Annotated in this window: 88 protein-coding genes and 3 pseudogenes (2 of these 91 running past the window's edge); 53 read left to right on the plus strand and 38 right to left on the minus strand. The window is 59.2% G+C overall.

Annotated elements, in window-relative coordinates:
• From rfbB to EM6_RS10065, 8 genes are all read left to right on the plus strand, one after another.
• A protein-coding gene (gene rfbB, locus EM6_RS10030; RefSeq protein ID WP_126422415.1) for a dTDP-glucose 4,6-dehydratase crosses the window boundary here: on the plus strand, positions 1-374 show its final stretch. It extends 676 nt beyond the left edge of the window; only the last 374 of its 1050 coding nucleotides appear in the window; its start codon lies beyond the left edge, outside the window; it ends in the stop codon at positions 372-374.
• A 5-nt stretch (positions 375-379) separates the two neighbouring features.
• The gene (gene rfbD, locus EM6_RS10035) at positions 380-1264 is read left to right on the plus strand and encodes a dTDP-4-dehydrorhamnose reductase (protein WP_126422417.1); all 885 of its coding nucleotides are present in this window, start codon (positions 380-382) and stop codon (positions 1262-1264) included.
• Between the two features lie 20 nt (positions 1265-1284).
• A complete protein-coding gene (gene rfbA / locus EM6_RS10040) occupies positions 1285-2154 on the plus strand; it encodes a glucose-1-phosphate thymidylyltransferase RfbA (protein ID WP_126422419.1) in 870 nt (289 codons plus the stop codon).
• A gap of 121 nt (positions 2155-2275) precedes the next feature.
• On the plus strand, positions 2276-3052 hold the full coding sequence (locus tag EM6_RS10045) for an ABC transporter permease (RefSeq protein ID WP_172961185.1): 777 nt from the start codon (positions 2276-2278) through the stop codon (positions 3050-3052).
• 17 nt (positions 3053-3069) lie between these two features.
• Complete coding sequence (locus EM6_RS10050; RefSeq protein WP_126422423.1) at positions 3070-3816, plus strand: ABC transporter ATP-binding protein; 747 nt, start codon at positions 3070-3072, stop codon at positions 3814-3816.
• Positions 3817-3840: 24 nt separating this feature from the next.
• Positions 3841-5517, plus strand: a complete 1677-nt coding sequence (locus EM6_RS10055) for a glycoside hydrolase family 99-like domain-containing protein (protein ID WP_126422425.1) — start codon at positions 3841-3843, stop codon at positions 5515-5517.
• Positions 5514-6356, plus strand: coding sequence for a glycosyltransferase (locus EM6_RS10060; protein ID WP_126422427.1), 843 nt, complete (start codon positions 5514-5516; stop codon positions 6354-6356). The genes EM6_RS10055 and EM6_RS10060 overlap by 4 nt, the downstream gene beginning before the upstream one ends.
• 10 nt (positions 6357-6366) lie before the next feature.
• A complete protein-coding gene (locus tag EM6_RS10065; protein WP_172961187.1) occupies positions 6367-7218 on the plus strand; it encodes a rhamnan synthesis F family protein in 852 nt (283 codons plus the stop codon).
• 279 nt (positions 7219-7497) lie between these two features.
• On the opposite strand, the gene tnpC (EM6_RS10070) is transcribed toward EM6_RS10065, so the two are convergent.
• On the minus strand, positions 7498-8853 hold the full coding sequence (tnpC, locus tag EM6_RS10070) for an IS66 family transposase (protein WP_126422411.1): 1356 nt from the start codon (positions 8851-8853) through the stop codon (positions 7498-7500).
• Positions 8854-8882: 29 nt separating this feature from the next.
• Here tnpC (EM6_RS10070) and EM6_RS10075 point away from each other — a divergent pair.
• From EM6_RS10075 to tnpC (EM6_RS10085), 3 pseudogenes are all read left to right on the plus strand, one after another.
• Positions 8883-9999 (plus strand): annotated as a pseudogene (locus EM6_RS10075) (transposase).
• A gap of 263 nt (positions 10000-10262) precedes the next feature.
• Positions 10263-11787 (plus strand): annotated as a pseudogene (locus EM6_RS10080) (ISL3 family transposase).
• A gap of 50 nt (positions 11788-11837) precedes the next feature.
• A pseudogene (gene tnpC / locus EM6_RS10085) lies at positions 11838-12614 on the plus strand (IS66 family transposase); the annotation flags it as partial.
• 152 nt (positions 12615-12766) lie between these two features.
• Here the strand turns inward: tnpC (EM6_RS10085) and EM6_RS10090 are convergent.
• Both EM6_RS10090 and EM6_RS10095 read right to left on the minus strand, forming a co-directional pair.
• Positions 12767-16132 (minus strand): hypothetical protein, encoded by a 3366-nt coding sequence (locus EM6_RS10090; protein ID WP_126422431.1) that lies wholly within the window; start codon positions 16130-16132, stop codon positions 12767-12769.
• Between the two features lie 134 nt (positions 16133-16266).
• Positions 16267-21252, minus strand: a complete 4986-nt coding sequence (locus tag EM6_RS10095) for a pre-peptidase C-terminal domain-containing protein (protein ID WP_126422433.1) — start codon at positions 21250-21252, stop codon at positions 16267-16269.
• Positions 21253-21408: 156 nt separating this feature from the next.
• Between EM6_RS10095 and EM6_RS10100 the strand changes: the two genes are divergently transcribed.
• A complete protein-coding gene (locus EM6_RS10100) occupies positions 21409-21786 on the plus strand; it encodes a hypothetical protein (protein WP_126422435.1) in 378 nt (125 codons plus the stop codon).
• Positions 21787-21807: 21 nt separating this feature from the next.
• On the opposite strand, the gene EM6_RS10105 is transcribed toward EM6_RS10100, so the two are convergent.
• The 4 genes from EM6_RS10105 to EM6_RS10120 all read right to left on the minus strand — a co-directional run bounded on the left by EM6_RS10105 (position 21808) and on the right by EM6_RS10120 (position 27330).
• The gene (locus tag EM6_RS10105; protein ID WP_145987684.1) at positions 21808-23139 is read right to left on the minus strand and encodes an HlyD family type I secretion periplasmic adaptor subunit; all 1332 of its coding nucleotides are present in this window, start codon (positions 23137-23139) and stop codon (positions 21808-21810) included.
• A gap of 1 nt (position 23140) precedes the next feature.
• On the minus strand, positions 23141-24955 hold the full coding sequence (locus EM6_RS10110; RefSeq protein ID WP_126422439.1) for a type I secretion system permease/ATPase: 1815 nt from the start codon (positions 24953-24955) through the stop codon (positions 23141-23143).
• 107 nt (positions 24956-25062) lie between these two features.
• Positions 25063-26391, minus strand: coding sequence for a glycosyltransferase family 2 protein (locus EM6_RS10115; RefSeq protein ID WP_126422441.1), 1329 nt, complete (start codon positions 26389-26391; stop codon positions 25063-25065).
• 81 nt (positions 26392-26472) lie between these two features.
• Positions 26473-27330, minus strand: a complete 858-nt coding sequence (locus EM6_RS10120) for a glutamate racemase (RefSeq protein WP_126422443.1) — start codon at positions 27328-27330, stop codon at positions 26473-26475.
• Between the two features lie 173 nt (positions 27331-27503).
• On the opposite strand from EM6_RS10120, the gene EM6_RS10125 reads away from it, so the two are divergent.
• The 3 genes from EM6_RS10125 (at position 27504) to EM6_RS10135 (ending at position 32005) form a co-directional block, all read left to right on the plus strand.
• On the plus strand, positions 27504-29615 hold the full coding sequence (locus EM6_RS10125) for a M3 family metallopeptidase (RefSeq protein WP_126423005.1): 2112 nt from the start codon (positions 27504-27506) through the stop codon (positions 29613-29615).
• 294 nt (positions 29616-29909) lie between these two features.
• Positions 29910-31136, plus strand: a complete 1227-nt coding sequence (locus tag EM6_RS10130; protein WP_126422445.1) for a putative DNA modification/repair radical SAM protein — start codon at positions 29910-29912, stop codon at positions 31134-31136.
• On the plus strand, positions 31133-32005 hold the full coding sequence (locus tag EM6_RS10135; protein ID WP_126422447.1) for a TIGR03915 family putative DNA repair protein: 873 nt from the start codon (positions 31133-31135) through the stop codon (positions 32003-32005). The genes EM6_RS10130 and EM6_RS10135 overlap by 4 nt, the downstream gene beginning before the upstream one ends.
• Here EM6_RS10135 and EM6_RS10140 read toward each other — a convergent pair.
• The gene (locus EM6_RS10140) at positions 31975-33141 is read right to left on the minus strand and encodes a nucleotide sugar dehydrogenase (RefSeq protein ID WP_126422449.1); all 1167 of its coding nucleotides are present in this window, start codon (positions 33139-33141) and stop codon (positions 31975-31977) included. The two genes, EM6_RS10135 and EM6_RS10140, sit on opposite strands and share 31 nt — an antisense overlap.
• Positions 33142-33300: 159 nt before the next feature.
• Positions 33301-34287: a biotin synthase BioB gene (gene bioB, locus EM6_RS10145; protein ID WP_126422451.1), complete on the minus strand. Its 987-nt coding sequence runs from the start codon at positions 34285-34287 to the stop codon at positions 33301-33303.
• A gap of 149 nt (positions 34288-34436) precedes the next feature.
• Between bioB and EM6_RS10150 the strand changes: the two genes are divergently transcribed.
• From EM6_RS10150 to EM6_RS10160, 3 genes are all read left to right on the plus strand, one after another.
• Positions 34437-35099 (plus strand): exopolysaccharide biosynthesis protein, encoded by a 663-nt coding sequence (locus tag EM6_RS10150; RefSeq protein ID WP_126422453.1) that lies wholly within the window; start codon positions 34437-34439, stop codon positions 35097-35099.
• 376 nt (positions 35100-35475) lie between these two features.
• Complete coding sequence (ahcY, locus tag EM6_RS10155) at positions 35476-36873, plus strand: adenosylhomocysteinase (protein WP_126422455.1); 1398 nt, start codon at positions 35476-35478, stop codon at positions 36871-36873.
• Positions 36874-37039: 166 nt separating this feature from the next.
• On the plus strand, positions 37040-38104 hold the full coding sequence (locus EM6_RS10160) for a mannose-1-phosphate guanylyltransferase/mannose-6-phosphate isomerase (RefSeq protein ID WP_126422457.1): 1065 nt from the start codon (positions 37040-37042) through the stop codon (positions 38102-38104).
• A 93-nt stretch (positions 38105-38197) separates the two neighbouring features.
• On the opposite strand, the gene EM6_RS10165 is transcribed toward EM6_RS10160, so the two are convergent.
• Positions 38198-38392 carry a hypothetical protein gene (locus EM6_RS10165; RefSeq protein WP_126422459.1) on the minus strand — a complete coding sequence of 65 codons (195 nt, stop codon included), beginning with the start codon at positions 38390-38392 and terminating at the stop codon, positions 38198-38200.
• A 522-nt stretch (positions 38393-38914) separates the two neighbouring features.
• Between EM6_RS10165 and EM6_RS10170 the strand changes: the two genes are divergently transcribed.
• Together EM6_RS10170 and cutA are read left to right on the plus strand one after the other, a co-directional pair.
• Complete coding sequence (locus EM6_RS10170; protein ID WP_126422461.1) at positions 38915-39181, plus strand: hypothetical protein; 267 nt, start codon at positions 38915-38917, stop codon at positions 39179-39181.
• A 38-nt stretch (positions 39182-39219) separates the two neighbouring features.
• Complete coding sequence (gene cutA / locus EM6_RS10175) at positions 39220-39537, plus strand: divalent-cation tolerance protein CutA (protein ID WP_126422463.1); 318 nt, start codon at positions 39220-39222, stop codon at positions 39535-39537.
• On the opposite strand, the gene EM6_RS10180 is transcribed toward cutA, so the two are convergent.
• Together EM6_RS10180 and rhaI are read right to left on the minus strand one after the other, a co-directional pair.
• A complete protein-coding gene (locus tag EM6_RS10180; RefSeq protein ID WP_126422465.1) occupies positions 39527-40276 on the minus strand; it encodes a DUF1961 family protein in 750 nt (249 codons plus the stop codon). The two genes, cutA and EM6_RS10180, sit on opposite strands and share 11 nt — an antisense overlap.
• 38 nt (positions 40277-40314) lie before the next feature.
• Positions 40315-41655, minus strand: coding sequence for an L-rhamnose catabolism isomerase (gene rhaI / locus EM6_RS10185; RefSeq protein ID WP_126422467.1), 1341 nt, complete (start codon positions 41653-41655; stop codon positions 40315-40317).
• Positions 41656-42025: 370 nt separating this feature from the next.
• On the opposite strand from rhaI, the gene EM6_RS10190 reads away from it, so the two are divergent.
• Positions 42026-43471 carry an FGGY-family carbohydrate kinase gene (locus EM6_RS10190; RefSeq protein ID WP_126422469.1) on the plus strand — a complete coding sequence of 482 codons (1446 nt, stop codon included), beginning with the start codon at positions 42026-42028 and terminating at the stop codon, positions 43469-43471.
• 137 nt (positions 43472-43608) lie between these two features.
• Positions 43609-44457 carry a DeoR/GlpR family DNA-binding transcription regulator gene (locus EM6_RS10195; protein ID WP_126422471.1) on the plus strand — a complete coding sequence of 283 codons (849 nt, stop codon included), beginning with the start codon at positions 43609-43611 and terminating at the stop codon, positions 44455-44457.
• A 5-nt stretch (positions 44458-44462) separates the two neighbouring features.
• Here EM6_RS10195 and EM6_RS10200 read toward each other — a convergent pair whose 3' ends face one another.
• From EM6_RS10200 to EM6_RS10210, 3 genes are all read right to left on the minus strand, one after another.
• Positions 44463-45599, minus strand: a complete 1137-nt coding sequence (locus EM6_RS10200) for an ATP-binding protein (RefSeq protein ID WP_197723575.1) — start codon at positions 45597-45599, stop codon at positions 44463-44465.
• Positions 45600-45726: 127 nt separating this feature from the next.
• Complete coding sequence (gene rhaM, locus EM6_RS10205; protein WP_126422475.1) at positions 45727-46044, minus strand: L-rhamnose mutarotase; 318 nt, start codon at positions 46042-46044, stop codon at positions 45727-45729.
• A gap of 5 nt (positions 46045-46049) precedes the next feature.
• Positions 46050-47405 carry a rhamnogalacturonan acetylesterase gene (locus tag EM6_RS10210; protein WP_126422477.1) on the minus strand — a complete coding sequence of 452 codons (1356 nt, stop codon included), beginning with the start codon at positions 47403-47405 and terminating at the stop codon, positions 46050-46052.
• Between the two features lie 173 nt (positions 47406-47578).
• On the opposite strand from EM6_RS10210, the gene EM6_RS10215 reads away from it, so the two are divergent.
• The 3 genes from EM6_RS10215 (at position 47579) to EM6_RS10225 (ending at position 54478) form a co-directional block, all read left to right on the plus strand.
• Positions 47579-51484, plus strand: a complete 3906-nt coding sequence (locus EM6_RS10215; RefSeq protein ID WP_126422479.1) for a beta-galactosidase — start codon at positions 47579-47581, stop codon at positions 51482-51484.
• 27 nt (positions 51485-51511) lie between these two features.
• Positions 51512-52708: a glycoside hydrolase family 88/105 protein gene (locus EM6_RS10220; protein WP_232037047.1), complete on the plus strand. Its 1197-nt coding sequence runs from the start codon at positions 51512-51514 to the stop codon at positions 52706-52708.
• 156 nt (positions 52709-52864) lie between these two features.
• Entirely contained in the window at positions 52865-54478 is a 1614-nt protein-coding gene (locus EM6_RS10225; protein ID WP_126422481.1) for an MFS transporter, read from the plus strand.
• Between the two features lie 185 nt (positions 54479-54663).
• Here EM6_RS10225 and cimA read toward each other — a convergent pair whose 3' ends face one another.
• From cimA to EM6_RS10245, 4 genes are all read right to left on the minus strand, one after another.
• Positions 54664-56256: a citramalate synthase gene (cimA, locus tag EM6_RS10230; protein WP_126422483.1), complete on the minus strand. Its 1593-nt coding sequence runs from the start codon at positions 56254-56256 to the stop codon at positions 54664-54666.
• 104 nt (positions 56257-56360) lie between these two features.
• On the minus strand, positions 56361-57053 hold the full coding sequence (gene pseF / locus EM6_RS10235; RefSeq protein ID WP_126422485.1) for a pseudaminic acid cytidylyltransferase: 693 nt from the start codon (positions 57051-57053) through the stop codon (positions 56361-56363).
• On the minus strand, positions 57050-57979 hold the full coding sequence (locus EM6_RS10240; protein ID WP_126422487.1) for a phytanoyl-CoA dioxygenase family protein: 930 nt from the start codon (positions 57977-57979) through the stop codon (positions 57050-57052). The genes pseF and EM6_RS10240 overlap by 4 nt, the downstream gene beginning before the upstream one ends.
• A 14-nt stretch (positions 57980-57993) precedes the next feature.
• The gene (locus tag EM6_RS10245; protein WP_126422489.1) at positions 57994-58215 is read right to left on the minus strand and encodes an acyl carrier protein; all 222 of its coding nucleotides are present in this window, start codon (positions 58213-58215) and stop codon (positions 57994-57996) included.
• 190 nt (positions 58216-58405) lie between these two features.
• Between EM6_RS10245 and EM6_RS10250 the strand changes: the two genes are divergently transcribed.
• From EM6_RS10250 to EM6_RS10270, 5 genes are read left to right on the plus strand one after another with little or no spacing between them, the layout of a single operon-like run.
• A complete protein-coding gene (locus EM6_RS10250) occupies positions 58406-59473 on the plus strand; it encodes a 3-oxoacyl-ACP synthase III family protein (RefSeq protein WP_126422491.1) in 1068 nt (355 codons plus the stop codon).
• On the plus strand, positions 59460-60623 hold the full coding sequence (locus EM6_RS10255; protein ID WP_232037048.1) for an aromatic ring-hydroxylating oxygenase subunit alpha: 1164 nt from the start codon (positions 59460-59462) through the stop codon (positions 60621-60623). The genes EM6_RS10250 and EM6_RS10255 overlap by 14 nt, the downstream gene beginning before the upstream one ends.
• On the plus strand, positions 60620-61384 hold the full coding sequence (locus tag EM6_RS10260; protein WP_232037049.1) for an SDR family NAD(P)-dependent oxidoreductase: 765 nt from the start codon (positions 60620-60622) through the stop codon (positions 61382-61384). The genes EM6_RS10255 and EM6_RS10260 overlap by 4 nt, the downstream gene beginning before the upstream one ends.
• Positions 61385-61402: 18 nt before the next feature.
• Positions 61403-62389, plus strand: coding sequence for a UDP-2,4-diacetamido-2,4,6-trideoxy-beta-L-altropyranose hydrolase (pseG, locus tag EM6_RS10265; protein WP_126422493.1), 987 nt, complete (start codon positions 61403-61405; stop codon positions 62387-62389).
• On the plus strand, positions 62382-62942 hold the full coding sequence (locus tag EM6_RS10270) for a GNAT family N-acetyltransferase (RefSeq protein WP_126422495.1): 561 nt from the start codon (positions 62382-62384) through the stop codon (positions 62940-62942). The genes pseG and EM6_RS10270 overlap by 8 nt, the downstream gene beginning before the upstream one ends.
• A 38-nt stretch (positions 62943-62980) precedes the next feature.
• On the opposite strand, the gene EM6_RS10275 is transcribed toward EM6_RS10270, so the two are convergent.
• The 4 genes from EM6_RS10275 to rhmD form a co-directional block, all read right to left on the minus strand.
• Positions 62981-63889, minus strand: coding sequence for an amidohydrolase family protein (locus tag EM6_RS10275; protein WP_126422497.1), 909 nt, complete (start codon positions 63887-63889; stop codon positions 62981-62983).
• Positions 63890-64067: 178 nt separating this feature from the next.
• Positions 64068-64814, minus strand: coding sequence for an SDR family NAD(P)-dependent oxidoreductase (locus tag EM6_RS10280; RefSeq protein WP_126422499.1), 747 nt, complete (start codon positions 64812-64814; stop codon positions 64068-64070).
• Positions 64814-65686 (minus strand): fumarylacetoacetate hydrolase family protein, encoded by an 873-nt coding sequence (locus EM6_RS10285; RefSeq protein ID WP_126422501.1) that lies wholly within the window; start codon positions 65684-65686, stop codon positions 64814-64816. The genes EM6_RS10280 and EM6_RS10285 overlap by 1 nt, the downstream gene beginning before the upstream one ends.
• 162 nt (positions 65687-65848) lie before the next feature.
• Positions 65849-67045 carry an L-rhamnonate dehydratase gene (gene rhmD, locus EM6_RS10290; RefSeq protein ID WP_126422503.1) on the minus strand — a complete coding sequence of 399 codons (1197 nt, stop codon included), beginning with the start codon at positions 67043-67045 and terminating at the stop codon, positions 65849-65851.
• Positions 67046-67236: 191 nt separating this feature from the next.
• Between rhmD and EM6_RS10295 the strand changes: the two genes are divergently transcribed.
• From EM6_RS10295 to kduD, 4 genes are all read left to right on the plus strand, one after another.
• The gene (locus tag EM6_RS10295) at positions 67237-67518 is read left to right on the plus strand and encodes a helix-turn-helix domain-containing protein (RefSeq protein ID WP_172961189.1); all 282 of its coding nucleotides are present in this window, start codon (positions 67237-67239) and stop codon (positions 67516-67518) included.
• A 56-nt stretch (positions 67519-67574) separates the two neighbouring features.
• The gene (locus EM6_RS10300) at positions 67575-68354 is read left to right on the plus strand and encodes an SDR family NAD(P)-dependent oxidoreductase (protein ID WP_126422507.1); all 780 of its coding nucleotides are present in this window, start codon (positions 67575-67577) and stop codon (positions 68352-68354) included.
• A 183-nt stretch (positions 68355-68537) separates the two neighbouring features.
• Entirely contained in the window at positions 68538-69386 is an 849-nt protein-coding gene (gene kduI / locus EM6_RS10305) for a 5-dehydro-4-deoxy-D-glucuronate isomerase (RefSeq protein ID WP_197723629.1), read from the plus strand.
• A gap of 267 nt (positions 69387-69653) precedes the next feature.
• Positions 69654-70409 (plus strand): 2-dehydro-3-deoxy-D-gluconate 5-dehydrogenase KduD, encoded by a 756-nt coding sequence (gene kduD, locus EM6_RS10310; RefSeq protein ID WP_126422511.1) that lies wholly within the window; start codon positions 69654-69656, stop codon positions 70407-70409.
• A gap of 219 nt (positions 70410-70628) precedes the next feature.
• On the opposite strand, the gene EM6_RS10315 is transcribed toward kduD, so the two are convergent.
• The gene (locus EM6_RS10315) at positions 70629-71267 is read right to left on the minus strand and encodes an RpiB/LacA/LacB family sugar-phosphate isomerase (protein WP_126422513.1); all 639 of its coding nucleotides are present in this window, start codon (positions 71265-71267) and stop codon (positions 70629-70631) included.
• Between the two features lie 254 nt (positions 71268-71521).
• Between EM6_RS10315 and EM6_RS10320 the strand changes: the two genes are divergently transcribed.
• The 9 genes from EM6_RS10320 (at position 71522) to EM6_RS10360 (ending at position 83775) form a co-directional block, all read left to right on the plus strand.
• On the plus strand, positions 71522-72661 hold the full coding sequence (locus EM6_RS10320; protein ID WP_126422515.1) for an ABC transporter ATP-binding protein: 1140 nt from the start codon (positions 71522-71524) through the stop codon (positions 72659-72661).
• Positions 72654-73553 carry a carbohydrate ABC transporter permease gene (locus EM6_RS10325; protein WP_126422517.1) on the plus strand — a complete coding sequence of 300 codons (900 nt, stop codon included), beginning with the start codon at positions 72654-72656 and terminating at the stop codon, positions 73551-73553. The genes EM6_RS10320 and EM6_RS10325 overlap by 8 nt, the downstream gene beginning before the upstream one ends.
• A 1-nt stretch (position 73554) precedes the next feature.
• Positions 73555-74433 (plus strand): carbohydrate ABC transporter permease, encoded by an 879-nt coding sequence (locus tag EM6_RS10330; RefSeq protein ID WP_126422518.1) that lies wholly within the window; start codon positions 73555-73557, stop codon positions 74431-74433.
• A 4-nt stretch (positions 74434-74437) separates the two neighbouring features.
• On the plus strand, positions 74438-75739 hold the full coding sequence (locus EM6_RS10335) for an ABC transporter substrate-binding protein (protein WP_126422520.1): 1302 nt from the start codon (positions 74438-74440) through the stop codon (positions 75737-75739).
• A complete protein-coding gene (locus EM6_RS10340) occupies positions 75736-77274 on the plus strand; it encodes a glycoside hydrolase family 28 protein (protein WP_126422522.1) in 1539 nt (512 codons plus the stop codon). The genes EM6_RS10335 and EM6_RS10340 overlap by 4 nt, the downstream gene beginning before the upstream one ends.
• Positions 77262-78440 carry a glycoside hydrolase family 88/105 protein gene (locus EM6_RS10345; RefSeq protein WP_126422524.1) on the plus strand — a complete coding sequence of 393 codons (1179 nt, stop codon included), beginning with the start codon at positions 77262-77264 and terminating at the stop codon, positions 78438-78440. Before EM6_RS10340 ends, EM6_RS10345 begins: the two co-directional genes overlap by 13 nt.
• Positions 78437-79279, plus strand: coding sequence for a 2-keto-4-pentenoate hydratase (locus tag EM6_RS10350; protein WP_126422526.1), 843 nt, complete (start codon positions 78437-78439; stop codon positions 79277-79279). The genes EM6_RS10345 and EM6_RS10350 overlap by 4 nt, the downstream gene beginning before the upstream one ends.
• 338 nt (positions 79280-79617) lie before the next feature.
• Positions 79618-82560: a TonB-dependent receptor gene (locus EM6_RS10355; RefSeq protein WP_126422527.1), complete on the plus strand. Its 2943-nt coding sequence runs from the start codon at positions 79618-79620 to the stop codon at positions 82558-82560.
• Between the two features lie 195 nt (positions 82561-82755).
• Entirely contained in the window at positions 82756-83775 is a 1020-nt protein-coding gene (locus EM6_RS10360) for a sugar kinase (RefSeq protein WP_126422529.1), read from the plus strand.
• Here EM6_RS10360 and EM6_RS10365 read toward each other — a convergent pair.
• The 3 genes from EM6_RS10365 to EM6_RS10375 form a co-directional block, all read right to left on the minus strand.
• Positions 83765-84169, minus strand: coding sequence for a response regulator (locus EM6_RS10365; protein WP_126422531.1), 405 nt, complete (start codon positions 84167-84169; stop codon positions 83765-83767). The genes EM6_RS10360 and EM6_RS10365 overlap by 11 nt on opposite strands.
• Before the next feature lie 64 nt (positions 84170-84233).
• Complete coding sequence (locus tag EM6_RS10370; protein WP_126422532.1) at positions 84234-86165, minus strand: M1 family metallopeptidase; 1932 nt, start codon at positions 86163-86165, stop codon at positions 84234-84236.
• Between the two features lie 138 nt (positions 86166-86303).
• Positions 86304-88091: a DEAD/DEAH box helicase gene (locus tag EM6_RS10375; protein WP_126422534.1), complete on the minus strand. Its 1788-nt coding sequence runs from the start codon at positions 88089-88091 to the stop codon at positions 86304-86306.
• Between the two features lie 564 nt (positions 88092-88655).
• Between EM6_RS10375 and EM6_RS10380 the strand changes: the two genes are divergently transcribed.
• On the plus strand, positions 88656-89111 hold the full coding sequence (locus tag EM6_RS10380) for a PilZ domain-containing protein (RefSeq protein WP_145987685.1): 456 nt from the start codon (positions 88656-88658) through the stop codon (positions 89109-89111).
• Between the two features lie 188 nt (positions 89112-89299).
• Here EM6_RS10380 and EM6_RS10385 read toward each other — a convergent pair whose 3' ends face one another.
• Entirely contained in the window at positions 89300-89677 is a 378-nt protein-coding gene (locus EM6_RS10385) for a hypothetical protein (protein ID WP_126422541.1), read from the minus strand.
• A 41-nt stretch (positions 89678-89718) separates the two neighbouring features.
• Positions 89719-91647 (minus strand): phosphoglycerate dehydrogenase, encoded by a 1929-nt coding sequence (serA, locus tag EM6_RS17760; RefSeq protein ID WP_172961191.1) that lies wholly within the window; start codon positions 91645-91647, stop codon positions 89719-89721.
• Positions 91648-91931: 284 nt separating this feature from the next.
• Here serA and EM6_RS10395 point away from each other — a divergent pair, with 284 nt between their 5' ends.
• Complete coding sequence (locus EM6_RS10395; protein ID WP_126422543.1) at positions 91932-92834, plus strand: Hsp33 family molecular chaperone HslO; 903 nt, start codon at positions 91932-91934, stop codon at positions 92832-92834.
• A 38-nt stretch (positions 92835-92872) separates the two neighbouring features.
• Here EM6_RS10395 and EM6_RS10400 read toward each other — a convergent pair whose 3' ends face one another.
• From EM6_RS10400 to EM6_RS10425, 6 genes are all read right to left on the minus strand, one after another.
• Positions 92873-93616 (minus strand): phosphoadenylyl-sulfate reductase, encoded by a 744-nt coding sequence (locus EM6_RS10400; RefSeq protein ID WP_126422545.1) that lies wholly within the window; start codon positions 93614-93616, stop codon positions 92873-92875.
• A 15-nt stretch (positions 93617-93631) separates the two neighbouring features.
• Positions 93632-94141 (minus strand): DUF934 domain-containing protein, encoded by a 510-nt coding sequence (locus EM6_RS10405; RefSeq protein ID WP_126422547.1) that lies wholly within the window; start codon positions 94139-94141, stop codon positions 93632-93634.
• Complete coding sequence (locus tag EM6_RS10410; RefSeq protein ID WP_126422549.1) at positions 94128-95771, minus strand: nitrite/sulfite reductase; 1644 nt, start codon at positions 95769-95771, stop codon at positions 94128-94130. Before EM6_RS10410 ends, EM6_RS10405 begins: the two co-directional genes overlap by 14 nt.
• 1 nt (position 95772) lies before the next feature.
• On the minus strand, positions 95773-96084 hold the full coding sequence (locus tag EM6_RS10415) for a DUF2849 domain-containing protein (protein ID WP_126422551.1): 312 nt from the start codon (positions 96082-96084) through the stop codon (positions 95773-95775).
• On the minus strand, positions 96081-97478 hold the full coding sequence (gene cysG / locus EM6_RS10420; protein ID WP_126422553.1) for a siroheme synthase CysG: 1398 nt from the start codon (positions 97476-97478) through the stop codon (positions 96081-96083). Before cysG ends, EM6_RS10415 begins: the two co-directional genes overlap by 4 nt.
• Before the next feature lie 115 nt (positions 97479-97593).
• On the minus strand, positions 97594-98904 hold the full coding sequence (locus EM6_RS10425) for a KAP family P-loop NTPase fold protein (RefSeq protein ID WP_126422555.1): 1311 nt from the start codon (positions 98902-98904) through the stop codon (positions 97594-97596).
• Between the two features lie 132 nt (positions 98905-99036).
• On the opposite strand from EM6_RS10425, the gene pseH reads away from it, so the two are divergent.
• The 3 genes from pseH (at position 99037) to EM6_RS10440 (ending at position 101011) form a co-directional block, all read left to right on the plus strand.
• Complete coding sequence (gene pseH / locus EM6_RS10430; RefSeq protein WP_126422557.1) at positions 99037-99606, plus strand: UDP-4-amino-4,6-dideoxy-N-acetyl-beta-L-altrosamine N-acetyltransferase; 570 nt, start codon at positions 99037-99039, stop codon at positions 99604-99606.
• A 280-nt stretch (positions 99607-99886) separates the two neighbouring features.
• Complete coding sequence (gene msrB, locus EM6_RS10435) at positions 99887-100360, plus strand: peptide-methionine (R)-S-oxide reductase MsrB (RefSeq protein WP_126422559.1); 474 nt, start codon at positions 99887-99889, stop codon at positions 100358-100360.
• A 282-nt stretch (positions 100361-100642) separates the two neighbouring features.
• A complete protein-coding gene (locus tag EM6_RS10440; RefSeq protein ID WP_126422562.1) occupies positions 100643-101011 on the plus strand; it encodes a hypothetical protein in 369 nt (122 codons plus the stop codon).
• 135 nt (positions 101012-101146) lie between these two features.
• Here the strand turns inward: EM6_RS10440 and EM6_RS10445 are convergent, their stop codons facing one another.
• Entirely contained in the window at positions 101147-102580 is a 1434-nt protein-coding gene (locus EM6_RS10445) for an aldehyde dehydrogenase family protein (protein WP_126422564.1), read from the minus strand.
• A gap of 371 nt (positions 102581-102951) precedes the next feature.
• On the opposite strand from EM6_RS10445, the gene EM6_RS10450 reads away from it, so the two are divergent.
• The 5 genes from EM6_RS10450 (at position 102952) to gltB (ending at position 112310) form a co-directional block, all read left to right on the plus strand.
• On the plus strand, positions 102952-104109 hold the full coding sequence (locus tag EM6_RS10450; protein WP_126422566.1) for a DegT/DnrJ/EryC1/StrS family aminotransferase: 1158 nt from the start codon (positions 102952-102954) through the stop codon (positions 104107-104109).
• Between the two features lie 33 nt (positions 104110-104142).
• Positions 104143-104388, plus strand: a complete 246-nt coding sequence (locus EM6_RS10455; protein ID WP_126422568.1) for a hypothetical protein — start codon at positions 104143-104145, stop codon at positions 104386-104388.
• Positions 104389-104647: 259 nt separating this feature from the next.
• Positions 104648-105931 carry an ammonium transporter gene (locus tag EM6_RS10460; RefSeq protein WP_126422570.1) on the plus strand — a complete coding sequence of 428 codons (1284 nt, stop codon included), beginning with the start codon at positions 104648-104650 and terminating at the stop codon, positions 105929-105931.
• A 416-nt stretch (positions 105932-106347) separates the two neighbouring features.
• The gene (locus EM6_RS10465; protein ID WP_126422572.1) at positions 106348-107793 is read left to right on the plus strand and encodes an NAD(P)-dependent oxidoreductase; all 1446 of its coding nucleotides are present in this window, start codon (positions 106348-106350) and stop codon (positions 107791-107793) included.
• On the plus strand, positions 107790-112310 hold the full coding sequence (gene gltB / locus EM6_RS10470; protein WP_126422574.1) for a glutamate synthase large subunit: 4521 nt from the start codon (positions 107790-107792) through the stop codon (positions 112308-112310). The genes EM6_RS10465 and gltB overlap by 4 nt, the downstream gene beginning before the upstream one ends.
• Positions 112311-112431: 121 nt before the next feature.
• Here gltB and EM6_RS10475 read toward each other — a convergent pair whose 3' ends face one another.
• Both EM6_RS10475 and pgi read right to left on the minus strand, forming a co-directional pair.
• A complete protein-coding gene (locus tag EM6_RS10475) occupies positions 112432-113862 on the minus strand; it encodes a tetratricopeptide repeat protein (protein ID WP_172961193.1) in 1431 nt (476 codons plus the stop codon).
• 308 nt (positions 113863-114170) lie between these two features.
• Positions 114171-115343: the 3' portion of a glucose-6-phosphate isomerase gene (gene pgi, locus EM6_RS10480; RefSeq protein ID WP_126422578.1), read on the minus strand. The gene runs 441 nt beyond the window's last position; 1173 of the gene's 1614 nt are visible here — the last part of the coding sequence; its start codon lies beyond the right edge, outside the window; the stop codon is at positions 114171-114173.

Raw genomic sequence — 115343 nt, forward strand, 5'->3', positions numbered from 1 at the left:
ATGTCGAAGACCATGCGCGCGCGTTGCACCTGATCTGCTCGACGGGCCGCCTCGGCGAAACCTACAATGTCGGTGGCCGCAACGAACGTAAAAATATCGACGTCGTCAATCGCATCTGCGCGATTCTCGACGAACTGCGCCCGCAAAACGCTCCGCACTCGAAGCTGATCACCTATGTCACCGACCGTCCGGGTCACGACCATCGCTACGCCATTGACGCGACGAAGCTGGAAACCGAACTGGGCTGGAAGGCGCGTGAAAACTTCGATACGGGTATCCGTAAAACGGTTGAATGGTATCTGGAAAATGAACACTGGTGGGGCCCGCTGCGCGGTGAATACACCGGTGAGCGTCTTGGCGTTTTGAAGGAATAGCCACGATGCGCCTTCTGGTAACTGGCAAAGAGGGACAGGTCGTCACGGCGATCAAGCAACAGGCGGCCGACAAGGGTATCGAGATCGTGACTTTGGGGCGGCCTGAGGCTGATCTTGCTGATCCTGAAAGCCTGTACGCGCCTGTTATCGAAGCAAAGCCTGACGTAATCGTTTCGGCGGCGGCCTATACCGCCGTCGATAAGGCTGAGTCCGAAGCTGAAATCGCAGAGGCCGTTAATGGGAAAGCGCCGGGCGTTCTGGCGAGGGCGGCGAAGGCGTTGAACGTGCCCATCCTGCACATTTCGACGGATTACGTTTTCGCGGGTGACAAGACGGACTTCTATGTCGAAAGCGATGAGACGGGTCCGACAAGTGTTTACGGCTTGACCAAACTCCATGGTGAACAGGCCGTGGCGGCGGAAACCGATAATCATGTCGTGCTGCGCACCGCATGGGTTTATTCGCCGTTTGGCAACAACTTTGTCAAAACGATGCTACGCCTGTCCGAAACCCGCGACGAATTGAACGTTGTTGCTGACCAGCAGGGGTGTCCGACCTCGGCTCTCGAAATTGCACGCGCCGTGCTGGAAATTGCCGAGCGTGTCTCCAGCGATGCGGATCCGAAGCTGCGGGGTATTTTCCACCTGACGGCTCAGGGAGAGGCTAACTGGGCTCAGTTCGCACAAGCGATTTTCAAGGGTCAGCAGGAACGTGGTGGTAAGGCCATGACGGTCAACCCTATCCCGTCGAGCCAGTATCCCACCCCCGCCAAGCGTCCGGCCAATTCACGTCTGAGCGGTGACAAGCTCGCCGTCGCCTACGGTATCAAACTCGATCCTTGGGAAAAATCCCTTGACGAGTGCCTTACCGCATTGTTTTCTAATAAATAATTTAATTCAAGGTTGAAATTATGAAGGGTATTATTCTCGCAGGCGGTAGCGGCACGCGGTTGCATCCAATGACGATTGGCGTCTCAAAACAAATGATGCCGGTTTATGACAAGCCGATGATCTATTATCCGCTGTCCACGCTGATGATGGCGGGTATCCGTGACATTCTGATCATTTCCACACCGCATGATCTGCCTCTTTTCCAGCGGCTTCTGGGTGACGGAACCCAATGGGGCATTAATCTGGAATATAAGGAGCAGCCCTCTCCGGACGGTCTGGCGCAGGCCTATATTATCGGTGCTGATTTTGTGGGCTCTGAGCCGTCGTGCTTGATTCTGGGCGACAATATCTACTATGGTCCGTCCCTGCCCATGTTCCTTGAGGACGCGGCCAAGATTAAGTCCGGCGCCAGTGTTTTTGCCTATCAGGTATCTGACCCCGAGCGTTATGGCGTCGTCGAATTTGATGAGAACTTCAAGGCTATCTCTGTTGAAGAGAAGCCGATTCGTCCGCGTTCCAACTGGGCGATTACGGGCCTATATTTTTACGACCATCAGGTCGTGGATATTGCGGCCAATATCAAGCCTTCGGCGCGCGGCGAATACGAAATCACTGACGTCAACCGCGTCTATCTTGAGCGTGGCGAGCTGAGCGTTCAGGCCATCGGGCGCGGTTATGCTTGGCTCGATACCGGCACGCCGGACAGCCTGCTCGACGCGGCTGAATTCGTGCGCGTTCTTGAAAAGCGTCAGGGTTTCAAAATTGCCTGTCCGGAAGAAATCGCCTGGCGCAAAGGGTTCATTGATAACCAGCAACTGGAAGCGCTTGCGATAAGCCTTGGCAAGGGCGACTACGGCAAGTACCTTAAGCGCTGCCTCGCTAACGATTAATTTTTGTTTCGGGCGCGCTCATAATCCGTGTTCATTAACCCGCACACAGATGTCGGTAACGGCTGGCTGTGTGCGGGCCATGTCGTTATATTCCTCTTCGGTGACTACGAAGGTAAGATTTATGAATAAGGCCCTCCGGGATCTGATAGCCGGCTTCAACATGCATTCGATTTGGCTGCATCAGGCCTACCACACACTGAGCGCCAAGTATAAACGCACCATTCTCGGGTCCTTATGGATCGCCGGCAATTTCGTCTTTACGTCGCTGGCCGTCAGCCTCGTATTTGGCATACTGTTCCAGCAGGACCTCAAGGAACTGCTCCCCTATGCGATGCTTGGCAATCTGGCCGGAAGCACCTGTCTGTGGGTGATTACCGAGGCGCCCGAACTCTTTGTCGCCCATTCCAGCATGATCAAAAACCACGCTTATCCCTTTACGTACTTTGTATTTGAAGGATTGGCGCGATTGTTCCTTTTGTTTGGGCACAATCTGGTCGTCTTTTATATCTTCATGGCTGCAAATCGGACCCTTGCCATACCGCACTGGACAATCGTGCCAGGCTTGCTTCTGGTTTTGCTGGTTCTGTTTTGCTGGGGGCTGGTCATCGGTCAGTTATCGGCGCGTTTTCGTGATCTGCGCTTCCTTTTGCCCAATCTCTCGACAATGTTATTCTTCCTGACGCCTATTTACTGGCATGTCGACATGCTGCGCGACAAACAGTGGATCGCCGAATTCAACCCCTTATATAATCTGGTGTCGTTGATCCGTGAACCGCTTTTGGGCCATGCGCCAAGTATGGGCAACTGGCTGCATGTCGGTGTCGCCGCAGTTGTGGGACTGATTGTTACCTCCATTGTTTTCGGCCTGTATCGCCGGCGCATTCCTTTCTGGGTTTAATTGAGAAAGTACCGTCTATGTCGCTCGTCAATTTAGCCGGCGTGGAACTCACCTATCCGATTTATTCCGTCCGGGCCCAGTCCCTGCGTAACGCCATCGCCAATCTGGCCGTTGGTGGCAAGCTGCTCAAGGATGGGCACGACGTTGTTAACGTCCGGGCCTTAAGTCATATCACCTTTTCTCTGGAAGATGGTGATCGTCTCGGTATCATCGGCCACAATGGAGCGGGCAAGACCACGCTTCTAAAGGTTCTCGCGGGTGTTTATGAGCCGGACCACGGTCTTGTGGATGTCAAAGGCAAGGTATCGTCGATGATCGACGTCAACCTGGGCCTTGATGCCGAACTGACGGGCCGTGAGAATGTCATCAATATGGGGCGCATCCGCGGGTTTTCGACGCGGCAGCTTCTGCAGAAACTGCCTGAGATCGTCGAGTTCACCGAGCTGGGGGCCTTTATAGACCTGCCGCTGAAGACCTATTCCGCCGGGATGATGACGCGTCTGATCTTTGGCGTGGCCACCAGCCTTGACCCGGAAATCCTTCTGATGGATGAATGGATCGGCGCAGGTGACAAGGGCTTTTTCGATAAGGCTACACAACGCCTGAACGATATAGTCACACGGGCAAAAGTGATTATTCTGGCTAGCCACAACTGGGCTTTGATATCCGGGTTATGCAACAAGTTATTGGTGCTAGATGGCGGCGCCCAAGTTTATTTTGGCCCACTCGAAGGTTGGGACGAGCAAAATAATAGAGCAAGATAGTTTGATTTTTTTTGGGGTAGATAAATGTTTGAATCTAAAAACGAAATAATAAATGTTATCGCGGCAAGTGGACTTTTTGACACTGAATATTATCTCACTCAGAATCTTGATGTGGCGGCTGCGGGAATGGAGCCGGTTTACCATTATGTAGAACATGGCGCATTTGAGGGGCGCAATCCAAGTCAGTATTTTGACACTATGTGGTACTTGTCGAACAATAGTGATGTTTTTGAGACCCAAATAAATCCTCTATTTCACTACATTGTAGCTGGAGAAATGGAGGGGCGAAATCCTAGCCCGTATATTAATATCAGTGCTTACTCTAAGCATATTGGACTCGAATCAAATTCGGGCGCTTTACTTCGCTATATGTCAAAGCCAGAGTTAAATTCTGCCGTCGAGCCTATTGAGGAGTGTTCGATATTAACAGAATTTGACGTTACTTCTAACGAAATTGACAAAAGTCGTTCAGTTGACCCTAAGGTCATCGCCTTTTATCTGCCGCAATACCACCGGGTTAAGGAAAATGATGAGTGGTGGGGTGAAGGATTTACTGAATGGACGAATGTTAAGAAGGCTAGCCCTAATTTTGCAGGACATTATCAACCTCATGTTCCTGGAGAAATGGGTTACTATGACCTCGATAACCCTGAAGTTCAGCGGAAGCAAACTAAACTTGCGAAAGAATATGGTATAACCGCTTTCTGTTACTACATGTATTGGTTTGACGGTAGACGTGTACTGGAGCGTCCACTTGACAATATGTTGAATGACAAAACCATTGATCATGAATTCTGCGTATGCTGGGCTAATGAAAATTGGACGAGAACATGGGACGGTAAGGCAGATGACATATTACTTGGTCAGGTCCACACGCCCGACTCTGACCGCAGGTTTATTCGAGATGCAATTAAATATTTAGAAGACCCTCGCTATTTGCGGGTGAATGGTAAGCCTATGCTTTTGGTTTATCGTGTGGATCTACTCCCGAACTGCAGAGCTACGGCAGAGATCTGGAGAGAAGAGGCACGCAAGGCCGGTATTGGAGAACTACATCTCTGCGCTGTTCAATTTTACGGAGTGGACAGTCCTGTGCCATGGGGATTTGATGCTGCGGTTGAATTTCCTCCTCACGGCTGGCTCGTGCAGGAAAATCTTCCAAACACTATGCCTGAGATAACTAACCCGGATTTTGTCGGCACAATACTAGACTACTCAAAAGCCATTGATTGGGCTTTGGCAAAACCAATTCCCGATTTTACGTGGTATCGTGGTTGCTTTCCGGGATGGGATAATACCGCTCGTAGACAAAATACGCCCCATTTATTCTGTGATAATGATCCTTTCATGTTTCAGAGATGGTTCCAATCAATACTCGAACAAACTGTATTAATGGCTCCCCCAGAACATCAAATAGTATTTGTTAATGCTTGGAACGAATGGGGGGAAGGTGCGCATTTGGAACCTTGCGAACGTTTTGGTCGTTTGAATCTGTCAGCCGTACATTCTGCTTTGAGTTACGTGAAATCAAATTCCTATGTACTAACAGCATTACAAAAATTACGTACTGTTGGTAGTTATGCGGATAGACATCTGGATGAACAGACTGTTTTGCATCATATCAGGGCTAATGAGCGCTCATTGCGTGCGCTGTCTGCACATCTTCGCTCTCTGGGTGTAAACCCGATGGCGGTGAAATGATGTCACTTCCTCTCGTATCTATAATTATCCCAATTTACAATCACGAGAAGTTTTTAGAAAAGGCTCTACTCTCGATAATAAATCAGTCGTACAAAAAAATTGAAATTATTGCTATTGATGATGGATCGACTGATAAGAGTGCAGAATTAGCAAAATCTTTGCTCTCGAATAGTGATGTACCTCATGTTTTTCTCACAAGAGAAAATCGAGGAGCGCATAATACTATAAATGAGGGTGTAAAGTTATCCCGCGGAAATTATGTGACTGTATTGAATTCTGACGATTTTTATCATTTAGAGAGGATCTCTGAATGCGTCAGTACTGCTCTGATGCATAAATCTGATTTTGTTATAACTGATGTTGAATATGTAGATGAGTTTGGCCTTAATGTGGAAGGCGATCCCTATATTGAAGGAATAAAAAAGTCAGTTCAGTCTTACGTAAATTACCCGTCTAAAAGCTTTGCCCTTCTTAAAACAAACATTGGAATATCTACCGGAAATTACTTTTTCTCACGCTATATTTATGAGAACGTTGGCGGTTTTGAGAGCTACAAGTATGTACATGACTGGGACTTTATACTGAAGTGTATGTATTATGTTGAGCCTGTATTGATTTCAAAGAAGCTTTATTTTTACAGGGTGCACGGAACAAACTCCTTTAAGTCGCTCGCAGATGTCGAGGCGTATGAGACTACAGAGGTTATGCGGAATTGTATGCACCGACTGGTAAAAAGAACTCCTGAGAACAAGTTGGCCCCATCTCCGCATAACTGGCCCATTTATTTTGATTACTTTATAGATGCGTGGAACTACCACGTATATATGCCACAGAGTTAGGAAATTTAAAATGAAACGTGCACTTGTAATGGCGCACTACGATAAGCATAGTATTGTTGATGCGCATGTGCTTCACACTCTTCGAACATATAGGCAATATTTTTCAAAAATCATATTTGTCAGCGTTTCAAATCTAGCAAGTGCTGAGCTTGCTAAATTAGAATTCCTAACTGATGAAGTAATAAATAGAAATAATATTGGGTATGACTTTTATAGCTGGAAGTTAGGGATTTCCAGATTGAACGTGCGTGAATATGATGAAATCGTCATATCTAATGATAGTTCGTACGGCCCCCTTACTGATATTGGTTCGTTTTTCTACAAATCCTTAAGCATAGATGCTGATATTTGGGGGGCCAGTATAAACAAACAATTTGCTCCTCATGTTCAATCCTATTTTCTCTCGTTTAGGCGAGGTTACATAGCAAGTGGGGCGTTTTCTGAATTCTGGAATTCCGTGGTTCCAATTTCCGACAAAATGGAAATGATATTAAAGTACGAAGTCGGTTTATCTTCAGGTGCGGTACAAAGAGGATTTAAAATTGGTGCCATCGTCGAATTTGGTGAAATTTCCGAAGATACAATAAGGCAAGTGGCTGTAGATAATGACATTATAGATGTCTACACAAAAAGATCTATATATAGCAATCATCCATTATTCGATCCTATCCCAAATCCAGTCCAATTATATTGGAGTCAAGCCTTTAGAATGGGACTACCTTTCCTGAAGGTAGAAGTAATGAGAGATAATCCAATAGGCAATAAGCATGATTTCATTTTTGATAGAATAAAACGCGAAAAGTTGTATGACGTTGAGCTTATACGACGTCATCAGTCTAGAATAAATTCTGATTTTATTTAAGATCGAATATTAAAACTAGTTATACATGAATAAAGATGGAGATTAAACACAAGTTTCAAAGTAATTGCTCACGTGGTTGGCGGATTTTGGGTTGCGCGATGAATCGGGTTCTGAATCCATGGGGTTATGATTCGTCCTCCGCTTCGTCCTCTTTCGGAGAAAGAAAAAGACGCGCTGATTGCAGAGCAAGCTGATCTGCTGCGCCAGCAAGGGGCTATGATTGAGGAATTGGTCCGGCGGCTGAATGACCGTAATTGCTCACGTGGTTGGCGTGCGAGGCTACGCGACGGTGAAGTTTCCGTCGACGAGGACGCGGATCGCGGCGTAAGGCATCAGGCCGCGTAGGCGTGCAGTGCCTGTGATTGAGCGATATCCCGCGTGTATGTCGGCGCCCCATTGTGAGCGGAAGCCGTTTGTCACTTTTCGGAAGATGACCGACGGTCTGATCTCTCGCTCGGAGACATTGTTGGTGGGTGGCACCCTGGGATCGGTCATGAAGACAAAGAACTTGGTCCGCCACGCCTTAATTTGCTTTTTCAGAGAGGCCCCGGCCGGATGGGCCGTTGGAATGGCGAGGATTGTATCGAGTTTGTCGTCTGCCTTGGCTGCATAGGCGCGAAGGGTTCCATCTTTCAGGTCCCCGCTTCGATGTCCAACGCGGATACACCATCGCAGATGGTCGCGTATTTTCGGGGCAAAGACCATGTCGCCGCGGTCGATGGCATATTGTACGTCGCGAAGAACGTGGGCCAGACAGACCTGGTGATTTTTGGCGAGTTCCTGCTGACCGGCATAGCGGTCGCTGATCCAAACGTCCGGATAATGGCCCGCCATCACTTCTTGCGGAACGGACTTGGCTCGGCTCGGCGCGATCTTATGAAGGACCGCCTTGTCCGAGGTGAAGCTCCATTGCCATTGGGTGACACCGCTGACGCGCGTCGTGGTTTCGTCGGACGCGACGACGCGGGCGGTTCGCAGTTGAGCGGCAATAGCCTCGCAAGCCGTTGCCATCTTGCCTTCAAGGCCCTTGAAGATGTTGGTCAAACCGCCTTCGGATATCTTCAGGCCGAACAGTTCTCCCATGACGCGCGACAGCCGCTCAAAACTGACATGGTGAGAATGGTGCAAATAGGTGACCAGCGAACGGATTCCAGGACCAAACGGTGAGCCGGTGGGCATCGAGGCGGGCGGGGCAGCGCGGAAACGCCGACCGCATCCGCAACGCCCGCCCATGAGTTCGACCCGCGTAACTACGGGGCGTATCGGCGGCAGCTCGATATGGTCGTAGCGACACCGAATGTGCTGGGAAAGCCGTGACACATCGGCATGGCAGTGGCGACACTCAGAAGCATACACGCGCTCTATCCGATCAGGATCGTCGGCCAGCCGGCGCGAAACGCCCGGACGCGATGGGCGTGGCTTCTTAGCCCCGCCACCCGGCCGGTTCGGCTTACCAGGGCCGTCGCTTGAAGGCGGCTGATGCGAGTTCTTCGAAGCCTTCCGCGTCTTGCCGCCGCGCCGCTCAAGGTCATTCAGCCGCCGGACCAATTCCTCGATCATAGCCCCTTGCTGGCGCAGCAGATCAGCTGGACACCCGCAAAAACCATTGGCGTTTGGCGGGATAGGATGATTCATTGGGTTTCTAGCGTCACTGGAGGAACGTCATGGACCCGAAGTCTCTGTTCAGCCTGAACGATCACCTTGAAGCCCTGAGCAAGGATGGCGACCCGCTTGAGGTTTTGCAGAAGGCGGTGGACTTCGAGTATTTCCGCGGGTGGCTGGTCGAAGGTCTTGGCTACGGTGATGGCAGCAAGGGCGGACGTCCGTCGTTCGATGCCGTTATGATGTTCAAGGCCCTGATCCTTCAGGCCCAACATAACCTCTCGGACGCGCGGATGGAGTTCATGATCCGGGACCGTCTCAGTTGGATGCGGTTCCTCGGCCTGTCGCTGGGTGATCGCACCCCAGATGAGAACACGATCCGGCATTTCCGTAATCGCATGACCGAGACGGGCACACTTCAGCGGGTGATGAAAGCCTTCGATTGGCAACTGCATAAGAAGGGCTACATCCCGATGTCGGGCCAGATTGTCGATGCCTCACTGGTGCCGGCACCGAAGCAGCGCAACAGCGAAAGTGAGCGGGACGCGATCAAATCTGGAAAGAGCGCGCAGGAGATCTGGCCGGATGAGCCAAACAAGGCCGCGCAAAAGGTCGAGCCATTGAGGCGCCACTGGTCTGAGCCCAGTGGCGAGGAGACGCGCGCTGGACGCTCACGGTGGGTGGTAGGTCCGCTACCGGGAGGACGGCACGCCCCTGCCGATGATTGCGGTGCCCGTCTTCGGCTATAAGTCCCGTATCAGCATCGACCGGCGTTTTGGCTTTATCCGGTCAATGGCCGTGACGTCGGCCACAGAGGCGGACGGACGTCTGCTGAAACGTGTGGTCACGACCGACAATACCAGTGGCGACGTCTGGGCCGACAGCGCGTACCGGTCACGCAGCAACGAGAAGTGGCTGTCGGACAAAATGCTGACGAGCCGTATCCACCGGCGCAAACCTAAAGGCAAAGTCATGCCAAAGGCGATAGCACGGGCCAATGCAGCCAAGTCCTCGGTCCGCGCCCACGTCGAGCATGTCTTTACGCATCAGAAGAACCGGTTGGGTCTGTTTATCCGCACCATCGGCCTCAAGCGCGCTGAGGCCAAACTCACCTTGGCCAATCTGGCCTATAACTTCAACCGGCTGATCTTCCATGAACGTAGGCGAGCCATGGGATGAGTCTGCCCGGTTTACGCAACAAATGGCCAAAACACGGCCCGAAACACCAATAAAAGTGCCAGACACGCGCATCCTGACCCGCCGAAACATCGCCGCATCCGAACAGCGTGTTATGCAGCCATCAATTCATGAGGTTTTTGCGGGTGTCCAGCTACGCGCTACGCCGCTCTCAAACCAAAAAGGTGGGTCCCTTTTCGGCTCTGACTCAATTTTGATGCAGTTAGGGCGTCGGCTGGCTTTGGTTTCACCTGAGAATCAACGTCATGCAAAACGCCCTCAAACCTTCCAACCTCGTCCCCGTCGGCTTCGAGGTCGTTAACGCGGTGACCGACGGTGCTGCTACCGTTGTCACGGTGCGCGCGACGAACAGGGGCAGCGCTTGTCCATGCTGCGGTTCATTATCCGAACGTGTCCGCAGCCGGTATTGTCGCCGTGTCGGTGATTTGCCACTGGCTGGGCGGCCGGTGCGCCTTCGTCTCATGCAAGCAACGCATCTTTACCGAGCGGTACGATAGTGCGGTCTTGGTCCCATGGGCACGCCGGACAGGTCGGCTCGACTATGTCGTTCACCAACTCGGCTTGGCATTGGGAGGCCGCCCGGCCGCCAGTTTTGCCTCGCGCCTGATGGTTCCGGTGAGCAACGATACATTGCTGCGCGTCGTTCGACGGCGAAGCGGAAAGGCATTTGTACCTCCAAGCGTAATCGGCATTTACGACTGGGCTTGGCGTCGCAATCAGCGCTACGGGACGATTGTCTGTGACCTGGAACGACGGCGACCAATCCGACTTCTTCCCGACAGAGAGCCGGCAACGGCTGAGGCGTGGCTTAGTGGCCAACCGCAAATTACCATTGTCGCCCGGGATCGCGGCGGCGGTTACGGCGGGGCCGGGGCCAAGGCGCTACCCCAAGCGACACAAGTGGCGGATCGCTGGCATCTGATGGAGAATGCCAGCCAGGCATTCAGGGATGCCGTGCGGAAATCTATGCGCCAGGTCCGGGCGGCAATAGGCGCAACTGTAATCAATGCGGACTTGCTCACCTCCGCAGAACGGCTCCAATACGAAGGCTACCTTCGACGTGAAGATACCAACGCCACGATCCTTAAACAGTCGGAAAGCGGAGCTTCGATCCGAGAGATTTCCCGGGTTACCGGTCATAGCCGCGGTATGGTCAGGAAAATCTTGCGGGGCCAACGTTCGGACATTTTTCGCGTTCGTGAAAGCTCCCTTGAACTACACTTGCCATGGCTGGATGAACAATGGGTGGCCGGCCATCGAAATGGTGCCGAGCTTTGGCGACGTCTCAAAGCCTTAGGCTTCCAAGGTTCAATGCGGGTCGTTACCGAGTGGGCGACAAGGCGGCGACGTTCGGAAAAGGCCGACGCTGAAAGCTTACAGCGTGTTCCGTCGGCGAGGACCATTGCCAGGCTAATGACAGTGGGCCGAGATACCTTGTCAAAAGCGGAAACTTTGCTCGTCGCGGCTATCGAAGGCGGCGTTCCGTCACTTGTCGAAGCACGCGACCTTGTTGCGAAATTCCACACCATGATCCGCAAAAAGGCCATGGCTGAACTCGACCCCTGGGTCGAGCAAGCAAAAGCCAGCCTGATCACCTCGTTCGCTAACGGCGTGGCCAGGGACCGGGCGGCAGTCAGCGCGGCGATCTCCTCATCATGGTCCAACGGCCAGACAGAGGGACAGATCACTAAACTGAAGCTCGTGAAGCGCCAGATGTACGGCCGCGCCAAGATCGATCTTCTTCGGGCGCGGTTGGTGGATGTTTATTGAACGCGTTTGCACCAAAATTGCGTCAGAGCCCCTTTTCCACGCCGGTTGACACCGAAGGCGGTTTGACCAACATCTTCAAGGGCCTTGAAGGCAAGATGGCAACGGCTTGCGAGGCTATTGCCGCTCAACTGCGAACCGCCCGCGTCGTCGCGTCCGACGAAACCACGACACGCGTCAGCGGTATCACCCAATGGCAATGGAGCTTCACCTCGGACAAGGCGGTCCTTCATAAGATCGCGCCGAGCCGAGCCAAGTCCGTTCCGCAAGAAGTGATGGCGGGCCATTATCCGGACGTTTGGATCAGCGACCGCTATGCCGGTCAGCAGGAACTCGCCAAAAATCACCAGGTCTGTCTGGCCCACGTTCTTCGCGACGTACAATATGCCATCGACCGCGGCGACATGGTCTTTGCCCCGAAAATACGCGACCATCTGCGATGGTGTATCCGCGTTGGACATCGAAGCGGGGACCTGAAAGATGGAACCCTTCGCGCCTATGCAGCCAAGGCAGACGACAAACTCGATACAATCCTCGCCATTCCAACGGCCCATCCGGCCGGGGCCTCTCTGAAAAAGCAAATTAAGGCGTGGCGGACCAAGTTCTTTGTCTTCATGACCGATCCCAGGGTGCCACCCACCAACAATGTCTCCGAGCGAGAGATCAGACCGTCGGTCATCTTCCGAAAAGTGACAAACGGCTTCCGCTCACAATGGGGCGCCGACATACACGCGGGATATCGCTCAATCACAGGCACTGCACGCCTACGCGGCCTGATGCCTTACGCCGCGATCCGCGTCCTCGTCGACGGAAACTTCACCGTCGCGTAGCCTCGCACGCCAACCACGTGAGCAATTACCTATTTTTCTATGATCGCAAATCAACCAAATTTTATGCAGTGTTTTATTTTCATATGGGAATTGTCCTTTCGAAGTGAAATTTTCGTCGTTAATGTAACAACGGTTACCCAGATTTAGATTTATTATATACGTTTACTCTTATTGAACGCCCACTGTAAATAATCGCTGGCACGACCGGCGCGATAGCTCTCTACAAGCTGTGACTGGGTAGCGAGCGCGTCGGAGAGGCGCGTCCGATGTGCCACGGCTTCCGCAAGTTGGTTCTCTAGGTTAGAAAACTGAATTTGACGTTGATTGCTCTCATCCGCATGAGAGGTCCTTAAATTTTCCAATGAAACTCTGAGGTCGGTAATCTGAGACTCATATTGAATGGATTGACGCTGAAGTGCTTTTTCATGGTTCAGTTTAAGGGCGTCCTGGCTGCGTTTCAGAGACGTTATTTGTTTATTCAGGTCGGTTCTTTCCGCTGCATAGCTGGCTTTAAGATCGTCCAGCAGCGTCTGAAGGTCATGATGGTGCTTTGAAGCCACGTTTTGTGCGGTTTGAAGGCGTTGGGTTGCAGCGGCCTCTACGGCTTTGAGTTCATTGGTCTTCGCGTCGATTTGCTTTGTGAGGATGGCGCGTTCATTTTCGAAAGCCTCCTTGAGGTTTTGCACAGCGGTTTCATGTGCCTTCGCGGCGTCGTCGGCACGTTGTTGCTGGGACTTGAGGGTTTTCGCGTGTTGTGTCTCCAGCGCAGTGGCTTCAGCTTTCAACTGGGTGACCAAACGGTTGAGGGTGTCGGTTTGCGCTTTATGTTCCGCTTTTAAATCTGAGAGGTGTCGAGTTGCAGCGGCCTCTGCGGCTTTGAGTTCATTGGTCTTCGCGTCGATTTGATTTGTGAGGATGGCGCGTTCATTTTCGAAAGCCTCCTTGAGGTTTTGCACAGCGGTTTCATGTGCCTTCGCGGCGTCGTCGGCACGTTGTTGCTGGGACTTGAGGGTTTTCGCGTGTTGTGTCTCCAGCGCAGTGGCTTCAGCTTTCAACTGGGTGACCAAACGGTTGAGGGTGTCGGTTTGCGCCTTATGTTCCGCTTTTAAATCTGAGAGGTGTCGAGTTGCAGCGGCCTCTGCGGCTTTGAGTTCATTGGTCTTCGCGTCGATTTGATTTGTGAGGATGGCGCGTTCATTTTCGAAAGCCTCCTTGAGGTTTTGCACAGCGGTTTCATGTGCCTTCGCGGCGTCGTCGGCACGTTGTTGCTGGGACTTGAGGGTTTTCGCGTGTTGTGTCTCCAGCGCAGTGGCTTCAGCTTTCAACTGGGTGACCAAACGGTTGAGGGTGTCGGTTTGCGCCTTATGTTCCGCTTTTAAATCTGAGAGGTGTCGAGTTGCAGCGGCCTCTGCGGCTTTGAGTTCATTGGTCTTCGCGTCGATTTGATTTGTGAGGATGGCGCGTTCATTTTCGAAAGCCTCCTTGAGGTTTTGCACAGCGGTTTCATGTGCCTTCGCGGCGTCGTCGGCACGTTGTTGCTGGGACTTAAGGGTTTTCGCGTGTTGTGTCTCCAGCGCAGTGGCTTCAGCTTTCAACTGGGTGACCAAACGGTTGAGGGTATCGGTTTGCGCCTTATGTTCCGCTTTCAGATCAGCAATCTGACTTTTAAATGAGATCTCGGTTTTTTGTCGCTCATCCTTGAGGCGTTCGGCATGACGCACGGTTTCTGTCCGCAGTTCGGTCCCAAGCGTTTCGATGCGCGCCTGAAGGGATTTCTGTTCTGCGATATGGGTCTTTTGGGCATCCGCAAGCATTAACTTGTGTGCTTTTGTTGTCGATTCAGCATCGATCCGCAACGCCTCCAAGTCGGACAGATGTCGAATATTCTCTTGCTCAAGCGCCTGCTTTTCACTTTCTAGCGCTCCGGATGTTTTTACAAGGGTGTCGTATTTCTGACGCAGATGATCCATATCAGATGCGGTTCTTAGAAGCGCATCGACTTGCTTTTGATTTTCTTCGTGCAATTTAGATGCAATCTGATCGTATTTAGCGACTTCACATTCCAGACGTGAAATCTCAGTACGTAGCGTTTCCACAAGAAGCGTCTGCTCTTTCAGGCTATCTGCCTGATCGACCAATTGCTTTTTCAGGTATTCAGGATCGTCGTTAGATGCACCGCCAGAGGCAATCGCCGTAAAAGCATCGAAGCGATCCCGACGTTCCGTCATTTTTAAAGACGTATCAATGGCAAGAGTTCTAAAGCGTGCCAAAAAACTTGCGAGGTCTGCTACTTTGAGGCGGGTGGGCACTTCGCTGTTGAGCCCTATAACATCGCCCAAGTACATGCGCGTTACGAGTGCCTTGCCCGCGGCTAATCGCTCAGACAGACTTTCTCGCGCGAGGGCCTGCTTAAGGGAGGGCAGAAGGTCTTCACGGGACAGGGCTTCATAAGCGATCCTGCGGCCCATAAGGATACTATTTCCCATTACGAGAAATGGTTTGTCGTACAGCAGACCGTAAATTTGTGCCGTTGACCCTAGGGTAACGACCAAATCTGCCATTTCGACAAGCTGCTGAACGTTCTCGGTACGAAAATAATCGATCTGTCCACCAAGGCTTCCTTCGGGGAGTCGAAAATCCGTAGAAGGGTGCGGCTTTATCCATAGCTGGCACTCCATATCCAACTGCTCAATAGCTGCGGCCAGTTCTGCGGCGGCATTATAAGAGGTGGAAGCCCAGGTTGATGCGCGTTCAGATTGATTGACCCCTTTTAGCGAATTGCCTCCGCCGGCATCGTTCGATCCAAGATATAAAATTTTGAGTCCAGACTGCTCACGAAGGCGAATTACCGTCTCATCTGCAATTGACTGATTATGGCTTGGATAGTGCTGGTGCCGGGTGTGGGTGTAATAGCTATGGATTTGGGCCCAATGTTCTTTTTGACCTTCTTCAGGGACATCGTCATACAGACGGCTGATATCTGTACAGATATTCGCCATGTGCCCCTGTCCAAGTACGGTGAGACCTAAGGTGTCCTGCAACCAGCCACGCTCCATAACATAAAGCGGAAGCTGATTGAGTTGCCCCAAGCGCATCATTAATCGGGAAAACGGCGCTGTTGTCCCCCATGAAATTACGGCGCAAGGGCGCAGTATTTCCACGGCCTTTTGCCAGTAGGTAAAAGCCCTTTGAATATAGACTTCGGCCGCGAACGGCGTGTCGTCCCCCACCCATTCCCGGTCAAGGGTCATCAGCTCCTGAAGCATGGCACCGGAAAGAGCGGGACCAGATGCGGAGACCGCATGCTGAAAGAGCTGACCGTTTTCTCTCAGGGAGAACGGAATGCGGTATAAGGTGAAGCCATCATAGGCGCTGAAATCGCCCCGGCATGAAAAGAGGACCAATTCCACGCCATACTGACGCAGATAGTGCCCCAGGGTCGAGAAGGCGTCGTACACCGGATCTGGCGCACCAAGAAAGCAGGTGGTGAAGACACAGGTACGACTTTGGTTGTCCATGGCGCATCCCTAATTTAAACAAGAATTTATATAACAGGCTCCCGCCCGTGCGCCACGTTTTTTCAGACTAAAAAAAGGCCCTCGTGACCACTAAACGGGCACGAGGGCTTTTGCTGTATCGCTTGATATGTCTTTTAAAAATGCGATCCCCGCACAAAGTCGCTGACGGACAGGCTGGTCACATTCTCCAGATATGCAATGACCTGGGCCGCATTGGCCCCCGTGCCGTCGGAATCGTAATAGAGCAGGTTGGTCGTGCTATCAAAATAGAGCGTCGCCACCGCGCTGGTCGGTGCGGCGCCGGCGCCGCTGAAGAAGTTGGTCCCAAGCGTCAGCGTACTGGGAAGGGCCGTGGTAAGGATAGAGCTAAGTGAAATCTTGTCGCCCTCGGCCGCATTGAAGTCTTTGATGCTGACTCGATACCGCCCGATCATGAAGGTATCGGCTCCGGCACCACCATAATAGGTGTCTCCTTCCTGCACCCCAGCCGTGGAGTCGGCGCTGGGTGACTGGTCGCCGCCATATAGCGTGTCGTTGCCATCGCCGCCGTAAAGGGTGTCAACACCCAGGCCGCCATAAAGGGCATCATTGCCGGCGTCGCCATACAGGGTGTCATTGTCACGTTGACCATAGAGGACGTCGTTGTCGGCACCGCCACGCAGAACATCATTCTGATTGCCGCCGTAGAGATAGTCGATGCCCGCACCCCCTTCGAGGATGTCGAGACCGTCCTCTCCGTAAAGGAAGTCGTTGCCGTCGTCGCCATAGAGCGTGTCTTCGTGGTTGCCACCGTAAATGCTGTCGTTGCCGGCATCACCGTGGACGATATCGTTACTGTCCTGAGCGATGATCGTATCGTTACCGATACCACCAAAGATCTCGTCATTGCCCTGACCACCGATCAGGGTGTCATTGCCATCCTCGCCATAGATCAGGTCGTCGTCGCCGTCACCATAGATGGTATCGTCGCCAATGCCGCCATACAGCTTGTCCTTGCCGGAGCCCCCGGACAAAAGGTCATTACCCTCGTGACCGTAGAGGGTGTCTTCGTCGCTATCGCCATACAGGCTATCGTTACCGGCATTGCCTTCCAGATAGTCCTTGCCGCTGCCGCCACTCAGGACGTCATCATCAGTCCCGCCATAGATGGAATCGGCACCTTCCTGACCGTAAAGGGTATCATTACCCTGATCACCATAGATGGTGTCATTATCGTCCTGACCGAAGGCGATATCGTTGCCAGTGCCGCCGTAGATCTTGTCCATGCCAGCGCCGCCAGAGAACAGGTCGTCGCCGTCGTCGCCCCACATCTGGTCGTCGCCAATGTCGCCATAGAGCTGGTCATTGTCGCCCATGCCGCGCAGCTCATCATTGCCAGCGGCCCCGATCACAAAGTCGGCGTTTTTGCCGCCGAACACCTTATCGTTGCCATCGCCGCCGTGCAGATAGGAATAACCATCCTCGCCATAGATGATGTCATCGCCTGCATCGCCCAAAATGAAATCATCCCCGGCGCCGCCGTAAAGGGTATCGTTGCCGTCGCCGCCGATCAGGCGGTCCGCACCAAGACCGCCATAGACCTTATCGTCGCCATCACCGGCATAAATCTGGTCATTGCCGTCACTGGCGTCCAGCAGATCATTACCGGCTTCGCCGACCAAGAAGTCGGAACCACTACCGCCGGAAAGCGAGTCGTTACCGTCGCCACCTACGAGGTAGTCATTGCCGCTACCCCCATTGATCATATCGTCACCGCCCAGTGCGATGATAACATCGGCACCGGAACCGCCGTTGATGAAGTCAACCAAGCCTGAGCCAACCAGATAGTCGGCTATGCCATAATTGACCGCAAAGTTCAGGCTGCCCACAGCCGAATAGCGTTGGCCGTCATAGGCCCGCAGGGTGATATGGACATCGCCATCACTACTGCCGCTGTGGACGAAGACAACCTTTCCGGCCTGAAGTTGTGCGAGCGTAAAGGTTGTCGCTTCGACGCCATCGACCAGCAGATAGCCTTGGCCCTTGTAGCCGTTGCCCCCTTCATCCACATCGGTGGCACGCATCCACTCAAAGGTCGTGGTCGTGTCATCCGGATCGAAGAAGTTCAGGCTGGCCGTCGTCAGCACCGTCGTCTGGCCTTCATCGACTCGCGCCGTCAGGCTGCCGCTCAGTGAAGGCGCGCGGTTGACGACCGTGGCCGCCGTGTAGGACTTCCCATCCGCAAAGGTAAAAGTCTCGACATTATAGACGTGGATCGTGCGTGTGGCATCGCTGAATGAAAAATGGCCGTTGCCATGATCCACCTGATCAAAGGCCTTACGATCAATATTCAGGACCAGCGTGTCATTGCCCGTCCCGCCATCGACCACGGAGCTAACACGGGTCTGCACGTTGTTGATCGGGCTCATATCAACGATAAACTGATCGTCGCCGCCAAAGCCATACAGCGTGTCGTCGCCGCCCAAACCTTCGATACGGTTAGCGACGTCATTGCCGTAGATCGTATCCGCGCCGAGGTGGCCACGGGCGTTTTCAATGACCGTGCCCGCGGCAATCGACAAGCCGCCGGCAAAGCTGGGGCTGTAGCTTATCGCCCCTCCGCTGGTGGGCCCGGAATAAAACATGCTGGCTTCGCGCAGATCCAGCGTCAAAGCGGTGAACGCAAAAAAGCGTTCGCCGCTCAGGGTATCTGTGCCGCTGGTGTCCCAGATGCTGCGGAACGTGCTGGTGGTAGAGGACATGGCGTCAAAATAATAGACGGTGTCTCCGGCATTTGCTGTCGCGTTGGCACCGTATTTTGCCTGAAGCACAGCGATGTCTATGGCCATAGGCGTGGCCGCGTACCCCGAATAATAGGTGGTCGAAGCGGGCACGGGGCCACCGGGCCAGCCGTCATTATAGCTCATGACGGTATAGACCCCCTGGTTTTGCCAGCCATAACCCAGGTAGTCGGTCGTGCTGAGGACGCCGGTCATGATAACCGAGGTGCCGCCATTATCGTGCGGGTGCGCCAGACCCAGACCATGACCCAGTTCGTGCACCAGAGTCAGATACCCCATCCCACCCGGATTTAACCCGGAGACGGTGCTGTTTTCGCGGCTCCAGCCTGCACCATTCAGGGCAAAGACACCCACCCCGGCATCATCCGTGCCGGGTGGATTGAAATAGCCCAGGAAGTCGTTCGAGTAGGTCGTCACCAGCTTGAAGTCGGCTTCGGCGGCGTTGGTGGTGCGCTCGAAGCGCAGATTGATGTAGGACGAATAGCTCGACGCCGCCGACAGGGCCTGCGCGATCTCGTAATCCGTCCAGCCGTACGACATCTCGCCGCCGAACACTTCGCCGGCCGCCGCGAAGTAAATCTTCACGACGCCATTGGCGACATTCAGCTTGCTACCCCAGTCGATGGCATCGGTAAGAAGGGGACGGGCAGAGGGCGTAACGCTAAGCGAATAACTTCCGTGCAGGGCATTATTTACCGAAGCCGCCGACACATAATAGCGGCCTGAGGTCACCGGCTCAAAAGTCAGCTGCGAGAAGGTCCCGTTGCCATTGTCGTCCTGCGCGATGCGAACGCCTTTGCTGTCATAGACATAGAGGACGGTGTCGTGCAAATCGGTTGAACCGGTGAGGTCGAAGCGGTAACCCTGCCCCTCGACCAGATCGACAGCGATCCAGTCCTCATCACCTGCTTTTTCCAGTTCACCCTTGAACGTACCGCCCACGGCGAGCGTGGCTGTTGTGTTGACGCCGGCGGCGATGGTGTCGGTGCCGGCGGTGAAGCCTTTGCCCATGCTTAGCGTATAGGTGCCGGTATAGGTGCCGTCTTCATCGGACCAGGCCTGAGCTGAAATATAGTAGGTGCCGGATGTCGTTGCCGTGTAGGAGATGAAGGCGTTGCGGCCGGGGCCGGAATCGTCGTCCTGAAGCAGGCGTGTGCCCGATCCGTTGTAGAGAACCAGCATTGGATCGACCAGCGCACCGGCACCACCTGTACCAAACAGGCTAAAGTCGTAAGTCTGACCCGCGACCAGCGTCACGGCGTACCAGTCCTTGTCAGAAATGAAATCCACCGTGCCCGTGGCGGACGCGCCTTCGGCCAGAGTGCCGTTAGGGATATCGCCGGGGTTGGGCGAGAGATACTGGTTTTGCTGATCCTTGTTCTCGTTCGCCGTAACGACGTAGCTGCCGGAGCGTTCCCAGGTATAGGATGACGTGCTGCCGCGCACGCTCAGATAATAGGTGCCGCTCGTCGTGGCCGTATAGACGATGACCGAATTAATGTTACCGTTGGTCAGATCCGCATCGTCATTACTGGTTACGCTGTTATAGCTAACCGTGCCCGTCGGGCTGGTGGTTTGGGAATAAAGGGTCAGGGAGGGGTCGCCAAGGGCGGCATCGCCGCCGACCCCCTGAGCCGTAAAGACATAGCGCTGCCCGGCGACCAGATCGACCTTGTAAAAGTCCTGATCTACGCTGCCTTCCAGAATGCCGCCGACCTTACCGTTCATGGGGACAGCGGTCGATGCCACCGCCGCTTCGTTGGCCACGGTGTCAAAATAGTTCAGTTGATAGGTACCTGTGCCCGTCCCCCCCGAGGCGGCGATATAGTAGACACCCGCCGTGGTCGGTGTGAACTCAGCGGCAACACCGTTTGCACCGAAGGCCGAAGAACTGGTCAATACCGTACCATTGGCGGTCACGATATTGAAGCTGGGCGTAGCCAGCGGATTGGTGCCGGTGCCGGTCATTTGAATCTTGATCGGCACGCCGGCGGCAAGGGTAATCTTGATCCAATCGACATCGCCAGTGGTCTGCACATAGGCCGTCAGCGGATTGGCTGGATCCAGATAGTCAATGGTGGTGGCATTCGCCGGAATATTGTCGGTAGTCGAGGTCTCAAAGGCGGTCTCTGATCCGCCGGGCACGCCAGATGACGCTTTAGAAAAGCTGGTAACCGTAAGGTCTGAATCGATCTGCAGCGGGCTTGCCCACTCAGAGGTCGCCTCCAGAGACAGGTTCACGCCCCCGGTCGGTAACAGGGTGCCTGATGGGGCGAACACACTGAAAGCCATGGGCTCGGGCGTCAATTGATCGAACGTCTGTTTGTTGGATGTGCGCATGGCTTACCCCCCTTTGCGAATACCACCCGAAGGCGCTATAAATCTCGTAGGTGTATTTACACCCATTCCAGGCCGGAAAAAAGCCTGTTTATCGTGGTTGACAAGATGCACAACCTTAAGGGCTCCTCCGATTCTACGGCAGACAAGGTGCGGTACATGATGAAGTCAACGGTAAAATTTGCGCTACTGCTGATGGGTGTGACCACAGCCGGGACTGCCGCGGCCGCTGTTGGCGACGGGGTGAACCCCGCCTCGTCGCGCGAATCGTCCTCTCAATGTCCGCCGCATGCCGGCACAAAGGCTACCATGACCGCTCCTGTTAAAGGCTTGCCCTATGCGGGCGACAAAGGTTTCTGTTCGCTGGATGAGTATCTGGCGTTTCGCCAAAAGTTGGGGGCTACGGACCGCCCCTGGTACAAGCTCGTTGCCCCCGGGGTTTATCAGCTGGTTAAGCCGCGCGTGGCGGATCCGGAACCGCAGCACTTTTCACGCGGGCAACTGGCTGAACAGTTTGGCTTCCCCAGGGAGTCGTGAACCACACTCTCTGTCCCGATCCTATTCCTCGCGGAAGGCTCGGTTGAACTGATCGCTGAGGGGCTTAAGGATATAGCTTAGCACGCTGCGACGGCTGGTTTCGATCATCACCTCTACCGGCATCCCGGCAATCAGCCGTTCGTGCACCTCGGCTGGCAGATCGGTCGCCTTCAAACGAAGCCGCGCCCGGTAAAATCCGGCCCCCGTTTTCTCATCGATTTCCACGTCGCCGGAGACCGTATCCACGGCACCGCGGGCTTCGGGCGTTGTATGGCTGTTGAAGGCTGTGAAGCGGATAAAAGCACGCCCGCCCACCTGTACCTGATCGATGCTTTGTGGCGGAACACGGGCTTCCACGATCAGGTCGTCGGCCTCAGGCACAATCACCATCAGCGGCTCGGCGGGCCGCACGACACCGCCAATCGTATGAATGGCGATCTGCTGCACTTCCCCGTCCACGGGCGCGCGAATGTCAACGCGGCTGAGAACGTCCTGTGTGGAGACCCGCCGCTCACGCAGTTCCGCCAGCTTAGCATCGGTCTCCTTCAGGTCGGTCATCACCTCGGCGAGATGCGTTGAATCGAGTTGCATCAGTTGCAGGCGCAGTTCCGAATTCTGGTTATTAACGCGAGCGATTGAGGCCTCGGCCTGACCCCGGTCGCCACTCAGACGCTCGACCATGATCAGCAACTCATTGAGCCGTGACAAAGGTGCATAGCCTTTGCTGTGCAGCTCTCTCACCCCGACCAGTTGCTGCTGCACCAGACGGATCTGTTCAGTTTGGGAGGCAATCTGCGCCCTCAGCCCAACGATTTGGTTTTCGTTCTGAGCAATCTGCTCCCGCAGTTGCGCGCCTTTTTGTACCTTGCTGGCCAGACGCTCCCTCATCAGGCGGCGTTCGGTCGTCAGAATAGCGGCAAACTCGGTATTGTCAGGTACACTGGCCGGCGGGGACAGATCGCTGCGGTTGTCTCGTTCAGCCTCAAGCCGCGCCTTACGCGCCATGAGCTGCCACAACTGGCTGCGAACCGCATTGTCGCTGGCCCCGGCCTGTGTCGCGTCCAGACGTAGCAAAACCTGTCCGGCCTTCACCTTCTGGCCCTCGCGCACAAGGATTTCACTCACAATCCCGCCGTCGCGGTGCTGGATGCGCTTGGTACTCGATTCCACCGATATGCGGCCCGGCGCCAGTACGGCACCGGAAATCTGGGCCACAGAGCCCCAGACGAAAACGGTCAAAAAGAGAATGGTGACAAGGGCGTATCCGAGACGGACCTGTCTTTTCAAGCTGAAATAGCCGGAGGCGTGCGGGGGCAGGGGCTTATCACCCTGATGTATCGAGGGGCTCGGCATATCACTCACCCTGGGCTCCCTTCACGACGCTGAGAGGCTTGGCACCGGCGGGTTGTGGCCGGGCTGGCGCGCTTTCGGGCATGACCTGACGCAATATCTCTTCGCGGGGTCCAAAGGCCTTCTGTTGGCCGTTGGCCAGTACCACAACCTTGTTGACCACCTGAAGCATCTTGGGGCGGTGTGCGATCATGATCACGATCGCGCCGCGGCGGCGGGCATTGGCAACCGCCGTGAGCAGGGCTTTTTCGCCTTCGGCATCCAGTGCCGAATTGGGTTCATCGAGCAGGATCAGAAACGGGTCGCCGTAAAGCGCACGGGCGAGACCGACACGCTGACGCTGACCGATCGACAGACGCGAGCCACGCGGGCCCAAATCTGTGTCGAACCCCTGTTCGAAGCCTTTGATGAAGGTCTCGATATCGGCCATCTGCGCGGCCTTCAGTATTTTTTCCGAAGTGGCGTCGGGCTGAAAACGACTGATGTTTTCCGCAAAGGTACCCGCAAACAGGTCCACCTCCTGCGGCAGGTAGCCGAAGAAGCGCCCGACCGTGGCCTCATGCCACTGTTTGAGTTCAGCACCATCCAGTCGCACCGTGCCCTGCGCGATGGGCCACACGCCCATTAAAGCCCGCGCCAGTGTCGATTTGCCCGATCCGCTGGGGCCAATAATGCCCAGCGCATCCCCCGCCGACAGTTCGAATTTGATGCCGTTCAGTATCAGCCGACGATCCGCGCCGGGGGCGGCGACATACAGGTTTTCGACCCGCAATTCACGCGACGGGGGCGGCAGTTCGGTGGTGGGTGTCAGGGGTATGGTGGACAGTTTTTCCGATAGACGGCCATAGGCCTGCCGCGCATTGACGAAGGCACGCCAGTGACCAATCGCCAGTTCAACTGGAGCCAGAGCCCGACCCAGCAGGATGGATGAAGCGATCATGACGCCCCCCGAAGCGTCACCGTGGATGACCAGCCACGCCCCAAGGCCGAGGGTCAGGGATTGTAGAGACATGCGGACAAAACGCGACATACCGCCATAGTGGGTCGCGCTGTCCGCAGACAGGATCACGGCGTCACCCGCCGCGTGGTGTTTCTGGCTCCATCGTGCCTTCAGGGGGTCGGCCATGCCGAGCGGAAACAGTGTCTCGGCGGCCTGACGTGCCGCCTCTATCTGCTGACTTGATTCCTGCATCCGCTCGGCGGCGTTTTTTTGCAGGGGTTTGGTTGCCCGCTCGGTCAGCCAGGTAATACCAGCCAGCAGTATGATGCCGAGAACGCCCAGCAACCCGATCAGCGGGTGCAACAGGAACATCAGGATCAGGAAGATGGGCGCAACGGGCAGGTCGAACAGCACCGATACGGCCGGGCTGGCGAGAAAGCTGCGCAACTGATCGAGATCGCGATAGGCCGGGATTTCACCGCTGCGCGCCACCGCAGGCAGCCCTGAACGGGCATGGATCAGGAACACAGCCTCCTTCAGGCCATCGTCAAACTGCCGGCCAATACGGGCGAACAGGCGCGAGCGGATACCTTCGAGCAAAGACTGAAAGCCGTAGAGGATCAGAACGATGAAGGTAACGGCCAGAAGCGTGGGTACACTGTGGCTGGGGATGACGCGGTCATAGACCTCCAGCATGTAGAGCGAGCCAGTCAGCATAAGCAGGGTGATGAACAGGCTGAACACTCCGGCGGCGATGAAAGCCGGACGCGCCACTTCCAAGGCGTCACGGATCAGGCTGTAATTGTGCCCCGCACCTTCGTCCTTGCCGTCGAACAAGCGCGTTGCCCGATGCCACTGCTGATTTAGCCACCGTAACACGCCTTTGAACCCCCGGTCCTCTCAACCCTGACCTTTTACCCACATACGGACGCTTAAGGCATAATGCAAATGCCAAACATATGCGATGACGAAGTGAATGATAGTCTTTAAACCGGGCTCGCCCTGTCGTTGTCGCGGCGCAGATCGGGCGGGTAAAATATGGATTGTCGCGCAAAGTCCGGATAAAGCTCTACGAAGGCTCTCAGTTCTGCATCGCGGCGCTCATACTCTTCCGGCCGGTGGTCCGCCCGGCGTGACTGACCTTCCTTGTGCAGCAGAGTTGCCTCCGGCGCATAGATCGCCTTGAGCCCGACCCGGCGCACCTTGAGGCACAGATCGATATCATTGAGACTGACCGGAAAACGCGCTTCGTCAAAGCCGCCGACCTGATCAAAGAGATCTCGGCGGATCATCAGGCAGGCCCCTGTCACCGCATCGACCTCACCGGCAACGGACAGATAGGGATGCGTGCGCCACAGACTTTCCGGCACACCGCGCCAGGGATGACCGGGGCCGGGTATCAAATGTGTCGCCACCCCGGCGTGTTGCAGGTCCCTCGATTCATAAAGCAGGCGCGCACCGACGACACCGACATCTTCGCGCTCGGCAAATCCCGCCATGGCGTAAAGCCAGCTGCCATCCAGCGCTTCCACATCGTCATTAAGGAAGACGAGCAGCGGGTAGCGCGCGGCAGCGGCCCCCCGATTGCACAGGGTGGAAAAATTGAACGGAATATCCTGGCGAATGACGCGGATATGCGGCTTCATCGCGGCATCCTGCAACAGGGCAAGCATGGCCGGATCGGTTGCGCCATTGTCGATGATAATGACTTCGAAGGTAACGCCGTCGATCAGGCGCAGCGAGTCCAGACAGGCCCTCAGCAGGTCATGGCGCGTTTTGGTCGGGATGATAATCGAGACCTCTGGACGGCGCTTTGGTCTGAGCGACTGTTCGGCCAGACGCGGGCTCAGAGACAGCGGCGGTGTCTCTGCGCTACGGGCAAGACTGATACCGATGGCGCTGCCCATCCGGTGGGTTAACAGGTGGCGGGCCACGGTCAGCCATCGTCCGGGGCGCCCCGCAAGCCGCAGGCCCTTGGCGGCATAGAGCCCCAACCTTTTGAAGACGCCCATCCGCTGCATGGATAGGGTGACCTCATCGGGTGTCAGTGACCCGATCAGCCGGTAGTAAAGCTTGTATTCGCCGCGTGGCAAAAACAGAAAGGTACCACTGTCACCGCCCGGATAGATGACCACCCGGCGCAAGGTGTCGATATCCGTAAACTCCAGCTCAAGACCTTTGGAAGCCTGCACGCTGTAAAGGCCACTGAGCCAAAACAGGTTGCGCCCTGGTGAAGGGACGCTCAGATCGCCTTCGGCCCCGAAAACGGCGCTTTGAAAATCCAGAGTCAGGTCCGGTGCGGTGTGGATATACATGCGGTTTAAATAGCGTGGCCCCTGATCCAAGTCGAGGTAAAAGCCCTGAATTGCAATCGGGAAGGAAGTTGCATCTGCGCTTCAGGCGGACAGGCTCTCGAACGTCACGGGCGCGCCCCAGAAGGCTTCGACGATGCGCGATTGCGGGCCGGGCTCGCCCGTCGTCAGGAAGCGGCGCAGGCCGGACGTGCCGATCTGATAGTCCGGGTGGCGGGCCACATAGCGTTCGAGCGCATCGGCGACCGAAGACGGCTGATGGATCAGCGGCGTGCCTTCGGGCAGGGCGGCCTTAAACAGGTCCCCGATGATCTCATAATGCGTGCAGCCCAGTATGGCGCGGTCGGGATAGCGTCCGATGCGAGTTTTGAGCGCCTGCACACGGCTTTCGACCACGGCCTTCAACTTGTCTTCGCTTTCGCCGGCCTCGATCATGCCGGCCAGCCCGATACAGGGTTCGCTGAACACCGCCAGGTCCTGACGGCGTTTGTCGATCTCAATCTCATAGACGCGCGAGCGTGCCGTTGCCGTGGTGCAGAAGATGCCCAGCACATCGACATTCTCGACCTTGGGGCCGCGGCGTTCGGCCTCGTGCTCCCACGGCAGGCCGGTGGCTGCTTCGATGGTCGGAACGATGATCCCCAGCACATTGACGGCTCTGCCCGCGGTCTGGCGATAACCGGCTAACCAGCTCGATTGCAGGCGGCGCAGCGCCACGGCCGATGCGGTATTGCAGGCCAGAACGACCAGAGAGGCCCCGGCCTCGAACAGGGTTTCGCAGCCCTGACGCGTCAGTTCAACGATCTCTTCACCGGAGCGTTCGCCATAGGGGGCGTGCCTCTGATCGCCGAGATAGATGAAATCGGCCCGCGGCATCCGGTCCACCAGCGCCCGGTGAATGCTCAACCCGCCGACGCCTGAATCGAAAACCCCAATAGCCATGTTTGTTTTCCCTTACGCAACCACTCGGCAACGCCGAAAATGAGTGTCCTCTCGTCTATAGACCCGCGCCCTTGTCGCCAGCAAGGGTACATGCTTAGATGATTGCGAATGGAACGGATTTGGCGGCGCTGGGCGTTTATGCCGGAGTCCATAATCGTATTCAGGAGCAGCAGATGGAAATGGATCGTCGCATGGTGATCGGGTTAATGACTTCGGCCGGGCTGATGCCGGGCGTCGCTCTGGCGGCTACGGGCGCGTCGGCGCTGACGGTGGAATGGACCGGCCCCTATGGCGGCATCCCTCCCTTCGATAAGGTCAAGATCGCAGATTTCGAAGCGGCGTTTGACGCGGCCATGACCGCGCAGCGTCAGGAAATTGCGGCGATTACGCAAAACAAGGCCGCGCCCACCTTTGAAAATACGGTCGTCGCGCTTGAGCGGTCGGGACAGGAGATGGAGCGCGTGTCCACGCTCTATGGTGTGTGGAGCGGGGGCCTGTCCACCCCGGAGCTTCAGGCCATTGCCAAGCGCCTGTCGCCCAAGCTGGCGGCCTTTGGCGATGAGATCAATCAGAACGAAGCGCTGTTTCAGAAGATCAAGAGCGTTTATGACCGCCGCGCCACCTTCAAGCTGACGCCGGAGCAGGACCGCCTTCTGTGGGTCACCTATAACGGCTTTGTGCGCTCAGGCGCCGCCCTGACGCCGCAGGCCAAGGCGCGCGTCGCCGAAATCAACAAGGAACTGTCGGTGCTGTTCAACCAGTTTTCCGACAACCTGCTGCACGACGAAGAACAGGTGCTCTATCTCAGCAAGGATGAGCTGCCGGGCGTCCCTGACGGCTTTATGGCTTCGGCGGCCGCGTCGGCCAAGGCGGCGGGTAAGGATGGCCTCTATGCCATCCCGAACACCCGTTCGGCGATGGAACCGGTCACCACCTTCTGCACCAACCGCGCGACGCGCGAAAAGGTGTGGCGTCTGTTCGTCAATCGCGGCGACAATGGCGATCAGTGGGACAACAACGCCCTGATCAAGAAGATCCTCAAGCTGCGCGTCGAGCGCGCCAAGCTGCGGGGGTATAAGACGCACGCCCACTGGCGCGTTGAAAACGCCATGGCCAAGACGCCCGAAAACGCCATGCAATTGATGGAGTCGGTATGGCCGGCGGCGGTCAAGCGCGTGCACGAAGAGGTGGCCGATATGCAGAAGGTCGCCGATGCGGAGAAAGCCGGTATTACCATCGAGCCGTGGGACTACCGCTTCTATGCGGAGAAGGTGCGCAAGGCGCGCTACGACCTCGATGAGAACGAAATCAAGCCCTACCTGCAACTGGATAAGCTGGTCGAAGGTATGTTCTGGGCCGCCAGTCAGTCCTACGGGTTTACCTTCAAAAAGGTGGCCGGTCTGCCCGTCTTCCATGAGGATGTGACGACCTACGAAGTGCTGCGCGACGGCAAGGTGTCGGGCCTGTTCTACTTTGATCCCTACGCACGCAAGGGCAAGCGCTCGGGCGCGTGGATGAACGCCTATCGCAGCCAGTCGAAAGAGGATGGTAAGGCGATCCTTCCGATTGTGTCGAACAATTCCAACTTTATCGAAGCCGCACCGGGTGAGCCCATCCTGATCTCCTGGGATGACGCCACGACCCTGTTCCATGAGTTTGGCCATGCCATTCACGGCCTGTCGTCAAACGTTACCTATGCCTCGCTGTCGGGCACTTCGGTGGCGCGCGACTATGTGGAGTTCCCGTCGCAGGTCAATGAACGCTGGCTCTCGACCCCCGAGGTGCTGTCGCGCTTTGCCCTGCACTACAAGACAGGTGAGCCCATGCCGGCAGCCCTGCTGGAGAAGATCAAAAAGGCCGATACCTTCAATCAGGGCTTTGGCACGGTCGAATATCTGTCTTCGGCCCTGATCGATATGAAGTTGCACCTCGCCGGTGACGCCGATATCGACCCGGACGCATTTGAGCGCGAGGAACTGAACAAGCTCGGTATGCCGAAAGAGATCGTCATGCGCCACCGCACGCCGCAGTTCGCGCACGTCTTCTCGTCCGACGGCTATTCGGCAGGTTACTACAGCTACCTGTGGGCCGATGTGGTGGCGGCGGACTGCTCCGAAGCCTTCGCCGAAGCGCCCAAGGGCTTCTACGATCAGACCGTGGCCGGGCGGATGCTCAAATACACCCTCAGCGTCGGCAACACCATCGACCCGGCGGAGGCCTATCGTCAGTTCCGTGGCCGCGACGCCGACCCGAAGGCGCTGATGCGGGCACGCGGCTTCGCCTGATCAAGGTAGCGAAAGTGTCGTTAAAGGCCGGAACCTCTGATGGGGTTCCGGCCTTTGTGTTCGGGCGCAGGTCGCGCTTGCGCCGCCATTATAAACAACTGACGATGTCCGTATTTCGGCCTGTCGGCTGAGGCGCAACACTGTCTCCACACATGGGAGGCTCAGATGCGCGAACTCAAATCGACGGCGACGGTTATGATCATGGCCTTTGGATTTTGTGCCGCTCTGGTGGCCGGTCTTTCGGTAGGTCTGCCATATTGACGGCAACGTCTTTGGAACATATCATGAACAATTATGAAGAAGACGCTCAAGGAACGCCTCGCCATCCTGTCTGATGCCGCTAAGTACGATGCCTCCTGCGCCTCGTCCGGGACGTCGAAGCGCGATTCGTCCTCGGGCGGGCTGGGGTCCACCGAAGGGTCGGGTATCTGCCACGCCTACGCGCCGGACGGGCGTTGCATTTCGCTGCTGAAGATACTGATGACCAACTTCTGTATCTTCGATTGCGCCTACTGCATCAACCGCTCTTCCTCCAATGTCGAGAGGGCGCGCTTTTCGCCGGACGAGGTGGTGTGGCTGACGCTGGAATTCTATCGCCGCAACTATATCGAAGGCCTGTTTCTCTCCTCAGGCATTATCCGCAATTCCGATTACACCATGGAGCAGATGGTACGCATCGCCCGCGATCTGCGGCTGAAGCACGATTTTCGCGGCTATATCCATCTCAAAACCATCCCTGAAGCCTCTGCCGCCCTGATCGAGGAGGCGGGGCTCTATGCCGACCGTCTATCGATCAATATCGAGCTGCCGACCGATGCCGGTGTCGAGGCCTTCGCTCCGCAAAAGCACCCCGCCAATATCCGCCGCTCGATGGGTGAACTGAAACAGAAGATCGACGCGGCGTCCGAGCCCACCTACAAAAAGCGCCGCAAGCGCTTCGTGCCGGCGGGGCAATCGACCCAAATGATCATTGGTGCCGATCAGACGACGGACGCCACCATTCTGGGCTCCAGCGCCGGGCTCTACAGCCGTTTTCGGCTGCGGCGCGTCTATTATTCGGCCTTTTCGCCGATACCCGATGCCTCAAAAGTGCTCCCACTGATCAAGCCGCCATTGGTGCGCGAACATCGCCTCTATCAGGCCGACTGGCTCTATCGCTTCTATGGGTTCGATATAGGTGAGATCACGGCGGGGCGGCCCGACGGGATGCTCGATCTGGAACTTGACCCTAAACTCGCCTGGGCGCTGGAAAACCGCGCGCGCTTCCCCGTCGATGTCAACCGCGCGGATAAGGAGATGCTGCTGCGCGTGCCGGGCTTTGGTGTGAAGGCGGTGCAGTCCATCCTCAGCGTGCGGCGCTTCCGGCGGCTGAAGCTGGAGGATTTGCAGCGGCTCAAGGTGTCGCTACGCAAGGTCAAGCCGTTTGTCGTCACCGCTGACTGGACGCCGGTGCGTCTGATTGACCGCGCCGATCTGCGCACCCTGTTTGCGCCTGAACCGCAGCAACTGGTGCTGCTATGAAGCGGTTTAGGCTGCGTGGGCGCGGCGACTATGGCGAATGGCGCGATGCGGCGCGCGAGGCCCTCCGTCAGGGCCTGTCGCCCAGAGAGGTGGAATGGGGCGCGACCGGCGCGCAAGCGGGCCTGTTTGATACAGACCTTCCTGCTGATTTCAGGGGGGAGACGACCGAAACCTGCGTAGGGAGGGCCTTCACCGTCCCTTCTGCCTTTGTCGAATTGTCCAAAGCCGTGCTGTGTCACAGCGATTCGCGGCGCTTTGATCTCTGTTATCGCCTGCTGTGGCGGCTTCAGACGGATAGGTCTCTGCTGAGCGTGGTGACCGATCCGGAGGTGGCGCTGGCCCAGGCCTTTGCCAAATCGGTGGGGCGCGATACGCATAAGATGAAGGCCTTTGTCCGCTTCCGTGAAATCCCGACGCCGGGACCGCGCCGCGCCTTTGTGGCGTGGTTTGAACCGGAGCATTTTATCGTCGCGCGCACGGCCGGCTTCTTTCAGCGGCGCTTCAATGACATGGACTGGCTGATCGCCACACCTAAGGGCTCCACCGCCTGGGATGGCGAGGCGTTGCGCGTTAGTGATGATCCGGTCGAAAAGCCTGACATTCGCGACGAGACGGATGACCTGTGGCGCACCTATTTCGCCAATATCTTCAATCCTGCGCGCCTGAAGGTGCGGGCCATGCAGTCGGAAATGCCCAAGAAATACTGGAAGAACCTGCCGGAGGCCGAGCTGATCCCCGATCTGATCCGCAGCGCCGAACAGCGCGTGCGTGAAATGAAAGAGCGCGGTGCCTCAGACACCGCGCCCAGATTTCATGAACGGCTGCAACAAAGGGCGGATCAGTCCGCGCCGAACAGGTCGCGCGTATAGATCTTATCGGCAACGTCTCTCAGTTCATCGGCCAGACGGTTGGCGATGATGACGTCCGACAGGGACTTGAAGGTCGCCAGATCACGGATGACCTTTGAATTGAAGAACTCTTCGGCCTCAAGCGCGGGTTCATAGATCACCACCTCGACGCCCTTGGCCTTGATGCGCTTCATAATGCCTTGCACCGAAGAGTCGCGGAAATTGTCCGAATTGGTCTTCATGGTCAGACGGTAAACGCCTACGACCTTCGGCTTTCTGCGCAGGATGCTCTCAGCAATGAAGTCCTTGCGCGTGGTATTGGCCTCGACGATCGCCTTGATCAGGTTCTGCGGCACTTCCGAATAGTTAGCCAGCAATTGCTTGGTGTCCTTGGGCAGGCAGTAGCCGCCATAGCCAAAGGACGGGTTGTTATAGCCTTTGCCGATGCGGGGATCGAGCGAAACGCCTTCGATGATCTGGCGCGTATCCAGCCCCAGCGCTTCGGCATAGGAGTCGAGTTCGTTGAAATAGGCGACGCGCATGGCGAGGTAGGTATTGGCGAACAGCTTGATCGCCTCGGCCTCATCGCTGTTGGTGAAGAGGACCTCGATGTCCTTTTTCTCTGCGCCGTTTTTCAGCAGGTCGGCAAACAGGCGGGCCTTTTCCGATTGTTCACCTACAATGATGCGCGACGGATAGAGGTTGTCGTAAAGCGCGCGACCTTCGCGCAGAAACTCCGGCGAGAAAATAATGTGGGCGTCGGGGTGCATCGCGCGCAGACGGTTCGTATAGCCCACCGGAATGGTCGATTTGATGACGATGGTGGTTTTTGGATTGACTGACAGGATGCTGGCCGTGGCGGCTTCAATGGAGCGTGTATCGAAACGGTTGGTCGTTACGTCGTAATTGGTCGGGGTCGCGACGATGACGAATTCGGCGTTGCTGAAGGCGTCGTGCGCATCCAGCGTGGCGCGGAAGTTGATCGGCTCGCTGCTCAAATAGCGTTCGATATCGGCATCGACGATGGGCGATTTGCCGGCATTGAGCAGGGCGACCTTTTCCGGGACAATGTCAAAGGCCACAACCTCATTATGACGGGCCAGCAACATGGCGTTGGACAGGCCCACATAGCCCATGCCGGCAATACCGATTTTCATTTTCGCCTCATATATCCGGATCAGGTCGGTCGCCGTGACCTTTTTGCTTTCAGAAAGCCTTTAGGCAGACAGAAAGGGAGTTAAGTGTTGACCCAACCCCACTTCGCTTTATCCCATTGCGAAGCCTTTGGGTATCTGTCGCCTTTGGACGCGGCGGATTTATGACGCGGCCATCGGACGCAGCCCCAGCGATTGCAGCAGGAAGGCGTCGGAACCGCGCTCCGGATTGGGCGTGGTCAGAAGCTGATTGCCGACAAAGATCGAATTGGCCCCGGCCAGAAAACACAGGGCCTGAAGTTCTTCGCTCATCTCGTTGCGACCGGCCGACAGACGCACCATCGACTTGGGGCAGAGGATACGCGCCACGGCGACGGTACGCACAAATTCGACCGGCGTGACGCCACCCTTTATTTTGGACAGTTCACCCAGCGGCGTGTTCGATACCGGCACCAGATTGTTGATCGGCAGGCTGTCCGGATGGGCGGGCAGGGTGGCCAGCTGGTGCAGGAAGGAAACGCGGTCTTCGCGGGTTTCCCCCATACCGACAATGCCGCCGCAGCAGGTCTTCATGCCGACCTCACGCACCGCTTCCAGCGTGTCGAGGCGCTCCTGATAGGTGCGGGTGGTGACGACGCTCTCGTAATATTCCGGCGAGGTGTCGAGGTTGTGGTTGTAGTAATCGAGCCCGGCGTCTTTCAGCGCCCTGGCCTGATCCGGGGTGATCATGCCCAGCGTCGCGCAGGTCTCGAGCCCCAGCGCCTTTACCTCGGCAATCATCTGGCTGAGGGCCGGCACGTCGCGGTCTTTCAGGTCGCGCCACGCCGCCCCCATGCAGAAGCGCTGGGCCCCGCCGTCACGGGCGGCTTTGGCGGCGCTCAACACCTCATCAACCGGCATCAGCTTGGAGGCCTTCAGGCCCGTGTCATGATGCGCCGATTGCGAGCAGTAGCCGCAGTTTTCGGCGCAGCCGCCCGTCTTGATCGACAGAAGCTGCGACAACTGGACTTCGGACGGATCAAAATGCTGACGATGCACGGTGGCCGCGCGATAAACCAGCTCCATGAACGGCAGGTCGAACAAGGCGGCGATTTCCGTCTTTGTCCAGTCGTGGCGCACAGTGGCAAAGGTCGGGGCGGTATCGGGCATCACAAACTCCGGGCTTTTATCCCTGTGCCGCAGCACCAGGTTGACCCTCGTCTAGCGCGATCAGGCAAACCGGTCAAACCCGGCACATGACAGCCCACAGACGGCGCGTTATGGTAACGATGTTGTCGCTGCGCCTGTGGAGATTCGCCATGCCTGATGCTACCGCCCCCCAACACGGGATCAGGGCTTCGCAACTGGTTGACGATCTGGCCGACTCGTTTGGTGATGCGCCCACCGTGACGGTCGGCACGCTGCTCAAAAACCTCGAAGGCCGCGGGCTGGGGCTGTTGCTGATCATTCTGGCCCTGCCGATCTGCATCCCCAACATTCCGGGCATTTCGACCTTGTTTGGTCTGCTGCTGATCGGACCGTCGATCCAGATGCTGCTGGGGCACAAGGCGCTGTGGATGCCGGGATTCATCAAGAACTGGGCGTTCAAAGGCGAGACCCTGCGCGGAGCCTTTCGCGCCTGTGGCGTCGTGCTGCGCAAGGTGGAGTTTCTGACCCGGCCACGACTGATCTTCCTGACACGCGGGGTGTGGCTGTTCTATGCCGGTGCGCAGACGCTTCTGATGGCGCTGATCCTGCTGCTGCCCATGCCGGGGGCCAATGTCATACCGGGTATCGCGGTGGTGCTGACGGGGCTGGGCCTGCTGCAAAGGGACGGGGTCTGCCTGCTGCTGTCCGTCCCCGTGGCGGTCGGCGCGACAGCCTGGGTCTATTTCGGGGCGCGCTACGTGATCGACTTCGCGCTTTGGGTGTGGGATTGGGGGCAAGACGTGATTAATCTGGCTTTTTCGAGCGCGTTATGATCCCTGATATGCTCAGCAGTACCAATGCAAGGCCTGCCCAAAAACTTCCATGCATGAAAAAGGCATACGGGGGATATACCCATAGGAGGGCGGCACCATTATCGCTCCAATGCTTGAAAGCGTAATCTGTCAGCACAAGAGGTGTTACCGTCAGGATGAGACCTGTCAGGGCAACGCAAACGAATAGAAGTCCCTTTTTCATCTCTCCCTCCAAAGTTAACTTGAACAACGTTCAATATGCGCTTTTATCGCCGTGTAAGTCAAGGTCGCGGGAGTCTATTTTTTCATCCATATAAAGACATCTTTATATCTTGATTGCATCCGGCGCCGTGGCCCGCTATAAGACGGCAACATTTGAAACTATGGATGCACCCCAATGGCCGCTCAAGACTTTATCGTAAAAGACCTGTCCCTCGCTGACTGGGGCCGCAAGGAGCTCGACATCGCCGAAGGCGAGATGCCGGGTCTGATGGCGACGCGCGAGGAATACGGCCCGTCGCAGCCGCTGAAAGGCGCGCGCATCGCTGGCTCGCTGCACATGACCATCCAGACGGGCGTGCTGATCGAGACGCTTCAGGCGCTGGGGGCCGAAGTGCGCTGGGCCTCGTGCAACATCTTCTCGACGCAGGACCATGCCGCCGCCGCCATCGCTGCCAAGGGCACGCCGGTGTTTGCCATCAAGGGCGAAACCCTCGAAGAATACTGGGACTACGCGCACAAGATTTTCGAATGGCACGACGGCGGCTATCCGAACCTGATCCTCGATGACGGCGGCGACGCGACCCTGCTGACCGTGCTGGGGCCGAAGGCCGAAAAGGATGCGTCTATCCTCGACAGCCCGACCAATGAGGAAGAAGAAGCCCTCTATAAGGTCATGAAGCGGTACTTGAAGGAAAAGCCGGGCTTCTATTCGGCCATCCGCGACGCCATCACCGGCGTGTCTGAGGAAACCACCACGGGTGTCCACCGCCTGTACGCTATGGCGCAAAAGGGTGAGCTGCCCTTCCCGGCGATCAACGTTAATGACTCGGTGACCAAGTCGAAGTTCGACAACCTCTATGGCTGCCGTGAATCGCTAGTCGATGCCATCCGCCGCGCCACCGACGTGATGCTGGCCGGCAAGGTCGCGGTTGTCCTCGGTTATGGCGATGTGGGCAAGGGCTCGGCGGCATCTCTTCGCAATGGCGGGGCGCGCGTCATCGTCACCGAAATCGACCCCATCTGCGCCCTTCAGGCCGCCATGGAAGGCTATGAAGTGCGCACCGTTGAAGAGGTGGCCAAGGTTGGAGACATCTTCGTCACCGCCACCGGCAACAAGGACGTCCTGCGCCTCGAACACATGCGCGAGATGAAGCACAACGCCATCGTCTGCAACATCGGTCACTTCGACTCGGAAATTCAGGTCGCGTCCTTGCGCAACTACAAGTGGGACGAGATCAAGCCGCAGGTCCACCATGTCGAATTCCCGGACGGTAAGAAGATCATCGTCCTCTCCGAAGGGCGTTTGGTCAATCTCGGCAACGCCACCGGCCACCCGTCCTTCGTCATGTCGGCCTCGTTCACCAACCAGACCCTGGCGCAGATCGAGCTGTGGACCAATAACAAGGCCTACGACAAGCAGGTCTATACCCTGCCGAAGAAGCTCGACGAAAAGGTCGCCCTGCTGCACCTCGAAAAGCTGGGCGCCAAGCTGACGACGCTCAATGCGGAACAGGCTGACTATATCGGTGTGCCGGTCGAAGGCCCGTTCAAGCCGGAACACTATCGTTACTGATATTTCCTAAAGGCTGTCCCCATATTCCAGGACCTCCGGTACCACCGGAGGTCTTGACTTTTTACAGCCCTATCCCGGTAAAGTCGGTCATCCAGTTGCCTAACCGGTATTTGTCGGCGCATAGTCGCCACCTGTCCGGAAACAGTTTGTATTCCAAGGATGATTTATGAAAATCTTACCGGTCATCATGTCGGGTGGGTCGGGTACGCGCCTGTGGCCCCTGTCCACGCCTGAACAGCCCAAACAGTTTCACGCGCTGGCCACCCGGCACACCATGATTCAGGAAACGGCCCTGCGTCTGTCGGGGGCGGGTTTTCTGAAACCTGTGGTCATTTGCGGCAAAAGCCACGAAGCGCTGGCGACGGCGCAGCTTGAGGCTATTGACCTCACACCGCAGGCGGTCGTGCTCGAACCCTTTGCGCGCAATACGGCGGCTGTGGCGGCGGTGGCGGCCCTGATCGGTCTGGAGATCGACCCGGAGGCGCTGGTTCTGCTGGTGCCTGCCGATCACATGATCTCAAAGCCGGAGGTGTTCCGCGACGCCCTTGACCGGGCCGCCGCGACGGCCACGGCCCGCATCGTCACCTTTGGCATCACCCCCACCGCTCCGGAGACGGGCTTCGGCTACATCCAGCGCGGCGAGCCGCTGGCCGAAGGCGTCTATGGTATCCGTCGCTTCCTCGAAAAGCCAAACTTTGAAACCGCCCAAAGCTATGTCGCCGATGGCGGCTATGACTGGAATGCCGGTATCTTTCTCTTCTCACCGCAGGTGATGCTGGAGGAGTTGAACCGCTATGAGCCGGATGTCCTCACCGCCACGCAGCAGGCCTTTGACAGGGCCTCTCTGCAGGGCGTCACGCGCACGCTTGACCCGGAAAGTTTCAAACTGTGTCCCTCTATCTCTATCGACTACGCGGTGATGGAGCGCACCTCACGCGCCGCGACGGCCCCTTGCGATATCGGCTGGGCGGACGTGGGCGGGTTCAGCGAACTGTGGCGTCTGGGGGCCAAGGATGATGTCGGCAACCACGCGCAGGGGCGTACCATCCTGATCGACGCCCACAACTGCCTGATCCGCGCCGAAGGGCCGCCTGTGGCCATTATCGGGCTCGATGACATTATGGTCGTGTCCACGCCGTCGGGCATTGTCGTCGCGCCCATTTCGCGCGCACAGGACGTCAAGCTGGCGGCAGAAGCGGCCAAGCGGCTGAGCGAAGTTAGCGACGGTTAGGGAGATGTAGAGCGAAATGATTTATTTCGCTCAAGCCGCCATTGAGGCGGCGGCCAAGGTGGCGGAGCCACCGCCCGGCGAGGGACTAATCATCTAGTGGCGGCTGGCCAGACCCGCCACCAATGCCCAGAAACCGCTGCAAGAGATAAACAGGCCCAGAAGCGTCCATTTCAGCGGCATTTTGGCTTCCATGACCGCGTGAGTGTCCAGAGCGCTCAGAAGGCCGCCGTCGTTTGCGGGTTTGGAGGCTGTGGAGGGGGTGTTCAGCTTCGCAGTATCAGGGCGCATACAGGGTTCCGGCGTGTGGATTTCCACGCACCCTAGCTGCGCAGGGTTAAATAAGCGTCGATGCGTGCGGGATTAGAGCGCATTCCGAAAAGTGTGAAACGGTTTTGGCTTCGCCGAACTCCGTTTCGGAATCAAATGCGCGACAAAACAAAATGTTAGAGCGAGATTTCGATTCAATCTGTACGAAATACGCTTGTCTTATGATTTCTGTGCTTCTTGGTGCGATAAAGAAGCGCCGGAGAGGACGGCCATCCGTCTCCGGCGATGGGGGACGGATCGTGATTCCGCAGGTCAGCCTTCTAAGGAATGCCGGACCGGTTTAGAGTTTGATCGCCCCCATCTTTTCCAATCGTCCTGAACGGATACCGGAGCTTTTGGCTCGGATGACAAGCATAGGAGATCAGAAAAGATGAACGATATTACCATCGGTGCAGACATCTCGAAAGACCATATCGACCTGCACAGTCTGCCAGACGGTCAAACCCTGAAGCGCACATCATCGCCTTCTTTGCGCTGACGCTGATGCTGCAACTGGCCTTTCCGCGTGTGCGGCGCACAGACCTGGCTCTGGGGGTGCTAGTGCTCGGGGCGCTGATCGAGGTGGCGCAACTCTTTACGGGACGCAGCGCCAGTGTCGGCGACTGGCTGGCTGACCTGATTGGCGTCAGCCTCGCCACCCTGCCGTCCTATGCCGAAACCTTCCGTCATTATGTGCGGTTGGGCGGTCGCGCGCCGCGCCGCCGGTCAGGTGACAGAACGGCGAAGCGGGCAAAATCGTCGAGCCTGTAGGGCTTTGGCAGACAACAGCCGCGCGCTATAGTCCTCACATGACCGATCTTATGACCGTTTCCATCACCTGTGCCGATGCCAATGAGGCCGAACGCATCGCGGAGCTTCTGGTAACGCAGAAGCTGGCGGCCTGTGTGCAGTCTACGCCGCTGCGGGCCACCTATGTGTGGCAGGGGAAGGTGGAAACGGCCGATGAGATCGGCCTGACTATCAAGACCCTGCGCGACAAACTCCCGGCGCTGGAAGCGGCGGTAAAGGCCGCCCATAGCTATGAGGTGCCGGAACTGATCGCTACGCGCATTGAATGGGCCAGCGCCGACTACGAACAGTGGCTGAGGGACGCGCTTAAGCCTTGATCTTGCGCACTTCGAGATCGGCATATTCGGCGACCAACGGGGCCATCTGACGAAAGCCGATGCTGCCGCCGGTGGGCCATTGGCGATCCGCGGCCCCGGTCCAGTTGACGACGGGCAGGTCGTTAATGGTGAAGGCGACGCTGGCCCCCGACTTGCGGATTTTGATGCGGTAAGGCGGGCGGGCATCTTCGACATCGGGGAGGGGGTCCGCCCCCTGCGCCAGCATCTCAAAGCCCGGTGCGTAGCGCAGATTGGCCAGGTGGAAGGCGCGTTCCTCCTCCCAGCGGCGGCGGAAATAGGAGATCTGCAAGGCCTTTACGTCGCTCTTGGTATATTGGTCGTAGATGCCAGCACGGGCTTTCAGCTTTGGCGACAGGATGTGTTCGCCATTCACCCCACCCGCGGCAAAAAACAGAATGCACAGGCCGGGCTCTTTCAGCGGCCAGAAGTTCCAGCTGATCTCGACATGATCGGGGAAGACTTCCGGGCACCAAAAGACGAAGTTGGAGGCCTGCCCTTCGGCGGCATCGCGCAGCGCGCTTAACTGCATGCGGCCATTGGGGAAATCGACCTTCGCATCGCCTTCCATTTTAAACTTTGCCACGTCGGACGCGGCCTCCAGCGGATTGGCATAGATCAGCTCACCCGCCTCGGCCGCGAACAGCGAGGGGGCCAGAAGCGAGGAAGAGGCGGAGGCGGCCAGACCGGAGGCCAGCCACTGACGACGCGAAAGGCTCATGTGAAATTTCCGTTAATGATGCCGATTATACGCGCGAATCAGACGATTCCGCCTCCGTGCGCCGCGCGGGTTTTGCGCACCTTGGCCTTTTCGGCGCGGTAGCCGGTGGCGCGGAAGGCCAGCATGGGGTCAATGGCCCCACCCTTGCGCAGACGCGCCATGGCCAGCGCCGGGCGCACATCGGTCTCATAGGCCATGCGCAGGCAATGGTGCGCCATCATCACGTCATTATTGGCCTGGTGTTCTTTGAGCGCCTTGCGATCGACGATCAGCGCCTTGACATAGGCTCCGGCAATGGCGCGCGCCGAATTGAGCAGGCTCTCAATAGGGTCGGTCACGTTATGCGACTGATCCATCATATAGGCCGGATTGAACTGCCCCTTGGCGCGCGTTTCGGCATAGACCAGTTCGTTGAAGATCAGGAAGAGCTGGAAGGGGTTGAGCGACCCGGCGTCAAGGTCATCGTCGCCGTATTTGGAGTCGTTGAAGTGGAAGCCGCCCAGCTTGCCGAACTGCGCCAGCCGCGCCACGATCAGCTCGATATTGACCGTCGGCGCGTGGTGGCCCAGATCGACCAGACACTGCGCCTTGGGGCCCAGTGTCTGCGCACAGAGGATAGACGTGCCCCAGTCCTGAATGACGGTGGCGTAGAAGGCCGGTTCATAGAGCTTATGCTCGATAAACAGCCGCCAGTCGTGCGGCAGGGCGGCATAGATCGCCTTCATGCTGTCGAGATAGCGCTCCAGCGTGTCGGCAAACTCGTTCTGACCGGCAAAGTTCGAGCCGTCGCCGATCCACACGGTCAGGGCCTTGGCACCCAGCCGGTCGCCGATCTCGATACATTCGAGATTGTGCTCGATGGCCTGCGCGCGGGTGGCGGGGTCCGAATGGGTCAGCGAGCCATACTTGTATGACAGGCGCTGCCCCGGCTGATCCTGAAAGGTATTGGAATTGACCGCATCAAACCCCATGCCGTAGGCGTGGGCGAAGTCGCGCACCTCGTCGATATCGTTGGCCTTGTCCCAGGGAAAATGCAGCGAGATGCGCGGCGTCAGGCCCGACACCTGATGCACGGCGGCGCAGTCTTCGATCTTTTCCAGAATATTGGTGGGCTCACCCGGCATGGGGAAGCGGGCAAAGCGCGTACCGCCCGACACCATGCCCCAGCTCGGGATGCCGACCTCAAGCGTCATCAGGCGATCGACCACGTGCTCGATATCGACACCCACACGCGCCAGTCTGACGCCCAGAGCCTCATAATCGGCCATATGCGCCGCCATCAGCCGCGCATTCTCCCGATCAATAATGTCCTGCGGCAGGGCCGACTGGGTCTTTTTGACGGCGACATAGCCCATTCGGGGTGTCCATTCCTTCAGCACATGGGCCTCCAGATAGGGTTAAAAGACGGACAGAGTCAAATCAACAGACTGTTCACGCGAGCAGTCTGGATGTGGCGCGCACGCCACGCCATATATGAGAGCGCGGGGAAACACCCCCTCAACCTGTTTTTTGTGGGCGCAGACGCGCTTTTCTTATAGGGTAGGAGACTAACGGAAATAGCGGCAGAAAACAATCTCTGTTGCTAATTTTCGATCAATAATGATCGGCAATGGACGGGAAAACCGGTAATCGGCTCCCGTTCGCTCATGAAAGAGCGGCTGATGTCGGGAGTGAAGGGTGCGCAATAGCCTTAGAGACGTGTCGGTAAGCCCCGTGACGGAGAGGGTTCCGTCGGCGGACGGTTACGCGATGACGGGAGTCTCCGGGGGCCATACGCGCGCCGCGGTGACGGGCGAGGGCGTCTGCGTTGTTTTTGATGTCGGCAAGACCAATGCCAAGCTGAGCGTGATTGACGCCGAAGGCCAGATCCTCAGCCGCACGACGTTCAAGACGCCGCACCTGCATACGCGGCTCTATGCGGCCTTCGATGTCGATACCCTGTTTGCCTGGTGTCTGAGCGAGCTGAAGCGCCTGTCGCAGCGCTACCGCATCGACCGCATTATCCCCGTCGCGCACGGGGCCGGCTGCGCCTTCCTCAGCGCCGATGAGCAGTTGCTGCAACCCATTCAGGATTACGAAGCGTCGATCCCGCTGCCCTATGAACGCGCCTATCAGCGGGTGCGCCCGGCCTTTGAGGAAACCCTGTCGCCGCTTCTGCCCAACGGGCTGAATCTGGGGGCGCAAATCTTCTGGCACGCGCGTCGCGATCCCAAATTCTTTGAGCGGGTCCGCTACATCCTCTCTTACGCACAGTACTGGACGTGGCGGCTGTCGGGCGTTTTGTGTTCGGAGGTGACGTCACTGGGCTGTCACACCGACCTGTGGAACCCGACTCAGGGCACCTTCTCCAGTCTAGCAGTTTCTGAGGGCTGGGCGGAACGCTTTGCGCCGCTGCGCTCGGCGTGGGAAAAGGCCGGGCCGTTGCGCCCTGAAATCGCCGAGGCCGTGGGCTTAAGCCCCGACTGTCAGGTGCATGTGGGGCTGCACGATTCCAACGCCGCTCTGGCGCTGGTTATTGCGCGATATCAGCACGATGAGGCGGCGGTTTTACCGGTCATACTGACGACCGGCACCTGGTATGTTGCCATGGCCCCCGGTATTGCGCCCGCCGCCGTGTCGGACAGCCTGCGGCCGGATCGCGACTGCCTCGTCAATATCGACGTCTATGGCCGTGCGGTGCCCTGCGCGCGCTTTATGGGCGGGCGGGCGCTTGAGCTGATCACCAATGGTCATGTCGATGTGCCGGTGACGCTCGATACGGTCCTTGAGGTGATCGGCTCAGGGGCCATGGCCTTGCCGAGCTTCGTCGATGCCGGCGGGCCCTTTCCCGGACGGCGCGGCGAAATCGTCGGGCTTGAAACCGACACGCCGCAAACGCGCGCCGCACTGGGCCTGATCTACGTCGCCCTGATCGCGGTCACCTCGCTCGATATGATCGCCCCCGCGGATCGGCCGCTGCTGATCGAAGGCCCGGCGGCGCACAATGCCGCCTTCTGCACCCTTCTGGCGGCCATGCGCGACGCACCGGTTCTGGTCTGCGAAACCTCGTCCGGGGTGACGCGCGGCGCCGGGGCAATGGCCTTTTTCAGCGATCATGTGCCGCCGGTGCCAGCCTATAAGCCCGTCGCGCCGCAGGGTGTTGAGGCCATACGCGCCTACCGCGCCGCCTGGTTAAAGGCGATGGAAAACGATTGAAGCCCTACCCAAAAAAGGTGCTTCCCACCATGTGGAATGCGCCCTATAAGAATCAATCACATTCGATCATCAATCGCGTAGGGCCGGAGCCGGCTGCGCGTATAAGGATCGTTACACAGAAACGCAGGGCGGGCCATATGCACCTTCAGGATCGCTGGAAGCTGATCATCGACGAACTCAATCCGGACCGCGTGACCTCGGTCGATGAGCTGACGGCGCGTCTGGGAGTGTCACCGGCGACCATCCGCCGCGACCTCAATGAGTTGCACGAACTGGGGCATCTGCTGCGCGTGCGCGGCGGGGCCATGCGCATTGAAGGCAAGCACTTCACGGCCAAGGCCGAACCCAAGACACCGGAGTTTCAGACCGACAGCCTGATCGGGCAATCGAGCTTTCTGGCCTCGACCATCGTCAATGCGCCGGTCAAACGCGCCATTGCCCGCGCCGCGCTCGACTTCCTCAAGCCCGGCATTTCGATGATTATCGACGGCGGCTCGACCACCTACACCCTGGCCAATATGATGGCCAATGAGCCCTATCACGTGCTCACCACCTCCATTCCCATCCTGCAATGCCTGCTCGATCGCTCAAAGGTGAAGGTCACCCTGCCGGGCGGCGAACTGTTCCGCGAACAGCGCATCATCCTCAACCCGTATGAGGACGGCATGTTGCAGAACTTCTCGGCGGCCAAGATGTTCATTGGTTGTCAGGCCCTGACGCGCAACGGCCTGATGCAGTCGGACACCCTGCTGGTGCAGTCCGAGCGCCGTCTGATGGAGCGCGCCGATCAGGTCATCGTGCTGGCGGATTCCTCCAAAATCGACGCCCCGGCCTCGCTGTCGGTGTGCCCGCTGACGGCGATTGACGTGGTGATCACCGATGAAGGGCTGAGCGACGCGGCGCGCGAATGGCTGGAACACGCCGGTATCGAGGTGCGCATCGCCCAAGTGACCGCCGAAGACCGCAAGGCTTCGGAAGTCGTCTGAGGCCTTTATCCAAAGGACAGACCTCTACGGTCCCTTAGGGTTGACATCAGCGTCGTCAAAGGCGTCACCCAGATATCGCTCGTGCTGAGGCGGTAGGCCTCGTCGCCCGGATAGACGATGTAGCGATGGGTTATGCCCAGATCGTCGCAGGCCTGATGAAAGCCTCTTTGCGCCTTCGGTGCAGAGGCGCGCTTGACTTCAATGGCGACCTCAGGCTTGCCCGCCTTGACCAGCACGAGGTCGATTTCGGCTCCGGCCTGCGTACGGTAGAAGTAGGGCTGCCACAGTGATGCCGACAGGCAACTGAGCAGGTTTTCGACGACAAACCCTTCCCAGCTTGCGCCAATAACCGGATGGCTCAGAAGGCTGTCGGCGTCTTCGATAGCCAGCAGAGCGTGCAGTAAGCCGCTGTCGCGGATATAGACCTTGGGGGATTTGACCAGCCGCTTGCCGATATTTGCGTACCAGGGCTCAAGGCGGCGCACCAGCAGCAGGTCCACCAGTATGTCGAGATAGCGCGATACGGTCTGTCCACTCAGGCCCAGCCCTTCGCCAAGGCTTGAGGCATTAAACAGGCCGCCCTGATGGTGAGCCAGCATGGTCCAGAAGCGGCGCAGGGTTTCTGCGGGCACGCGAAACCCAAATTGCGGCACGTCGCGCTCCAGATAGGTGCGAATAAGATCGAGCCGCCATTTCAGACTTATCGCTTCGCTGCGAGCGGTCAGGCTGTCCGGATAACCGCCGCGTACCCACAGTGGATTTAGGTCTTGCGCGGCGGCTGAGGCGAGTTCAAGCGCGTTAATGCCTGAAAGCTCGGCATAGGCCACGCGCCCGGCCAGACTTTCGCTGGTCTGACCCAGCAACTTTAGGGAGGCCGAGCCGAGGAACAGGAATTGTCCGCTGCGCTGGCCGTCGCGGCGACGGCGATCAATAACGCCGCGCAAGGGGGCGAAAATCTCCGGTGCGCGCTGGACCTCATCGAGAATAAGGAGCCGTTCCGGATACTGCGCCTGAAACAACTCGATATCGCGCACCTGATCCAGATCGCGCGGTCGTTCAAGGTCACGATACATGCCGTTCAGTTCCTCGCCCAGATTGACGGCCAGCGTCGTCTTACCGATCTGACGCGGGCCTAACAGCACGACCGCCGGATATTCGGCAAGGAGAGTTATGAGCGTTGACTGTAAGTGGCGTGTAATCATCCTTGTAAATTTACCATCTATCGGTAAATTTACAAGGATGTTGGCGGCGCGCTCCGCCAATCGTTTGTTACGCCATGTAGAACACCGGCTTCAAATCCTTCGCCACCGGTGAATTGTCGGGGTTTGAGTCCATGATGTCGGCCATATAGGCCCACCATTTTTTCATCACCGGATGGGCGGGCAGGTCGGCCATGGTGTGGTTGTCTGTGCGGCGCAGGACGCCAAACAGGGTCAGGGTTTCCGGGTCGAGGAAGATTGAATAGTCTGATACCCCGGCCTCGTGCAAAAGGTCCGACAGTTCCGGCCAGATCTCATCATGGCGCTTCTGGTATTCGGCCTCAAAGCCCGGCTTGAGCTGCATTTTGAAGGCGTGAATCTGGGTCATGAGGTTTAGTTCCCTGAAATCTTTGCCGGGGCCTCGCGCATGACGGGCCAGTCGGCGGGGGTGAGATCGAAGTGTTTCGGATCGGCCGGATGGGCCGGATCGAAGGCGGTGAAATCGGGCGCGGCCTTGAGGCCCAAGCCGCTCTGCGGATCGGTGATCGCCTGCGCCACATAATTGGCGATCTGATAGGCGCCGTAGGCATTGTGATGAGTCTTGTCCTGACCGTTATTGCCAAAGGCCAGCGGGCTGATCTCAGGCCCCAGCGCCTCATAGAGCGTCTTCGTCTTCGCGGTCAGGTCGATAAAGGGCACGTTCAGCTCGGCGGCGACTTTCCGCACCGCGTCGTCATAGCCGGCCAGCGTATTGGTGATCCTGCCGTTTTCAAACGAGCGGCGCGACACCGGCGAAATCAGCACCACCTTCGCCCCGTGCGCCTGCGCATCCGTCGCAAAGGCCTTCAGCCAGGCCGGGTATGAGCGCTCGGCATCGACATAGGTGCGCGGCCATTGCTTCTTCTGATCATTATGGCCGAACTGCATCAGCACCACATCACCCGCGCGCAGATCGCTGAGCAGCTTGTCCCAGCGCAGGGAGGTGACGAACGACTTCATCGTCTCGCCAGAGCGGGCGTGATTGGCGACGGAGACATCGCTGGATAGAAAGCGTGGTAGCATCTGTCCCCACGAGGCGTAGTCCGTGCCAGCCTGATCGGTGACGGTTGAATCCCCGGCAATCAGGATACGGCGGGCTTTTATGGGGGTGATCTCAACGCTTTGCACGGCGGGTGAGGGGCCCGAAAACGCGATGGTCAGCCTGTCATCCCAGGTGCGCCCGATGTCTTCGTCGCCGCGCAGACCGACGCGCGGGGCCTTGCCCTTGGCGTCCTGCTCAGAGGTGACGACCGCGGCGTCGCGTACATTGACAATAAACTCAACCGTCTTCGTCTCCCCCTTTTTCAGCGCCACCGGGGCCAGCATCAGCCGCCGGTCTTCGGCCCAGATCGAGGTGCGGCTGTCCGCCTTTTTCGTGCCCAGAGTCACGCGCACACGGTAATCACCGGGGACGGCCTTCACGGCCAGCGCCATTTCGTTGCCGTCGCGTGTATTGGTAAAGCCATAGCCGCGGGTTGCGTCATAGGTCATGTCGGGGGTCACCCGCACAGCCGTCGCATCGGCTTTCAGGGCGGGGTCGAGCAGGAAGCGCTGGGGCAGGGGCGTCACGGAGGCCTCCGAAGCGGCGATCTGCGCCATGACGGATGTTCCGCCTAAACTTAGGGCCAGCGTCAGAACAAGGGCGCGCAGCCGCGTGCGAGTCTCATTTCCCTGATTGGTTTTGATCATAATGGCGTTTTTTCTGATCATAATTGGCCCTTATGTGCTCGTTTGTGATATTTTTTCATTGATATGGTCCGTCGTCAATGTCATCTTAACGCACCAGCCGCCGCTGGCCGTCGCTGCGCGGGCGTCCAAGACCCGCCGATCTGAAGATCCCGGCCACGGCGCTGTCTCAGAGGAACCCCAAAAGAGGACCCCCAATGCCCAACCAGAATCCGCTGCGCCGGAAGTTTTTCCGTATGGCAGCCCTTTCGCGTGTTTCGCAAATCGGTCTGATCGCCGCCGCCGGTGCCCTGCTGGCCTTTGGCGCGACGGCGCAGGAACTGGGGATTCCGCGAGGCTCCGATGCGCAAAAGCAGGCGCAGGTCAGTGAAGCTGCCAAGGCACAAAACGTTTTCCTGATGTCGGCCTTCATGGCCACTTCGCAAAACACGCTCAGCCTGTTCACCTCCGCCGACGGCGTGACGTTCAAGACGCTGGGCTCTGAGGTCTATACCCCGCAAAAAGGTTTGCTGCGCGACCCGTCGATCATCCGCCATACGGACGGCTATTATTACGTCGTCTATACCACCAACTGGGACGGCTCGGATTTCGGGATCACCCGCTCGAAAGACCTGAAAAGCTGGGAGCTGGTGCGCGAGGTCAAGATCGACCTGCAGGGCGTCACCAATACCTGGGCACCCGAATGGTTCCGCGACAAGGACGGCAGCCTGAAGGTCGTGGTGTCCCTGTCGAAGGGCGGCACCAAGGGGCCGTTCGGGGCCTATGTAATCGAGCCCAACTCTGATTTCTCGCAATGGTCGGCGCCCAAGCCCATGCAGGGCCTGCAAGGCAACTATATCGACACCTTTGTGCTGGCCACCGACAAGGGTTACACCGCCTTCGTCAAGAACGAGACGACCAAATTCATCGAACTGGCCACGGCCAAATCGCTCTACGGCCCGTGGAAAATCGAGAAAAAGGGTGACTGGGCCGGGTGGGGCGACTGGCGCGAAGGTCAGGCGCTGGTGAAGCTGCCAGATGGCGGCTGGCGTATCTATTTCGACGACTATATCACCAAGCGCTACTGGTATTCCGACAGCCACGATAATTTCAAAACCTGGACGCCGAAGAAGGAAATCGGCGGCGTGTCGGGCGTGGTGCGTCACTTCACCGTACTGTCCGAAGACCCGAAGGCTCTGGCCGAAGCCACCAAGCCCAAAAACCCGCCGAAAAAAGTCACCTGGGACGAACACTCCCTGATGGTCGATGGCAAGCGCATCATGGTGTGGTCGGGCGAGGTGCACCCCTTCCGCCTGCCCAACCCCTCCCTGTGGCGCGACGTGTTGCAAAAGATGAAGGCGTCGGGCTTCAACGGCGTCGCCTTCTATTTCAACTGGGGCTACCACTCGCCGGCACCGGGCGTTTATGATTTTACAGGCATCCGCAATGTCGAACGTGCCATCGAAATCGCTGAGGAAGAGGGCATGTACGTTATTGCCCGCACCGGCCCCTATGTGAATGCTGAGCTCACCGCAGGCGGCTTCCCCGGTTGGTTGCTTCGTCAGCGCGCCGAAGCCCGCACCGATGATCCGCTGTTTCTGGCCGCTACCGATGAGTGGATGACGCAGATCAACGCCATCATCGCGCGGCATCAGATCACCAACGGCACCGGCAATATCATCGCCTACCAGCTCGAAAACGAGCTGGGCAAGGTCGAGCCGAAGCACGTGCGTCAGATGGAGCATCTGGCCAAAAAAGCGCGCGCCGACGGCATCACTGTGCCCTTCTTCCACAATGCGGCCGGGCGTCTGCCAGACTGGACGCCGAAGGATTCGACCGCGCCGTGGGCCAATCCGGGGCCGACGGACATCTATGCCTTTGACGGCTATCCGGGCGGCACCTGTAATGTTCATGCTGATCCGTCAGGCCCCAACAAGGCGCCCGACTGGGGCATATATGGGACGACCCCGCCGCGCATCGGCTCTCTGTCTTCGCCCAAAACGCCCGGTTTTGCGGCGGAACTGGGCGGCGGCTGGTTCGACTACTGGGGCTCGAACGGCACCTATGAATGCACGGCCAAGCGTCAGGGCAAGGGCTATCAGCGCGTCTTTTATGGCACCAACCTGATCAACCGCATCACCATCCACAACGTCTATATGACGTACGGCGGCACCTCGTGGGGCTGGCTGGCCGGACCGGTCGTCTATACCTCTTACGACTACGGCGCGGCCATTTCCGAAGACCGGGGCCTGCGCGAAAAGGCCTATGCGCTGAAGCAGCAGGGCATGTTCGTTCAGGCGGCGGAACAGGTGCTGGCCGAAATGGACAAGGGCCCGGTGCTCAAGCCCTCGAACGACAAGATCAAGGTCTATCACAACATCAATCCGACGCTGAAAACGCACATCCTGTTTGCGGTTCATAACCCGTCCGATGCCCTGACCGACGACAGTGCCACGTTTGAGCTGACGACGAAGGACGGCACCTACACCATCCCGGTGCGCGTCAATGGTCAGGACGCCAAGATGCTGCTGGCGTCCTACGCCATGGAGCGTCAGCACCTCGTCTATTCCAACTCGGAAATCCAGACGCATTTCCAGAATGGTGAACAGGACATTGCGCTGCTGCATGGCCGTGTCGGGGAGGCGGGGGAAACCGTCCTGCGCTTCTCGCAAGCGCCGAAGGTCGAGCTTCTGTCCGGTCAGGCGACGACGAAGTTTGATGCCAAAACCGGCGATCTGAAGATCAGCTATACGCATAGTGGCCTGATCCGTCTTCGGATTACGGATGGTGGCCGTGCGCCGCTGCTGCTCCTGATCGCCGATGAACCGACCAGTTTCAATTTCTGGCGTCAGGAGACGGCGGAAGGCCCCGTTCTACAAATGACGGCGGCACTGGTGCGCGAAGCCAAGCTTTCGGGCGGTAAGCTCGACCTCTTGGGCGACACCATGACGGAATCGGCCCTGACGATCTGGGGCCCGAAGTCGGTTGAAAGCGTCACCTTCAATGGCGAACCGGTCGCCGTAACGGCGCAAAACGACGGCAGCCTGTTCAGCACCCAGCCCCTGCCGCGTCCGGAAAAGGTGACCCTGCCGGACCTCGCGCAGGTGGCGTGGACGCGCCGCATGGACAGCCCCGAAGCGCAGCCCGGCTTTGACGACAGCCAGTGGGTCAAGGCCGATAACCGCCCGACGGCAGCTCAGACCTGGACGACCACCGAACGCGGTCAGCCGACGCTGAGCATGAGCGATTACGGCTTCCACCACGGCGATGTCTGGTATCGCGGGCGCGTCAAAATCACCGATCAGACGGCGGATCAGCTTGAGCTGTTCTACGGCGCAGGCGGTGCCGGCATGATTCAGGTCTGGGTCGATGGCAAATATATCGGCCACCACGAACACGATACGGGCCGTCAGTTCCCCGAAACCACCGACAGCGTGAAGTTCAAGCTCGACAAGCTGACGCCCGGTGAGCACGTGATTTCGGTCATGGTGCGCAACAATTCGCACAACTGGGACCTGATGGCCGATGACGCCCACCGCGAAGCGCGCGGCCTGATCGCCGCATCGCTGACCACGCGCGCTGGTCGCCGTTTTGCGGTGCCGATCGAATGGCGCATTCAGGGCAATAAGGGCGGCGAACAGATCGCCGACCTCGTCCGCGGTCCTCTGAACAATGGCGGCCTCTATGGCGAGCGCGAAGGCTGGTATCTGCCGGGTAAGCAGGACGGATGGGAGAGCGCAAGTCAGACTGCTGCCCCGCCGGCGGCGGGCACCTACTGGCTGCGCACGCAGTTCAAGCTCGACCTGCCCAAGGGGCATGATGTGCAGCTTGGCCTCAGCTTCGGCGATACGACGCAGCCGCGCTCGGACCGTGAAAACCGTGTGCTGATCTTCGTCAACGGCTGGAATATGGGGCAATTTATCGCCCATATCGGCCCGCAGCGCACCTTTGTCATCCCGCCGGGTATTTTAAACCCCAATGGCGACAATACCATCGCTCTGGCCGTCACCACCGATGGCAAGCCGGAAAACGCGCTGGAGCCCGTTCAACTGGTTAACCTGCGTACCGCGCGCACGAGTGTTCCCCTCGAAATCATGCCCGCACCCAATAAACTGCAACGCTAACAGTACCTCTCCCAAGAGTTCTCTCTCATGACCGCTCAGATCCTCAAAAAGCCCGTCAATACGAACAATCAGGTCCTCACCCCGACCGACCCGTTCAACATCCATCCGCTGCTGCAACATCAGTCGGCGGCGCTGGATGCCGACCGTGACGATTACCGCCGGGCCATCGACCTGCTGATCGATAATCTGATCCATATTGAGGACACGTCGGGTGAGTTTCTGCTGCGCCTGACCGATGGCCGCGTGATCGACACCAAGGCCTGGCATGGCTTTGAGTGGACGCAAGGCATCGGCCTTTACGGCATGTACAAGGTCTGGGAGATGACCGGCGACAAAAAAGCCTGGGACATCATGATCAACTGGTTCGAGGACCGGTTCAAGGAAGGCTCGCCGTCGCGTAATATCAATACGGTCGCGCCCTTCTTGACGCTGGCCTACCTGTTTGAGCGCACCGGTGACCGCCGCTATCTGCCCTATCTCGATGTGTGGGCGGAGTGGGTGTATAACGATCTTCCGCGTACGGAAGAAGGTGGCTTCCAGCACATCGTCTATAACAGCGTCAATAACCAGCAACTGTGGGATGACACGCTGATGATGTCGGTCGTGCCGCTGGCCAAGATCGGCCTGCTGCTCAACCGTCCGCACTATGTCGAAGAGGCTAAGCGTCAGTTCCTGATCCATATCAAGTACCTGACCGACCGTAAGACCGGCCTGTGGTTCCACGGCTGGACCTTTGATGGCCGTCACAACTTCGCCAACGCCCTGTGGGGGCGTGGCAATTCGTGGGTCACCATCGTCATCCCGGAATTTATCGAGCTTCTGAATCTGCCGAAGGATGATGCCTTCCGTATGTTCCTGATCGAAACGCTGGAAGCGCAGGTCAAGGCGCTGGCGAAGGTTCAGGCCCCGTCGGGCCTGTGGCGCACCATTCTTGACGATGAAACCTCCTACGAAGAGGCCGCGGCCTCGGCGGGCTTTGCCTATGGCATACTCAAGGCCGTGCGTAAGGGCTATATCTCGCGTGAGTATGAGGCCATCGGCATCAAGGCCGCCAAGGCCGTGCGCGCCCATATCAACAGCGCGGGTGAGCTGACCCAGGTGTCGTTCGGCACGCCGGTGTTCAACTCCATTCAGGAATATAAAGACATCCCGCTGACTTCGATGCCGTTTGGTCAGGCCATGGCGCTGCTGACCATGGGCGAGTTCCTGTACCGGTTTATTTAACACGCACCTCCCCGGTTCAGGGGAGGTGGATTTTTTGGTGTGAGCCAAAAAAAGACGGTGGGGTTTAGGTCGGCCTGATCAGCCCCTTCCGTCGCCGTCAAGACGGCGATACCTCCCCCGCTAAGCAAGGGAGGTGGATTTTGGGAGTGAAACGATATGGCCGAAGTGGCTCAGGTGCGTAAGCCAAGCTGGATCAACTACTGGGGCTGGGGATCGGGCGATATGCTCGGTGCCGGGGCTCAGGCCGTCATCACCGGCTGGCTGTTTTATTTCTTCACCAACTTCTGCGGTCTGAGCGCCATTGATGCCGGATTTATCCTTGGCCTGCCGCGTCTGCTCGAAGCCATTACCTGCCCGCTGATCGGCTATATCTCCGACAATCTGCGCCATACCTGGGTGGGGCGTAAAATCGGCCGTCGTAAGATCTTCCTGCTGATCACCATACCGCTGCTGCCGTCCTTTGCGCTGTTGTTCGTGACCGGACAGACCTTCTGGTACTATCTTTTCGTCTTCATCTTCTTCGAACTGCTCTACACCATGTTCCTCATTCCGTGGGAAACGCTCGCCGCGGAAATGACCAAGGATTACAAAGAAAAGGCCAAGTTCGCCGGCGCGCGGATGATCATTGCGCAGTCTTCCGCCATCCTCGCCTCCTACCTGCCGACCTTCATTATCGACAATTTCGGGGGCAAGGATTCGCCGGACACCTTCCTGATCATGGCGACCATTTTTGGCCTTCTGTTCTCGCTGGTGGTGATTCTGGTGGTTGTCTTCTCGTGGGAGCGTCCGTACACGGAAGATGAAAAGCGGATCCAACCGCAACCCTTCAATGCCGCCGCCGCGTTGATGATCCCGGTCAACATGTTCCGCGACCTGTTCTCGACGCTGAAACTGCGCGCCTTTCGTCAGCACCTGTCGATCTATCTGGGCGGATACCTGTCGCAGGACATCTTCAACACCGCCTTCCCGCTGTTTGTGGCGACCGTTCTGGCGGCTGGGGCGACGCTGAGCAAGGGCGAAACCACGACGCTGATTTCGGGCATGATGACGCTGATGTACATTGCGCAGCTCGTTTCGGTGATGATCGCCATTCAGGTGGTGATCAAGACGGGGCCGACCCTGGCCTATCGCATCGCCATCAGCTTTGTGGGCGCCGCGCTGTTGCTGTTCCTCGCCTTCTACTTCACCCAACCCGAAGGCATCGCGGCGGGTCTCGAAGGCCTCAATGGCAATCTGTTTGCCGCTTTCAGTCACTCCAATTTCGGCGTTGCCTTCTGGCTGATCGTGCCGATCATTCTGGCGGGTCTGGGTCGCGGTACGCTGAATTTTGTGCCGTGGTCGGTCTATAACTATCTGCCTGACATTGACGAGGCCGTCACCGGTCAACGTCGCGAAGGCATCTTCGCTGGGGTCATGACGTTGGTGCGCAAGGTGGCGCAGTCTGCGGCCATCGTGGCGACCGGCTGGATCATTAATCAGGGTGGTTATCTGGCGGCACCGAAGGACTCGTCCGTTGTCATCCAGCAGTCTCCGGAAGCTATCCACACGATTGTGCTGGTCCTGATCGCCGGTCCGATCGTCGTAATGGTGCTGGGTATGATCATTTCGTGGAGCTTCGGCCTCAATGTCAGATCCCACGGCATCCTTGTCCACGAGGTCGAGCGTTTGCGCGCCGGGGAAACCCAGCCGGAATCGGAGGAAAGCCGTCGTGTGGTTGAAGACCTGACCGGCTTCAAGTTTGAAAAACTTTGGGGCCGCTACAAGCGCTAAGCCGCAAAACAAACCCCCGCTTCGATGATACCAACGCCCGAAGATGCTAGCCGCATCCGGCCGTTGAAGACACGAAACTGTCTCATATGTCTCAGGGACATGAGACAGTCTCGAATGGAATACCAAGGGTCATCTTCAATGACCCTTGGTATGAGGCGGGGGTTTTCATTTCCGGCAGTCGGCGTTCAGCGCACCGCCACCTTCTGCTTGAGCAGGAACCACGTCACCGCATCGAACAGGGCGTCGTTTGAGGCATCAATCACGTTCGGGCTGACCCCCAGCGTGTGCCAGGCGTGGCCGTCCGTATCGCGGCTTTCGATCACCACGCGGGTCAGGGCTGCGGTGGCGTCCGATGGTGTCAGGATGCGCACCTTATAGTCCGACAGGTGCATGGCCTTCAGTTCCGGATAGTGCGGCGTCAGGGCCTTGCGCAGCGCCTCATCCAGCGCATTGACCGGGCCATTGCCTTCGGCCACGGTCATCACGGTTTCCCCGGCGACCGACAGCTTGACAGTGGCCTCGGCCATCGTGTCCTGCGCGCCGGAGGCCTCAACGCGGCATTCGTTCAGCGCGCGATAGCTGAGGAGTTCGTAATAGCGCGGCAACTGCCCCAGAAGCCCGCGGGCCAGAAGCTCGAACGAGGCGCTGGCGTCTTCATAGGCATAGCCCATCGCCTCGCGGTCCTTGACGATCTTCACCAGCTCATTGACGCGCTCATCATCGGCGGCGACCGCAATGCCCATCTGCTCCAGACGGTTCAGCACATTGGCGCGGCCCGCCTTGTCCGAGACTAGGATCAGCCGCGTATTGCCGACCAGCGCCGGGTCGATATGCTCATAGGAGCGGCTGTCGCGCGCCATAGCTGAAACATGCAGGCCGCCCTTGTGCGCAAAGGCGCTCTTGCCGACATAGGCGGCGTGGCGGTTGGGCACGCGGTTCAGCCGGTCGTCGATCAGACGCGACAGCGAGCCAATCTCCTTGAGCTGTTCCATCGACACGCCCGTCTCATAACCCATCTTGAGCATCAGGGTGGGGATCAGGGCGATCAGATTGGCGTTGCCGCAGCGCTCGCCAATGCCGTTGATCGTGCCCTGAATCTGACGCACCCCGGCCTCAACAGCGGCCAGCGAATTGGCCACGGCCTGCTCGGTATCATTATGGCAGTGGATGCCCAGACGCGCCTCAGGCAGCCTGGCCTTGACGTCGGAGACGATGCGATACACCTCGGACGGCATCGAGCCGCCATTGGTGTCGCACAGGATGATCCACTCCGCCCCGGCCTGATAGGCAGCCGTAAGGGCCTCCAGCGCATAAGCGGGATTGGCCTTATAGCCGTCGAAGAAGTGTTCGGCGTCGAAATGCGCCTCACGACCCTGCGCGATCATGTGGCTGAGCGAATCCCCAATCATTTTCAGGTTTTCGCTGGTCGAAACCTTCAGTGCCGTCTCGACCTGCCAGTCCCAGCTCTTGCCGACCAGACAGACGGCCGGCGTGTTGGCGTTGAGAATGTCCTGAAGGCCCGGATCGTTTGAGGCCGAACGCCCGACGCGGCGCGTCATGCCAAAGGCCGAGACCTTGGCAAAGCGCGTCTTCGGCACGCGCGCAAAAAAGGCGTCATCCGTGGGGTTGGCCCCCGGCCAGCCGCCTTCGATATAGTCGATGCCAAAGGCGTCCAGCGCCTCAGCAATCGCCAGCTTGTCGGCAACGGTGAAGTCAATCCCCTGCGCCTGCGATCCGTCGCGCAGGGTGGAGTCATAAAGATAGATACGCTCGGCCATGGCTCAGCTATAGCCTGACTTTGGGGGCGTCAATAAAATTCCAGCACCTGAACGGCAATTGCGCCGCCAAGTGTCTGAAATCGCGCTGTTCGTTTCTGCGATTACTATTTCTCACCGGCTCTGAGGGCTGCGAACATCTGTTCGGCGACCTCCCAGTCTTCGGGTGTGTCGATATCGACGACCTCGGTGCGCGGCAGGATGACCGGGGCGGAATGAATCGAAAAGACGTCTTCGCCATTCAGCGCCGCCTCCGTCCAGCTCCAGTAGAACTGCGCCGCGTCGTGATAGGCGGGCACGAGGTCCTGAGAGCGCGTCATGCGGTGTTCGGGCTGGAACATGGCTACCCCGCCCTCCGGCGTGACATAGAGGGCGCGCTGGATAGGGAAGGCGTAGCTGGTCACCGAAAAGGCGTGGCGCTTGCCCTGAAGCGCCTCCCAGCCCTCGATCAGGCGTTTGGCGGTCAGAAACGGGGCGGTGGCATAGAGGCAGCACAGGGCGTCGGGGCGCTCCCCCTGTGCGATCAGCCAGTCGAGGGCGTGGGCCATGACCGCGCCGGTCCCCGCATGGTCGTTGGAAAGTTCCGGCGGGCGCACAAACGGCGTTTGCGCCCCGCAGGCGCGCGCCACTTCGGCGATTTCATCATCATCGGTCGATACGATGATGCGTTCAAACAGGCCGGACTCAACGGCCGCGCGGATCGAATAGCCGATCATGGGCTGCCCGAAGAAGGGCTTGATATTCTTGCGCGGGATGCGCTTTGACCCGCCGCGTGCCGGAATGATACAGACCCGTCTCATCGCAGAAAGACCTGATTGATGTAAGCGTCAAATCCGCCGGGATTGTCCATCACCGAGGCCTTCGGCGAATGCGGCGTGGCGTAGAGATTATACTGAAACGCCAGCAGCAGACGCGGGCGCGACACGGGCAACAGCCCCTTATGAAAGCCATAGACGTCTTCCAAGAACCACGAGCCGGCGGGCGCGGTCAGCGTCACCACCTTGTCGGCCCCGAAGGCCGCTTCGATATCGGCATCCGTCTGGGCCTTGCCCGTTTCGAGGATGGGGGAGCGATGAGAGCCGCGCACGAACACATGCGGGCCGGATTGGGCGTCGATGTCGGTCAGATAGTAGAAGAGTTTGACATTGCCGACGCAGTCGTAATCGCGATGGAACCGTTGAACGCCCTTGGCCGTGGCGCGGCCGGGGAAGGACCAAACGGCCCCGATATTGTCGAGAATAGGCCGCGCCCCCAGATACAGCTCGGCAGCCGCCAGAACGTCTGGATGGTTGGCTAACGCTAGCGCGTGCGGGGCGCGGATCACCTCTTCGGGCGTGTAATAGCCAATATTGATGTCTTCGGACGGCACCTCATCCCAGCGAAACCGCCCCAGATGCGGGCGATAGGGGTCGTGGCAGGGCAGGTCGCGGAAATAGGCCGTGAGGTCGCTCAACACCTGCGCATCAATGGGTGGCTGAATGGCGGTAAAACCGTCTTCGCGCAGCTCCGCACACAGGGACTGCGCCAGAGGTGAGGGCGCAAGGTCGGGTGTACGAGGTTTAAAGTGACGGATGAGGCGGCTTACCCGTTGCCGACCGCGATAATCGAGCAGTGGCAACAGGTCGTAGGCAATATTGCGCCGGTCAGCGCGGGCGCGCGCGGCAAAATGCCGCCATGAGGGAACCCGCGTTTTCAGGCGCTCTCGCAATCCCGGCGTCTGAGCCACGGCGTCCGCCGGTCTCAGAGCCCGACCAGAGCGGCCAGATCCTTGATGGTTTGCGCGGCGCGCAGTTGATCACCGCTAACCACCGTATTGTAGTTGGCGTCGGCCATGGCCACAAAGGTGATAACGGCCAGGCTGTCCCAGTTGCCAAGCTCTGTCAGGGTTTCCGCACCCGTCAGACCCGCCGGGTCGATTTCGAGAATTTCCGCCACAGAGGCGATGAAGGCCTGATCGGTCATGAGTTTTTTCCCGCGCCGTAGATATTGAAAACCGTAGGCTTCGATCCTTGGGTGATCCGCTTAATATTCCCTTAAACGTGGCCCTGTTTGTGCGGGCCCCACAGGCGGCGCGCCCTGTCCCTTAACGCGATCTTAACGCAAAGCAGCGGATGACAGGCGCAGTCCATAACACGGGATTCGGGAGCGTTTCATGACCGAAGGCAGATTGCAGGGCGTGGCGGTGCGCGGCATCCGGGCCTGTGTTCCCAAGAGCGGACGGACGCTGGCCGAAGAGGGCCTGATCCCCGATGAGGCCGAGCGCGAACGCCTGATCAAATCCATCGGCGTGCGCTCACGACGCATCGCCCCGGAAGGGGTGATGACCTCCGATCTGTGTCAGCGGGCCGCCGAAGGTTTGCTCGATCAGTTGGGCTGGGCGCGCGACAGCATTGACGTGCTGATCTTTGTCACCCAAAGCGCCGACTATGTGGCCCCAGCCACCGCCTGCGCGCTGCAACACCGGCTGGGTCTGGGCTCGTGTCTGGCCTTTGACGTCAATCTGGGCTGTTCGGGCTATACCTACGGCCTGTGGATGGTGGCTTCGCTCCTGAAGACGCTGAGCATTGGCGGGCGTCCGGCGCGGGGTCTGCTGCTGGCCGGGGACGTCTCGACCTCGCGTCTGTTGAAAGATGATCGCGCCACCGTGCCGCTGTTTGGGGATGCGGGGACCGCCACGGCGCTGGAGGTGGATGCCTCTGCCCCGGAAATGACCGGCGTGTTTGGCACTGACGGTGCCGGGGCTCCGCACATCATGGTGGAGGCCGGGGGCATCAAACTGCCACTTCTGCCGCAGGACGGACCGCAGGACGAAGAGACGCAGGCCCGGCTTTACCGCGCCTCGCGCCTCTATCTCAATGGCCCCGAAGTCTTCACCTTCACGCTCAAAAACGTCCCGTCTCTGGTCAGCCAGATTCTCGCCGCCGCCGGCAGCACGGTCGAGGACATCGAGCATGTGGTCTTCCATCAGGCCAATGTCTTCATGCTGGAACACCTGCGCAAGAAGGCGGGCCTGCCGGCGGAGAAGGTGCCGATCGCCATGGAAACCTATGGAAACACCTCTTCGGCCTCCATCCCGCTGACCATTGCTGACCGCCTGTCCGATACCTTCGCCACCCCCACACCGGTTCTGCTGGTCGGTTTTGGGATCGGCTGGTCGTGGGCGGCCCTGAAGCTGCATCTGGGCCCCATGCCGCAGTGTGTGGTCGATGACTATGACTGATGTAGCGCCACAGGACATGCCGCAGACGCATGAAACCTGGAGGCAAAGGCTGGGTCTGATCCCGGCGGATCATTATTATCGCGAGGACGTCCTATCGGCTGAGATTGAGCGCGTGTTTGCGCGTAGCTGGCTGTGCGTCGGCTTCGTGCAGGATCTGGCTCAGCCCAATGATTTCCTCACCTTTCAGGTCGGCCCCCACAGCATCGTCGTGCAAAACTGTGAGGGCGTTTTGCGGGCCTTTCGCAATGTCTGCTCGCACCGCTTTGCCCGCATCCAGTGTACGCGGTCGGGTAACCGGCCCCTGACCTGTCCCTATCATGGCTGGACCTACGATGCGGCGGGCCGTCCGGCGGGCATCCCGCTGAACCGGCAGAATTTTGAGTTTAACGACGCTGATAAGGACGCGCTGGCACTCAAAGCCTATGCGCTGGAAACCGTCGGGCATTTCGTCTTTGTGCGGATGAATGCCGAAGGGCCTGACCTCAAGACCTTTCTGGGCAGCTTTTATGATGACCTGGCCCACGTTTCCGAGGCCTGCCCGGACCGTTTTGAGCACGAAGTGCTCGACTGGTCGGTGAACTGGAAGCTCGGCATGGACAATGCCGCCGAAGGCTATCACCTGCCGATGGTGCATTCGGGCAGTTTCAGCCTTATCCTGTCTACCGATCTGACGCTCAGCACCGATGCAGGCCATAGCCGCTATACCGGTAAGCTGCGCGACCGCTCACGTAAATGGTGGGACAATGTGGCGCGCGCCATAAAGCTTGAGCGCGGTGATCTTTACCCGGAATATGCCAGCTTTCTGATCTTCCCCAACATCATCGTCACCTTCTCCTACGGCGCGTTTCTGACGTTTCAGACGTTTGAGCCGACCGGCACGGACAGTCTGCGCCTGACGACGACGGGCTGGCTCGGCAAAAACAATGGCCGCGCTGCCCGCGACATGGTGGCCGACAGCCTGCGCGGTTTTACAAAACAGGTGCGTGACGAAGACCGCGACATCTGTCAGGTGACGCAGGCCGGGATGCGCGATGCGCCGCCGCAGCGGCCGCCGCTTCTGGGGGCCATGGAAGACCGTATCGCTGAGTTTCAGCGTACCTATATGCGCCTGATGACGCCTCCCCCTCCTGCTGAAAGAGATATGCCGTGACGACTTCATTTCATCCGATGGATATGACGGGACGGACCGTTCTGGTCACCGGGGCGACCAGTGGCATAGGACAGGCGGCGGCCGTCTATCTGTCTAAGCTTGGGGCGCGCGTGGTGGCCAGTGGCCGCAACGCCGAACGGCTTGAGGAAACGCTTTCCCTGCTGGAAGGCGAAGGCCATGTCGGCAAGCTGTTCGATCTGGCCGACACCGCGGGTATCGTGCCCTGGCTGAAGGCCTTATGCGCCGAGGTCGGACCGTTGAACGGTATCGCCCATTGCGCCGGGATACAGGGCACCCTGCCCATACAGGCGGTGACGCCCACCTTTGCGCACGATGTGCTGATGCAGAATCTGGCGGCTTCGCTGATGCTGGCGCAGGGTTTCCGCCTCAAGGTGTGCCACACGCCGCAGGCTTCGCTGGTGTTTGTCTCGTCCTCAGCGGCGTTGAAAACCGCGCCGGGCAATGTGGTCTATGCCGCCTCAAAGGGCGGGCTGATCTCGGCCGTCAAGGGGCTGGGGGTCGAGCTGGTCCGCGACGGCATCCGCGTCAACGCCATTGCCCCGGCCATGGTCGAAACGCCGATGTCGGAGAATTTCAAGAACAAGGTCTCCGAAGAGAAGTTCCAGAAGATTATCGACATGCAGCCTCTGGGTCTGGGGCGACCTGAGGACGTGGCGGCGTCTATCGCCTTCCTTCTGGCCGATACCTCGCGCTGGATCACCGGCACGGTGCTGTGCGTTGATGGTGGCTTCACGGCCTGACCGGGGGAGGGGGCGCACATGCATCTGTGGGTGCGTACCGAAGCCTCAGCGCAGATTGGTCTGGGCCACTTTATGCGCTGTTTCGCCGTGGCTGAGGCGGCGCGTCATCGCGGTATGGCCGTGACCTTTCTGCTCAACGAGTCCACGGAGGCCATTCGTTCGCGTCTGGCGCAGATCGGCGCGGGATGCCGACGACTGGAGACAGCGATCGGCAGCCCGCAAGATGCTGCGGCCATACGCGCCAGCGTGCCCACAGGCGAGCTGTTGCTGGTCGATTCCTACGCGGTGGGGGCTGACTTCTATACCGATCTGTATGCGGATTATCGGCTGGCTGTGTTTGATGATCTGGCGCAGGTGCGACCGCTGAACGTGCATCTGGTGATCAATGCCGCCGCTTCGGCATCGCCAGAGATGTATGCCGAAATCGCCCCGGATGCGCAGCTCTGCCTGGGGCCGGACTATGCGCCCATCCGCCACGAATTCCGGCGCACCTACCCCACATCAGCCCGCGCGCACATCAGCGTTCTGTTTGGCGGATCGGACCCCAAAGGGTTTACCACCCTGTGCGCCGAGGCCCTGCTTGAGGTCGCGCCGCGCTATGATATCCGCCTGATCGTCGGCCCGGCCAATGGCGATGTCGATGCCCTGCGCCGCCTGTGTGCGGCCCATGCGGCTTTGAAACTCTATCTGTCGCCTGACAATGTGGCCGAGGTGTTAAGCGGGGCGTCTCTGGTCGTCACGGCGGCCGGCGGTAGTGTCGGTGAGGTTGCCGCCATGGGTCTGCCCGCTCTGGTTATGGTGGTGGTCGATAATCAGGCCGCCTTGCTCAGCGCCTCGCCCTATCCGGTTCTGGATGCGCGCGACGGCTGGCCCGACGGTTTCAAAGACAAGGTAAAGACCCTTCTGTCTGATGTGCTCGGCCGTGTCTCTATGGCGGCCAAAGCTCACGCTCTGGTCGATGGGCGCGGCGCGGAACGTATAGTGGAGGCCATGACCCGTGTATGAGTTTTTAAGCTACAGGCCGGTGCAACCGGATGACGCCAAGCTGTTGCTGGATTGGCGTACATCGGTGCGCATCACGCAATTCATGCTCACCGACGTGCCCTACGATATCGAGCGCCAGCGCGGCTGGATCGAACGCTGCGCCAGCCGTAACGACTATCATCACCGCATCATCTGCATCGAAGGCCGCGATGTCGGCTATACCTCGATTACCGTAACCGACCCGGTGAATGGGATAGGCGAGGTGGGGGTCTATGTGGGCGACGAAATCGTGCCACCCACCCTGTCGGCCTATAATTTTATAGGCACGCTGAACCACGCCTTCTGCACGCTGGGCCTGCATAAGCTGGTCAATCACATCGTCCACTGGAACGACCGCGTGGTGCGGGCGCAGACCTTCAACGGCTATCGCCATGTTGGTGTGCTGAAAAATCACGTCCTAAAAAACGGGGTGCGCCACGACCTGCATATCTTTGAGCAGGAGGCGGCAGAATGGCGCACCTTCCGTAAAAAATTCCCCGACACCCGCGACTGGGACGGCAACGAGACAGAGTAGTCTTAGATCATTATGATTCCATCAGGAATCATACCGCTTTAGAGTTCAAGATTCAGACGATAAAGCCGGTTGGCATTGCCCGCGAACATGGCCTTGCGTTCGGCCTCGGAGACGTCACGGGTCACCGCGTCAAACGACTCCATTATGGTCCTGTAGTCCGAGAACAGCTTATCGGTCGGTACGTCAGAGGCGAACATCACGCGATCCGTGCCGAAGATGTCGATGACCGTCAGCACCAGAGGTCGGATGGACTCGGTTGTCCAGTGGCGATTGGCAAAGCCCATGCCGGAAATCTTCACCGAGACGTTCGGCTGGGCGGCTAGCGCCTTCAAGCCCGCTTCCCAGCGGCTCAGATAGCCCTCGCCGTCATTGACTGGCATACCTGCATGATTGAGCATGACGGGAATGTCGGGGTGCTTTGCCGCCAGAGCCGCCGCTGCCGCCATCTGGTTTTCGTAGATTTGCAGGTCGAAGGACAGGCCGTATTTGGCCAGCAGGGCATAACCGGCCTGCCATTGCGGGTCCTCCAGAAGGTTGGCGGGCGTATAGCTGAAATAGGGGTCGGGGTGCCAGTTGAGGATGTGGCGGATGCCGCGCACGGCGGAATGCTGCGTATGGGCTTCCAGCAGGGCTTCGACCTTCGGATCGTTCAGCCCGGCAAAGGCAACAATGGCGGTAGGCAGACCGGTCTGTTCGTGCAGTTTTTGCAGCCACTGCGTCTCGGCCAGGGCGTCGTCCGGATGTGCACCGGCGTCGATATGCACGGTGCCGCGGACGTCAAAGCCTGTGGCGTCGGTTTGATAATGTGAGGGGAGGTAGGTCGAAGCGATGGCCTCGGTGGAGCCATTGACGCCGGTATCGTCGAACGGCGCGCTCAGCCAGCCGTAGCGCAGATGGTCTAGGTCCCACAGGTGAATATGGGCGTCGATGAAAGGCAGTTTGGTCATGTTTCCTCCGAGCCAGCCGCTCTGGAGGTCTGCAAAGCCTCATCCGTCTGCGATACGCGGCTAACGTACTCAACTACGCTAGAGCATTCGTCGGCTAAGTCTTTTCGACTCACCATAGCGATTTTTGTGCTTTGTTATAAGAGAACGGCGGCCCCGTCAGGCGCCGCCGTCAGATCGTTTAGTAGGTCGTGCGGCCACCCGATGTATCGAACACCGAGGCGGTGGTGAAGGAGCACTCTTCCGAGGCCATGAAGCACACCATGGCCGCCGATTCATCGACGATGCCCAGACGCCCCATCGGGATTTTCGAGCGCATATAATCGACCTGGCTTTGCGGCAGTTGCGCCAGAATGGGCGACTCGAAGGTGGCCGGGGTCAGGGCGTTGACGATGACGCCCTTGGTGGCCAGTTCCTTGCCCAGCGACTTGGTGAAGCCGATCACGCCGGCCTTGGAGGCCGAGTAGGCCGAGGCGTTCGGATTGCCTTCCTTGCCGGCGACCGAAGCGACATTAACGATGCGGCCATAGCCGTTTTCGAGCATGAAGGGGATGATCTCACGGTTGCAGTAGAACAGGCCGTTGAGATTGATGTCCATGACCTTCAGCCACGACTCGACCGGGAATTCCCACACCGGCACGGTCGCACCGGTAATGCCCGCCGAAGCGACCAGAATGTCGATCTTGCCCAGGATTTCCGCGGACTTTTTAGCGGCCGCAGAGACTTCCTCGAGCTTGGAGACATCGAGCGCCACAAAACCAGCCGCGCCGATTTCCGTAGCGGTGGTTTCCAGCAGTTCGGCGTTCAGGTCCCACAGGACGACCTTGCCGCCCTCAGAGATGATGCGTTGAGCGGCGGCCTTACCGAGACCCCCGGCGGCACCGGTGATGACGGCGCAGCGATCATTAAAACGTCCAGCGTAGGTCATTAGCCGATGATCTCCTGATGTTCGAGCGAGAAGGGCACGACGGTCTGGCGCTGTTCGCCGAGGCCGGTGATGCCGAGGTGCATGGTGTCGCCCGCATTGAGGTAGATCGGGTTCGGCTTCTTGCCTTCGCCGACGCCCGGCGGCGTGCCGGTGATGACCAGATCGCCCGGTTGCAGGGTGATGAAGCGCGAAATGTAGCTGATGCAGTGGGCGACGTTGAAGATCAGGGTCTTCGTATTGCCGGTCTGCATACGCTCGCCATTGACGTTGAGGAACATGTCGAGATTATGCACGTCGCCGATCTCTTCCGGCGTGACCAGCCACGGGCCGGTCGGGCAGAAGGTGTCGCAGCCCTTGCCCTTGACCCACTGCGTGCCGCGCTCCTTTTGGAAGGCGCGCTCGGAAATGTCGTTCACCAGCACGTAACCGGCGACGTGGCTGAGCGCGTCGGCTTCCTCGACATAGCGGCAGGTCTTGCCGATGATCAGGCCCAGTTCGACTTCCCAGTCCATCTTGGTCGCATCGCGCGGCTTCATCACCTCGTCATTGGGGCCGGTGAGCGAGGTCACGGCCTTGGTGAAGAAAATGGGTTCCGGCGGCACGGGCAGGTTCGATTCGGCGGCGTGGTCGGCATAGTTGAGGCCCACCGCGATGATCTTACCGATCTTGTTGACCGGCACGCCATAACGGACGTCGCCTTCGACGACGGGCAGGGCCGAGACGTCGGTGGCCTTGAGGCCTTCCAGCTTCGACAGGCGCACCTCTTCGGGGGTGATGTCGGCCACGACCGACGACAGATCACGCAGCTTGCCGTCAGCGTCGATCACGCCGGGCTTTTCCTGACCCTTGGGGCCAAAACGAACGAGTTTCATGGGGAGGTTCCTTAAAAGTATTGGCCACGAAAAACACGAAAACACACGAAAAGCGACAAAGGTGCCTGCTTTTTTAGTCTCTTTGAGCGCCGGAGGCGCTCGAACCCTATGGAACCAGTGGCGTCACAGGAAAGTGGTTTTCGTGCTTTTCGTGGCTAAAGATCAATGTTCGTAGGGGCGATAGAGCTTCACTTCGGGGTTCAGGTCCACCCCAAAGCCCGGCTTGTCGAGTGCGGTGACCTTCAGGCGGCCCTTTTCCGGGATCGGCTCATTGAGCAGTTGCGGATGGAACATCGGCGCCACGTGATCAGCCTTCGGCGCCATCATCAGGAACTCGGCAAACGGCGAGTTGTGACGTGTAATGACGAAGTGATAGCTGTATACGGACGATCCGTGCGGCACGACCAGCGCGCCGTGCGCATCGGCCAGGGCCGAAATCTTCAGAAGCTCGGTGACGCCACCGCACCAGCCCACATCCGGCTGGATGATGTCGCAGCAGCCCATTTCCAGCAGCATCTTGAAGCCCCAGCGCGTCGATTCGTGCTCACCCGTGGTGACCAGCATCCCGGCCGGGACGTTCTTCTTCAGTTGCTGATAGCCCCAGTAGTCGTCCGGATTGATGGCTTCTTCGATCCACTTCAGACCGTACTCATGGCACTTGTGCGCCAGCTTGGTCGCGTAGTTGACGTCGAGCGCCATCCAGCAGTCGTACATCAGCCAGAAGTCTTCACCGACGCGCGAACGCATATCGGCGATCAGCTCGACATTCTTTTTGAGGCCTTCGTCGCCTTCGATGGGGCCGTGATACAGCGGCAGCTTGCCGCCGATAAAGCCCATCTCCTTGGCGAGGTCCGGACGCGCGCCGGTCGCATAGAATTGCAGTTCGTCGCGTACCGCGCCGCCCAGCATATGATAGACCGGCTCCTGACGCAGCTTGCCCATCAGGTCCCACAGGGCCAGATCGACGCCGGAAATCGCATTTACGACAATCCCCTTGCGGCCATAGTATTGCGAGCCGAAATACATCTGATCCCAGATGCGTTCATACTCAAAAGGGTTGCGGCCTTCGAGGAAGCGGGCAAAGTGCTTTTCGACCATATAGCAGGCGGGCTCACCGCCGGTCGTCACCGCAAAGCCAACCGTGCCGTCATCGGCTTCGATTTCAACGACCAGCGTGCCCAGCACATTGATGCCGAAGCTTTTGCGGCTCTGGCGATATTCCGGATAGCGCCCCATCGAGGTCGCAATGTGATTGTCGATCCAGTGGCCTTCGCCCTGATCGTGGTAATCGGCGCCGCCGCCGCCCTCGCCACCTTTAATGACGTATGCGCGCACCTGCTTGATCTTGGGGTAACCCATAATAGAAGCCTTTTTAACCCTGCGTGTCGAATGCGGTTCCGGGAGGACCGGAAATGATCGGATTGTGGTGAAATTGCTCAATAATGAGCATAAATGCGATTGCCAATCTATTTATTCCAATATATGAAATTAAGCCAAGGCTTATCAAGCAAAAAACGTCAAGCGTGAACGCAGAAACGTCGAAACCGGGCATGAACGCAAATCCGACGACCACCGAAACCAAACGCGACAAACCTGGCGGGAGCCAGACCCTTGTCCGTGGGCTGATGATCGTAGAGGCGGTGGCGTCAGGGCGGGGTAGTCTAAGCGAAATTGCCGAAACCGCGGGCCTTGCGCGTTCCACCGCCTATCGTCTGGCCTCTACCCTTGTCGAGCAGGGCTATCTCAGTGTGGCCCCGCGCGACGGCAGTGGTGGCGGCTACCGGTTGGGGCCCAAATTCATTCGCCTGTCGCACCAGGCGACCCACTTATAAGTTGGAAGGAAACGGGGGGCGTTTCGCGCTTCCGGTCAGAGAGAAGAGACAAAAAGATGTTGCTCAAGGACAAGGTATTGCTGGTCACCGGCGGCTCAAAAGGCATTGGTCGCGCTATCGCCATCGGGGCGGCGCGTCAGGGCGCGAAGGTGGGTATCAACTATGCGGGGGATGAAGCCGCCGCCGAATCAGCGGTGAAGGAAATCCGCACCTTCGGGGGCGAAGCCTTTGCTCTGCGTGGTGACGTCGCTGACCCGGCTTCGGCGACGGCCTTTGTGGCGGCGGCGGTGGAGGCTTATGGCCGCGTCGATACCTTCGTGAACAATGCCGGAATCTGCCCCTTCCACGGCTTCCTCGATATGCCGGTTGATGTGGTGGACCGCACCATCAAGGTGAATCTGAACGGCGCCTACTACATGTGTCAGGCCGCCGCCAACCAGATGGTCAAGCAGGGCAAGAAGGCCAACGGCTTCGCCGGGTCCATCGTCGCCGTCTCCTCCATCTCGGCGCTGGTCGGCGGTGAGTTCCAGACCCACTATACGCCGACCAAGGCCGGTGTGCTGTCGCTGATGCAATCGACCGCCATTGCGCTGGGCAAGCATGGCATCCGCTGCAACGCGGTCCTGCCCGGCACCATCCTGACCGATATCAACAAGGATGACCTGGCTGATGAGGCCAAGCGCAGCTACATGGAAGGCCGTATTCCGCTGGGCCGTCTGGGGCAACCCGAAGATCTGGCCGGGCCGGTCATTTTCCTCGCCTGCGAAGAACTGGCCGGATATGTGACAGGGGCGTCGCTTCTGGTCGATGGCGGGGCCTTCGTCAACCTGCAATAAAATCGTTGGCAGAAAAGGAAGGAAACCGGTTTCCTTCCTTTTCATTTGTCGCTATAGGAAGTCTCATTATGTGGCGAACGATCCCGCAAACCGGGATTTCGCCGTGCTGGGATGGAAAGCGCCGCGCCGTCGCGCCCGGGGCTGATTATAAAAACCGGAGCCGCTGCCATGTGCCAGACGTCTTTGTACGCCAAGATCTATCACGCCACCCATCCGGACATGATGGCCTATGCGGATACGGATGATCTGCGTGACAAATACCTGATGCAGGGCCTGTTTGCCCCGGACTCGGTGGTCCTCAACTACACCCATTTCGAACGCTTTGTGGTCGGTGGCGTCGCCCCGGTGTCGCAAAACGTGCGCCTGCCCGATCAGACCGAACCGGCTTCGGCCGCCGGTCACCCGTTCCTTGAGCGCCGCGAATTGGGCGTGATCAATGTCGGCGGTGGTGCGGGCGTGGTGACCGTCGATGGCGTCGCCTATGATCTGGGTCAAAAGGACGGCCTGTACGTCCCGATGGGCACAAAGGATGTGGTCTTCGCCTCGAACGATGCGGCCAATCCGGCGCTCTATTATCTGACGTCTACGCCCGCCCATGCGCGCTATGAGACGGTCAAGATCTCGATTGATCAGGCCGTGCCGCTCGAGCGCGGTTCGCTGGAACAATCAAACCAGCGCGTCATCTATCAGTACATCGTGCCGACGACCGCGAAGTCGTGCCAGTTATTGCTGGGCCTGACCATTCTGGCCCCCGGCTCGGTGTGGAACACCATGCCGCCGCACCTGCACGACCGCCGCTCGGAGGTCTATTTCTACTTCAATCTCGGTGAAAACGACCGCGTCTTCCACTTCATGGGGCAGCCGGACGCCGCACGCCATATCGTCATCCAGAACAACGAGGCCGTCGTCTCGCCGCCGTGGTCGATCCACATGGGCGCGGGCACGTCGAACTACGCCTTCATCTGGGCGATGGGCGGCGAAAACCTCGACTATACCGACATGAAGGTGCTGGACATCTGTCAGCTCGCTTAGAGCGCATTTCGTTCATTTTGAATCGAAATGTTGCTCTAAGTTTTTGTTTTGTCGCGTTTTTTAACGCTCAACCGGTATCCACTTGAGCGAAAAACGCTCTAGTCTCACCTCCCGATGCTGGCGCATCGAGAGGTGGTTTCAGAACGGTCAAAAAATCTCTAGGGGCGGCCCGTCGAGATTTTTTGCCTTCTTAGTTTGGCGAGGCTCTGCCTCGCGCGCCTCCGCTCTTGCTGAGTAGGGGGAAGGATTGAAAAAGGGAGATATTTCATGAGCCATCCATTTGATCTGACTGGTAAGGTCGCGCTCGTCACCGGGGCCAATACGGGTCTGGGGCAGGGCATTGCGCTGGCCCTGGCCGAAGCGGGTGCCGACATCGCCGCCGTGGGCATCGTGCCCGCCGATGAAACCGGCGAGAAGGTCAAGGCGCTGGGCCGCAAGTTCGTCAATATCGACGCCAATCTCGGCACGCTGGAGCCCATCGAGCGCGTGGTGAAGACCACGATCGACGAGCTGGGCGGCCTGCACATCCTCGTCAACAACGCTGGTCTGATCCGTCGCGCCGACGCCGTGGACTTTTCGGAAAAAGACTGGGACGACGTGATGAACGTCAATATCAAGGGCGCCTTCTTCATGGCGCAGGCCGTGGGGCGTCACTTCATCGCCCAAGGCTATGGCAAGATCATCAATATCGCCTCGATGCTCTCCTTCCAGGGCGGCATCCGCGTTCCGTCCTACACGGCATCGAAGTCCGGTATTGCCGGTATTACCCGCCTTCTGGCCAACGAATGGGCGGGCAAGGGCATTACCGTGAACGCCATCGCGCCGGGCTATATGGCCACCGACAATACGGCGCAACTGCGCGCCGATGCCGATCGCAACAAGGCCATCCTCGACCGCATTCCGGCCGGTCGCTGGGGTGAGCCGTCTGACCTTGGCGGGGCGGCCGTTTTCCTCGCCGCACCGGCGTCGGACTATGTCAATGGTGCGATCATCCCGGTGGATGGCGGCTGGCTGGCGCGCTAAGTCATTACGTTTCTAATCGAAACGATAATGACTTAGCGTTAGTTTAGCCCCTCGCCGGGCGGTGGCTTTGCCACCTTGGCCGCCGCCTCAATGGCGGCTTGAGCGGAACGATTTCATCAGAAATCATACCGCTCTGATACGGGCCAACTCGAAAGCTAAAAAGAAAAGCCCCTTCCGTGCGAACGGAAGGGGCTTTTTGTATGCCGTTGAGGCCGGGTGTTAGCCCACGATGCCCTTGATATAGGCCTTGATCTCTTCGTCCTGCGCGTTGGCGAAGAAGTATTCCGAGAACTTCTCACCGGCGACGGCGGCCTTCAGCAGGTCCTGATCGACGGTCTTCAGCACCGTCAGCATGTCCTTGCACGAGGCGGCCTTGAGATCCTTCAGGATGCCGCGGTTCTTGGCCATGATCTGCGCGCGTTCCTTCGGGTAGCCGAGGCCACGTTCACCGTCGAACAGCTTGCGATAGACGTCCTGAAGGTTCAGTTCGGCGGCCCAGCCAAAGCCTTTGGCATAGGGCATGGAGATGGCATTGCCGTCATTGATCTGACCGAACAGGAAGGCGTCGGTCGGGTCGATGACCAGACCGCAGAACACGCCCGGCATCGCATTACAGGCAAGCATGGCGCCCATGCCGGTGCCGCAGCCGGTGACGACGAAATCGGCCGCTTTCGAATTCAGCAGAATACCCGCCAGCAGGCCGTTCATCACATAGGTCAGCGACGCCGAATCATCAGCGCTGTACATACCATAGTTGAAAACCGTGTGGCCCAGCGGCTCAGCGACCGTCTTCAGGGCGTCGAAAATGATGCCGTTCTTGGCGGCCTGGCTGTTTTCGTTGATCAGAGCGATTTTCATAAAAGTCTTCCTGCGTGTTTTTGCGTGAATATGCGCGTGGATGCTTCAATAGCGGGCTAAGCGAGGGACAGCAAGCCGCGAAGCGGCCCGAAGGTCCGAAAACCGTTTGCACGTCGCCGTGCGCTTCCTATCCTGAGACAGCCCCTTGTCATAGCCGGAATCTTTGCCTGTGTGCATAAACACCGTTGAAAATGACACCGGTTTCCCCTACACATGAAGCCAATCAAGAATAATCAGCTAAAAAGTGGGGAAACGTGTCGGTTGACAGTGTCAGACTTACGGATGTGCGCAAGACCTTTAATGGCCATGAGGTCATCAAGGGCGTCTCGCTAGAGGTCAAAAAAGGCGAGCTGGTGGTCTTTGTCGGGCCGTCGGGCTGCGGGAAATCGACCTTACTGCGCCTGATTGCGGGCCTTGAAACGCCGACCTCGGGCCAGATTGATATTGCGGGCCGCGATGTCACCTACGCCCACCCGTCGAAGCGCGGCGTGGCCATGGTGTTTCAGTCCTACGCCCTCTATCCGCACATGACGGTGTTCGACAATATCGCCTTTGCCTTGAAGATTCAGGGCCTGCCCAAGGCCGAGATCGAGCACAAGGTCAATGCGGCGGCGGAAACGCTGCAACTGACGCATCTTCTGAAGCGCCGCCCCAAGGCCCTGTCCGGCGGGCAGCGTCAGCGCGTCGCCATTGGTCGCGCCATTGTGCGTCAGCCCGATGTCTTTTTGTTTGACGAACCGCTGTCCAATCTCGATGCGGCGCTGCGCGGGCAAATGCGTGTCGAAATCGCGCGGCTGCATACCAAGCTCAATGCCACCTCGGTCTATGTGACGCACGATCAGGTCGAGGCCATGACCCTGGCCGACAAGATCGTGGTGCTGAACGCCGGGCGTATCGAACAGGTCGGCTCGCCGCTTGATCTGTATCGTAAACCGGCCAACCTGTTCGTCGCGGGCTTTATCGGATCGCCGCGTATGAATACCATCAAGGCCCGTGTGCGTGAGGTGTCGCCAGACGCCGTCGGGCTCGACCTGCCGCAGACCATCCTGTCTGTGCCGCGCGTCGGCGCACAGGTCGCGGCAGGGGCCAATGTGACCTTTGGCGTGCGCCCGGAGAACCTGCATCTGGCCGTGACAGACGAAGAGGCGCACCTCAGCGGCTACGTCATCCTGATCGAGCGCCTGGGTGGTGAAACCTTCGCCTATGTGACGCTGAAAGACAGTGAAGGTGAGCCGCTGATCATGAAGCTCGACGGTGAGGCGGCGCTTTATAACCATCAGGAAGTGCGCCTGAAAATCGACCTCAACCGCGCGCATCTGTTCGCCGAGGACGGTCAGGCGATTGGCGTGTCGCCCGACTTTGCTGATAAGACAGACGAGTCCGTCCATGTATAGCAACAAGTGGATCGGCAGCCTTTACATTACCCCGTTTGTGATCGGCTTTTTGCTGTTCACGGCCTTTCCGTTCGTGGCCTCCTTCGTGCTCAGCCTGACCGATGCGCGGCTTCAGGATCAGTTGGGGGCGGCCAATTTCGTCGGCCTGTCCAACTATACGGAGATGGCGGCGGACTCGACGTTTCGACAGTCGCTGGGCGTGACCTTTGCCTACGTCTTTATCACCGTGCCGCTGAAACTGGCCTTTGCCCTGTTCATCGCCGTGGTGCTGAATTTCAAGCTGAAAGGCATTGGCCTGTTCCGCACGGCCTTTTACCTGCCCTCGATTCTGGGCGGCAGCGTCGCTATTGCGGTTGTCTGGCGTTTCGTTTTTGCCGGTGACGGCCTGCTTAATCAGGCGCTGGCGGGTATCGGCATAGGCGGTGTCAACTGGCTGGGGGAGCCCACAACCGCCATGTTCTCCATCGTGCTTTTGCGCCTGTGGCAGTTCGGCTCGGCCATGGTGGTGTTTCTGGCCGGTCTGAAAGCCATCCCTGAAGACCTCTATGAGGCCGCCGATCTCGATGGGGCCTCGCGCCTCAAACAGTTCTTCATGATCACCCTGCCGCTCTTGACGCCGGTGCTGTTTTTCAACTTCATCATGCAGATTGTGCAGGCGTTTCAGGAGTTCAACGGCCCCTACATCATCACCGCCGGCGGACCGCTCAAATCGAGCTATCTGCTGCCGCTGATGATCTACGAAGAGGCGTTCAAATACTTCAATCTGGGCTATTCCTCGGCTCTGTCCTGGGTATTGTTTATCATCATCGCCGTCTTCACCGCGGTGGCCTTCTGGTCGCAGAAACACTGGGTGTTTTATGCGCAAGACCGCGACGATAAGGGAGGACACTGAGATGGCGTCTTCGCTAAACCCGGCCGATCACGGCTGGCGCAAACATCTGCCGGTGATCAATGCCTTCGTGCGTTATGGCCTGCTGATTCTGGTGGGTTTCCTGATGATCTATCCGCTGTTGTGGATGATCGGCGGAGCGTTCAAAAACAACGCAGAAATCTTCTCTTCCGTGGGCTTTATTCCCAAAAATCCGACTACGGACGGCTTTATCAACGGCTGGAAGACCTCGACCGAATATACGTTCGCGACCTACCTTCTTAACACCATGAAGATCGTGGTGCCGAAGGTGATCGTCACGGTCATTTCGTCGGTCATCGTCGCCTATGGCTTTGCACGCTTCGCCATCCCCGGCCGCAAGTGGCTGTTTGCGCTGCTGATGGCCACGGTGCTGCTGCCGAAGTCGGTCCTGCTGATCCCGCAATATCTGATGTTCCGCGAATTCGGCTGGCTCGATACCTATCTGCCGCTATATGCGCCGCAGGCCTTTGCGACCGAAGGTTTCTTCGTCTTCATGATCATCCAGTTCATGCGCTCCCTGCCGCTCGATATGGAAGAGGCGGCGGTGATGGACGGCTGCAACTCGTTTCAGGTCCTGACCCTAATCGTCTGCCCGGTCATCCTGCCCGCCATCATTTCGGTCGCCCTGTTTCAGTTCATGTGGTCGATGAACGACTTCATACAGCCGCTGATCTACCTGTCTTCGGTGGAAAAGTATCCGGTGGCGCTGGCGCTCAAAATGTCGATCGATGTGACCGAAGCGACCTCGTGGAACGAGATTCTGGCCATGTCCACCATCGCGCTGGCGCCCTCGCTGATCCTCTTCTTCCTGGCGCAGAAATACTTCGTCGAAGGCGTCACCTCCGGCGCGGTGAAGGGGTAGGGCGATGGACGCTTACAGACTTCACCGCCGGTTCGTCCTGCTGGGCGCGTCTGCCGCCGCGCTCACCGCCTGCTCAAAGCCGCGTCCGGCCCCTTCCACCGGGCGTGAGTTGCGCATGAGCTGGTGGGGCGGGTCTTCGGCGCACAAGGCGACGCTTGAGGCGCTGCGCCTGTTCGAGGAAAAGCACGGCATCCGCGTGCGCGGCGAATATACGGGCTTTGCCGGCCATCTGGAGCGGCTGACGACGCAGATCGCCGGGGGGACCGCCCCGGACGTCATGCAGATCAACTGGTACTGGCAGACCCTGTTCTCGCGCGACGGGACGGGCTTTTACGACCTGAAAAAGCTGACGGACAAGCTCGACCTCAGCCAGTTCGATGCGCGCACGCTCGGCATGGGCACCAATAAGGGCGTGCTGAACGCGGTGGCCGTATCGAACGCCGCGCGCCTGTTTTACCTCAACCAGACCACCTACCAGAAGGCGGGTCTCAGCCTGCCCACGACCTGGGACGAGCTCTTCGCACGCGGCCCGCAGTTCCGCGAAAAACTGGGTACGGGCTATTATCCGCTCGATGGCCTGTTTCTGGAATTTATCGCGCTCGCCCGCACCTATGTGGTGCAGGGCACGGGTAAGCCCCTGATCAATGCCGAGACGAAATCGCTCAACTGTACGCGGGCCGACATGTACGATTTTGCGGGCCTTTACGCCCGCATGACGCGCGAACACGTCTGGCCCAGCGCGCAGGTGCGCGCCTCCTATGGCAATGTGGCGCAACAGGAGATGCGGCCGTGGATTAACGGCCAGTTCGCCGGCACCTTCCAGTGGAACAGCTCGATCGATAAATATAGCGATACGCTGGCCGGCAAGCAGACACTGGCGCTGGCGCCCTATCTGCTGAGGCCGGGGGCCAAGGACGCCGGGATGATGTATCGTCCCGCCATGATGTTCGCCGTCAATGCCAAAACGGCGTACCCGGACGAAGCGGCGCTTTTGATCGAGTTTCTGCTCAACGACCCGGCCGGCATCCGCGCCATGGGGCTGAAACGCGGCGTGCCGGTATCCAAGGCGGCGCGCACCCTGCTCGACAAGGAAGGGTTGATCACGCCTATCCAGCAGCAGAGCGAGGCGCAACTGGCGGCGGCGCAGATCCATGTAGTCGAAAGCCCGTGGTTCGAACATCCGCGCGTGCGCGACGGCTTTCAGGACATATTGGAGGCGCTGGGCTATGGCCGCCTGAGCGAACGCGAGGCCGGCGACCGCCTCTATGACGACATCAACGCCATCCTGCACCGCGTCGTGCGATGACGGGTCTGCGCTGTCTGGCTGTCCTGCCGACGGCCCTGAGCTTTGAGGTCGATGACGGCTCGATCTGGGCCGCGGATGCCCCGCGCGACGTATGGGTGGATGGCGCGCTGGCGTTGCGGACAGACCGGAATGTCTTTTCGCTGTATGATCTGCGACCGGACACACAATACGCGGTGCGCGTTGGGGCCGACCGGTTGGTGGTGCGGACCGCCGCCTGCAAGGCCCTGGTTGATCCGCGCGCCTTCGGGGCCAAAGGCGATGGCGTCAGCGACGATACGGCGGCGCTTCAGGCCGCATTGATGGCCTGCCCGCCGGGCGGTCTGGTGCGACTAAGCGCCGGGCGCTACCTGACCGCGCCCCTGTTCCTCAAAAGCGATATGGCCGTCGAACTGTGCGACGGTGCAGACGTGCTGGGTCATCGCGATATAACAAAATGGCCGGTCTTACCGGGTGTACTACCGGACGCCGAGGGGACGGAACGGTCCTGTCTCGGGTCGTGGGAAGGCGAGGCGGAGGCCTGCCACGCCGCCCTGTTCAACCTGTTGTTTGCGCGCAACGTGCAGCTTTACGGGCGCGGTGTCATCGACGGTCAGGCCGGGTTTGACACCTGGTGGGAAAAGCCCAAGGCGCGGTTTGTCGGCTGGCGTCCGCGCCTGATCTTTATGGTCGAAAGCGAACAGGTCATACTGCACGGTCTGACCCTGAAAAACAGCCCGTCATGGACGCTCCACCCGCTGTTGTCGCGTGGTCTGACCTTTGCTGACCTGCGCATCGAGGCCCCGGCCGACAGCCCCAATACGGATGGCCTCAATCCGGAAAGCAGCACCGATATTGTCATCAGCGGCGTCGATTTTGCCGTGGGCGACGACTGCATCGCGCTAAAGTCAGGCAAGATCAGCATGGCGAGACGCACTGTGCGTCCGACCCGCCGCGTGCGTATTTCCAACTGCCGGATGCGCGACGGTCATGGGGCCGTGGTCATCGGATCGGAGATGGCGTCCGGTGTCTATGATGTTTCCGTACAGACCTGTCTGTTTGTAAACACGGATCGCGGTATCCGCCTCAAAACGCGGCGCGGTCGTGGCCGCGAGGCGGTGATACGGGGCCTCAATTGTCGCCATATCCGCATGGAGGGCGTCGGCACGGCCTTCGTGATCAACAGCTTCTACTGGTGCGATCCGGACGGCCAAACGGACTATGTGGGCGACCGTAACCCGCGCCCGGTCGATGACCGTACGCCCGCCATCGGCGACATCCACCTGAGCCATATCGACGCCACAGGTGTGCGTCACGCGGGCCTCTACGTGCTGGGCCTGCCGGAGCAGCCGGTGGACGGCCTGACGCTCGACCACATCCGCCTGCGCTTTGACCCGGAGGCGCAGCCCGGTGAACCCGACATGGCCGCTTCGATTGCGCCCGTGGCGCGTCTCGGCGGCCTGATCGCCAATGTCAGACATCTTCGCACAAACGCGCTGGACATAGACGGCCAGAGCGGCGAAACCCTTACGCTGGAAAACGTCACATGCTTGACCTGAAACACAACATCCCCGTCGATGTCGCGGCGGCACCGACGCAGCGCCCCTTCGATCTGTCGCCGCAGACAACCGCGTCTCTGGCGCGCTTTGGCGACTCTGTCCCCGCCTTCATTAGCGGCTATTTCCGCACCTGGGAGCCCTATCGCCCGCACTGGAACTACGAAGACGGCGTGGTGTGGAAGGGGGCGCTCGACCTCTATCAGGTGACGCAGGATCGCGTGTTTCTTGACTATATTCTGGGTGAGATGCAAACGCGCGTCCTGCCCGATGGCTCCATGCCAACCTTCCACCCGCAGGAATACAATATCGACAACGTCAACGGCGGGAAGATCCTGTTTCCGCTCTATGCCATTACGGGTGAGGCCCGCTTCCGCACGGCGATGGACGTGCAGTTTGCGCAGCTCAAGGACCATCCGCGCACGCAGTCGGGCAATTACTGGCACAAGCAGATCTATCCGCATCAGGTGTGGCTGGACGGCCTGTTCATGGCCCAGCCGTTCCAGACCGAATACGCTCGCATCACGCAGGACGAAGCCCTGTTTGCCGACACGGTGGCGCAGTTCCGGTTCGTCGATCACACCCTGCAAAAGGGTAACGGCCTCTATGCCCACGGCTGGGACGAAAGCCGCACCGAGCGTTGGGCTGATAAACAGACCGGTCTGTCCCAAAACGTCTGGGGCCGGGCCATGGGCTGGTGGATCGGGGCGCTGGTCGATGTCTATGAAGCCTCCGAAGGGTTCAGCCCGTCCCTGCGCGCCGATATTGCCGATATCACCCGCCGCACGCTTGAGGCCCTGCTCAAGTTCCGCTCGGACAACGGCCTGTGGTATCAGGTCGTGGATCAGGGCCAGCGCGAAGGCAATTACGAAGAGGCTTCGGCCTCGCTGATGGTCGCCTATGGCCTGATGAAGGCCGCGCGTCTGGGCATCCTGTCCGAAGCCGCAGGCCGCACGGGCGTCGAGTCGCTGAAAGCCGTCTGCGCGCGCTTTGTGACCCCGTCGGCGCTGAACGGTGTGTGCGGCGTGGCCGGGCTTGGCAATGTGCCCTATCGTGACGGCTCCTACGCCTACTACCTCTCCGAAAAAATCACCCCCAATGATCCCAAGGGCGTGGGGGCCCTCATGTGGGCCCTGTCCGAAGGGATACGCACAAAGGACACCCTATGAGCCTAAAAGAGATTGCCCAAAACTTCGTTGCCGCCCGTCGTGGGGCGCGCGCCCTCAGCGACTATCCGGGTCAGATTCCGGCGGTCCTGACGGACTCCTACGCCATTCAGGAAGAGGCGATCAGGCTGTGGGACCGTCCGGTCATCGGCTGGAAGATCGGCCGTCTGGCGCCAGAGCGTCAGGCCGAACACGGCACCGAGCGCCTGGCCGGACCGATTTTTGAGACCGTCTTCAAACCCTCCGAAGGCGAGGTCGAAATCCCGGTTTTTGAGAACGGCTTCGCGGCGGTCGAGGCAGAATTTGTCTTCCGCATCGGCGTCGATGCCGAACCGGGCAAGACCGACTATAGCGAGGCCGAGGCCCTGCGTCTGATCGACGCGCTGTTTGCCGGGGTCGAGATGGCCGGCTCGCCGCTGCCGACGATCAACAAGCTGGGGCCGACCGTCGTGGCATCCGATTTCGGCAATAATTTTGGCCTGATTCTGGGGACGCAACTGGCGGCCTTTGACGCCTCAAGCACGGTCGAGAGCTTAAGTGAAGCGGTTGTCAAGGGCTATGCCGCCACGACTGAAATCGACGGTCAGGTGGTGGGCGAAGGCGGCCTGTTCACCATGCCGGGCGGCCCGCTGAAGGCCATTGGCTGGCTGGCCGGGCATCTGGCGGCGCGCGGGCGTCCGTTGACAAAGGGCCAGTTGATCTCATCGGGGGCGACGACCGGTATCCACGACATCCTGCCCGGTCAGTCGTCGGTGGTGACCTATGCGGGTCCGCACCATGAAACGACCCAAATTCGCCTGAAGACCGTCACCCTGACTGAGGCGCGCCCCGAATTAAGCTGATTTGTGTGATGCATTTATCACGGTGACGGCACAGAAAGGCCGTCACCATTGATCTTCAGCCTTTGTTAAAGGGACGGGCGGATTTTCAGAGATAAGCGCCGCAAGTGCGCTGTCAGGCAGGACTGAACCTATGGCAGATTTGTCACCCTTTTAATCAACCTGAACGAAGGCGCTTGTCTTTTGGGCGCGCCTGTGTCTAGCTGAGGTCACTGACACCGGTTACCATGCGTGTTTGACACCGGTATCATTTCAACAGAAAACCTGCCCTCAATGGGCGTCCACTGCCTGATCAGCGCGCCAGTCAAGAGCGTGCAGCGGGCCGAACGGGGAGTTACAAGATGAAAACCAAGTCCAACCACAGCCGTACTGCGTCTGCTATCGCCCGCTATGGCGTATCCGTACTGGCGCTGGTCGCCACGGGCGCAGCCATGCCGGCTCTGGCACAGGAAGCGGCACCCGCCGCTTCTGACAATGTCGAAACCGTCGTCGTGACGGGTTTCCGCAACAGCCTTCAGACGGCGATCAACGAGAAAAAGCGCTCGACTGACATGGTCGATGTGATCAAGGCCGAAGACATCGGTCAGTTTCCGGACCTCAACCTCGCCGAATCCCTGCAACGCATTCCGGGGGTGTCGATTGACCGCGACGGCGGTGAAGGCAAGCAGATCACGGTCCGTGGCCTGAACTCCGAATTTTCGCGCACGCGCATCAACGGCCTTGAGGCGCTGGCCACCACGGGCTCGAAGGACTCGTCGGGTGGCACCAACCGCGGCCGCGGCTTTGACTTCAACGTCTTCGCCGCTGACCTCTTCAACTCGCTGACCGTGCGCAAGTCCATGTCGGCCGAAGTCGATGAAGGGTCGCTGGGGGCCACGGTCGATCTGCAAACGGCACGTCCCTTCGACTATAAGGGCTTCACCATGGCCTCGTCGGTGCAGTTTGGCTATAACGATAAGTCGGGCAAGACCGAGCCGCGCGGCACCTTCATGATCTCCAACCGCTGGGCCGATGGCAAGCTGGGGGCGCTGTTGTCGGTCGCCTATGGTGAGCGTACCGTCATCGAAGAAGGCGCCAATACCACCCGCTGGGAAAATGCCTATGCGGCCTCGAACATCGGGCGCTTCCAGAGCTTCTCGACGGATGGCGGCAAGACCTTTACGGCCATTACGCCCTGTACCGGTGGGGGCGCGACGCCAAACACGACGCGCGTCTGTAACACCAATTCGGCGCTGGAACCGGCCCTGACCGGCGAAGCGGCCAAGATCTCCAATTCGCTGCACCCGCGCATCCCGCGCTTCAACCACTTTGAAACCGAGCAGAAGCGTCTCGGCGTCACCGGTTCGTTCCAGATGCGCCCGTTTGACGGTACGCTGATCTCGCTGGACGGCATGTACGCCAAGTTCGGGGCCAATCGCGACGAGTGGGAAATCGAAGCCATTTCCTTCAGCCGCAGCGGTCAGGGGAACCCTCAGACGGACATCTACGACTATACGATCGACGATAAGGGCACCATCACCAAGGCCTCGTTCAATGATGTCGATATCCGTTCGGAACACCGCTTTGATGAGCTGACCACCACCTTCACTCAGGGCAACCTGACCTGGGATCAGACCTGGGGTGAGCGCTTCTCGACCAAGCTGATGATCGGTTCGTCGAAATCGGTGCAGGACACGCCGGAACAAACGACCTTCACGCTCGAATCCTATGATGTCGATGGCTATTCCTACGACTTCACCGACATGACGGCGCCGAAGTTTAACTACAGCACGAAGAATGGCTGTACGCCGGATCAGGCCTGTTACTGGACCTATTCGTCCAGCACGGCGAGCGGCGATGCCTCGCTGATCCGTCTGCGTCCGCAGCAGGTAACGAATAAATTCACCACCACGCGGCTGGATGCCAAGTTTGACCTCACCGATAATGTGACGATCAAGGCAGGTGTTTCGTCCAAGAAGTACGATTTCAACTCGACGGAATCCGGGCGTTATACCACTGACGTCAATGCGCGTAATGAAAATGCCAGTGGCAATATCGTCACGGAAATCAACAGCAATATCGCCAAATACTCCCAGACGGTTTCGGTGGCAGGGAACACCTATCTGATCCCCAATCTTGACCTGATCCGCTCGACCTTTGGCTATGACTGTAACTGCGCCAATAGCTGGGGCATCTTTACCACCAACTCGACCAACTCGTCGTCGCGCACCAATAACCGCGTGGCCAGCGAAACCGACAATGGCTGGTTCCTGCAAGCCGACTTCAGCGGTGAGATCGCGGGCCTGCCCTATCGCGGCAATATCGGTACGCGTCAGGTTGAAACCAATCTGGTGGCGACGGGTATCGTCGGGACGGCTAACAACAACTTCCAGCGCACGACGGTCGAACGGTCGTACAAGGACAATCTGCCCTCGTTCAACCTGATGATCCAGCCGGTGCCGAGCGTCTATCTGCGCTTTGCCGCGGCCAAGACCATGGCCCGTCCGACGCTTCTGTCGATCATTCCGGGCGGCGGTTCGGTGAACACGTCGGCCAAGACCATCACCACGGGTAACCCGGCTCTGGACCCGGTACGCGCCAATACGCTCGACTTCTCGGCCGAATGGTACGTCGATAAGGACACCCTGTTTACGGTGGCCCTGTTCAAAAAGGACATCAAGTCCTACATCCAGCAGCGCCAGACCACGGCCAAGCTGTCGGACTACGGCTATAATCCGGCCGACTTCGGTGAAGCGGCGGACGTCACCTATGCGGTCACCACGCCTGTCAACACGCCGGGCGGTGAGCTGAAAGGCTACGAAATCTCGCTGCAAAAGCCCTTCCACTTCCTGCCGGGCTTCCTGCGTCACACGGGCGGTATCATCAACTACACCAATGTCGAGTCGCAGATTAACTACTACACCTCGGCAACGGCCACGACGACGACGCGCGCCAACCTGCTGGGCCTGTCGCCCAAGGCGTGGAACATCACGGCCTATTACGAAGACGACAAGCTGTCGGGTCGTGTCGCCTTCGCCTATCGTGACGGCTACCTGTCGCAGCTCAATCCGGGTTCGTCGGCCGACTTCTGGGGCAAGAACGAGACCTTCAATATCGACGCTCAGGTCACCTATCAGATCAACAAGAACCTGACCTTCATCCTGGAAGGGATCAACCTGACCAACGAAGCCGATGACCGCTTCATTGCCTACAACACCGTGCAGGGCAATACGGCGCAGGACCTGCTCTATGACTACTCGAAGTCGGGTCGTCAGTACTATCTGGGCCTGCGTTACAAGTATTAAGCTGGTCAGAGTGTAAAGTAGCGTAAGCGTTCAACAGCCTTCTGACTTTGAGGCGTCGGGTCACCGGCGCCTCTTTTTTATGGGAAGGCGACGCCTCGTCTCTTTCTACGAAGCCAGCCCCAAAAAGCGCTTCACATGGATAGGGATGCGCTCTAAACCCTTCCAGACAAACAAAAACACCAACGGAATGCTGCCATGACCAAAGCCTTCACCTGTTTCGGGGAACTGCTGATCCGCCTGTCCACCGCCGGCCGTGATCCGCTCTATACCCTGCCGGAGCTGACCCCCTATGTGGGCGGGGCGGAGGCCAATGTGGCGGTTGGTCTGGCGCGGCTGGGGCACGCCACGCGCATGATCAGCGTGGTGCCGGACAATGATCTGGGGCAGGCCGCTGTGGGGCAGTTGCGCTATTTCGGCGTCGATGCCAGCCGGGTACGCACGGCGTCGGGCCGTATGGGGCTCTATTTCCTGACCACCGGCGGCATCCATCGCCCATCGGACATCCTCTATGACCGCGCCGGTTCGGCCTTTGCCACGGCGGATTTTTCGGCCTTCGACTGGGCGCAACTTCTGGAGGGCTCTGAGTGGCTGCACGTTTCCGGCGTGACCGCCGCGCTGGGGCTAAATGCCTTTCAGGGTGCCCTGAAGGCCATGCAGGTGGCGCGCACGCTCGGCATAAAAGTCTCGTTTGACTGCAATTATCGCCCCAAGCTGTGGGAAGCTTGGGGCGGCGACGCGCCCAGCCTGATCCCGCAACTGATGGCGCAGGCCGATCTGATCTTCGGCGGTTACCGCGACATTGAGCTGGTGTTCAAGACGACATTTGCCGGTGAGGCGGGCAGCCACGCCCGCAGCCGTGCCGCCGCCGACCACGCCTTCAGCGCCTTCCCGGACCTCAAACGCCTGATCTGCACGCGCCGGGAACAGGTCAATGTCGATCACAACCGCCTGGCCGGGCTGATGTACACGCGCAGCGAAACGCTGGAGACCGAGACCTACGATATTGCGCGCATCATCGACCGCATCGGCGGCGGCGATGCCTTCGCGGCGGGCGTGCTGCACGGTATCCTGAGCGGCAAGTCCGATCAGGAGGCCCTGAACTACGGCATTGCCGGGGGCTGCCTGAAACACGCCATGCCGGGTGATTTTGCGCTGGCCACCGTGGCGGAGCTGGACGCCTTCCTCAGCGACGACGGTTTCGACGTCAAGCGCTGATGCGGTAGCCGTTCGGCTTTTGGGCGATGGCCTCGGTCACCGCCGCGATCAGTTGGTCCGGATCAAAGGGTTTCAGCAAAATCTGCGTGACGCCCACAGCGTGCCACTGCGCGCTTTGGTTTTCCATGCCCGTCACGGCAATGACCGGCGTGTCGCGGTTGGGCCCGTCGGACTGGCGCAAGCTGGCCGTGGTCTGGAGCCCGTCCATGCCCGGCATAATCATGTCCATCAGGATCACATCGAAGTGCTGCACCGCCGCGATGTCCAGCGCTTGCGCCCCGTTAATGGCCATGACGGCGCGCCAGCCGAGCGGCTGTAAAAACAGCGACGCCAGGCGGCGGTTGATCTCATGATCATCAACGATCAGGACGGTATGGGACGGAGAGTCTGACATGGTACGTGTACGGAAGATAACAAAACCCTCCGTACACTCTAACCCAAGAACCTTAAGGATCACTCTACTTTACGGTTTCATCCACCGTGGCGCGCGTCACGGAATGATAAAGCGGCCGCGCCTTCGCATAGACGCGCTTGGCCATATCGACACCCCAACCCTTTTGCGCCATCAGCGCCGTATAGAGCGGGCTGACGAAGCGGCGGCGGCCCTGCGAGGTGAGGAAGGTTTCCAGCGCCGGCAGGGCGGGTTCATAGTGGTGCACAATGGCCAGTTTCAGCCACGCAAACAGAATTTCCGAATTGCGCGAGCTGGTGAAGCTAAAGGCCGCATCGAGGTCCTTCATCTGCTCCAGCGTCAGGGTGTCCGGCAGGGACTCGATGAAATGCTGCCATTCCTGCGTCACCCAGCCCTCGGTGATCAGAGACTTGGCCGGGGTGCCCTTGGTGAAGGCTTCAACCTGTGCTTCGACGCGCGCAAAGGCTTCGGATTGCGGCTTGACGGCGTTGGACGGCAGGCCGGGCTTGTACAGCCACTCATTCAGTTTCAGGCGATCTTCCGCACCCGGATCACCCTTGATCAGGGTTTCGCGCAGGTCTTCGACGAAGCCTGCCGTGGTCATGCTCTTGAAGGCATAGCGCGTGAAATAGCCTTTGAGCCACGCATCAAACTTCTTGCGGCCATAGGTCTGTTCCAGCAGGCGCAGGAAGGCCGCGCCCTTCTCATACGGAATGTCCGAGAAGCCGTCATCCGGGTCGCGCCCTTTGAGGTCCGTATGCAACTGCGTCAGGCCCGGTTCTTTGATGCGGCTCAGGGTGTCCTGAAGGCTGCTGTAACCCAGGCTTTGCAGCATGAGGGCGCGGTCCTTGCCGTACATCTCCTCCATGATGCGGTTTTCAAAATAGGTGGTGAAGCCTTCGTTGAGCCAGAAATCGTCCCAGGTGGCATTGGTGACGAGATTGCCTGACCACGAATGGGCCAGTTCGTGCGCGACCAGCGACACCAGCGACTTGTCACCGGCCAGAATGGTCGGCGTGGCAAAGGTCAGGCGCGGATTTTCCATGCCGCCGAAGGGGAAGGACGGCGGCAGGATCAGCACGTCGTAACGTCCCCAGCGGTAGGGGCCATAGAGTTTTTCGGCGGCGGCGACGAATTTTTCGAGGTCTTCCAGCTCGGCGGCGGCGCGGGCAATGGTGGCCTTTTCGGCATAGACGCCGGTGCGGTCGCCGGTCGGGCGGAAGTCGATATCGCCAATGGCCAGCGCGATCAGATAGGGCGGTATGGCCTGATCCATCTTGAAGCGGAAAGCGCGCAAGCCCCCGTTCCCCGGCACGGCCTCACCATCCGGCGTCAGCATTTCGGCGCTCATCACGGCTTTGAGCGGTGTCGGTACACGGATGATGGCGCTGTAGGTTTGCCGCACCATCGGGGAATCCTGCGTCGGAATCCACGTGCGGGTCAGGATCGACTGGCCCTGCGACAACAGGAAGGGGTGTTTTTTACCCTCGGTTTGCGACGGGTCGAGCCATTGCAGGGCCTGCGTGTCCGCGGTGGTCTTGTATGTCACCACCACCTTCTGCGCCCCCTGCGGCAGTTCGATGGTCAGCGGCGCGCCAAAGATGGGGTGGGGCGTGCCCAGCGTGTATTTCAGCGGTTCGCCAGAGGCATCGGTGACGCCTTCGATGTCGAGCGCCTTGACGTCCAGCACGACCTGTTTGGCCGTCGGCGCGGTTTCCAGCGTCAGGGCGGCGGTGCCTTTCAGCACCTTGGCGCGGAAGTCAGCGGTGAGGTCGAGATCGACGTGGCGCACGCGCGCGACGTTCGGTTCGGCGTAGGAGTGGACGTCTTTGGCGCTGCGCACCAGAGCCAGCGGGGCGGAATCGTCCGAGGCCGGCTCAACCTTCGGCTCACAGGCCGTCAGAAAGGTCGAACCCATCAAAGCCGCCATAAAGCCGATTGCCGTGCGCCGGTCCGGCGCGAAACCCTTAGTCCGCATATCGCCACTCCATAAAACAGTACCCCCTGAAAAGGTTTCAGGGGGCACCATATGGATTAGTTAAAGCGGAAATATGTCGTCTTCACAATGTGGAAAATTCAGCACGGGTGAGACGCGTATCCCGTCTCCCGGCGAATTTTAGCCGTTGCGCGAACGGCGCTTCAGTTGTGCGCCTTCAGAACGATTGACCGGCTCATTGTGGTGAGCGCGCGGCTTGGTGTTGGTCTTGCGACCACCCAGCTTGCCGCTGGCCGATTTACCGAACGGCTTCTTCTTGCGTTCGTCAAAGCGGCGTTCACCCGTGGGGCGCTCGTCGCCACGTTCGGCTGCCGGTCGCGCCGGACGGTCTTCGAAAGCACGCGTGTCGCTGCGGGCGTCGTCGCGCTTCTTGAACGGACGTTCGCCCTTCGGCTTGTCGAAGCGGGGCTTTTCGCCACGCGGCTTATCGCCAAAGCCCTTATCAACCGGGAAGTCGCGGGCGGCCTTGGTCGGGGCGCGCTCGGCGGCCAGCGGGTCGTAACGCTCGGTGCGTTCCGGACGCTCATTGCGCGCCTGACGCTCGGCACGGTTACCGAAGGCGTCCTTCTTGCCAAAGGTGCGTTCACCGCGCGAATTATCGCCATCGCGGCCATTACCACGACGCTCGTCACGATTGGGACGGTTGCGCGAACGCTTGTGCACGCGCTCGGCGTCCGGGTCGACGTGGCGGGCGGTCTTTTCGACCACGCGGTCCGGCGTCTTCGGCTTTTCGGTCTGACCCGAGGCGAGGATGGCCTCATCGAGCAGTTTCAGCGCCTGATCCTTGCGGCGGTCCCACGACGGGATGCGCTGACGGGTGATGCGTTCGATGTCTTTCAGCAGCTTACGCTCATCATCGGCGACCAGGGTGATCGAATGGCCTTCCTTGCCCGCGCGTGCGGTCCGGCCGATACGGTGGACATAGGCTTCCGACACGAAGGGCAGTTCGTAATTGATGACGTGAGTGACGTTATCGACGTCGATACCACGCGCGGCGATGTCGGTGGCCACCAGCGCGCGGACGCGACCGGCCTTGAAGGCCTGAAGGGCCCGTTCGCGCTGCGACTGGTTCTTGTCGCCGTGGATGGCGGCGGCTTCGACGCCTCCGGCTTGCAGATAGGCGGCGACGCGGTCGGCGCCGCGCTTGGTGCGCGTGAAGATCAGGGTGCGGGCCAGCTTCTCATCGGCATAGAGTTCCGACAGAAGCGCGCGCTTGCGCTGCTGCTCGATGAAGATGACCTGCTGGGTGACGCGCTCGGCCGTGGTGGCTTCCGGCGTGATCTCAACCTTCTTCGGATCGGTCAGCAGCTCGTTGGCGAGGCCAGCGATTTCCTTCGGCATGGTGGCCGAGAAGAACAGGTTCTGACGCTGGGCCGGCAGGCGCGAAGCGACCTGACGGATCGGCTTGATAAAGCCCATGTCGAGCATCTGATCGGCTTCGTCGAGGACGAGGTGTTCCACAGCCTTCAGGTCGATAGTCTTCTGCTCGATATGGTCGATCAGGCGGCCCGGCGTGGCGACCAGAATGTCGATGCCGCCCTGCAACGCCTTATATTGCGGGCCGTACTTGACGCCGCCGAAGATGGTGGCGATCTGAAGGCCCAGACCCTTGGAATAGGCCTTGAAGCTGTCGGCGATCTGCGTGGCCAGTTCGCGCGTCGGCGACAGGACCAGCACGCGGCACGAGCGCGGGGCGGGGATGATGCGGTTGCTGAGGATGTGGTGCAGGATGGGCAGGGAGAAGGCCGCCGTCTTGCCCGTACCGGTCTGGGCGATACCCAGAAGGTCGTGCTTGTTCAGCAGGATGGGGATGGCCTGCGCCTGAATGGGGGTAGGGGTGTGATAGCCCTCTTTTTCAAGCGTGGCGAGCAGGCTGGCCGAGAGGCCCAAATCTTTGAAGGTCGTCAAGACGATGCGCTTTCAATACGGATGCGCGCACACCCGGCAAAATGACCGTCGCACACCATCCTTCGGCCCGGACGCGCTTTTGTGGCGTAGCGGGCGGTTTCGGATGAGGCCAGCGCGTGTCTTAGCTCTCGGGTTTCATTTTTAAAGATTATCAAGCGCGAACAGGGTTCGCACATCTGTCATCCGTTAAAACTGGCTTGTCGGGACACATACCAAGGACTATGTCCTGTGTCGCCCGACCTCACGCGGCCAGTCAGGTGCGGCATTGCACCGCAGCAAACCGCCATATGCGTTGCAATGGTGGAAAAGTCAACCCCCGTAAAGGAAGTCTTCACCGCTACGCCTTAAGGTTCGCGGCAATTCCGGTGCGTTGCCAAACGGCGTTCAGTACCCGGCCCCTCTGGGTCATAATTTCGCGTTTTCAATAAACAGTAGCGTTTCGTCATCTCCGGGTGTGGGTTGTGCGTATGCACGACTGTGCCTGACCACACCTATAAAAAGAACCTTTTATAAATGGCTGTGTACTATCTTAACCCCAACTCCCCGCGAAAGACTCCCAACGCCATGCCCGGCTCAGATGGTCGCTCTGCATCGCCTTCCGTGACCTCGCCGCAGGCGGGGGTCGAGGTGATTCAGCCGTTTCAGCAGTTCCTCAACCGCCGCGCCGAGCCGCGTTTTGACTGCATGGCGTCGGGCGCGCTGCTGCTGCTACCCAGCGGGACCGAGGTAGCGTGTGATATCGTCAACCAGAGTGCTTCTGGCGCGCAGGTTCTGGTCAAGGACATGCCGCAAAACGCCGGTGATCTGTGGCTGGTGGATGTGGCCGGTCAGATGGTTAAGTTCGGCTCACCGGTGTGGACCCAGCCGCACAAGATGGGCCTGCGTTTCAGCTTTGTGCAGAAGCTCGATCCCAACGGAACCCGCCCACCGCGCGTGCCGGAACCCGTATGGAAGGCCTGGCGTCGCCTCGCCGGACTGGATACGCCGCCGCCGCAGGACGATGTGTTCTTTCTCGACTGAGGCGTGATTCAAACCCTTGCACACAAAAGGCCCTCAGCCAGTTGGCGGGGGCCTTTTGTGTATCATACCAACGGCCGAAGATGCTGACCGCATCCGTCCGTTGAGAACTCGAGAATGTCTCATATGTATCAGTGACATGAGACATTCTCGAATGGCATACCAAGAGTCATTTCCAATGACCCTTGGTATCAGCCTATGGCGGCTTTCAACGCCGCTTCCTGAGCCGCCGCTGCCTGGGTCAGGGCGCGCAGGTCTTCAAACAGGGCCGGGTCGATCTTTTTAAAGGCAAAGCACGTCTTGCCCTGCCGTTTCTTTTCAAGAGACGCAGGAACAAGCGCAGTCAGTTCCGGCAGGCTATAGAGCGGCAGGATGTGATAGGCGACGTAGGATTTTTTGAGCGCCAGCCAGCCAAACCACGCCGGCTCACCGGTGCGCGCTTCGGCCCACGTCGTTTTCAGCGTCAGGCAGCAGTCGGTATCGGCGGTGACAACCATGCCGGGTGCGGCTTCGATCATCAGCGCGCGCAGGGCCTGAAAGACAGCGGGAAACGCATCGGAACTTGCCATCCACCTGTCTCCTATACCCCAGTTTGCTACACCCCAGCCTGCTATACCAGTGAGCGGAACTTCAGCGTACCGGTGACGGCCTTCAGTTCATCCAGCGCCTCACGCGAATAGCCGCGGTCCACATCGACGATCACATAGCCCAGTTGCTCATTGGTCTTGAGGTGCTGGGCCAGAATGTTGAGATTGTACTTGGCGATGATGTTGTTGATCGCCGCCATGACGCCCGGCACGTTCTGATGGATGTGCAGGAAGCGGTGACGCCCTTCGACCTCAGACAGTTGCACGTTCGGCATATTGACCGAGAAGGTGGTGTCGCCGCGGCTGATGAAATTCAGCAGACGCTCCGACGCGAACTCACCAATGGCTTCCTGTGCCTCTTCGGTCGAGCCACCGATATGCGGCGTCAGGATGACATTGGGCAGGCCCATCAGCGGGCTTTCAAACGGATCGTCATTGGTGCGCGGTTCTTCGGGGAAGACATCGACGGCCGCGCCGTAGATCTTCTTTGTACGGACGGCTTCGGCCAGGGCCTCGATATCGACGATGTGGCCGCGCGACAAATTGATGAACAGCGCGCCGTCCTTCATCTTGGCAAACTGCGCCTTACCGAAGATGTTCTTGTTTTCGGCGCGCCCATCGACGTGCAGCGACAAAACATCGGCTTCGGCCAGAACGGCGTCCAGGGTGCGGTAGCGTTTGGCATTACCCATGGTCAGCTTTTCGGCGACATCGTAATAGATGACGCGCATCCCAAAGGCTTCGGCCAGCACCGAAAGCTGCGAGCCGATGGCGCCGTAGCCGATGATACCCAGCGTCTTGTTGCGCACCTCGTGCGCGCCGGTGGCCGACTTGTCCCACTTGCCGGTGTGCATCTGGATCGACTTGTCGTAGATGTTCCGTGTCAGGATGACCGTCAGGCCCATGACCATTTCCACCACCGAGCGGGTGTTGGAATAGGGGGCGTTGAACACGGCCACGCCCTTTTCGGACGCGGCCTTCAGGTCGATCTGATTGGTGCCGATGCAGAAGGCGCCAATGGCCATCAGCTTGTCGGCGGCGTCGAGCACCTTGCGCGTCACAGTGGTCTTAGAGCGGATGCCCAGAACGTGCACGCCCTGGATGGCCTCGATCAGGGCGTCTTCGTCCAGCGCGCCTTTCAGCGTCGAAACGTCATAGCCTTCGTCGCGGAAATGCTGGATGGCGACCGGGTGAACGTTTTCCAGCAGGAGCATCTTCATGCGCGACCGTGGGAAGGAATAGCGGCCTTCATAGCCTTCGTTATGCAGCACTTCGTCGAACGACGCGACGACCTGCGTCGCCTCGCTGGCCGTGGTGGCGGCCACCACCTTTTCGCGGCTGACGTTTTCGGTGAAGGCGTAGAAACGGTCGGCCGCGCCGCCCTGATAGACCTCGTAATCGGTCCAGCCGTCGCCGACCATCACAATGGCCCCGGACAGGTCGGCCCAGCTTCTGAGCGCCACGATCTTGCCGCCGTCCTTTGACAGCGGATTGTCCTGATCGACGCCGGTGGCCACGCCATCGTCGCCAAAGACCAGACGGTTGGCCAGCACGTGCTCCGGCTTGATGCCGTATTCGGCCACGACGGGGTCGATAAATTCGTGGAAGCCGCCGGAGATGATGCGGATCTTGCCGGGGTTTTCCTCAAACACCTTGCGATTGCGTGCAATCGAGGCCGACACCTGGGCCTTCAGGGCTTCAGCCAGCGCCTCAATATCGGCGCGTGACGGTTTCAGGATACTGATACGGCGTTGCAGGGCCTCACCGAAACCGATCTCGCCCGACATGGCCAGGTCCGTCAGGTCCTTGATCGACTTGAGGTCCGTCAGGCGCGCCGGATCGCTCGAAAACAATTGTTCGGCCAGCACATCGAGGGCTTCGACCTTCGTGAAGGTCGAGTCGAAATCGAGAACGAGTGTCGCGAGGTTTACGCTTGCGGGAGCCATGTGCATGATCATGTCCGTTGGAGCGCATCCCCAAAAGTGGGCACCGGTTTTCGGCTCAGATGCGCGATAGTGTAAGGGTATAGACGGGTCGCTGAAGCCACCAAAATTTATGCGCGGGATTAGGCCAAAAGCCCCCGCAAGACAACCGCCTTTGTCAGTATTTCCGACGTCTTCGGCTTTTTTTGACCGGGCGGATCGGCTAAGGTGTCAGTATTGCCGCAGTAATGCCTTGAAACCGGTCAAGGTTGAAACTATCTCCGCCGCTTATGTCCCTTTTTGTGTGATTTCCGATGACCTCCTATCCTTTGCCGTCGCAGGACTATGCCGCCCGTTTTGTGCTGGACACGCTTCCCGTGCATGGGCGTCTGGTGCGCCTTGATGAAACGCTGAACGCGATTCTTGACGCCCACGCCTATCCGGACGCCATTGCGACGCTTTTGGGTGAGGCCTGCGTGCTGGCCGTCATGGTCGGTTCGGCGCTGAAGTTTGAGGGGCGGCTGATCATGCAGGCGCAGGGGCAGGGCGTGGTGCGCTATGTCGTGGCCGACTATGACACGCGCGGTTCTCTGCGTGGTTTCTGCCGCTTCGATCCGGAGGAGCTGAAGGCGCTTGAGGCCGAAAATGCCGGCAAGTTTCAGTCTCTGGGCGCGCAGCAACTTTTGGGGCAGGGCACCTTTATCATGACGCTGGAGCCCGACGGCATGGGCGACCGCTATCAGGGCGTGACCCCGATTGAGGGCGATTCCCTGTCTTTGTGCGCCGAGCATTATTTTGCGCAGTCCGAGCAGATTCCGACGCAGATCAAGCTGGCCGTGTCGCGCGAAACAACGCCGAACGGCGAACGCTGGCGCGCCGCCGGGGCGATGATTCAGGCGCTGGCCGGTGACGACAGTCGCGGCGATACGCGCGAAGCGTTTGAGCATGTGCGCGCCCTATTTGCGACTCTGGGCGAAGAGGAACTGACGGATTTCGAGCTGGAAGCCGATCGCCTGCTCTATCGCCTGTTCCACGAAGACGGCGTGCGCCTGTCGCCGCCCAAGCCGATCGCCAAGCTGTGCCGCTGCTCGCAAACCCGCGTCGAGGAGCTGGTGCGCTCCTTCTCGGCCGATGAGCAATCCGACATGCTGGAGCCGGACGGTCAGGTGCACATCACCTGCGAATACTGCTCGAAGACGTTTTTCGTCGCGCCGTAAGACGCGCCTCGTTTGTGGCGAAGGCATAGGGATTTGGCTTAAATCCCTTCGCCGTCGTCATAGACATTGAGGTGGATGCCGCATTCGGTCTTGTCCTGACCGGCCCAGCGACCAGAGCGCGCGTCCTGACCCTCTTCGACCGGCTTGGTGCAGGTGAAGCAGCCAATCGACGGATAGCCCTGCGCCACCAGCGGGTGTTCGGGCAGATTGTGGGCGCGGATATAGTCGGCCACGTCCTGCGCCGTCCAGTTGGCCAGCGGATTGATCTTGAAGTTACGCCCGTCAAATTCGACGACCGACAGGTTGGCGCGCGTCGCCGCCTGATGCCGCTTGCGGCCCGAAATCCACGCCGCATAGTCTTTCGTCACCGCCGCCAGCGGCTTCGTCTTGCGGAAGTCGCAGCAGGCGTCCGGGTCGCTCTGGAACAGGGTGTTTTTGGGATCGAGCGCGCGGATGTCTTCCAGCGCCGGGCGCAGATTGGTGAGGTTGGTCAGCCCCAGGGCCTCGACCAGCTCATCGCGGTATTGCAGGGTCTGAAAAAAGTGGCGGTCGGTGTCGAGGAAGATGACCGGCGTGGTGCGGTCGATCTTCGCCACCAGATGCAAAAGCGCCACCGCATCGGCCCCGAAGGAGGAGGTGAGGGCGATCTTGCCGGCAAACTCCTGACCGATGGTGTCGCGCAGGATCGACTCGGCGTTCCAGCCTTCGTACTTGGCCGACAGTTGCCGCGCGTGTTCGTGGTCAGGCGTATCGGCCACCAGATTATTGATCAGCACAGTCATAACGGACTCCGGACCTTACGCGGGATGGCGCAGGGCCCATACGGGTTTCAGACCGTCGGCGGCGGACTGATAGGCATTTGTGTACAGAGAGCGGGCGTACTTTATCGCACCCGCCGGGTCGGCGTCCTTCAGCAGGAAGCTGTCGAAGCCGCAGCGCATCATCCAGAACAATTGATCGCGCAGCACGTCACCAACGGCGCGGATTTCGCCGTCAAAGCCTAAGTCCTGACGCAGGATGCGCGCGGTCGAATAGCCGCGCCCGTCGCGATAGCCCGGAAAGGCCACTTCGATCAGCGCGATCTTGGACAGGAAGGGTGTCAGCAGGCGCACATCGTCGCCGGGCGCAATGCGTACGCCGTAGCGGCCATTGAGCCCATCCAGTTCATTGACGGCGCGCGCAAAGCTCAACACCGCCTGATCGACGCCGATGGCTTCGTCGTCGGCCAGCAGGGTCCAGCCATTGGCGCGCACCTCGCCCTGATCGCTGACCAGTTGCGGCGCGTGGGAAGAATTAAGCTGGCTCATGCAAGGCTCCGGCAAAGGCGTCGCGGCCAAGGCGGCCCACGGTGTCGATGAAGCGCTCGGTCTCATCCGTGCGCAGGTCGAGATAGAGTTTGATCAGGCGTTCCAACGCGGCGGGCACGGCCTCGGCGCTCAGGCCCTTGCCCGTAATGACGCCCAGCGCGGCCTGCTCATCGGCGCGGCCGCCCAGCAGGATCTGATAGAATTCCTCGCCCTGCTTATCGACGCCCAGAATGCCGATATGGCCGACATGGTGGTGACCGCAGGCATTAATGCAGCCGGAAATCTTGATCTGAAGATCGCCGATCTTGTCGGTCAGCTCGGCATCGGCAAAGCGCTGCGAAATGTCCTGCGCCAGCGGGATCGAACGCGCATTGGCCAGCGAGCAGTAGTCGAGACCGGGGCATGCGATCATGTCGGTGATCTTGCCGACATTGGCAGAAGACAGACCGTTCTGATCCAGCAGACGATAGAGGTCATACAGGTCGGCTTTGGCGACGTGCGGCAGGATGACGTTCTGCTCATGGCTGACGCGCAATTCGCCGTAAGCGAAGCGATCGGCGGCATCGGCCATCACATCCATCTGCGCCGAAGAGGCATCGCCCGGCGGCAGGCCGGTCGGTTTCAGCGAAATCGTCACCGACACATGGTCGTCGCGGCGGTGGGCCAGCGTATTGTTGCGCACCCAGCGGGCAAAACCGGCATCGGCGGCCTTGGCGCGGTCCAGAGCGGCAGCGTCAAACGCCTTGTCGGCATAGGCCGGCTGCGGGAAGAAGCTCTTGATGCGCGCGATTTCGGCGTGCGGCGCGTCGATCTGCGCCTGATCGAGCGTCGCCCATTCTTCCTCGACCTGACGCGCATATTCCTGCGGCCCCAGCGCCGAGACGAGGATCTTGATACGCGCCTTGTAGATATTATCGCGGCGGCCATACCGGTTATAGACGCGCAACGCGGCTTCGAGATAGCTGAGCAGCTTTTCGCCGGGCAGGCCCGACCTGATCAGGTGCCCCAGATGCGGGGTACGACCCATGCCGCCGCCGACATAGACATCAAAGCCCTTGTCGGTCAGTTGCAGCCCAATGTCGTGCACGCGGATGGCGGCGCGGTCGCGGGTGGCGCCGGTAATGGCGATCTTAAACTTGCGCGGCAGGAAGGTGAATTCCGGGTGGAAGGTGGACCACTGACGGATCAGCTCGGCCCACGGGCGCGGATCGTCGATCTCATCCCTGGCCGCCCCGGCAAACTGATCGGTGGTGGTGTTGCGGATGCAGTTGCCCGACGTCTGGATGGCGTGCATTTCGACGGCGGCCAGGTCTTCGAGAATCTGCGGCGTGTCGGCCAGTTTGATCCAGTTGAACTGGATATTCTGGCGCGTGGTGAAGTGGCCGAAATCGCGGTCATAGGTGCGCGCAATATGGGCGAAGGTGCGCATCTGACGCGACGACAGCACGCCATAGGGCACGGCGATACGCAGCATATAGGCGTGCAGTTGCAGGTAGAGGCCGTTCATCAGGCGCAGCGGCTTGAACTGATCCTCGCTCAGCTCGCCCTTCAGGCGACGTTCGACCTGATCTTTGAATTCGGCGTTGCGGGCGGCGACCATGGCGTGGTCGAACTGGTCATACTGATACATGTTAGAAAACCTCTCCGCGCTGGTGCTGACGGGCGGTGTCGAAGGCGGTCTGACCCGCGGTAGGGCCATTGGCGCGCACGTGCTCACGCACATATTCGCGCTTGACCAGGGTATTCTCATCGAGGAGCGGCACAAGGTAGGGCGCGACCACTTCGGTTTCGCGCGCCTTCCAGTCTTCCAGCAGCGCGGCCGCCGCCTCGTCCTCAAGGCGGGTGGCCAGCGCCGCGTCTTCGGTCCAGCCCGACAGGTCCGGGCCTCCGGCGTACCACAGCACCAGACCATCGGTCAGGCGATTGGCGGTCAGGAGTTTCATGTAATCCTCGCAGGTTCGGCGACGGCAGGGTGCGCGGCCGTCGGCTGATAAAGAGCGGCGACTTCGCCGATAATGAGCAGGGCCGGCCCCTTGGGCGGATCAGCGCGCAGGGTTTCCGGCAGATCAGACAGACAGGTCAGTCTGCGAACTTCGTCGGGCCGCGTACCGTTTTCTACCACCAGAACCGGCGTATCGGCGGCGCGCCCATGCTGGGTCAGCTTTTCGGAAATGGTCTGGGCGGTGTGGATGCCCATATAGACGACCAGCGTATGGTTGTGCGCCGCCAGCCGTTCCCAGTCGAGCGCCAGCGGATTGTGCTCGAAATCCCCATCCTTAGCGTGTCCGGTGATGAAGCTCACGCTTTGCGCATGGTCGCGGTGGGTGAGGGGCACGGCGGTTGAGGCCGCGCAGCCCAGCGCCGCCGTGATGCCTGGCGTGATATGGACTTCGATCCCCGCCGCTTTCAGCGCTTCGACCTCTTCGCCGCCGCGTCCGAAGACGAACGGATCGCCGCCTTTGAGGCGCACAACGCGCTTGCCCAGCCGCGCCTGTTCGACCAGCAGGCTGTGGATTTGATCCTGCGGCACCGAATGGTTGGAGCGCGCCTTCCCGACATAGAAGCGTTCGGCGTCGCGGCGCGCCATGTCCATAATGCCGTCGCCGACCAGCCGGTCATAGACGATGACATCGGCCTCGCTGAGGAGGCGCAGCGCTTTCAGCGTCAGAAGCTCCGGATCGCCGGGACCGGCCCCGACCAGATGCACGACGCCCTGACGCGGTTGCGGGTTACGCGCGGCAGCGAGCGCTATGTCTACGGCCTGATCAATGCGGCCTTCGCGCGCCAGCCGCGCCGCGTCGGACTCCAGCACGTCTTCCCAGAAGCGGCGGCGCTCATCGACGTGGGGCAATAGTGCGCGCAGGTGCGGGCTGAGGCGCAGAGCAAACTCGGCCAGTTGCGCTTCGGACGGCGGCACCGCCGCCTCGATGCGGCGGCGGGTTTCGCGAGCCAGAACCGGAGCTGTGCCGCCGGTGGCCACACCGATCGACAGCGGACCGCGGTCGATAATGGCCGGGACGTGGAAGTCACCCAGATCAGGATTATCGACGACATTGAGCGGCTTATGCGCCGCGCGTACCAGCGTCGCCCCCTGTTCGGCCTTCGCGCGATCCTCGAACGCCACGATGACAAAGGTGGCGTCGCTCAGGTCTTCGACCGTCGGCCAGCGGCGTTCGGGCGCCACGCCCTCATAGGCCGTCTCATCGTCCGGCGTATAGACGCTTAAGCTCGCCGGGGTGCGCCGCAGCAGGGTCAGCTTGCGCGCAAGCCAGTCGCCCGTCCCGATCAGGACGACGCGCCGGCCTTCGAGCGGCCAGGAGAGCGGCAATGCGAGCATAAGGAGGGTCCGCGGCGGTTCAGAAGATGAGGGTCTGGTGCCTCTTTGAAGAGGCTTTTAGTCCCCACCCGCCGCGAAGGAAAGCGATGCTTTGTGCAGACTGGGTTTAGGGCGGCTAAAGGGAGCGATGTATCTGCATCTCCCACCTGAGATAATTGCGTTCAAGATATTTATTAAAGCTACCATTTTCTCTTTGATAAATATCGAACGCACTCATCACTTGAGTAAGATCGGATTCGCTCATTACGTTAATTAAAAATGTTTTCCATCCGCCGCTAGTTGGTTTAGGGTAGAACTCGTCAACAATGACGCTAGCTTCAACTGGATCAAGTGCTGTGCGCATTATTTTTTCGTAATTTTTAATGTCAAAAAATCTTATTGCAGTAATAATTGCTAGGTAAGAGTTTAGTGAGCTAGTGTACGTTTGAGAATTTATAATTGAAATTGATTGTATGTATTTTTGAAATGATCTTATTGATACGTTTTTATTTTGAAAATAATTTATAATTTGCGAAATGTCGCTTCTAATGATCAGATTGTTTCTTATATGTGAAAGATACGAATCGATTGGAACGACTCCTCTTGGATGATTGGAATCCGGAAGATTTGTGAAAATCGTAAAAAATTTTTCTAGATATGTATCTGAATTTATACCATTTCCGTAAGCATACGAAACTGAATTTTTTAACTGAAGAATGTGCACGCCGAACACGAAATGAATACTGGGAACTGAACAAAAATGTTTTATTCTCTCCAGTAGTTTAAGAGCATAATCCGGGCGGCACCTGTCGAGTTCATCAATTATAAAAATTAATGGTTTTGGATTAATGGGATGTCCATCTTCATTTTTCGGTCCATCATAAAGCTTATCGGGCAACTGACTTAGGGCTTCCCGGAAAGCTTGAAATTCATTTTTTGTCTCTTCGTACTTATCAATTAATTCGCCTACTTCTTTAGCCGCATAGTCAGCGAGGCCATCTGCGACATCATCTTTGACGCTGTCAATGAGCGAGCCATCAACTGCATTCAGAGTGACTAGCTTAGTGCCAACTTTGACGAAGCCCTTCGCCAGAGCAAAGGCAACTTTCTTCGCCTTTTCGCTAATCGCAGTTTTAATCCCCTGATCTTTAGCCAAAGCTACAATTTCCCCTGCCAACGGGATAAAGGGATCGTCGTAATAGTCATTGGCAAAGGCGTCGAATTCAATGACCGGGAAGCCCTCGTTTCGAAGGTGTCCCGCCCACATTTTCAGGAAGGTGGTTTTGCCTTCACCCCATTGCGCATCAATGGCCAGAGTGATGGGGAAATTCGTGTTGGCGAGCAGGTTTGTCAGGCGTTCGCCAAAGGCTTCATGGCGGAAAATATCCTTCTCAGGCGTGAAGCCTTCATTCGCGCCTATATCCAGGCTGAAATCGTAAAGCGGCATCAGCGATCTCCTTTAGATTGCACGATGTTACGACGATTCTCATAGGGTTGAATTGGCTAAAGCGCTGCGAACGCGATATTAACCGCACCATGTTATTCTCACAGGGTTCCGTCTGTGAAAGATGTAGTGCTCATGTTGGCGTCACCTTCTCTGGCCACCCTGCGGCCGCTGGCTTCCGAAGACCGCGAGCGCCTGTTTGACTGGCGCAACCGCGAAGAGGTGCGCCGGTACATGTACACCGACACCCTGATCCCCTGTGAGCGGCATGAGGCGTGGTTTGAGGCCTTAAGCGGCAATGAGACGCGGCGCTATTTCATTATCGAATGGGACGGGCAGCCGGTCGGGCTGGCCAATTTCGTCGATATCGACCGGGTGTCGCAAAAGGCGGCCTGGGCCTTCTATCTGGCCGAAACCACAGCGCGCGGTAAAGGCCTGGGCGCGTGGGTCGAATTTCAGATGATCGAGCACGCTTTCAACGTCCTCAACCTCGAAAAGCTGTGGTGTGAGGTGCTGGAAAGCAATGGCGCCGTGTGGAAGCTGCACCAATCCTTTGGCTTTCAGACCGAAGCGCATTTCCGCCGCCACGTGGTCAAATCCGACGGGCCGCACGATGTGATCGGGCTGGGGCTGTTGCGCGCCGACTGGGCCGCGGTGCGCGACGATTGCCGGGCGCGGCTTCTGAGTCATGGATACACGGTTTAAGCCCCTGTGAAGGGCGCGCGGATGCGCCTATATTATGGGCACATGATTTTAGGTGGACACAACATTTCGCTCCGGCACCTCCCCTGATTTGGCTTCGCCGAACTTCGTTTCAGGGGAGGGTGGCGCGCAGCGCCGGGTGGGGTTAAAGCAGGTGGTGTTAACCCCACCGTCTTTGACGCCTAAACGGCGTCAAATCCACCTCCCCTGAAATCAGGGGAGGTGCTTGAATGAAACGTTCATCTAAAACCATTCTAGGGGCACACTGTAAAAGGACATCCGCATGGCCCGTTCCGAACTGGGGTTCGACCTGACCCCGCCTCCGCCCGAAAAGCTGCGCTTGCTGGCTGAAAAGCTCGATCCCGAAGCGCGGCGCATCCTGCTCGATCACGGCACCGAGCCGCCCTTCTGCGGCAAGTTCGATGAGTATGAGGAGGAGGGGCTGTACACCTGCGCCCTGTGCGCCCTGCCGCTGTTTTCCTCGCGCGCCAAGTTCCATTCGGGATCGGGCTGGCCCAGCTTCTATCAGGGCGTGGGTGAGGGGCATATCCGCTATCTGCGCGACGTCTCACACGGCATGGTACGCACGGAAATCCGCTGCGGCCGCTGCGACTCACATCTGGGGCACGTGTTCGAAGACGGCCCGCGCCCGACCGGCCTGCGTTACTGCCTCAATTCGGTAGCGATGGACTTTGTGCCGGATGGGCAGGCCCTGCCGGACCCGCTGGAACGCGACGATCCGGCGGCGATTGGCTGATTTCTGAAACATTTTTGCGTGTGAGCCCGGCCCTCTGGTCGGGCTTCTTTTTTGCCCCTGAAGAGCAAAATTCTTTTATTTCACAATATTATGAGATCATTTAATCCGTAAACTGATTAAATTCAGGCGGTAAAAAATCCGTGATTTTGTTCAGGGTCCGGAATATTTTTTGTTGCCAAACCTCTGAATTAGCGCATTCTTTATGGGCAGTCCCACGGGTTACGGTTGCGCCCTTGAACAAGGCATTCGCCCAAGAACAAGAAAAAATGGAGTGAATTCGTCATGATGAAATCTGTCTATGGTGCCGCCGCCGCTGCGGCCTTTCTGACCCTCGCCGTGCCGGCCTTTGCCGAATGCGACGCGCAGCAGGAGCGCATGGTGGGTAAGGCGATTGCCGACTCGGTGAAGGCCGATGCCGAAAGCGTGTCGGGCCAGGTGCGCAAGGCGGTGGTGGACCTTGATCGCTGCGAAGGCGGCAGCACGCATTTCGATACGCAGTTCAGGGTCAAGGCCGCTCTGGCCGATGGCAAGGTGGTGTGGGTCGAAGGCCACGCGCGCGGCGTCAACGATCAGATCGAGTCGATACAGTACCGTCAGGCCAGCCCGGAGCTGGTGGCGCTGGTGCGCGGCACGGCTCTGGCCAGCCGGTGAGCCTAAAGCGCCTCCCCTGAAATCAGGGGAGGCGCTAACCGCATAAGCATCACAAAAAAGCGCCCTCGTTTCCGGGGGCGCTTTTAATGTTTCGGGTGTGGGGGCGGCGGCCCCCACGTCCTTTGTCCAGCGAACTTAACCCGCGAAGGTATAGGCCGTCTTGACGATGGTGTAGAATTCCTTGGCGTAGGCGCCTTGTTCGCGCGAGCCGTAGGAGGAGGCTTTGCGGCCACCGAACGGTACGTGGTAATCGACACCAGCGGTCGGCAGGTTGACCATGACCATACCGGCCTGAGCCTTACGTTTGAAGGTTTCAGCGGCCTTCAGCGACGAGGTGCAGATACCGGCCGACAGGCCCATTTCGGTGTCGTTGGCGACCTTGATGGCTTCGTCGAGGTCCTTGACGCGGATGACCGAGGCGACCGGCCCGAAGACCTCTTCCTTGTTGATGGCCATGTCCGGCGTCGTCTTGTCGATCAGGGTCGGGGCGTAATAGTAGCCCGGCGTGCCGAAGGTCAGGTCTTCACCACCGGCGACGACCACGCCGCCTTCGGACTTGGCCTTGGCGACAGCGTCCTGCGCGATCTTGAGCTGTTCCTGAGAGGCGATCGGGCCCATCTGCACGCCGTCGGCGCGGCTGTCGCCGACCTTGATGGCCTTGGCCGCGTCGGCCAGAGCCGAGACGAACTTATCGGCGATGCCTTCCGTCACGATGATGCGCGACGAGGCCGTGCAGCGGTGACCGGATGAGAAGAAGGACGAGTTCAGCACCGAGTTAACGGCGATATTCAGATCAGCGTCGTCGAGCACGATGACCGGGTTCTTGCCACCCATTTCGCACTGGATACGCTTGCCCTTGGCCACGGCGGCGTCGCGCACGCGGGTGCCGGTCGGGACCGAGCCGGTGAAGGTGATGGCGTCGCAGCCGTCGATCATCAGCGGACCGGCGACCGAACCGCGGGCGAAGACGACGTTCAGCACGCCCTTGGGCAGGCCGGCGCGCGTCAGGATGTCGGCCAGCGCCCAGGCGCAGCCCGGCGTCAGTTCGGCCGGCTTACACACCACGGTGTTGCCGAAGGCGATGGCCGGGGCCATCTTCCACGCCGGGATGGCGATGGGGAAGTTCCACGGGCAGATCAGGCCGATGACGCCGACCGGCTCACGGGTGATTTCGACCTTGATGCCCGGACGCACGGAATCGAGCACTTCGCCGTGGGCACGCAGGGCTTCGCCAGCGAAATACTTGAAGATGTGACCGGCGCGGGTGACTTCGCCGATACCTTCGGGCAGGGTCTTGCCTTCTTCGCGCGACAACAGCGCGCCCAGCTCGGCCTTGCGGGCCAGGATTTCCGTACCGGCGGCGTCGAGAATGTCGAAACGCTGCTGCGGAGTCGAATATTGCCAGGTTTCAAAGGCAGCACGCGCGGCGGCGATGGCGGCGGTTACTTCCGGCTCACCGGCGGTCGAATAGACGCCGATGACATCATTGGTGTCCGACGGGTTGATGTTGTTGAAGGTGGTGCCGGTAACGACCCATTCGCCGTTGATCAGATTGCCGTAAGTGGTCAAGGTAGCTCTCCCTGCATGAATAAGGCGTTTGCCCGTGCGACGGAAATAGACCCGGACACGCGCCCGTACCAATGCCGAACGGGTATCCGTGAAAATATGTTAGCGCTCACACGCCGCTCTTATGCGCAAAAGCCGCGACGGGCTCAAGCGAAATCCGAAGGGCGCGGATCACGTCTGCCGCCGCCTTAGCACGGCGCATCGCCCGCGTAAATGTCCGACAAGTGAAGGCGTATACGGTATCCGAATATTTGGCCTGCCGCGCCGCGACGATAGGCCGCAGATGAAACGATAGGTAATGCCTTTTGAGGTGCGCCGGGCGTGAGGGGTGATAAGTCTCTGCCTCAACTTATGTGGCTTACCGAAGGTGTCTCATGGCTATTCCCTTTATTGATCTGGGTGCGCAGCGCGAACGCATTGGCGCGTCTATCGAAGACGGGATCAAAAAGGTGCTCAATCATGGCGCCTATATTATGGGGCCAGAGGTCCGCACCTTTGAGGCCAATCTGGCGGCCTTCGCCGGATCGAAGCACGCCCTGTCGTGCGCCAATGGCACGGACGCCATCGAGCTGGTCCTGCTGGGGCTGGGTGTGGGTAAGGGCGATGCGGTGTTTGTCCCGGCCTTCACCTTTGTGGCCACCGCCGAAGTGGTGCCGATGACAGGGGCTGAGCCGGTCTTTGTCGATATCGACCCGAAAACCTACAATATGGACCCGGTGAAGCTTGAGGCCGCCATCGCCGCCGTCAAGGCCGAAGGGCGTCTGAAACCCGCCGCGGTCATCGCGGTCGATCTGTTCGGGCAGGCCGCCGACTATCCGGCGATCTCCAAAATCACGCAGGCGCACGGCCTGTTCCTGATTGCCGACTCGGCGCAGGGCTTTGGTTGTACGATTGATGGCAAGCAGCCGCTGGAATGGGCGCACGCCACCTCGACCAGCTTCTACCCGGCCAAGCCTCTGGGTTGCTATGGCGACGGTGGGGCGGTGGTGCTCAATGACGACGCCTTGCTGGAGCGCCTGATCTCGTTCCGGGTGCACGGCGGCGCGACGCCGACCGACGCGGCGACCATGAACTACACGCATGAGGCCAAGTATCTGAACGTGCGCATCGGCATGAATTCGCGCCTCGATACAATTCAGGCCGCCGTGCTGATCGAAAAGCTGGCCATCTTTGCCGAAGAGATCGCGCTGCGTCAGGCCGTCGCCAAGCGCTATAATGAGGCGCTGGACGGCTATGTGACCAGCGTGCCCTATGTGAAGGACGGCTACGTCTCGACCTGGGCGCAATATACGATCGAGCATGAAAACCGCGACGGCCTGCAAATTTTTCTTCGTGAAAAAGGCATCCCGACGGCGGTCTATTACCCCATCCCCCTGCATCAGCAGCCGGGCTATGCGATATTCAAATCCGGCACGGGTGATCTGAGCGTTTCGGAAACCAAGTCGAAGGCGGTGATCAGCCTGCCCTTCAGCCCCTATCTCACCGCCGAAACGCAAGCCGAAATTGTCGCGGCGGTAAAGGCGTTTAAGTAGGACCGTCCCGCTTCTGTAAGAAAGGTTTTTATCATGGATAATGACCTGACGAGCGAAGAGACTGAACTCTTTGGTGCCTATGATCTGGCGGCCCAGTTGGCGGTCAGGTGTCGGCATCTGCGCGAGATGGACGTATCGGTCAGCGAACGCGCTCTGGAGCAGGTTCTGAATACTCTGATGACGGAGCTTTGGGATCAGGGGTTCAGTCAGGCTGAAATCCGCAAGGCCTATGAGCGGGCGCTGGCGGACATGCCCAGATACGCCGCCGGAAAAGACTAAGGTCCGGGAAGGGGCTTGGGTCACCCCTGTCTGAAATGCCACAAGCGATCCTTTCTACCGCTCTGCAACAGTTCGAAACGCGGTTTGTGAATTTTTTTGCCAGATGACGCAAAATTTGCTCGCTTTTCGGTAAAATTTCGCGCAAAGAGCAAAAATGTCGGAAAAACTGTGACGCGCAACGTCAAGCCTAAGGGCTGGGCGCTGTGTGCAGATGCGAGTTTTCCAAACCTTTTCAGAGTGCGTTCGGGGTTCAGGCGGTATGACGACGGGATCAGTGGCAGCAGCAGCGACGGCAGCACCGGCGCTTCTCAAGCATCAGGTGCTACTGGCGCTTGATAGCGGTCACACGTCGTGGATCATCGTCTCCACGGCGCTGGTGCTGCTGATGACCCTGCCGGGCCTGGCCCTGTTCTACGGCGGCATGGTGCGCAAGAAGAACGTGCTGGCGACCATGGCGCAGTCGGTGGCGGCGGCTGTTGTCGTGTCGGTCCTGTGGATCGTGGCCGGTTATTCGCTGTCGTTCGGCCTGAATGGCAATGACGGGCTGAACCGCTTTATCGGCTCGTTCGATGCGGTCCTGCTCAACGGCGTGACCATGCAGACGGCGTTCGGTCTGGCCCCGCAACTGCCGGAGTTCCTGTGGGTCGCCTATCAGATGACCTTTGCCATCATCACCCCGGCCCTGATCGCCGGGGCCTTTGCCGAGCGTCTGAAGTTTTCGGCCTTCCTGCTGTTTACGGCCCTGTGGACTCTGCTGGTCTATGCGCCGGTGTGTCACTGGGTGTGGGGCGGCGGTTTCCTCGGCAGCATGGGCGTGCTCGATTTCGCCGGCGGGGCGGTGGTGCACGTCAATTCGGGTATTGCGGGCCTTGTCTGCGCGCTGGTTCTGGGGCCGCGCCGGGGCTTCCCGCGCGACTACATGCCGCCGCACAATCTGGCCTTTACGATGATCGGCGCGTCGCTGCTGCTGGTCGGCTGGCTGGGTTTTAACGGTGGGTCGGCCTGGACGGCGGATGCGCTGGCCAGCGTGGCCGTGCTCAACACCATCGTTGCCGCCATGACGGGTGCCGTCGGCTGGACGATTGTCGAATGGTTTGAGCGCAAGCAACCGACCCTGCTCGGCATGATTTCGGGTATTGTGGCGGGCCTTGTCGCCATTACGCCGGCGGCGGGCTTTGTCGATCCCAAGGGCGCGCTGGCCATCGGCTTTATCGGCGGCATTGCCTGCTTCTTCGGCGCGACGGCCCTCAAAAAAGCCTTCAAATACGACGATAGCTTGGACGCCTTTGGCGTGCACGGCGTCGGCGGTCTGGTGGGCGCGGTGCTAACGGCGGTCTTCGCCAATCAAAGCATCAATGCGCTGGCCAAGGACGCCACCGTACTTAAACAGGTGCTGGGCCTCGTGGTCGTGATCGGCTGGAGCGCGGTGGTCACCTTCCTCATTCTGATGATCTGCAAATTCACCACAGGCCTGCGTGTGGACGAGGAGCAGGAGATCGAGGGTCTTGACGCGACACAGCACGGAGAGACCCAGCACGGATAGCCCGGACGCCCGCCAAAGGGACAAGGGGCTGAACCGGAACCGGTCAAGGACAGCCCCGCCCGAACCGAGCGGCAAGGACTTACAAAACCGGAACGGAAACGCCCCTCAGGATTTGCCGGGATTGCCCCGGCAGACACTGGGGGGTTTGTATGTCTGGACCTTCGGTTTACGCTCCGGAAACGGGGTGATAAAACCGGAAAGAAGGCATGTGAAATAGTACGATTTGTAACTACCTCCGCAAAAATCCCACGACCTCGGTTTTTGGTCGCGATTTTGGCGGGAAACGTCGGAAAACATCATTTTCCGCTTTAACTCAGCGGGCTTTTGCGCTTTAGGGCGTTTTAGCGCGCTGTAACAAGCTAAACTCCATCTTCCGGAAACGGAAGGTTTTTGCACCGAGTTGTGAGGTTGGGCCTATGACCTACGAGACGAACCGCTTCGTCGTTGAATACAAGAAGACGCCATCGAAGGCCGAAGCGAAGACCCGCATCACAAATTTCAATGAAATCTACGCCGATTTCAAACCGGAGCAGGCCAATGCGCAGGCCTCGCGCTGCGCCCAGTGCGGTGTGCCCTTCTGTCAGTCGGGTTGCCCGCTGCAGAACAACATCCCCGACTGGCTGCGCATGACCGCCGAAGGGCGCTTTGAGGAGGCCTTCCGCCTGTCCTCGGCGACCTCGACCCTGCCGGAAATCTGCGGCCGCATCTGCCCGCAGGACCGTCTGTGCGAAGGCTCGTGCGTGCTGGAGCAATCGGGCTGGGAAAACGTCACCATCGGCGCGGTCGAGCGCTATGTGAACGATATGGCCTTTGAAGAGGGCTGGATCGAGCCCATCGTTCCTGCCGTCGAACGCGCAGAGAGCGTCGGCATTATCGGCGCGGGCCCGGCGGGGATCGCGGCGGCTGACCGTCTGCGCACGCTGGGCTATAAGGTCACCATTTATGACCGTTACGACCGCCCCGGTGGCCTTCTGACCTATGGCATTCCGTCGTTCAAGCTGGAAAAGGACGTCGTTCTGCGCCGGACCCAGCGTCTGGCCGATTCTGGCGTCGAATTTGTCCTCAACTGCGACATCGGCAATGACGTGTCGTTTGAGGAGCTGCGTCAGAAGCACGACGCCATTCTGATCGCCACCGGCGTCTATAAGGTGCGCCGTCTGAGCGTGCCGGGCTGCGGCTCAAAGGGTGTCGTGGCGGCGCTCGACTACCTGACCGCCTCCAACCGCAAGGGCTTTGGCGATGCGGTTGAGGCCTATGACAACGGCACGCTGAACGCCGAAGGCAAGACCGTGGTGGTCATCGGCGGCGGCGACACGGCCATGGACTGCGTGCGTACCGCCACCCGTCAGGGCGCCAAGGCCGTGACCTGCGTCTATCGCCGTGACCGCGCCAACATGCCGGGCTCGGATCGCGAAGTGGCTAATGCCGAGGAAGAAGGCGTCAAGTTCGAATGGCTGTCGGCCCCCAAGGCCGTGCTGGGCGATGCCGAGCACGTGTCGGGCCTGCGCATTCAGCGTATGCGCCTGACGACGCCGGACGCGCAGGGCCGTCAGGGCATCGAGGACATCCCCGGTGCCGAAAACGACCTGCCCGCCGACCTCATTATCGAGGCGTTGGGCTTTGAGCCGGAAAACATCCCGGTCCTGTTCAACCAGCCGGGCCTCGAAGTCACCAAGTGGGGCACGATCAAGGTGCAGGCCGGTGAGTTCCAGACCTTTGTGCCGGGCGTCTTTGCCGCCGGCGACATCGTGCGCGGGGCGTCGCTGGTCGTGTGGGCCGTCCGCGAAGGACAGGACGCCGCCGCCGACATCCACCACTATATTCAGTCAAACGTTTCCGCTTCTCTGGAGGCCGCTCAATGATCTCTTCCGGCTCCTCGTCTTACGAACTCTATCACCGCAACCGTAACGCCCTGATCGAGGCCGACGCCTATGATCCGCGCACGGAATTCGATGCCTGCGGCGTCGGTGTGGTCTGCTCCATTGATGGCCAGCCGCGCCGCGACGTGGTCGAACTGGCGGTCAAGGCGCTGAAGGCCCTGTTCCACCGCGGCGCGGTCGATGCCGACGGCAAGTCGGGCGACGGCGCGGGCATTATGATCAATGTGCCGCAGGACTTTTTCCGCGAGCAGGTGCGCAATATCGGCCATGAGCCCCGCCCCGGCCCCGTGCTGGTCGGTCAGGTCTTCCTGCCGCGCAACGATCTGGGGGCCCAGGAAGCGGCGCGGACCATCGTCGAATCTGAAATCCTGCGTTCGGGCTTCTACCTCTATGGCTGGCGTCAGGCCCCGGTCGATGTGTCGCAACTGGGCACGCGCGCCAACTCCACGCGCCCGGAAATCGAGCAGATTATGCTGGCCGCGCCCGACGGTCTTGAGGAAGAGGCGCTGGAACGCGCCATGTTCCTGTGTCGCCGCCGCATCGAAAAGCGCGTCGAAGAGGCCAATCTCGACTGCTATCTGTGTTCCTTCTCGTCGAAGACCCTGATCTATAAGGGCATGTTCCGCGCCGAGCTGGTCGATGACTTCTATCTCGACCTGAAGGACCCGCGTTTCGTCTCGTCCGTGGCGGTCTTCCACCAGCGCTTCTCGACCAACACCTTCCCCGAGTGGCGTCTGGCGCAGCCCTTCCGCATGTTGGCGCACAACGGGGAAATCAACACCCTGCGCGGCAATGTCAACTGGATGAAGTCGCACGAAATCCGCATGGCGGCAGCGACCTTTGGCGACAATGACCGCGACGTGAAGCCGGTCATTCAGCCGCGCGGCTCGGACTCGGCGGCGCTCGACAATGTGTTTGAGCTTCTGGTGCGCGCCGGGCGTTCGGCCCCAATGGCCAAGGCCCTGCTGATCCCCGAAGCCTGGTCGAAGCAGGCCGTGACCATGCCGGAATCGCACCGCGCGCTTTATGCCTACTGCAACGCCGTGATGGAGCCGTGGGACGGCCCGGCGGCGGTTTGTGCCACCGATGGCCGTTGGGTCATCGCCGGTAAGGACCGCAACGGTCTGCGTCCGCTGCGCGTTACCCAGACGCAGGATGGCCTGCTGATCGTCGGCTCGGAAGCGGGCATGACGGGCGTGGCCGAAGACCGCGTGGCGCACCGCATGACCATCGCGCCGGGCCGCATGATCGCCGTGGACCTCGAAGCCGGTAAGCTGTTCAGCGAGGATGAAATCCTCGACGCGCTGGCCTCAAAGCACGACTACACCAAGTGGCTGGAAAACATGGTCGATGTCGATTCGATCATCGAGCCGGGGCCGGAGCCGCGCGCCTATTTCGGTGAGGAGCTGGACCGCCGTCAGATCGCCGCCGGCCACACGCTCGAAGACCTCGATACCGTGCTGGACGCCATGGTGAAGGACGGTAAGGAAGCCATCGGCTCGATGGGCGACGATACGCCTCTGGCCGTGCTGTCGGAAAAGTGGCGGCCCCTGTCGCATTATTTCCGTCAGAACTTCGCGCAGGTCACCAACCCGCCGATCGACCCGCTGCGCGAAGAAGCCGGCATGTCGCTCAAGACGCGCTTCAAGAACCTCGGCAACATTCTGGCCGAAGACGCGACGCAGGCCAATGTGCTGGTCATGGACTCGCCGTTCATGACGACGGGCATGTATGAGCGCCTTTTGGCCACCAGCAATGTCGGTCAGGTGGCGGAGCTGGATTGTTCCTTCCCGCTGCCCGCCGAAGGGGCGGCGCCGGGGGCGGGGCTGCGCGCCGTGCTCGATTCCTTGCGCGATGAGGCCGTGGCCGCAGTGAAGAACGGCGCCGCCATGATCGTCCTGACCGATCAGAAGTCGGGTCCGGAGCGCATGGGCGTGCCGATGATCCTCGCCGCTGCGGGCGTCCATGCCCGTCTGGTGCAGGAAGGTCTGCGCTCCTTCGTCTCGATCATCGTGCGCTCGGCCGAAGCGATGGACAGCCATGCCTTCGCCGTTCTGGTGGGTGTGGGGGCGACCGCTATCAACCCCTATCTGGCGCTGGAGCTAATGCAGGAGCGTCTGGACAAGGGCCGTTACGGCACCCAGACCTCGTATAAGTGCTTCATGAACTACAAGAAGTCCATCGAGGCGGGTCTGATGAAGATCCTCGCCAAGAAGGGCATCTCGATCATCTCCTCCTATCGCGGCGGCTATGAGTTCGAAGCGCTGGGCCTGTCGCGGGCGCTGGTCGGTGAGTTCTTCCCCGGCGTGACCTCGCGCATTTCCGGTATCGGTCTGGCCGGTATCGAAACCAAGCTGAAGGCGCTGCACGCCGAAGCCTGGGCGTCGAAGCGCGCCCTGATTCCCATTGGCGGCTTCTACAAGATGCGTGCGGCGGGTGAGACCCACTATTATCAGCCGAAGCTGATCCACCTGCTTCAGGACGCGACGACGCGCGGCGATTATAAGGTCTTCAAGACCTATTCGGGTCTGGTGTCCAAGATGTCGAAAGACGCGCCCACCGCGCCGCGCGACCTGCTCGACTGGGCCCCGAAGGCGAAGCCCATCGACATCGAAGAGGTGGAATCGGTCAACGAAATCCGCAAGCGCTTCGTGACGCCCGGCATGTCTTTGGGCGCGCTCAGCCCCGAAGCGCACGAGACGCTGAACATCGCCATGAACCGCATCGGCGCGCGTTCGGTCTCCGGCGAAGGCGGCGAAGACCCCGAACGCTATGTCCGCCGCCCGAACGGCGACAACCCCAACTCGGCCATCAAGCAGATCGCCTCTGGCCGCTTTGGCGTCACGGCGGAATATCTCAACCAGTGCCGCGAAGTCGAAATCAAGGTCGCGCAAGGGGCCAAGCCCGGTGAGGGCGGTCAGCTTCCGGGCTTCAAGGTCACGGAATTCATCGCCCGTATGCGCCATTCGACGCCGGGCGTGGGCCTGATCTCGCCGCCGCCGCACCACGACATCTATTCGATCGAAGACCTGGCGCAGCTCATCTACGACATCAAGCAGATCAATCCGAACTGCCGCGTCACGGTGAAGCTGGTGTCGCAGTCGGGCATCGGTACGGTGGCTGCGGGCGTCGCTAAAGCCAAAGCCGACGCCATCCTCGTCTCCGGTCAGGTCGGTGGCACGGGTGCGTCGCCGCTCACCTCGATCAAGTTCGCCGGCCTGCCGTTCGAGCTGGGCCTCAGCGAAGCGCATCAGGTCCTGACCATGAACAATCTGCGCGGTCAGGTGCGTCTGCGCTCCGACGGCGGGATGCGCACGGGTCGTGACATCGTGGTCGCCGCCATGCTGGGGGCCGAAGAGTTTGGCATCGGCACGGCGTCTCTGGTGGCCATCGGCTGCCTGATGGTGCGTCAGTGTCAGTCGAACACATGCCCGGTCGGCGTCTGCGTGCAGGACGAGCGTCTGCGCGCCAAGTTCACCGGCACGCCGGAAAAGGTCATCAACCTGTTCAGCTTCATCGCCGAAGAGGTGCGCGAAATCCTGGCTTCGCTGGGCCTGCGTTCGCTGGACGAGGCCGTCGGCCGTACCGACCTTCTGCGTCAGGTATCGCGTGGCGGGGCACACCTCGATGATCTCGACCTCAACCCGCTGCTGGTGCGCGTCGAAAAAGACCCGACCGCGCCGGTCACCCTGCCGCATGAGATCAATGCGGTGGCCGACACGCTGGACGCTCAGATCGTCAAGGACGCCGTGCCTCTGGTCGAACGCGGTGAGAAGATGTCGCTGACCTATGACGTGCGCAACACCATGCGCGCGGTGGGCACGCGCACCTCGCACCTGCTGGTCAAAAACTTCGGCGACACACTGGCCGACGGACACCTGACGCTGCAACTGCGCGGCTCGGCGGGTCAGTCGCTGGGGGCCTTTGCCGTCAAGGGGCTGTTCATCGACCTCGTCGGTGAGTCCAATGACTATGTGGGCAAGGGCCTGTCGGGCGCGACCATCGTCGTGCGTCCGAAACAGTGGCAGCCGAACCAGATGCTGGCCGGCAACACCAACCTCTATGGGGCGACCTCGGGCAAGCTGTTCGTGGCAGGCCGCGTCGGCGAACGCTTTGCCGTGCGCAACTCCGGCGCGGTGACCGTGGTCGAAGGGGCCGGGGCCCACGCCTGTGAGTATATGACGGGCGGCAAGGTGGTCATCCTCGGTTCGACCGGTGCCAATTTTGGCGCGGGCATGACCGGCGGTGTCGCCTATGTCTGGGACACCGAAGGGGCGTTCGCCAAGTACATCAACCCGGAAGGCATCACCCTGCGCGATGTGCCCGAAAGCGATCAGGCCGATCTCAAGGCCCTGATTGCCGAGCACTTTGAAAAGACGCAATCCCCGCGCGCCGAGACCATCCTCGACGACTGGGACAATGCGCTGAAGGCCTTCGTTCAGGTCATGCCGAACGAGATACTGGCCATTCAGGCGAAGCGCGCTGCGAATGTAGCCTAAGGGGAAAAAGACGCAGGGGCACGGCCCCTGCACCCGTTAGTTGGAGCATAAAAAAGCCGCCTCTGCAAAGGGGCGGCTTTTTGACTCGTGCTTAAGGTTGCGTGGACATGCCCCTGCAATCTTAACTGCCTGCCTGTAATTTCGGCTTCAGAACTGCCGCAGCCTCACTTTTCTCATCGGTCGTCATCTGCGGTTCCTGTTGTTTCAGCGCCGCCTCTGCATGCGGATGCCCGGCCATTTGGGCTACCGTGAACCACACCCAGGCACCCTTTCGATCGACCGGACCGCCCTGACCCGTCATCAACATGACCGCCAGGTTGTACATGGCTTCAGGGTTGCCATTCCTCGCCGAGACCTCAAACCATTTGCGGGCGATGGGTTCATCTTTGGGGAGGATCGAATCGCCCTTGGCGAAATAGGTGCCGATATCGTTCTGCGCGGCTGGATGACCGCGTACAGCAGCTTCCTTGTAATAGAACAATGCCTGTTTCGGATCGGCCTTGACCCCCTGTCCTGTGTCGTAGGCAACGGCCAGCGCATAGAGTCCGTCCGGGTGGTTGGCCTTGGCGGCGTGGTAATACCAGTCGAGCGCCTGCTTCGGATTAGCAGGTACGCCGTCATCGCCGGAGGCCAGTATCTGCGCCATGGCGACCTGGGCCGGGGCAAAGCCGGTTTCGGCCGCGGTCTTGTAGTTGCGTTGAGCACGCACGACGTCCTTCCGGACGCCGTGGCCGTAGTAATAGAAGTCGCCGACAGTCTTATAGGCTGGGACATAGGCGCGCGAAGCGGCCTTTTGATACCATTTGAGCGCCGTGGCGGGGTTTTTCTCTACGTCGTGTCCAATAAGGTATATCTTGGCCAGAACTATACTGGCTTCGGTGGCCGAATCCATACGCTCCGGTGCCTTGGGGTCAAAACGCAGGGGTCTTGGCGGATTAGGTTGTTCGGCAGCCTTATTCAGCCATTTCAGCGCTTCCCGGGTATTCGGGGTGGTGCCCAGCCCGAGCAGATACATCCGGCCGATCATCAGTGCCGCTATGCTATCGCCCAATTTGTTGTAGGACTTCTGAAAGAGGGCTAGGGCTTCGGGGTATTTTTTTTGATCAAAGAGGGCGAAGGCGTCGGTCAGGGTGCGGTCGCGCGCGCGGATCACGGCGCGGCCTGCGGCGAAATTGTAGTCCGATTGCGAGCAATGGCTGCGGTCTGAGTAACTAAATCCGCCATGCGAGCCAGAAAGATTACTTGAGCCGTACCCCCTGTCGCGCGAGGCATCTCCATAGGGCGAATAGGCGCTGAAACTGCCCCTTGATATGAAGTTGCGCGCATAGTCGCTGTCCATCGCCGACGTGCTGAAGAAGTTGCAGCTTGAGGCCGAGCCTGGATCGATGCGGATATTGTCGAGCGGCAAATTGGCGGCACGGCGTAGGAAAATGGTAACGTCAGTGACGTCGTTTGCATCAGTCTCAGGCCTTTGAGCTTGTGCAAAGACGGACGGCGATAACGCGGCAACGCACAAGGCGATGGCTATGCAGGATTTGAGGGATTTGAGCATGTCCTGGCCTGTAATGAAGTTATAATTGCTAAATCTAGAGCGCAAGCCGATAAAGTGGGTACCACTTTTCGGAAAAATTGCGCGACCAAACAAAAACTTAGAGCCATTCGACGGTTCAACTGAGCCGACGGATGCTCTAACATATCTACTTATGCGGTATAATACGCGTTGACCTCTTTCGGTCAATCTCGTTTGGTGCCGAAATCGACACATCGCTCTAACCCCTATTGATGAAGTAAAAAAACCCTCCCCGTGTTTCACGGGAAGGGCGCATAGGGTGTCGGGTGCAGGGGCTGTGCCCCTGCGTCTTACTTCACTTTTGAAATCGCCGCCGTGGTGGACGGGTCGTGCGCCTTGATGGCGCTGCCCGTGATGTCTTCCAGCACGGCATTGGCCAAGGTCTTGCCCAGTTCCACGCCCCACTGATCGAAGCTGTTGAGGCCCATGACGATGCCTTCGGCGAAGGTCTTGTGCTCATAAAGCGCCAGCAGCGCCCCCAGCGTTTCCGGCGTCAGGGCGTCGAGCAGGACCAGCGTCGAGGGCTTGTTGCCGGGACAGACCTTTTGCGGGGCGATGATGGCGGTTTTTTCGGAGTCGAAACCGGCGGCGCGGCATTCGGCCTCGGCGGTCTCAAGGCTCTTGCCGACCATAAAGGCTTCACCCTGCGCGATGACGTTCGACAGCAGTTTCTGCTGCATGTCGAGCGGCGCTTCGGGGTTCGACTTCACGGCGATCAGTTCCAGCGGCACGATGTCTTCCGACTGGTGCAGCATCTGGAAGAAGGCGTGCTGGGCATTGGTGCCTTCGTCGCCGAAGACGACCGGGCAGGTCTTGGTCGGCAGCAGTTTGCCATAGCCGTCTGTGCGTTTGCCGTTCGATTCCATCTCAAGCTGTTGCAGGAAGGCGGCCAGACGGCGCAGACGATGCGCATACGGAATAACGGCGCGGGCGGGGCGGTCGAGGCCGATGCGGTTGAACACCTGAGCGGCGGCCAGCAGCAGCGGCGCGTTCTTTTCAAACGGCGCGGTCAGGAAGTGCTGATCCATCTCATAGGCACCGGCCAGCAAACGTTCGTACACGTCATAACCGGCGGCGATGATGACGCTGAGCGACACCGCCGACCACAGCGAATAACGGCCGCCGACCCAGTCCTTGAAGCCGAACACGCGGTCTTCGGGGATGCCGTAGGCCGAGGTCTTGGCCGGGGCCGCAGACACGGCGGCGAGGTGCTTCGAGGCCGCCGCTTCGCCCAAACCGGCGATCAGCCAGTCGCGCGCGGCGAGGAAGTTGGCCAGCGTTTCCTGCGTGGTGAAGGTCTTCGACACGGCGAGGACCAGCGTTTCCGCAGGATCAAGATCGGCGGTGTTGAGCGCCAGTTCCGAGCCATCGACATTGGCGACAAAGCGGATGTCGATTTGCGGCTTCAGAGGCGTCAGGGCCTGCCAGACGAGGCGCGGGCCGAGGTCCGAACCGCCGATGCC

The organism is Asticcacaulis excentricus, from assembly GCF_003966695.1.
Taxonomy (GTDB): Bacteria; Pseudomonadota; Alphaproteobacteria; order Caulobacterales; family Caulobacteraceae; genus Asticcacaulis; species Asticcacaulis excentricus_A.

Excerpts from the sequence above, each read along its gene's own strand:
- EM6_RS10210 (WP_126422477.1), bottom strand. The coding sequence starts at position 47,405 with ATGATCAGAAAAAACGCCATTATGATCAAAACCAATCAGGGAAATGAG.
- EM6_RS10135 (WP_126422447.1), top strand. The coding sequence starts at position 31,133 with ATGAAGCGGTTTAGGCTGCGTGGGCGCGGCGACTATGGCGAATGGCGC.
- rfbA (WP_126422419.1), top strand. The coding sequence starts at position 1,285 with ATGAAGGGTATTATTCTCGCAGGCGGTAGCGGCACGCGGTTGCATCCA.
- cysG (WP_126422553.1), bottom strand. The coding sequence starts at position 97,478 with ATGCTCGCATTGCCGCTCTCCTGGCCGCTCGAAGGCCGGCGCGTCGTC.
- EM6_RS10350 (WP_126422526.1), top strand. The coding sequence starts at position 78,437 with ATGAGCCTAAAAGAGATTGCCCAAAACTTCGTTGCCGCCCGTCGTGGG.
- kduD (WP_126422511.1), top strand. The coding sequence starts at position 69,654 with ATGAGCCATCCATTTGATCTGACTGGTAAGGTCGCGCTCGTCACCGGG.
- EM6_RS10425 (WP_126422555.1), bottom strand. The coding sequence starts at position 98,904 with ATGCCGCTTTACGATTTCAGCCTGGATATAGGCGCGAATGAAGGCTTC.
- EM6_RS10225 (WP_126422481.1), top strand. The coding sequence starts at position 52,865 with ATGGCCGAAGTGGCTCAGGTGCGTAAGCCAAGCTGGATCAACTACTGG.
- EM6_RS10090 (WP_126422431.1), bottom strand. The coding sequence starts at position 16,132 with ATGGACAACCAAAGTCGTACCTGTGTCTTCACCACCTGCTTTCTTGGT.
- EM6_RS10385 (WP_126422541.1), bottom strand. The coding sequence starts at position 89,677 with ATGGCAAGTTCCGATGCGTTTCCCGCTGTCTTTCAGGCCCTGCGCGCG.
- EM6_RS10395 (WP_126422543.1), top strand. The coding sequence starts at position 91,932 with ATGACCTCCTATCCTTTGCCGTCGCAGGACTATGCCGCCCGTTTTGTG.
- EM6_RS10380 (WP_145987685.1), top strand. The coding sequence starts at position 88,656 with ATGCCCGGCTCAGATGGTCGCTCTGCATCGCCTTCCGTGACCTCGCCG.
- EM6_RS10460 (WP_126422570.1), top strand. The coding sequence starts at position 104,648 with ATGACGACGGGATCAGTGGCAGCAGCAGCGACGGCAGCACCGGCGCTT.
- EM6_RS10095 (WP_126422433.1), bottom strand. The coding sequence starts at position 21,252 with ATGCGCACATCCAACAAACAGACGTTCGATCAATTGACGCCCGAGCCC.
- serA (WP_172961191.1), bottom strand. The coding sequence starts at position 91,647 with ATGCACATGGCTCCCGCAAGCGTAAACCTCGCGACACTCGTTCTCGAT.
- EM6_RS10275 (WP_126422497.1), bottom strand. The coding sequence starts at position 63,889 with ATGACCAAACTGCCTTTCATCGACGCCCATATTCACCTGTGGGACCTA.
- EM6_RS10330 (WP_126422518.1), top strand. The coding sequence starts at position 73,555 with ATGGCGTCTTCGCTAAACCCGGCCGATCACGGCTGGCGCAAACATCTG.
- EM6_RS10065 (WP_172961187.1), top strand. The coding sequence starts at position 6,367 with ATGAAACGTGCACTTGTAATGGCGCACTACGATAAGCATAGTATTGTT.
- EM6_RS10370 (WP_126422532.1), bottom strand. The coding sequence starts at position 86,165 with ATGCGGACTAAGGGTTTCGCGCCGGACCGGCGCACGGCAATCGGCTTT.
- EM6_RS10315 (WP_126422513.1), bottom strand. The coding sequence starts at position 71,267 with ATGAAAATCGCTCTGATCAACGAAAACAGCCAGGCCGCCAAGAACGGC.
- EM6_RS10355 (WP_126422527.1), top strand. The coding sequence starts at position 79,618 with ATGAAAACCAAGTCCAACCACAGCCGTACTGCGTCTGCTATCGCCCGC.
- bioB (WP_126422451.1), bottom strand. The coding sequence starts at position 34,287 with ATGCCCGATACCGCCCCGACCTTTGCCACTGTGCGCCACGACTGGACA.
- EM6_RS10150 (WP_126422453.1), top strand. The coding sequence starts at position 34,437 with ATGCCTGATGCTACCGCCCCCCAACACGGGATCAGGGCTTCGCAACTG.
- EM6_RS10045 (WP_172961185.1), top strand. The coding sequence starts at position 2,276 with ATGAATAAGGCCCTCCGGGATCTGATAGCCGGCTTCAACATGCATTCG.
- EM6_RS10060 (WP_126422427.1), top strand. The coding sequence starts at position 5,514 with ATGATGTCACTTCCTCTCGTATCTATAATTATCCCAATTTACAATCAC.
- EM6_RS10195 (WP_126422471.1), top strand. The coding sequence starts at position 43,609 with ATGCACCTTCAGGATCGCTGGAAGCTGATCATCGACGAACTCAATCCG.
- rhmD (WP_126422503.1), bottom strand. The coding sequence starts at position 67,045 with ATGGGTTACCCCAAGATCAAGCAGGTGCGCGCATACGTCATTAAAGGT.
- rhaM (WP_126422475.1), bottom strand. The coding sequence starts at position 46,044 with ATGACCCAGATTCACGCCTTCAAAATGCAGCTCAAGCCGGGCTTTGAG.
- cimA (WP_126422483.1), bottom strand. The coding sequence starts at position 56,256 with ATGGCCGAGCGTATCTATCTTTATGACTCCACCCTGCGCGACGGATCG.
- EM6_RS10410 (WP_126422549.1), bottom strand. The coding sequence starts at position 95,771 with ATGTATCAGTATGACCAGTTCGACCACGCCATGGTCGCCGCCCGCAAC.
- EM6_RS10475 (WP_172961193.1), bottom strand. The coding sequence starts at position 113,862 with ATGCTCAAATCCCTCAAATCCTGCATAGCCATCGCCTTGTGCGTTGCC.
- EM6_RS10450 (WP_126422566.1), top strand. The coding sequence starts at position 102,952 with ATGGCTATTCCCTTTATTGATCTGGGTGCGCAGCGCGAACGCATTGGC.
- EM6_RS10165 (WP_126422459.1), bottom strand. The coding sequence starts at position 38,392 with ATGCGCCCTGATACTGCGAAGCTGAACACCCCCTCCACAGCCTCCAAA.
- EM6_RS10120 (WP_126422443.1), bottom strand. The coding sequence starts at position 27,330 with ATGGCTATTGGGGTTTTCGATTCAGGCGTCGGCGGGTTGAGCATTCAC.
- EM6_RS10300 (WP_126422507.1), top strand. The coding sequence starts at position 67,575 with ATGTTGCTCAAGGACAAGGTATTGCTGGTCACCGGCGGCTCAAAAGGC.
- EM6_RS10160 (WP_126422457.1), top strand. The coding sequence starts at position 37,040 with ATGAAAATCTTACCGGTCATCATGTCGGGTGGGTCGGGTACGCGCCTG.
- EM6_RS10115 (WP_126422441.1), bottom strand. The coding sequence starts at position 26,391 with ATGTATATCCACACCGCACCGGACCTGACTCTGGATTTTCAAAGCGCC.
- EM6_RS10280 (WP_126422499.1), bottom strand. The coding sequence starts at position 64,814 with ATGACCTACGCTGGACGTTTTAATGATCGCTGCGCCGTCATCACCGGT.
- EM6_RS10170 (WP_126422461.1), top strand. The coding sequence starts at position 38,915 with ATGCTGCAACTGGCCTTTCCGCGTGTGCGGCGCACAGACCTGGCTCTG.
- EM6_RS10415 (WP_126422551.1), bottom strand. The coding sequence starts at position 96,084 with ATGAAACTCCTGACCGCCAATCGCCTGACCGATGGTCTGGTGCTGTGG.
- EM6_RS10400 (WP_126422545.1), bottom strand. The coding sequence starts at position 93,616 with ATGACTGTGCTGATCAATAATCTGGTGGCCGATACGCCTGACCACGAA.
- EM6_RS10050 (WP_126422423.1), top strand. The coding sequence starts at position 3,070 with ATGTCGCTCGTCAATTTAGCCGGCGTGGAACTCACCTATCCGATTTAT.
- msrB (WP_126422559.1), top strand. The coding sequence starts at position 99,887 with ATGGCCCGTTCCGAACTGGGGTTCGACCTGACCCCGCCTCCGCCCGAA.
- EM6_RS10335 (WP_126422520.1), top strand. The coding sequence starts at position 74,438 with ATGGACGCTTACAGACTTCACCGCCGGTTCGTCCTGCTGGGCGCGTCT.
- EM6_RS10190 (WP_126422469.1), top strand. The coding sequence starts at position 42,026 with ATGACGGGAGTCTCCGGGGGCCATACGCGCGCCGCGGTGACGGGCGAG.
- EM6_RS10360 (WP_126422529.1), top strand. The coding sequence starts at position 82,756 with ATGACCAAAGCCTTCACCTGTTTCGGGGAACTGCTGATCCGCCTGTCC.
- EM6_RS10220 (WP_232037047.1), top strand. The coding sequence starts at position 51,512 with ATGACCGCTCAGATCCTCAAAAAGCCCGTCAATACGAACAATCAGGTC.
- EM6_RS10180 (WP_126422465.1), bottom strand. The coding sequence starts at position 40,276 with ATGAGCCTTTCGCGTCGTCAGTGGCTGGCCTCCGGTCTGGCCGCCTCC.
- rfbD (WP_126422417.1), top strand. The coding sequence starts at position 380 with ATGCGCCTTCTGGTAACTGGCAAAGAGGGACAGGTCGTCACGGCGATC.
- EM6_RS10345 (WP_126422524.1), top strand. The coding sequence starts at position 77,262 with ATGCTTGACCTGAAACACAACATCCCCGTCGATGTCGCGGCGGCACCG.
- pseF (WP_126422485.1), bottom strand. The coding sequence starts at position 57,053 with ATGAGACGGGTCTGTATCATTCCGGCACGCGGCGGGTCAAAGCGCATC.
- pseG (WP_126422493.1), top strand. The coding sequence starts at position 61,403 with ATGCATCTGTGGGTGCGTACCGAAGCCTCAGCGCAGATTGGTCTGGGC.
- EM6_RS10250 (WP_126422491.1), top strand. The coding sequence starts at position 58,406 with ATGACCGAAGGCAGATTGCAGGGCGTGGCGGTGCGCGGCATCCGGGCC.
- EM6_RS10140 (WP_126422449.1), bottom strand. The coding sequence starts at position 33,141 with ATGAAAATCGGTATTGCCGGCATGGGCTATGTGGGCCTGTCCAACGCC.
- gltB (WP_126422574.1), top strand. The coding sequence starts at position 107,790 with ATGATCTCTTCCGGCTCCTCGTCTTACGAACTCTATCACCGCAACCGT.
- EM6_RS10455 (WP_126422568.1), top strand. The coding sequence starts at position 104,143 with ATGGATAATGACCTGACGAGCGAAGAGACTGAACTCTTTGGTGCCTAT.
- EM6_RS10215 (WP_126422479.1), top strand. The coding sequence starts at position 47,579 with ATGCCCAACCAGAATCCGCTGCGCCGGAAGTTTTTCCGTATGGCAGCC.
- cutA (WP_126422463.1), top strand. The coding sequence starts at position 39,220 with ATGACCGATCTTATGACCGTTTCCATCACCTGTGCCGATGCCAATGAG.
- EM6_RS10255 (WP_232037048.1), top strand. The coding sequence starts at position 59,460 with ATGACTATGACTGATGTAGCGCCACAGGACATGCCGCAGACGCATGAA.
- EM6_RS10130 (WP_126422445.1), top strand. The coding sequence starts at position 29,910 with ATGAAGAAGACGCTCAAGGAACGCCTCGCCATCCTGTCTGATGCCGCT.
- tnpC (WP_126422411.1), bottom strand. The coding sequence starts at position 8,853 with ATGAATCATCCTATCCCGCCAAACGCCAATGGTTTTTGCGGGTGTCCA.
- pseH (WP_126422557.1), top strand. The coding sequence starts at position 99,037 with ATGTTGGCGTCACCTTCTCTGGCCACCCTGCGGCCGCTGGCTTCCGAA.
- EM6_RS10405 (WP_126422547.1), bottom strand. The coding sequence starts at position 94,141 with ATGAGCCAGCTTAATTCTTCCCACGCGCCGCAACTGGTCAGCGATCAG.
- ahcY (WP_126422455.1), top strand. The coding sequence starts at position 35,476 with ATGGCCGCTCAAGACTTTATCGTAAAAGACCTGTCCCTCGCTGACTGG.
- EM6_RS10055 (WP_126422425.1), top strand. The coding sequence starts at position 3,841 with ATGTTTGAATCTAAAAACGAAATAATAAATGTTATCGCGGCAAGTGGA.
- EM6_RS10245 (WP_126422489.1), bottom strand. The coding sequence starts at position 58,215 with ATGACCGATCAGGCCTTCATCGCCTCTGTGGCGGAAATTCTCGAAATC.
- EM6_RS10440 (WP_126422562.1), top strand. The coding sequence starts at position 100,643 with ATGATGAAATCTGTCTATGGTGCCGCCGCCGCTGCGGCCTTTCTGACC.
- EM6_RS10325 (WP_126422517.1), top strand. The coding sequence starts at position 72,654 with ATGTATAGCAACAAGTGGATCGGCAGCCTTTACATTACCCCGTTTGTG.
- EM6_RS10465 (WP_126422572.1), top strand. The coding sequence starts at position 106,348 with ATGACCTACGAGACGAACCGCTTCGTCGTTGAATACAAGAAGACGCCA.
- EM6_RS10100 (WP_126422435.1), top strand. The coding sequence starts at position 21,409 with ATGATGAAGTCAACGGTAAAATTTGCGCTACTGCTGATGGGTGTGACC.
- EM6_RS10340 (WP_126422522.1), top strand. The coding sequence starts at position 75,736 with ATGACGGGTCTGCGCTGTCTGGCTGTCCTGCCGACGGCCCTGAGCTTT.
- EM6_RS10365 (WP_126422531.1), bottom strand. The coding sequence starts at position 84,169 with ATGTCAGACTCTCCGTCCCATACCGTCCTGATCGTTGATGATCATGAG.
- EM6_RS10105 (WP_145987684.1), bottom strand. The coding sequence starts at position 23,139 with ATGCCGAGCCCCTCGATACATCAGGGTGATAAGCCCCTGCCCCCGCAC.
- EM6_RS10285 (WP_126422501.1), bottom strand. The coding sequence starts at position 65,686 with ATGAAACTCGTTCGTTTTGGCCCCAAGGGTCAGGAAAAGCCCGGCGTG.
- EM6_RS10125 (WP_126423005.1), top strand. The coding sequence starts at position 27,504 with ATGGAAATGGATCGTCGCATGGTGATCGGGTTAATGACTTCGGCCGGG.
- EM6_RS10295 (WP_172961189.1), top strand. The coding sequence starts at position 67,237 with ATGAACGCAAATCCGACGACCACCGAAACCAAACGCGACAAACCTGGC.